Source organism: Aestuariivirga sp. (assembly GCF_047600585.1).
GTDB lineage: Bacteria > Pseudomonadota > Alphaproteobacteria > Rhizobiales > Aestuariivirgaceae > Aestuariivirga.
This window is the reverse complement of record NZ_JASGKP010000001.1, coordinates 3040201-3154874: the sequence shown is the minus strand read 5'-3', so window position 1 is coordinate 3154874 and position 114674 is coordinate 3040201. Positions and strand designations below refer to the sequence as shown.

106 protein-coding genes and 2 pseudogenes (2 of these 108 only partly in view) are annotated in these 114674 nt (G+C 59.1%); 51 read left to right on the top strand and 57 right to left on the bottom strand.

Annotated features, from left to right (window positions below; all coding sequences use genetic code 11):
* A protein-coding gene (locus tag QM801_RS15525; RefSeq protein WP_415020117.1) for a hypothetical protein crosses the window boundary here: on the bottom strand, positions 1 to 142 show its start. 632 nt of this gene lie to the left of the window's left edge; only the first 142 of its 774 coding nucleotides appear in the window; it begins with the start codon at positions 140 to 142; its stop codon lies beyond the left edge, outside the window.
* A gap of 61 nt (positions 143 to 203) precedes the next feature.
* A complete protein-coding gene (locus QM801_RS15520; protein ID WP_415020116.1) occupies positions 204 to 1295 on the bottom strand; it encodes a S1 family peptidase in 1092 nt (363 codons plus the stop codon).
* 280 nt (positions 1296 to 1575) lie between these two features.
* Here QM801_RS15520 and QM801_RS15515 point away from each other — a divergent pair, with 280 nt between their 5' ends.
* Entirely contained in the window at positions 1576 to 2649 is a 1074-nt protein-coding gene (locus tag QM801_RS15515; RefSeq protein ID WP_415020115.1) for a hypothetical protein, read from the top strand.
* Positions 2650 to 2799: 150 nt separating this feature from the next.
* On the opposite strand, the gene QM801_RS15510 is transcribed toward QM801_RS15515, so the two are convergent.
* Positions 2800 to 3981 (bottom strand): S1 family peptidase, encoded by a 1182-nt coding sequence (locus QM801_RS15510; protein ID WP_415020114.1) that lies wholly within the window; start codon positions 3979 to 3981, stop codon positions 2800 to 2802.
* A 360-nt stretch (positions 3982 to 4341) separates the two neighbouring features.
* On the opposite strand from QM801_RS15510, the gene QM801_RS15505 reads away from it, so the two are divergent.
* Positions 4342 to 5034, top strand: a complete 693-nt coding sequence (locus QM801_RS15505) for an outer membrane protein (RefSeq protein ID WP_415020113.1) — start codon at positions 4342 to 4344, stop codon at positions 5032 to 5034.
* Positions 5035 to 5544: 510 nt separating this feature from the next.
* On the top strand, positions 5545 to 6096 hold the full coding sequence (locus tag QM801_RS15500) for a hypothetical protein (RefSeq protein ID WP_415020112.1): 552 nt from the start codon (positions 5545 to 5547) through the stop codon (positions 6094 to 6096).
* A 299-nt stretch (positions 6097 to 6395) separates the two neighbouring features.
* Here QM801_RS15500 and QM801_RS15495 read toward each other — a convergent pair whose 3' ends face one another.
* A complete protein-coding gene (locus tag QM801_RS15495) occupies positions 6396 to 7286 on the bottom strand; it encodes a LysR family transcriptional regulator (protein WP_415020111.1) in 891 nt (296 codons plus the stop codon).
* A 113-nt stretch (positions 7287 to 7399) separates the two neighbouring features.
* Between QM801_RS15495 and QM801_RS15490 the strand changes: the two genes are divergently transcribed.
* The 5 genes from QM801_RS15490 (at position 7400) to QM801_RS15470 (ending at position 15072) form a co-directional block, all read left to right on the top strand.
* Complete coding sequence (locus QM801_RS15490) at positions 7400 to 7642, top strand: DUF2798 domain-containing protein (RefSeq protein ID WP_415020110.1); 243 nt, start codon at positions 7400 to 7402, stop codon at positions 7640 to 7642.
* Entirely contained in the window at positions 7639 to 9021 is a 1383-nt protein-coding gene (locus tag QM801_RS15485) for an MFS transporter (protein WP_415020109.1), read from the top strand. The genes QM801_RS15490 and QM801_RS15485 overlap by 4 nt, the downstream gene beginning before the upstream one ends.
* A gap of 500 nt (positions 9022 to 9521) precedes the next feature.
* On the top strand, positions 9522 to 9728 hold the full coding sequence (locus QM801_RS15480; protein ID WP_415020108.1) for a hypothetical protein: 207 nt from the start codon (positions 9522 to 9524) through the stop codon (positions 9726 to 9728).
* Positions 9729 to 11318: 1590 nt separating this feature from the next.
* Entirely contained in the window at positions 11319 to 12536 is a 1218-nt protein-coding gene (locus QM801_RS15475; protein ID WP_415020107.1) for an AAA family ATPase, read from the top strand.
* Positions 12526 to 15072 carry a S8 family peptidase gene (locus tag QM801_RS15470; RefSeq protein WP_415020106.1) on the top strand — a complete coding sequence of 849 codons (2547 nt, stop codon included), beginning with the start codon at positions 12526 to 12528 and terminating at the stop codon, positions 15070 to 15072. Before QM801_RS15475 ends, QM801_RS15470 begins: the two co-directional genes overlap by 11 nt.
* Before the next feature lie 477 nt (positions 15073 to 15549).
* On the opposite strand, the gene QM801_RS15465 is transcribed toward QM801_RS15470, so the two are convergent.
* On the bottom strand, positions 15550 to 15828 hold the full coding sequence (locus QM801_RS15465; protein WP_415020105.1) for a hypothetical protein: 279 nt from the start codon (positions 15826 to 15828) through the stop codon (positions 15550 to 15552).
* Positions 15829 to 17653: 1825 nt separating this feature from the next.
* On the opposite strand from QM801_RS15465, the gene QM801_RS15460 reads away from it, so the two are divergent.
* Both QM801_RS15460 and QM801_RS15455 read left to right on the top strand, forming a co-directional pair.
* Positions 17654 to 18232 carry a hypothetical protein gene (locus tag QM801_RS15460; RefSeq protein WP_415020104.1) on the top strand — a complete coding sequence of 193 codons (579 nt, stop codon included), beginning with the start codon at positions 17654 to 17656 and terminating at the stop codon, positions 18230 to 18232.
* A 1344-nt stretch (positions 18233 to 19576) separates the two neighbouring features.
* Entirely contained in the window at positions 19577 to 19984 is a 408-nt protein-coding gene (locus QM801_RS15455) for a hypothetical protein (RefSeq protein ID WP_415020103.1), read from the top strand.
* A gap of 370 nt (positions 19985 to 20354) precedes the next feature.
* Here QM801_RS15455 and QM801_RS15450 read toward each other — a convergent pair whose 3' ends face one another.
* Positions 20355 to 20786 (bottom strand): hypothetical protein, encoded by a 432-nt coding sequence (locus QM801_RS15450; protein WP_415020102.1) that lies wholly within the window; start codon positions 20784 to 20786, stop codon positions 20355 to 20357.
* A gap of 1919 nt (positions 20787 to 22705) precedes the next feature.
* On the opposite strand from QM801_RS15450, the gene QM801_RS15445 reads away from it, so the two are divergent.
* Positions 22706 to 23137 carry a hypothetical protein gene (locus tag QM801_RS15445; RefSeq protein WP_415020101.1) on the top strand — a complete coding sequence of 144 codons (432 nt, stop codon included), beginning with the start codon at positions 22706 to 22708 and terminating at the stop codon, positions 23135 to 23137.
* A gap of 42 nt (positions 23138 to 23179) precedes the next feature.
* On the opposite strand, the gene QM801_RS15440 is transcribed toward QM801_RS15445, so the two are convergent.
* The 13 genes and pseudogenes from QM801_RS15440 to QM801_RS15380 all read right to left on the bottom strand — a co-directional run.
* A complete protein-coding gene (locus QM801_RS15440; RefSeq protein WP_415020100.1) occupies positions 23180 to 23428 on the bottom strand; it encodes a hypothetical protein in 249 nt (82 codons plus the stop codon).
* Positions 23429 to 24245: 817 nt separating this feature from the next.
* Entirely contained in the window at positions 24246 to 24830 is a 585-nt protein-coding gene (locus tag QM801_RS15435; RefSeq protein WP_415020937.1) for a 5-formyltetrahydrofolate cyclo-ligase, read from the bottom strand.
* 39 nt (positions 24831 to 24869) lie between these two features.
* Positions 24870 to 25928 carry an NAD(P)H-dependent flavin oxidoreductase gene (locus tag QM801_RS15430; protein ID WP_415020099.1) on the bottom strand — a complete coding sequence of 353 codons (1059 nt, stop codon included), beginning with the start codon at positions 25926 to 25928 and terminating at the stop codon, positions 24870 to 24872.
* Positions 25929 to 26703: 775 nt separating this feature from the next.
* Positions 26704 to 26901 (bottom strand): hemin uptake protein HemP, encoded by a 198-nt coding sequence (gene hemP, locus QM801_RS15425; RefSeq protein ID WP_415020098.1) that lies wholly within the window; start codon positions 26899 to 26901, stop codon positions 26704 to 26706.
* Positions 26902 to 27174: 273 nt separating this feature from the next.
* On the bottom strand, positions 27175 to 27384 hold the full coding sequence (locus tag QM801_RS15420; RefSeq protein ID WP_415020097.1) for a hypothetical protein: 210 nt from the start codon (positions 27382 to 27384) through the stop codon (positions 27175 to 27177).
* 813 nt (positions 27385 to 28197) lie between these two features.
* A complete protein-coding gene (bfr, locus tag QM801_RS15415) occupies positions 28198 to 28677 on the bottom strand; it encodes a bacterioferritin (RefSeq protein ID WP_415020096.1) in 480 nt (159 codons plus the stop codon).
* A gap of 320 nt (positions 28678 to 28997) precedes the next feature.
* Positions 28998 to 29825 carry an iron uptake system protein EfeO gene (efeO, locus tag QM801_RS15410; RefSeq protein ID WP_415020095.1) on the bottom strand — a complete coding sequence of 276 codons (828 nt, stop codon included), beginning with the start codon at positions 29823 to 29825 and terminating at the stop codon, positions 28998 to 29000.
* Between the two features lie 162 nt (positions 29826 to 29987).
* The gene (locus tag QM801_RS15405) at positions 29988 to 31136 is read right to left on the bottom strand and encodes a Dyp-type peroxidase (RefSeq protein WP_415020094.1); all 1149 of its coding nucleotides are present in this window, start codon (positions 31134 to 31136) and stop codon (positions 29988 to 29990) included.
* A gap of 2 nt (positions 31137 to 31138) precedes the next feature.
* Entirely contained in the window at positions 31139 to 32299 is a 1161-nt protein-coding gene (locus QM801_RS15400; RefSeq protein ID WP_415020093.1) for a cupredoxin domain-containing protein, read from the bottom strand.
* The gene (gene efeU / locus QM801_RS15395) at positions 32296 to 33144 is read right to left on the bottom strand and encodes an iron uptake transporter permease EfeU (RefSeq protein ID WP_415020092.1); all 849 of its coding nucleotides are present in this window, start codon (positions 33142 to 33144) and stop codon (positions 32296 to 32298) included. Before efeU ends, QM801_RS15400 begins: the two co-directional genes overlap by 4 nt.
* A gap of 294 nt (positions 33145 to 33438) precedes the next feature.
* Positions 33439 to 34221: a heme ABC transporter ATP-binding protein gene (locus QM801_RS15390; protein WP_415020091.1), complete on the bottom strand. Its 783-nt coding sequence runs from the start codon at positions 34219 to 34221 to the stop codon at positions 33439 to 33441.
* Entirely contained in the window at positions 34218 to 34718 is a 501-nt protein-coding gene (locus QM801_RS15385) for a FecCD family ABC transporter permease (protein ID WP_415020090.1), read from the bottom strand. Before QM801_RS15385 ends, QM801_RS15390 begins: the two co-directional genes overlap by 4 nt.
* A gap of 76 nt (positions 34719 to 34794) precedes the next feature.
* Positions 34795 to 35334: pseudogene (locus QM801_RS15380) on the bottom strand (heme/hemin ABC transporter substrate-binding protein); the annotation flags it as partial.
* Here QM801_RS15380 and hutX point away from each other — a divergent pair.
* The 3 genes from hutX (at position 35219) to QM801_RS15365 (ending at position 37281) form a co-directional block, all read left to right on the top strand.
* Positions 35219 to 35746 carry a heme utilization cystosolic carrier protein HutX gene (gene hutX / locus QM801_RS15375; protein ID WP_415020089.1) on the top strand — a complete coding sequence of 176 codons (528 nt, stop codon included), beginning with the start codon at positions 35219 to 35221 and terminating at the stop codon, positions 35744 to 35746. The pseudogene QM801_RS15380 and the gene hutX overlap by 116 nt on opposite strands.
* Positions 35747 to 36162: 416 nt before the next feature.
* A complete protein-coding gene (locus QM801_RS15370) occupies positions 36163 to 37053 on the top strand; it encodes a bestrophin family protein (protein WP_415020088.1) in 891 nt (296 codons plus the stop codon).
* A 21-nt stretch (positions 37054 to 37074) separates the two neighbouring features.
* Complete coding sequence (locus QM801_RS15365; protein WP_415020087.1) at positions 37075 to 37281, top strand: TOBE domain-containing protein; 207 nt, start codon at positions 37075 to 37077, stop codon at positions 37279 to 37281.
* A gap of 6 nt (positions 37282 to 37287) precedes the next feature.
* Here the strand turns inward: QM801_RS15365 and QM801_RS15360 are convergent, their stop codons facing one another.
* The 3 genes from QM801_RS15360 to QM801_RS15350 form a co-directional block, all read right to left on the bottom strand.
* On the bottom strand, positions 37288 to 37650 hold the full coding sequence (locus tag QM801_RS15360; protein WP_415020086.1) for a DUF779 domain-containing protein: 363 nt from the start codon (positions 37648 to 37650) through the stop codon (positions 37288 to 37290).
* Positions 37651 to 37707: 57 nt separating this feature from the next.
* Entirely contained in the window at positions 37708 to 39228 is a 1521-nt protein-coding gene (gene adh / locus QM801_RS15355; protein ID WP_415020085.1) for an aldehyde dehydrogenase, read from the bottom strand.
* Between the two features lie 114 nt (positions 39229 to 39342).
* Positions 39343 to 40290, bottom strand: coding sequence for a GAF domain-containing protein (locus tag QM801_RS15350; protein ID WP_415020084.1), 948 nt, complete (start codon positions 40288 to 40290; stop codon positions 39343 to 39345).
* A gap of 263 nt (positions 40291 to 40553) precedes the next feature.
* Between QM801_RS15350 and QM801_RS15345 the strand changes: the two genes are divergently transcribed.
* Genes QM801_RS15345 through tsaA form a run of 7 tightly spaced genes read left to right on the top strand, consistent with a single transcriptional unit; the run spans position 40554 to position 46731 of the window.
* Complete coding sequence (locus QM801_RS15345; RefSeq protein ID WP_415020083.1) at positions 40554 to 40928, top strand: hypothetical protein; 375 nt, start codon at positions 40554 to 40556, stop codon at positions 40926 to 40928.
* Positions 40929 to 40939: 11 nt separating this feature from the next.
* Entirely contained in the window at positions 40940 to 41572 is a 633-nt protein-coding gene (locus tag QM801_RS15340; protein WP_415020082.1) for a chorismate mutase, read from the top strand.
* Between the two features lie 32 nt (positions 41573 to 41604).
* The gene (locus QM801_RS15335; protein ID WP_415020081.1) at positions 41605 to 43035 is read left to right on the top strand and encodes an aldehyde dehydrogenase family protein; all 1431 of its coding nucleotides are present in this window, start codon (positions 41605 to 41607) and stop codon (positions 43033 to 43035) included.
* Positions 43032 to 44462, top strand: a complete 1431-nt coding sequence (locus QM801_RS15330) for an aldehyde dehydrogenase family protein (protein WP_415020080.1) — start codon at positions 43032 to 43034, stop codon at positions 44460 to 44462. The genes QM801_RS15335 and QM801_RS15330 overlap by 4 nt, the downstream gene beginning before the upstream one ends.
* A complete protein-coding gene (glp, locus tag QM801_RS15325) occupies positions 44440 to 45705 on the top strand; it encodes a gephyrin-like molybdotransferase Glp (protein ID WP_415020079.1) in 1266 nt (421 codons plus the stop codon). Before QM801_RS15330 ends, glp begins: the two co-directional genes overlap by 23 nt.
* On the top strand, positions 45671 to 46237 hold the full coding sequence (locus QM801_RS15320; RefSeq protein WP_415020078.1) for a DUF2478 domain-containing protein: 567 nt from the start codon (positions 45671 to 45673) through the stop codon (positions 46235 to 46237). The genes glp and QM801_RS15320 overlap by 35 nt, the downstream gene beginning before the upstream one ends.
* Positions 46238 to 46239: 2 nt before the next feature.
* Entirely contained in the window at positions 46240 to 46731 is a 492-nt protein-coding gene (gene tsaA, locus QM801_RS15315) for a tRNA (N6-threonylcarbamoyladenosine(37)-N6)-methyltransferase TrmO (RefSeq protein WP_415020936.1), read from the top strand.
* 298 nt (positions 46732 to 47029) lie between these two features.
* Here the strand turns inward: tsaA and QM801_RS15310 are convergent, their stop codons facing one another.
* Positions 47030 to 47248: a hypothetical protein gene (locus QM801_RS15310; protein WP_415020077.1), complete on the bottom strand. Its 219-nt coding sequence runs from the start codon at positions 47246 to 47248 to the stop codon at positions 47030 to 47032.
* A gap of 433 nt (positions 47249 to 47681) precedes the next feature.
* Between QM801_RS15310 and QM801_RS15305 the strand changes: the two genes are divergently transcribed.
* Together QM801_RS15305 and QM801_RS15300 are read left to right on the top strand one after the other, a co-directional pair.
* The gene (locus QM801_RS15305) at positions 47682 to 47972 is read left to right on the top strand and encodes a hypothetical protein (protein WP_415020076.1); all 291 of its coding nucleotides are present in this window, start codon (positions 47682 to 47684) and stop codon (positions 47970 to 47972) included.
* A gap of 376 nt (positions 47973 to 48348) precedes the next feature.
* A pseudogene (locus QM801_RS15300) lies at positions 48349 to 48429 on the top strand (tRNA (N6-threonylcarbamoyladenosine(37)-N6)-methyltransferase TrmO); the annotation flags it as partial.
* A gap of 118 nt (positions 48430 to 48547) precedes the next feature.
* Here the strand turns inward: QM801_RS15300 and QM801_RS15295 are convergent.
* The 3 genes from QM801_RS15295 to QM801_RS15285 all read right to left on the bottom strand — a co-directional run bounded on the left by QM801_RS15295 (position 48548) and on the right by QM801_RS15285 (position 52020).
* On the bottom strand, positions 48548 to 49795 hold the full coding sequence (locus QM801_RS15295) for a tyrosine-type recombinase/integrase (RefSeq protein ID WP_415020075.1): 1248 nt from the start codon (positions 49793 to 49795) through the stop codon (positions 48548 to 48550).
* A gap of 301 nt (positions 49796 to 50096) precedes the next feature.
* Entirely contained in the window at positions 50097 to 51074 is a 978-nt protein-coding gene (locus QM801_RS15290; RefSeq protein ID WP_415020074.1) for an ABC transporter permease, read from the bottom strand.
* 16 nt (positions 51075 to 51090) lie between these two features.
* Positions 51091 to 52020, bottom strand: coding sequence for a substrate-binding domain-containing protein (locus QM801_RS15285; RefSeq protein WP_415020073.1), 930 nt, complete (start codon positions 52018 to 52020; stop codon positions 51091 to 51093).
* Positions 52021 to 52100: 80 nt separating this feature from the next.
* On the opposite strand from QM801_RS15285, the gene QM801_RS15280 reads away from it, so the two are divergent.
* The 6 genes from QM801_RS15280 (at position 52101) to QM801_RS15255 (ending at position 58075) form a co-directional block, all read left to right on the top strand.
* Positions 52101 to 53543, top strand: coding sequence for a xylulokinase (locus QM801_RS15280; protein WP_415020072.1), 1443 nt, complete (start codon positions 52101 to 52103; stop codon positions 53541 to 53543).
* Between the two features lie 249 nt (positions 53544 to 53792).
* Entirely contained in the window at positions 53793 to 55163 is a 1371-nt protein-coding gene (locus QM801_RS15275; RefSeq protein WP_415020935.1) for a sensor histidine kinase, read from the top strand.
* The gene (locus QM801_RS15270) at positions 55160 to 55606 is read left to right on the top strand and encodes a response regulator (RefSeq protein WP_415020071.1); all 447 of its coding nucleotides are present in this window, start codon (positions 55160 to 55162) and stop codon (positions 55604 to 55606) included. The genes QM801_RS15275 and QM801_RS15270 overlap by 4 nt, the downstream gene beginning before the upstream one ends.
* Complete coding sequence (locus QM801_RS15265; RefSeq protein WP_415020070.1) at positions 55599 to 56684, top strand: histidine kinase dimerization/phosphoacceptor domain -containing protein; 1086 nt, start codon at positions 55599 to 55601, stop codon at positions 56682 to 56684. The genes QM801_RS15270 and QM801_RS15265 overlap by 8 nt, the downstream gene beginning before the upstream one ends.
* Positions 56681 to 57808, top strand: coding sequence for a sugar ABC transporter substrate-binding protein (locus QM801_RS15260; protein ID WP_415020069.1), 1128 nt, complete (start codon positions 56681 to 56683; stop codon positions 57806 to 57808). Before QM801_RS15265 ends, QM801_RS15260 begins: the two co-directional genes overlap by 4 nt.
* An 84-nt stretch (positions 57809 to 57892) precedes the next feature.
* Positions 57893 to 58075 carry a DUF1328 domain-containing protein gene (locus QM801_RS15255; protein WP_415020068.1) on the top strand — a complete coding sequence of 61 codons (183 nt, stop codon included), beginning with the start codon at positions 57893 to 57895 and terminating at the stop codon, positions 58073 to 58075.
* On the opposite strand, the gene QM801_RS15250 is transcribed toward QM801_RS15255, so the two are convergent.
* The 6 genes from QM801_RS15250 to QM801_RS15225 form a co-directional block, all read right to left on the bottom strand.
* Positions 58076 to 59029 (bottom strand): diacylglycerol/lipid kinase family protein, encoded by a 954-nt coding sequence (locus QM801_RS15250; protein WP_415020067.1) that lies wholly within the window; start codon positions 59027 to 59029, stop codon positions 58076 to 58078.
* Between the two features lie 86 nt (positions 59030 to 59115).
* Positions 59116 to 61062 carry a beta-galactosidase gene (locus QM801_RS15245; RefSeq protein ID WP_415020066.1) on the bottom strand — a complete coding sequence of 649 codons (1947 nt, stop codon included), beginning with the start codon at positions 61060 to 61062 and terminating at the stop codon, positions 59116 to 59118.
* On the bottom strand, positions 61059 to 62159 hold the full coding sequence (locus QM801_RS15240) for an ABC transporter ATP-binding protein (protein WP_415020065.1): 1101 nt from the start codon (positions 62157 to 62159) through the stop codon (positions 61059 to 61061). Before QM801_RS15240 ends, QM801_RS15245 begins: the two co-directional genes overlap by 4 nt.
* A gap of 3 nt (positions 62160 to 62162) precedes the next feature.
* The gene (locus QM801_RS15235; protein ID WP_415020064.1) at positions 62163 to 63014 is read right to left on the bottom strand and encodes a carbohydrate ABC transporter permease; all 852 of its coding nucleotides are present in this window, start codon (positions 63012 to 63014) and stop codon (positions 62163 to 62165) included.
* Positions 63014 to 63907, bottom strand: coding sequence for a carbohydrate ABC transporter permease (locus QM801_RS15230; protein ID WP_415020063.1), 894 nt, complete (start codon positions 63905 to 63907; stop codon positions 63014 to 63016). The genes QM801_RS15235 and QM801_RS15230 overlap by 1 nt, the downstream gene beginning before the upstream one ends.
* Before the next feature lie 69 nt (positions 63908 to 63976).
* Positions 63977 to 65206 carry an ABC transporter substrate-binding protein gene (locus QM801_RS15225; RefSeq protein WP_415020062.1) on the bottom strand — a complete coding sequence of 410 codons (1230 nt, stop codon included), beginning with the start codon at positions 65204 to 65206 and terminating at the stop codon, positions 63977 to 63979.
* A gap of 145 nt (positions 65207 to 65351) precedes the next feature.
* Between QM801_RS15225 and QM801_RS15220 the strand changes: the two genes are divergently transcribed.
* Positions 65352 to 66302 (top strand): helix-turn-helix domain-containing protein, encoded by a 951-nt coding sequence (locus QM801_RS15220; protein ID WP_415020061.1) that lies wholly within the window; start codon positions 65352 to 65354, stop codon positions 66300 to 66302.
* Positions 66303 to 66530: 228 nt separating this feature from the next.
* A complete protein-coding gene (locus tag QM801_RS15215) occupies positions 66531 to 67886 on the top strand; it encodes an alpha-glucosidase/alpha-galactosidase (protein WP_415020060.1) in 1356 nt (451 codons plus the stop codon).
* A 13-nt stretch (positions 67887 to 67899) separates the two neighbouring features.
* Here the strand turns inward: QM801_RS15215 and QM801_RS15210 are convergent, their stop codons facing one another.
* From QM801_RS15210 to QM801_RS15190, 5 genes are all read right to left on the bottom strand, one after another.
* The gene (locus tag QM801_RS15210) at positions 67900 to 69273 is read right to left on the bottom strand and encodes an AcvB/VirJ family lysyl-phosphatidylglycerol hydrolase (RefSeq protein ID WP_415020059.1); all 1374 of its coding nucleotides are present in this window, start codon (positions 69271 to 69273) and stop codon (positions 67900 to 67902) included.
* Positions 69270 to 70034 (bottom strand): alpha/beta hydrolase, encoded by a 765-nt coding sequence (locus tag QM801_RS15205; protein WP_415020058.1) that lies wholly within the window; start codon positions 70032 to 70034, stop codon positions 69270 to 69272. Before QM801_RS15205 ends, QM801_RS15210 begins: the two co-directional genes overlap by 4 nt.
* 13 nt (positions 70035 to 70047) lie before the next feature.
* A complete protein-coding gene (gene mprF, locus QM801_RS15200) occupies positions 70048 to 72648 on the bottom strand; it encodes a bifunctional lysylphosphatidylglycerol flippase/synthetase MprF (protein ID WP_415020057.1) in 2601 nt (866 codons plus the stop codon).
* Between the two features lie 268 nt (positions 72649 to 72916).
* Entirely contained in the window at positions 72917 to 73174 is a 258-nt protein-coding gene (locus QM801_RS15195; protein WP_415020056.1) for a hypothetical protein, read from the bottom strand.
* A 150-nt stretch (positions 73175 to 73324) separates the two neighbouring features.
* A complete protein-coding gene (locus tag QM801_RS15190; RefSeq protein ID WP_415020055.1) occupies positions 73325 to 75160 on the bottom strand; it encodes a histidine kinase in 1836 nt (611 codons plus the stop codon).
* Positions 75161 to 75275: 115 nt separating this feature from the next.
* Between QM801_RS15190 and QM801_RS15185 the strand changes: the two genes are divergently transcribed.
* The 3 genes from QM801_RS15185 to QM801_RS15175 all read left to right on the top strand — a co-directional run bounded on the left by QM801_RS15185 (position 75276) and on the right by QM801_RS15175 (position 76823).
* On the top strand, positions 75276 to 75485 hold the full coding sequence (locus tag QM801_RS15185) for a hypothetical protein (RefSeq protein WP_415020054.1): 210 nt from the start codon (positions 75276 to 75278) through the stop codon (positions 75483 to 75485).
* A complete protein-coding gene (locus QM801_RS15180; protein ID WP_415020053.1) occupies positions 75466 to 76155 on the top strand; it encodes a response regulator in 690 nt (229 codons plus the stop codon). The genes QM801_RS15185 and QM801_RS15180 overlap by 20 nt, the downstream gene beginning before the upstream one ends.
* Positions 76156 to 76298: 143 nt before the next feature.
* Positions 76299 to 76823, top strand: a complete 525-nt coding sequence (locus QM801_RS15175; protein WP_415020052.1) for a hypothetical protein — start codon at positions 76299 to 76301, stop codon at positions 76821 to 76823.
* Between the two features lie 66 nt (positions 76824 to 76889).
* On the opposite strand, the gene QM801_RS15170 is transcribed toward QM801_RS15175, so the two are convergent.
* On the bottom strand, positions 76890 to 78068 hold the full coding sequence (locus QM801_RS15170) for a glycosyltransferase (protein WP_415020051.1): 1179 nt from the start codon (positions 78066 to 78068) through the stop codon (positions 76890 to 76892).
* 140 nt (positions 78069 to 78208) lie between these two features.
* On the opposite strand from QM801_RS15170, the gene QM801_RS15165 reads away from it, so the two are divergent.
* The 6 genes from QM801_RS15165 (at position 78209) to QM801_RS15140 (ending at position 83624) form a co-directional block, all read left to right on the top strand.
* The gene (locus QM801_RS15165) at positions 78209 to 78787 is read left to right on the top strand and encodes an SIS domain-containing protein (protein ID WP_415020050.1); all 579 of its coding nucleotides are present in this window, start codon (positions 78209 to 78211) and stop codon (positions 78785 to 78787) included.
* Entirely contained in the window at positions 78769 to 80022 is a 1254-nt protein-coding gene (locus QM801_RS15160) for an HAD-IIIA family hydrolase (protein WP_415020049.1), read from the top strand. Before QM801_RS15165 ends, QM801_RS15160 begins: the two co-directional genes overlap by 19 nt.
* Positions 80012 to 81007, top strand: a complete 996-nt coding sequence (locus tag QM801_RS15155) for a galactokinase (protein WP_415020048.1) — start codon at positions 80012 to 80014, stop codon at positions 81005 to 81007. The genes QM801_RS15160 and QM801_RS15155 overlap by 11 nt, the downstream gene beginning before the upstream one ends.
* Positions 81008 to 81110: 103 nt before the next feature.
* Complete coding sequence (locus QM801_RS15150) at positions 81111 to 82274, top strand: glycosyltransferase (protein ID WP_415020047.1); 1164 nt, start codon at positions 81111 to 81113, stop codon at positions 82272 to 82274.
* A gap of 130 nt (positions 82275 to 82404) precedes the next feature.
* Entirely contained in the window at positions 82405 to 83178 is a 774-nt protein-coding gene (locus tag QM801_RS15145) for an FkbM family methyltransferase (RefSeq protein WP_415020046.1), read from the top strand.
* A gap of 77 nt (positions 83179 to 83255) precedes the next feature.
* A complete protein-coding gene (locus tag QM801_RS15140) occupies positions 83256 to 83624 on the top strand; it encodes a phosphomannose isomerase type II C-terminal cupin domain (RefSeq protein ID WP_415020045.1) in 369 nt (122 codons plus the stop codon).
* On the opposite strand, the gene QM801_RS15135 is transcribed toward QM801_RS15140, so the two are convergent.
* Positions 83605 to 84240 carry a LexA family transcriptional regulator gene (locus tag QM801_RS15135; RefSeq protein WP_415020044.1) on the bottom strand — a complete coding sequence of 212 codons (636 nt, stop codon included), beginning with the start codon at positions 84238 to 84240 and terminating at the stop codon, positions 83605 to 83607. The genes QM801_RS15140 and QM801_RS15135 overlap by 20 nt on opposite strands.
* A 173-nt stretch (positions 84241 to 84413) precedes the next feature.
* Between QM801_RS15135 and QM801_RS15130 the strand changes: the two genes are divergently transcribed.
* The 3 genes from QM801_RS15130 to QM801_RS15120 all read left to right on the top strand — a co-directional run bounded on the left by QM801_RS15130 (position 84414) and on the right by QM801_RS15120 (position 86731).
* Entirely contained in the window at positions 84414 to 84755 is a 342-nt protein-coding gene (locus tag QM801_RS15130) for a DUF952 domain-containing protein (protein ID WP_415020043.1), read from the top strand.
* A complete protein-coding gene (locus QM801_RS15125; protein WP_415020042.1) occupies positions 84752 to 85828 on the top strand; it encodes a quinone-dependent dihydroorotate dehydrogenase in 1077 nt (358 codons plus the stop codon). The genes QM801_RS15130 and QM801_RS15125 overlap by 4 nt, the downstream gene beginning before the upstream one ends.
* 93 nt (positions 85829 to 85921) lie before the next feature.
* The gene (locus QM801_RS15120; RefSeq protein WP_415020041.1) at positions 85922 to 86731 is read left to right on the top strand and encodes a tetratricopeptide repeat protein; all 810 of its coding nucleotides are present in this window, start codon (positions 85922 to 85924) and stop codon (positions 86729 to 86731) included.
* Positions 86732 to 86737: 6 nt separating this feature from the next.
* On the opposite strand, the gene QM801_RS15115 is transcribed toward QM801_RS15120, so the two are convergent.
* Together QM801_RS15115 and QM801_RS15110 are read right to left on the bottom strand one after the other, a co-directional pair.
* Entirely contained in the window at positions 86738 to 87286 is a 549-nt protein-coding gene (locus QM801_RS15115) for an NADPH-dependent FMN reductase (RefSeq protein WP_415020040.1), read from the bottom strand.
* The gene (locus tag QM801_RS15110; RefSeq protein WP_415020039.1) at positions 87283 to 88686 is read right to left on the bottom strand and encodes a cryptochrome/photolyase family protein; all 1404 of its coding nucleotides are present in this window, start codon (positions 88684 to 88686) and stop codon (positions 87283 to 87285) included. The genes QM801_RS15115 and QM801_RS15110 overlap by 4 nt, the downstream gene beginning before the upstream one ends.
* Positions 88687 to 88721: 35 nt before the next feature.
* On the opposite strand from QM801_RS15110, the gene QM801_RS15105 reads away from it, so the two are divergent.
* A complete protein-coding gene (locus tag QM801_RS15105) occupies positions 88722 to 90242 on the top strand; it encodes a cryptochrome/photolyase family protein (RefSeq protein WP_415020038.1) in 1521 nt (506 codons plus the stop codon).
* Positions 90243 to 90532: 290 nt separating this feature from the next.
* Here QM801_RS15105 and QM801_RS15100 read toward each other — a convergent pair whose 3' ends face one another.
* From QM801_RS15100 to QM801_RS15085, 4 genes are all read right to left on the bottom strand, one after another.
* Entirely contained in the window at positions 90533 to 92182 is a 1650-nt protein-coding gene (locus tag QM801_RS15100) for an ABC transporter ATP-binding protein (RefSeq protein WP_415020037.1), read from the bottom strand.
* Positions 92175 to 93056 carry an ABC transporter permease gene (locus tag QM801_RS15095; RefSeq protein WP_415020036.1) on the bottom strand — a complete coding sequence of 294 codons (882 nt, stop codon included), beginning with the start codon at positions 93054 to 93056 and terminating at the stop codon, positions 92175 to 92177. The genes QM801_RS15100 and QM801_RS15095 overlap by 8 nt, the downstream gene beginning before the upstream one ends.
* Positions 93053 to 94033 carry an ABC transporter permease gene (locus QM801_RS15090; protein ID WP_415020035.1) on the bottom strand — a complete coding sequence of 327 codons (981 nt, stop codon included), beginning with the start codon at positions 94031 to 94033 and terminating at the stop codon, positions 93053 to 93055. The genes QM801_RS15095 and QM801_RS15090 overlap by 4 nt, the downstream gene beginning before the upstream one ends.
* A gap of 179 nt (positions 94034 to 94212) precedes the next feature.
* Positions 94213 to 95805 (bottom strand): ABC transporter substrate-binding protein, encoded by a 1593-nt coding sequence (locus QM801_RS15085; RefSeq protein ID WP_415020034.1) that lies wholly within the window; start codon positions 95803 to 95805, stop codon positions 94213 to 94215.
* Positions 95806 to 96079: 274 nt separating this feature from the next.
* Between QM801_RS15085 and QM801_RS15080 the strand changes: the two genes are divergently transcribed.
* The 3 genes from QM801_RS15080 to QM801_RS15070 are packed head-to-tail and all read left to right on the top strand — an operon-like array spanning position 96080 to position 99381.
* Positions 96080 to 97426 carry an NAD(P)/FAD-dependent oxidoreductase gene (locus QM801_RS15080; RefSeq protein ID WP_415020033.1) on the top strand — a complete coding sequence of 449 codons (1347 nt, stop codon included), beginning with the start codon at positions 96080 to 96082 and terminating at the stop codon, positions 97424 to 97426.
* The gene (locus QM801_RS15075) at positions 97423 to 98157 is read left to right on the top strand and encodes a DUF1365 domain-containing protein (protein ID WP_415020032.1); all 735 of its coding nucleotides are present in this window, start codon (positions 97423 to 97425) and stop codon (positions 98155 to 98157) included. The genes QM801_RS15080 and QM801_RS15075 overlap by 4 nt, the downstream gene beginning before the upstream one ends.
* A 33-nt stretch (positions 98158 to 98190) precedes the next feature.
* On the top strand, positions 98191 to 99381 hold the full coding sequence (locus tag QM801_RS15070) for a class I SAM-dependent methyltransferase (protein WP_415020031.1): 1191 nt from the start codon (positions 98191 to 98193) through the stop codon (positions 99379 to 99381).
* Between the two features lie 12 nt (positions 99382 to 99393).
* Here QM801_RS15070 and QM801_RS15065 read toward each other — a convergent pair whose 3' ends face one another.
* Genes QM801_RS15065 through QM801_RS15045 form a run of 5 tightly spaced genes read right to left on the bottom strand, consistent with a single transcriptional unit; the run spans position 99394 to position 103911 of the window.
* Positions 99394 to 99831 (bottom strand): YqaA family protein, encoded by a 438-nt coding sequence (locus QM801_RS15065; protein ID WP_415020030.1) that lies wholly within the window; start codon positions 99829 to 99831, stop codon positions 99394 to 99396.
* A 5-nt stretch (positions 99832 to 99836) separates the two neighbouring features.
* Positions 99837 to 100592, bottom strand: coding sequence for an SDR family NAD(P)-dependent oxidoreductase (locus tag QM801_RS15060; protein ID WP_415020029.1), 756 nt, complete (start codon positions 100590 to 100592; stop codon positions 99837 to 99839).
* A gap of 3 nt (positions 100593 to 100595) precedes the next feature.
* Positions 100596 to 101246 carry a ChrR family anti-sigma-E factor gene (locus tag QM801_RS15055; protein WP_415020028.1) on the bottom strand — a complete coding sequence of 217 codons (651 nt, stop codon included), beginning with the start codon at positions 101244 to 101246 and terminating at the stop codon, positions 100596 to 100598.
* Entirely contained in the window at positions 101243 to 101839 is a 597-nt protein-coding gene (locus tag QM801_RS15050) for a sigma-70 family RNA polymerase sigma factor (RefSeq protein ID WP_415020027.1), read from the bottom strand. The genes QM801_RS15055 and QM801_RS15050 overlap by 4 nt, the downstream gene beginning before the upstream one ends.
* 47 nt (positions 101840 to 101886) lie before the next feature.
* Positions 101887 to 103911: a CocE/NonD family hydrolase gene (locus QM801_RS15045; protein WP_415020026.1), complete on the bottom strand. Its 2025-nt coding sequence runs from the start codon at positions 103909 to 103911 to the stop codon at positions 101887 to 101889.
* A gap of 271 nt (positions 103912 to 104182) precedes the next feature.
* On the opposite strand from QM801_RS15045, the gene QM801_RS15040 reads away from it, so the two are divergent.
* A complete protein-coding gene (locus tag QM801_RS15040; RefSeq protein ID WP_415020025.1) occupies positions 104183 to 106597 on the top strand; it encodes a M10 family metallopeptidase C-terminal domain-containing protein in 2415 nt (804 codons plus the stop codon).
* Between the two features lie 3 nt (positions 106598 to 106600).
* On the opposite strand, the gene QM801_RS15035 is transcribed toward QM801_RS15040, so the two are convergent.
* Positions 106601 to 107518, bottom strand: a complete 918-nt coding sequence (locus QM801_RS15035; protein WP_415020024.1) for an alpha/beta hydrolase — start codon at positions 107516 to 107518, stop codon at positions 106601 to 106603.
* A gap of 56 nt (positions 107519 to 107574) precedes the next feature.
* Here QM801_RS15035 and def point away from each other — a divergent pair, with 56 nt between their 5' ends.
* The 3 genes from def to truA are packed head-to-tail and all read left to right on the top strand — an operon-like array spanning position 107575 to position 109741.
* Positions 107575 to 108093, top strand: a complete 519-nt coding sequence (def, locus tag QM801_RS15030; protein WP_415020023.1) for a peptide deformylase — start codon at positions 107575 to 107577, stop codon at positions 108091 to 108093.
* A 5-nt stretch (positions 108094 to 108098) separates the two neighbouring features.
* Entirely contained in the window at positions 108099 to 109004 is a 906-nt protein-coding gene (fmt, locus tag QM801_RS15025) for a methionyl-tRNA formyltransferase (protein ID WP_415020022.1), read from the top strand.
* Positions 109004 to 109741 (top strand): tRNA pseudouridine(38-40) synthase TruA, encoded by a 738-nt coding sequence (truA, locus tag QM801_RS15020; RefSeq protein WP_415020021.1) that lies wholly within the window; start codon positions 109004 to 109006, stop codon positions 109739 to 109741. Before fmt ends, truA begins: the two co-directional genes overlap by 1 nt.
* 3 nt (positions 109742 to 109744) lie before the next feature.
* Here truA and dapE read toward each other — a convergent pair whose 3' ends face one another.
* The 6 genes from dapE to yihA all read right to left on the bottom strand — a co-directional run.
* On the bottom strand, positions 109745 to 110911 hold the full coding sequence (gene dapE, locus QM801_RS15015) for a succinyl-diaminopimelate desuccinylase (RefSeq protein ID WP_415020020.1): 1167 nt from the start codon (positions 110909 to 110911) through the stop codon (positions 109745 to 109747).
* Positions 110912 to 110992: 81 nt separating this feature from the next.
* Positions 110993 to 111403, bottom strand: coding sequence for a DUF805 domain-containing protein (locus QM801_RS15010; protein WP_415020019.1), 411 nt, complete (start codon positions 111401 to 111403; stop codon positions 110993 to 110995).
* 292 nt (positions 111404 to 111695) lie between these two features.
* Positions 111696 to 112535, bottom strand: coding sequence for a 2,3,4,5-tetrahydropyridine-2,6-dicarboxylate N-succinyltransferase (dapD, locus tag QM801_RS15005; RefSeq protein WP_415020018.1), 840 nt, complete (start codon positions 112533 to 112535; stop codon positions 111696 to 111698).
* 4 nt (positions 112536 to 112539) lie between these two features.
* Entirely contained in the window at positions 112540 to 113229 is a 690-nt protein-coding gene (locus tag QM801_RS15000) for a pyrimidine 5'-nucleotidase (RefSeq protein ID WP_415020017.1), read from the bottom strand.
* A complete protein-coding gene (argB, locus tag QM801_RS14995; RefSeq protein WP_415020016.1) occupies positions 113226 to 114122 on the bottom strand; it encodes an acetylglutamate kinase in 897 nt (298 codons plus the stop codon). The genes QM801_RS15000 and argB overlap by 4 nt, the downstream gene beginning before the upstream one ends.
* Before the next feature lie 243 nt (positions 114123 to 114365).
* A protein-coding gene (yihA, locus tag QM801_RS14990; protein ID WP_415020015.1) for a ribosome biogenesis GTP-binding protein YihA/YsxC crosses the window boundary here: on the bottom strand, positions 114366 to 114674 show its 3' portion. 330 nt of this gene lie beyond the right edge of the window; 309 of the gene's 639 nt are visible here — the last part of the coding sequence; its start codon lies beyond the right edge, outside the window; it ends in the stop codon at positions 114366 to 114368.

The following is a 114674-nucleotide window of genomic DNA, read 5'->3' as shown; positions in this document are numbered from 1 at the left end:
CGGCTATGTCCGCACGAAATGCCTTCAGTGCTTCTTCATAGGTTACGATAGTCGTGAAGCGGTGAGTCGTGTCAGCCAGGACATGCGTGCTGCTAGCAACCAGGAAGGCTGAAGCAAAAGCTTTGCAGTGGATTTCTTTCATTCTGACCCGTTCTGGCAATTGATGCCCGTGAATGTGACTATTTTGGCGCAGACAAATATACTCAGTATCTAAGTTGCTGCCAGCCTGCTCTTAGCGCCCATACGTCTGGCACAAGGGCGGTAGCTGTCGCGGTTTCGGGATGGTCAAGTGCCTTCGGCGCTGCTGCATAGCAAATCACACCGATCACTGTCCCATCCTCTAGCAACAAGGGCGCACCACTTGATCCGGTCTTCGTCAGAACGTTGGATTGTATGGCTACCTCACGAGGGACAACACCTCCAATCCGTCCGGACGACACGACCAATTTGCCGCCAGGGGAATCTAGAGACTTATCTGAGAAATAGTTCGTCTTGCCGGGATATCCCGCAGCAAAAACTCGCGTACCTATCGCTAGCTTTGAAGTACCCAGTTCAATATTAGCAGAGTTTTGCGGGACGAGATGATTGGTCCAGTCCATTGCGACGACGTCCGATCGAATGTAATTGTACCAAGATTTGTCAGACAGGTTCACCTGCCCACTTCTCTGTATATTGACCCGCGGGTCGTCGTTAATCAGTCCGAAGCGCGCTAGGTCGTCAGTGGGCGCAGTTGCTGAGTTATAGATGACCTTTCGATCTTTGTTGTAGATCACCATCGGTGGTGAAAGTGTTCGTATGTCCCGATTGTTCGCCTTAGAAGCCCACACTAGCCAGTTGTGAAAGCTATGACGACACATCCAGAGACGATTGCCATCTTGAAAGAAGCCTGTGGACATAGCGTTACCCTTCTGAACTGGGCAAAAGCGCAACTGCTGCTTTCGACAGGTTTCAATTTGGATTGCACGCAAATTTGGCTGAGGGGCCGTTGGACTCTTACCGGCAAGCAATTTTTGTTGGCGACTTTCGGGATGAGACTTCTCCAAATCTACAAGCTCAGTGTCGGTTTCGTCCTTCTCGCCACTTCCTCCAACAGAAATAACCTGGACCACGGACGTTTGAAGGAACTGCAGTGATTTCAGAGGCGAACGTTCCAATGGAATGAAACCGGACAGATCATCGGCTGTTGCGCGATGTTCACTCTGCAGCCAAAGCAAACCTGCGAATAAGATTGTCGCGGCCCCACGAGTGACGGCGGAACGCTGTTGCGCCCTTCCAAAAGTTGTCCATACTGGCAATCTCAATTTTAGTTACCTCAGAGGGATGTACTGGATCAATCTACTCAGACGGCATCTTGGTAGTTCGCATTGAGTTAGCGATTAGGACAGCGCGAAAGTCAATGCTCGGTGTTATCCGAGCCGGACTGTCACTGTTTCGTGGACACATTGGATGGACAATCAAAAGGCGATCAAACAGCTAGGTCTCCGCTACTGCCGCATCTGGTAGGGACAACCGGGATTGAATAGTTTGTCGCAAAGTTCGAAAAGCTTGCGTTGCATTGGATGGCTGGAGCAAGTGATGGCGGGAGTGGATATCTCAAGGAGTTTGTGGATTGGCGCACTAATCCTCATAACTGCCGTCACTCCAGCGAAGTCGGATTGGTGGGAGGGCTTCAAGCCGATTGCAGAGCTCGACCCAAAGTTGCGCGGAATCGTAGAGAGGTCAGTTGTTTTTATTCAGGCTCCTGCCTTTGGTGGTGAGTTGAAGGAAGCCGACGTTGAGATTGTCGATGTTCAATCTAGGGCGATTTCGAGGAATGTGCGTCCATCAAAGGATCCAAGGAAGCCTCAGTCAAGACAGGTCATGGAGCAGCTTCAAGTAGAAACCTGTCGGAAGCAGAATTTGAGATACTGCCCCATATTTGAGCAACAAAGCAGGTCCACAGGTTTGCTCGAAGACGGTAGCATCCTGAATACATGCAGGCATGGTTTTCACAATTGGCTCCTAATGGCTATGAAGGCCAATCCGGGCCGCACCGTCCAGTCAATAACCCCGCCGCTGATCATATACTCTTTGGCAGGCAAGGTTCTCTATAACTCGGCCAATGTGGAGGCAAAAGAACTCCTCAAAATCACAATGATTGATGACAGTCCGAAATTTGAAAAGCCCTTTGACCAGATTAATGATCTGGCAAATGCGAATGTGCAGAGCAACGGAAGTTTGAGTGACTACTTTGCCGAATCGCGCAGACTGGACTACGTCGAATTGACATCTCCTGACAGAATTGCCCAACCGGAAGCGGTCATTTTCGACACAGGCATGCTGTCGTGGGGCAATGATCCGATCACTCTTGTGGGCTTTTCAGCCAAAACGAATTTTTACGGAGATCTGAGGTTAGATGCACCTGGCGCTGTGGCGGTGGCTACATCTGGTGACATCTCGCATTTGTATCCGAATGATCTGTATTTTACTGCGAAAATGCCCGCCCAACATGGTCTGAGCGGTGGGCCGGTGTTCAACAAGTACGGGGAGGTAATGGGCATCATCATCGATTCCATTGATCCTTCCGACGTTAGAGAGAATGGTTGGCAGTCGGGGTTCCTTGTGCTCGACAAAGCGAAGCTGCGGGAACGCTGGAAGGCAAGACGATGATACAATGGCGCATCATTTGGTCCCAAGTGGGTATTCTGGCAACTTTGTGGTGTTTCCGGTCTAGCCCCCGCCCTCTAGATCGTCCGCCTCCTATCAGGGCCCTATATCTATCTGGAGGTATTCGTCAGTGGCGGGTCACAAATGCCCCAACTAGAATTTCAGCTTCTGCCATTGGCGCTGAAGAGCCCATTTGTCGGGGAGCAAGCTGGTGGTATGCACTGTTTCTGGCTTGTCCTTGCCCGAGGGGCTCACTGAATGGCACGCAACTCCGATCACGCTCCCATCATCACGAAATATAGGTGAACCGCTTGAGCCTTCGTAGACGAGAACGGAACTCGAAACGCTCAACTCTGTGGGACTTACTGCTTTCAATAATCCTGTAGAGACTACCAGCTTTCCGCCGGTCGTATCCTTGGATTTGTCGGTGAAATATTCGGTGCGTGCGGGGTACCCGGCAGCGTAAAGCCGAGTACCCTCGGTGAAACTTGTGATTGCCAAATCAATGTTTGCAGAGACGGGAGGCAGCAAGGCTATTCTGCTATCAAGTCTAGCAATGTCTGATCGTAATATGTTTACTATCAGCTTATCCTTGATGGTTAGCTTCTCTGGAAATGGGACATTTACGCGGTCGTCTGGATTCAGCACGGAAAATGTGAGCAAGTTATCTCCAGCCAGAGCGGAATTGTAGATCACATGACGATTTTTGTCGTAGATGATCATTGGAGGTGAAAGTTGCTCCACCGGTTTGTTGTTTGCTTTAGATGCCCAAGCCAACCAGTTGTTGAAGCTGTGACGGCACATCCACAGTTGTTTGCCCATGTCAACGAAGCCGGTTGCAACGTTGCCAAAATTCTGAACCGGGCAAAATCTCAGGCCTTGCTGCCTGCACGTCTCGATCGTTAGCGCTCGAAGATTTGGCTGGACTTTTGTCGGCCATGAGCCGGCCAGCAAAGACTTCCGGTTTTTGACCCTGTCAATCTTGCTGACATCGACCATCTCGACTTTCACCAGTTCACTTGCCTCGTGGCCTCCAACAGAGACTATTTGCACAACAGACTGGTTTACGAATCGATTCTCCTTGAAGCTCGTCTCTTGAGGTGCCTTGAAGCCTGTCCATTCCTCTCCATTTGCCAATGGACTATTGAGTGTCACACAGACCAACACTGCGAACAGACGAACCAATAAGGGAACTGGATCTACCAAAGCGAATGCAGCGGCGGTAAACGCCACCATCGCCCGCATGGGGAATAGACAAGCATGCAATCTGGACGAGAACGAAACACCGGTTCGCCCATCAAATAACTGTTCGTTCAAGGAGAGTGTTGTTCCCACGCCAAACCGTTCTCACATCCTGACATCTGGGGCAAGCTGAGGGTTTCAACCACACTCCACCCTCCAACAAGGAGTTCAAAGGGCGAGGCTTGATGCCCTAGCAATAGCCAGCTTGGCGTGTGGAGAACCGGAAGTTGCGTAGTGACGTTCTCGGAGTGGAAGTCGATCAATCACTTGCTACGCCGCCCTATCCAAAAGTGCTTCCAAACTTGCGGTTTCACGAAATCAACCCCGCTGGGGAAATAATCCCCGTTGTTCGGGCGTCACTCTATGCTGAAGTTCACGATCTGGCTTGTTGCCTTCTGCCCTTCGCGATATGTTAACGAGAGACTAACAAAATCGGGTTGGAGAACTAGTACGATGAGAACGGGTATTCTGGCGGCATTTGGGGTCGTCCTTGCTTCGACGTCGGCGTTTTCTGCAGATCTTGCCCAGCCGTCCTATGATTGGTCTGGTGGATACATTGGCCTAAATGGTGGATACGCATTCGGCGATGCCGACTTCGTTGAGGTCAGTGGCAGTTACAATGGCACCGGCACAACCTCTTCCAATAGTGCCGATGGTTTCACCGGCGGTATTCAGGCTGGGTGGAACCAACAGTTTAACTCGATTGTCCTCGGTCTAGAACTCGAAGGAGGCTGGCTGGGCGCGAACGGGTCAGACGTTGGCTTTGGCTCCAGTGACACATTCTCGTCAGTCGATGCTGGGCTATACGGCACTGCCGCCCTACGTGCGGGATTTGCCGTAGACAGAGCTCTTTTCTTCGTAAAGGGGGGAGGAGCGCTTGCGGATATCAATGCCGAAGTCAATGACAGCGACCCAGGCGGTAACATGATCCACGCTTCCGATTCTGGTGCTGAACTCGGCTGGACACTGGGTGGAGGCGTTGAGTTTGCTATTTCTGACACCGTCACAGCCAAGCTTGAATACGCCCATTATCGCTTCAATGACATCTCGGTTTCGGGGGACGGCATCATCGTTCCGGGTACGGTTAAGTGGTCATCTGACGTTGACATCGATACGGTAAAGGTTGGCCTCAACTGGCGGTTTTGAGGCTCACACTTGGACGCTGGACAATAGCCAAAGATCGCTCAGAGCTTCTGCCCGTTAGTAGAATTGTCGAACCTCAACGGGCGCCTTGCATGCAATCGCCGTTTTTGACGTTTGATCCTTTCCGCAAGTTGGGCATATGTCATGGTTTTTGGCCATTCTTGAATGCATCATCCTGCTAGTGCTGGCAAAATTGCTTGGTATTGATAGGGTTGTGGTGCTTATGGAGCAAATCCTGTCCAAACTGACCCGCTTCGCCAAAGAATGAGACACATTCCAGATGCAGCGCGAGGCCGCCGCTGAGATCCTTGATGTCTAGGCCTCTTCCGGCAAGTTGGAACCCCAATACTGACGAGACAATATTTATGAGCCTCCTGGAACGGAGTCTGCGGTCCATAAGACAATCATCCATCGCTCTGCCCTGCACGTGCCGGATACTGTGACTCAGGCGCGGGCAGAGCGGCGTCTGCTCGGCGTCAATTTCTTGATCATCTCTTTTTCATGGAGCCTTTAATGTGGGTGATCTACAACGACGATGAAGCAGCCGCCTTTAAAGATTTAAGTTCAGCCTCCGACAGGGCCGCAGCGATTGTAGCAGCGTCGTTGCTTGAGGACAGGTTGGAGATGGCGCTGCGACTTCGAATGATTGATGACGACAAAGTCGCGGCTGAATTGTTCCGTTCTTCTGGCCCGCTGGGCAGTTTCGCCTCAAAAATTGCTCTTGGATATCTCTTGAAGATGTATAGCGATGCTGCCAGACGCGATCTAGTTTGCATCAAAGATATTAGTAATCAATTTGCTCACCACCTCGACATCCGCGATTTTCAGTCTCAGTCCATAAAGAACAAAACACAGAATTTGAGGTTGGTTGAGAAACACGTTTTTCCTTATGGGACCAACCCAGAAGAAGCCCCAAAGGACGTTGGCATTAAAATGTTCGAACAAAATCTTACGGAACAACTCGCTGACCCCAGACGGCGATACTTGTTGGCTGTTAGCTTTTTCGTTTCAGGTCTAACGCCAATTGGAAGAACATCATCCAATCCACATACGACACCTTTCTGAACTCAAAAAAATTGCAAATACGCAATAGTATCTCAGCAAGAACAGTGCACCGGCATTTAATCTTCCATCTGTCAAGGTGTCACCAAATATAGGCCGGCCAAATGTCAGTTGGAGTTATCAGCCTGTCGGGCATGGTTTAGTCCTATAGCCGCGACATGGCAAAAGTATATTTAGGAAAAAACTCACAATTCTCTTGACTTGTGACCAAATAAGCATTCTGCCACAAGTGCAGATATGTTGGATGGCCACTGACTATGCCCCGCACTGCGGTTTGCCAGGACTCGTGTGAACTCGCGTACCTAGAGCTGCTTACTGCAAGCAGCTTTGACGCAATTTCGCATCCACTGGTGAGCTAAATCGCCGTTCATGCGTGGATGCCACAGCAGGGATACCTGAAATGGCTTCAGTTTGAAGGGCAGCTCCAGGGCTTGCATACCCTTCCTCAATCCCTCAGCGTGACTGGCGGGAACAATGGCCAGCAGATCCGACTCCCGCGCCAGGGCAAGGGCAGATGCAAAGCCGTTTACGACGGCACCCACTTGGCGGTCTAACTTTTCGGTCTGCAGGGCTCTGTCGATGTCGTCCGTCTGCAAGCCGCGCCGTTCAATCAGAACATGGCGACAGTCAGCAAAGCGCTGGAGCGTCATCCCTTTCTTCGCCAGCGGGTGGCCATGGCGGACGACCGCGATCCATCTGTCCTTGAAGAGCGGCAGCACCATCAGTTCGGGAGCCGTGCTCCTCTCCACCACACCTGTTTCAAGGTCGACAGATCCCTGGCGTAGAGGCTCACTGTCCTTATCAAGTTTGGTCAGGAACTGCAGTGTGATGCCGGGTGCCTCCCTGGCAATACGGGCCAGGAGTGCAGGGCCCAATGTCTCGACAAATCCTTCGCTGCAACGAAGGACGAAGCGTCGCGAGATTTTTGATAGATCGAGTTTCTCCGAGGGACGCAAGATAGCGTTTGCGCTCTCAACCACTGCAGCAACTTCCTCCCTCATCCGTGTTGCGCGGGGCGTCAAGACGAGACGGCGGCCAGCGCGGACGAGCAGGGGATCACCGGTCACAACCCTCAACCTTGTGAGGGAACGGCTCATGGCGGAAGTGCTGAGTCCCAGGCGCCGTGCCGCGGCAGTCACACTTTTCTCGGCAAGCAGCACGTTGAGGGTGGTGAGAAGATTCAGATCAGTCATATGCGTCGCGATCCTGACGTGGCGTTCCATGCAACTATTAAATGACTTTGTTGCATCTTCCGCAAGTAACAGCTTGCGCCTAGCTGTGGGGCATCACAATCAAGGAGATTCAAATGTCACCCCGCTTTGCCCCCGTCCTCTTTGGCTTCGTCTTGTCTGCCCTCATGTCATTGATTGTCTCTGGAATTGCGACATTGAAGAATGCCGGTTTTGCCGATGGCTTTCTCGGTCTGTGGATCAGTGCCTGGTTGCCGTCATGGCTCATCGCCTTTCCCACCGTGCTGGTGGTGGCGCCCATGGCCCGCCGCTTTGTCGGCCTTTTCGTGAAGTCGCCAGCTCCGCAGGTGCGGGGATGAGCCGGCCTTTACAGCGCCAGCCCGGTCAGTTGCCGGCAATGGCAGTATTGTCTATGGCGATGTTGTTGCCGTCACTCGGCACCAGTATCGCCAATGTTGCTCTGCCCACGCTCGCTGAACATTTCGGTGTATCTATGGCCGGTGCGCAATGGGTAGTAGTTGCTTATCTGCTCGCGGTCACAAGCTTCATCGTGGCTGCAGGCAGACTGGGGGATCAGTTTGGACGGACGCCAATCCTGACGGCAGGGATTGCACTCTTTGCGTTGGCTTCCGCAGCGGCAGCCTTGTCTCCGAGCCTGCCTTTCCTAATCGCTGCACGCGTCGCTCAGGGCGCAGGGGCAGCGGTCCTGATGTCCCTGACAATCGCAATGGTCAGCGATATGGTGCCACAGGACAAAACTGGCGTTGCAATAGGATGGCTGGGCACCGTGTCTGCGGTGGGCACCGCCCTTGGTCCGACGCTTGGCGGAATGCTTATCTCAAATGCAGGTTGGCAGACGATCTTCGTTCTGCTTGCGGTGCTGGGGGGCATCACATGGCTTCTGCTGCGGATGTTTGCAAGCGCCGCCACACCATCTCGTAAGGTTACTTCCCACGATCCGGTCGGGATGGTGCTGCTAGCAATTTCACTCGCCGCCCTATGTGCTGCGGCAACGATGTGGAACAGAACCGCACCTGCGTCCGCTTTCGCGCTGGCAGGTGGAGGCATGATCGGGCTTGCTGCCTTCGCTGCTTATGAGTTGCGGATTAAGGCACCACTGGTACGGCTGCAAATGGTGAAGCAGGGTCAGGTTGCGTCCGGGCTGCTGGGAATGATGACCGTCTCGGTCGTCGTCATGACGACGTTGGTGGTAGGGCCATTCTATCTCACGCATGAACTGCATTTGAGTCCCTCAAACACTGGCCTGGTGATGTCGGTTGGTCCAGTGGTGGCCGCGTTGACTGGTGTGCCAGCCGGCAAACTAGTCGATGCGGCGGGCTCCGGGCTCATGCAGCTTGGAGGTCTTCTCGCGGCGCTCGGGGGATCAGCGATGATGATGTTCTTGCCGCAACGATTAGGCGTACCAGGCTATGTGGCAAGCCTAGCCGTTATCACTTTGGGATACGCAGTCTTTCAGGCGGCCAACACCACTCGACTGATGCAGGAAGTCGACAAAGGAGACCGTGGTGTGATGTCCGCACTACTTGGACTAGCGCGCAACCTTGGTTTGATCGTCGGTGCTTCCATCATGGGGGCCGTTTATGCCGTGCAGTCTTCGCTTATAATGACTTTTGCTTTGGGTGGCGGGTTGATTGGAGTCTGTGTCGTCGTGACTTTTCTGGGCGATCCCATGGCTAACAGCAACGGCTCCCGATCAAACGCGAAGGAGTCAAATTAGTACTTCCACAAAGCCTCCAGAGAAACTGGCCATTACAACGGTGAAGCCCGGGCTGTGTCCCCAGTGCGTCGCCAGACAAACTTGTCCAACACTCTCTCCCGGGTATGATGATCTGTATTCAGTTGCAGATTGTTATGGCGAGAGATTGGTCAGCTCGCATCTCTGCACTCGTTCAAGATGTCACAGACCTCCTTCGGAACCAAAGTAGTGTCCGTTCGGCAAAAGTCCATTCTATTGGTCTTCAGTCTTTCGCCAATCAGCATCTACTATCTCCGCTACTATGAGGAAATAAGACGCGATTGATACCAAATCGAAGAAGCGGACAAATTCGGCAGAGATGCGGGGTCTGAAGTCAGCTCAGTTGGCCGCGTATTTGAAGCAGACTGGCCGAAAGGCGCGAAAGGGTGGCATGGACCACACTGATCGCGGGACGGATCATAACTTCGAAGAGGTGGTCCAGCGCACTTCTCCCGAGGAGTTTGAAGCTCTCCGGGAAGGCAGTGAAGCGTAGCTACAATCTGCCTCAACTCAATCCCGAACAGTGTGTGGTGTGGGAACTGGCTGCTAGTGTCTACCGCGGAATCCACATGGATGAAGAAAAGGCACGTCTTGAACGCATCCTCAAAGCTGCACTTTCAGCTGAGATGCCGATCGGAGACATGACACATCAGTCTAAAAACATCCAGGACGATGTGCTAAGGATGTAGTCGCAGGAAGCCATCGGCAAAGTCATGATGCACCTTACGCAAATTGCGTTGCCGATTGCAAATCCGTACTCGGATCTAGATCTTGACGCAGATATGAAGATGGTACAGATAAGAGATGGCCGTCAATCGTGGGGATATCTCACTGTGACCTTACAAGAAATCCTAACAACATTGGAACCTCAACACAGAGATCGTGGATGAATTATAAGAGGGGTCAGCGAATATGATGATGAGTTTGATGTCGTCGACCCAAACCGGAATCAAACCGCGGAACTATTGAAAAGTCAGACTTCAATATCTGCACAGGACCTTGTCAGGCTTGCGTCTCCCGATTCTCAGATCATCTGGGCAGAGATTGTGGGACACGACTCTGGAACGAAAGAACGGGTACTGAGGATTAGGGCCATCGATAGCTCATGGTTCGACATCTGCCCTCTAACCTCAAGAGAGGCCAAACAGAATTCCCAGTCTTTCGATGAGGTAGAAGTCCTAGCGTCTCCATTGTGAGGTGTAAGCTTCACATGCACGGTTTGGACGTATAGACGTCGGAGAACTCTTGCCTCGATTGATCCAGAGATTGGTGGCAGAGCAAAACTGACTGAGACTCCAAATACTGCCGGATGATACTTCTGCGGCGGGTCAGAAGCGGTGGTAGTGCTCCAGATCCTCCTCGCGGTTCGGCAGCAACAGACAATAGTCTCTATGCCGATCCTTTCTATCAGCAGGAGTTCCGGCTTCTGTGTGATCGATATGACCCTCTTCATCAGCTAACAAGCGCAGCTTTTGTGACAGTATTCTGATCGCCGCACTGTGCAATGGAACCGGGAGCTGAAAGTAGAGAGAATATAAGACGCTGTGTCCTGACCGTGAGGCAATGGAACCCTAATAGGATATCACGACTCCTCACGGGGACTTCCTTACAGCTTGCGAGGCACTGGCGCCGCTTTGACCAAGTGGTGAAGTTGCAAGCCTAGCAGGTGGGAGGCGTTCCCATGCGGGCAAGGGCCTGGGCGCGGAAAACAGGAATAGTAATAGTGAGCGGGCAGAAACCAACGGCTGCAAAAAGATTGAAATTGAGCAATACGTAGGATTTCGTGCATTTCAGGAGACCGGAACCGGTGTCAGCTATAATGCTGATGGGCCCGACCAATTCTTTATGCCTACTGCTTTTGCACGGTTGATAAGAGAAGTCCTGGCATCAATTGCAAAGTCGGAATTCCTATTCGCGACGAAGTTGAGCTTCAGTCCATTGACCTTAGACCAATCGTGGAAAAACGTTTTGCCAAAACGCGTTCAGAGTTTTCAAAGCGCTGTTTTGTGATCAACTGCATTGTGACCAGAAGGCGAGGTCTGCTGCAAGGCTAAGATAACGACTGGTCTATGCTGGTCTGTGTCTCCCTGAGTCCCCGTGCAGAGCCCTCATGCTTAAGTCACCGCGATGAGGCATCAATGAAGAGCCTTAGGATACTGAGATCATAGAAAATCGAATTCAGGCGATAAAATGCCTATAGCAGCCGATAGGAACGCCAAAATATACTTGAAAAACGGTAAATAGATGGATATATTGCACTCGTTGGCAGATATACCGGTATGGTGATGATGGAACATTTTGCGGTCATTCAGAGCATCATCCGGGCTGGACTCAGCGGTGATAGGGCTGCTTTGGAGAAGCAAGTAGGCAGGCTGCGGGAAAGATTGCAAAAAAAAGGCGCAGAGAACGAGGCGGCGACGCTGACGCGTCTGCTGTCCTCCTCAGAAGAGGTCAGGGAACTGAGCCCAACACGTGTCGAGGTATCGCGTGTAGCATTCTCTGGTGAGAAGCTTGTTCCAGATGTGCATTTGCCGGTGGACCGGGAGACTGGCGCGCGTTTGTGCAGCGTAGAGTTCTGGACCAAGATCTCTCATCCTCCTGTGCTGACTTCTACTGTGAAAGAAGCGGTCGAAGGGTTGATATCGGAGTGGGAGAGATCTGCATCCCTACAAGCAGTGGGTGTGGAGCCCACACGCTCTCTGTTGATCTATGGCCCACCTGGGTCTGGCAAGACAGTGACTGCAGGATATATCTCCCAGCGTCTTGGGTTGCCATTGGTGGTGGCGCGTATTGATGGATTGATTTCATCGTTTCTGGGAACCACCGCAAGGAACATTGCCAACCTGTTTGATTTCTGCAACCGCTACGCCTGCGTTCTACTGCTAGATGAGTTTGACGCGTTGGCCAAGCTTCGCGATGACCCTCAGGAAATGGGTGAAATCAAGCGGGTTGTGAACACATTGTTGCAAAACCTGGACAGGCGCCGAGGCTTTGGCATCACCATAGCCATCACAAATCACGATCGCCTACTGGACCCCGCTGTGTGGCGCCGCTTTGAGACACAAGTGCACATGGATGAGCCAGATATGGATGCACGCCAGCAACTGGTGTCCCGCTTTTTGGCGCCCATTCCAGCCTCCAGTGCCACATTGAAGATTTTTGCGTATGTGTTGGCGCAGCGCTCAGGTGCAGATGTTGAGCGCATCTGTATGGCAGTGAAACGCACAGTAGCGTTGAGCAACTCTTCCCAGGATGCTCCCGGAATGTTCCGGGCCTTGAGCACTGTCTTGGCTCGTGACCCCTCTGGTGGCAATGCAGCAGCACAGGTGCTTGCGCAGGATCCTGAGGCTTTTGTCAGTTTGGTAGCCAATGATTTGACGCTGGCGATGAGGCAGAGCGACATTGGGGACGCTACGGGATATGGCCAGTCCCGCGTGAGTGAGCTGAAGAAGGCAAAGAGACACGTGCTGTTGTTGGAGCATCAACATGCCCAATAACCCAGTCCAAATCATCCTGAATGACAGGGATTTTCATCAGGCCCCTGAACCAGGAAAACCCCCACGTAACAAGGATTTCTTCCACAATGCCGACAGGGCGTTTGCTGAACACAGACAGTCCTTGCTGTCAGCAGTTGATGCCATCATTGAAGAAGTGTCAATGAGCTCTTACGGTCCTGCTACTTATCTCAAAGTGCAAATGCGGACAGAGGCGCTGGCCAAGTCTTACAGGCCTGTGCACTGTCTTTTCAAAAAAGATCAATTTCCTTGCGTTGGCGCTGATGCTGTTGGGACACTCTATTTCAGGGCACCCCTGATCTATCTGCAAGCCCTGAGAAGGAGGATAGAGGCCGCGGAACATACGGTCGCAACCAAGTATCGTAGGGGTGACGGACAGCCTTATCTGGCTCCCAGCGCTGCACGTGCAGAAGTTGGCGCCATTGAAACCATTGAAATTGCTCCACCTGAGCGGAAGCGGACATTTTCCGCGTCAGCTGCAGTGGCTTCCTTCGATAATCCGAGGGTAGTTTCTGGCTATCAGATCGAACTATTTGAGACACCAGATGATAGGGTCATTTCTGATGATACGCTTGGACGGATTGCTTTGAAGCGAAGTCTGGACGAGCTTCTCCTTTCATTTGGGCAAGGTGCGCGGAGTTACGTCACATCCTCTGTGGGCAGGACCCCCGTCTTTGAGCTCCAGCTCACGTCAGACACGCGACCTGCACTGATCGAGAACCTGTCCCATTCGGCCCGTACAGATGTCTCTCCAGTGGAGGAGCCATCCCCCATTGATCGCAGTGTGGAGCGCCACGAGGCGGTTTTGAGTGCACTGCAAAAGCATCCCCTTGTGAGGGCAATCCTGCCTCCTGTCCTGCTGCACATAACGGATGACGAGCCTGTATCTCTTTCTGGAGTGGCTCTCGCATCCTCTCCACAACCTGTGACGATTCCGCAGCCACTACAGGATGGTGCTTATCCCATTGTTGGGGTCATTGATTCAGGTGTCTCTGGGGTGCTTGACGATTGGGTGATTGGCCGTTTCGACTACCTCAGTCATGGAGAATATGACGCCAATCACGGTACGAAAGTGGCTGGGCTGGTGGCTGTCCCTCAGCTGGTCAATAATGCCAAAGTGACGCCAGAGACCAATGGTTGTTGGATCTATGACGTGCCACTTTTTCCAGTGGGGCACTTCCACGCCAAATACGCAAAAGGGTTTTCCGATTTTTTGGAAGAAGTGGAACAGGCTGTTTTTGAGGGGCGGCAGCTTCACAATGTGCGCATCTTCAACCTTTCCATCAATGCTGACTCAGACGTCGAACGGTACCGCTACAGCATCTATGCCTCACGCCTGGACCAAATTGCAGATACCTATGGGGTCATCTTTGTAAACTCTGCTGGAAACCTGCTGCCCTCCGCGATGCGGACGCCCTGGCCGGCGCGTCCACTGGACGTGGTGCGCTATTTTGCGGCGCGGACCAGTGCGGACACTATTCAGAAGCCCGCTGAAAGTGTGAGGTCCATTTCTGTTGGCGCGCTCAATCCTCCCCATACGTCTCAGCTGGCAGATGTGCCCACAGTCTACACCAAACGTGGTCCTGGCCTGCAAGTGGGTGTCAAACCTGACGTCGCCACTTATGGTGGGGCAGGTGTCACTTCTCCTGCAGCCCCTACAGGCCTAGCCTCCATAGACACATCTGGAACGCCATTGCAGGTGTGTGGGACCAGCTATGCTGCGCCTCTGGTGGCACGGACCCTGGCTGGACTTGATGCAGAAACTGCTGGCGGGCTGAGCACTGAAGCTTTGCGTGCCCTGCTGTTGCACAACACGCGCATGCCTGAACCTCTGACCAAGAGAGGGCTTAAGGAGTTGGCCAGGCAATTTTGCGGCTACGGTCAACCTGTGTCTGTTGCTGAGATGCTGGAGACAGATGATCACCAGGTCACGCTGCTGTTCCAGAGCCGCCTGAGTATCGGTGAACGAAAGCCTGTTATCCTGCGTTTTCCATTCACCTGGCCACAAAGCTTGACGGATGGTTTGTCACGATGCTCTGGGCGGGCTAAGATGACACTGGTCTACGCGCCACCTCTTGACCCTGCGTTTGGTGCTGAATTTGTGCGCGTCAATTTGGAGGCCTCTTTGAGGCAAAGGGAGGATGATCCCTCAGCGCCTGGCAGGACACGGTATATCAACCAGATTTCAGCGAGATATCTGCCAGACTCTGCTGCGCTGGCCATCCCAGAGAGGGCGCTCATCGATCACGGGCTCAAGTGGTGGCCAGCAAAGCAATATGAGTCCACATTTGCTCAAAAGGGAGCGTCTTCCGAATGGCGTTTGGAGGTGACCAGTCTGGTGAGGGCAGAAGCCACCTTCCCAGCAGAGGGGGTACCTTTTGCTGTGGTGCTGACCATTGAGGATCCCTCTGGGGCCAAGCAGATTTTTCCAGAGTTCAGGCAGCAGCTGCAATCAAGCAGGGCCCAGGCTCAGGATATCAGGGCGGTTGCACGTGTGCGGGCGCGTGGAGGGCAATAAGTTCAGTCCAGTGAGTTCAGTGTAGGCGTAGAACAGCAGGGGTTTTGAATGCCGCTGGAGCGGGGCAGCCTGCTTTTCAGGACCATGCGTGAGCCAGAATCTCTGATTGTTTGAGCATTGAGGGGTAGCCTGCACAGGATCAGACATGTGAGACTAGTGTTCATTCACCACATGTTGCGCACAATAGGAATTTCCAGCCAGGGCACACTCAATCCCTGATCACAGGCAGCAGTTCTAGAGATAGACTGCACCACAATGCAGAGACACTCAGCCAGCTGTGCCATGCAAGAAGCCCATTTGTGGAGAGACGTCTCTTTTCAGAAACGGCCCGCATAATTCGTGAGATGAACATCCAACGCTTTGAGGAATGTCATCCCTCAAGATTGTATCTACGGTGGCTCCTTGACTGAAGCACAGACGCCAGTTCTCAAACAAGAAAGCCGCCAACGCGGGCGGCTTTCGAGGCTTGCGTTATACTCAGGCTGATTGTTTCATTTTAGACCTAATAAGTCCGGCAATAACCTGGAGCACAATGCCACCCACGCCAGAAGCAGCCACGTTTCCGATATCAAATCCTGCAGAAGAGGCTGCACCCAACAGGATAGGCAACAACTGGCCTGCACCTACGCCACCCACAGCGCCAGTAATGGCGTTCAACAGGGTTCCCATGTCGGTGGTCTTGACGGCCGCACCACCGACTGTACCTCCTACGCCACCAGCAACAATCTGTAAGATAAGGGGAAGAAGTGTTTCCATCGTACTGCTCCAGTCTCAGTAACCCCCCATCCCGTTGATAGGGGATTCGATGATTCTACCACTGATTGACGGGAGTTCCAAAGACCCTCTGAATGAGGTGCGTGTCCTCTCGACCGGCCATGGGCAGGATAAATTCATTTCCGCGTCCGTGTGGATCAACTAGAAAATCTGCGCAGTTTGAAAAAGAGACTGATGCTTGTGGACCCTTACCTCTGGAGATCAATCATTTCCCCTGCTGCGCGCACTATGAGAGCGGGTGCGAAAAATTCCTGCGAGAAGTTGAAGGGCTAAACCTCCAAAACAGGCTGCAATGATGCTTCCCATAAAGACGTTGCCCATGGCTAGTAAGAGTGGAAGCAACTGTCCAATGAGAAGCTCGCCGACCGCCCCAGAGATTGTATTGCCCAGGTTGCTGATGTCTAATCTGGGTATGAGCACAGCGTTCAGTGACCCCCCGAATATTCCCGCAATTATGTGAAACGATAGGGTAGAAGCGTTTCCATTGTAACACCCATTCGAGTGGCTCAACATGGAAGTTATCATGAGGAGACTTAAAAACTACTGAGTGGTGAAGTCGCATTCACCTGTCATCAGGAGCCAGGCCAGCAACAAGGGAAAACAAGCTTTTTATTGGGATTGGAGCGTGTTGCAAGACGCGCTCATTCAACCTGGCAGGAGTGAGCAGTGTTCCACAACATGTTTTTCCACGAATGTTGAGTGTTGGCAAAAGAGTATGTACCGTTCAGCCAGATACCATTAAACAGGGTTCAGGGGTGATTTCCTTGGCGGGGGCAGGGGAAATCACGGGTCATAATTGGGCCCGTCGTGGGACTTTCCGAGTTTCCCAACCCCTCTTTTTTGCCTGTTGGACCCATTCCAAATGAGGGAATGCAATAGGTTAGTTAGGCACCGTGTGCGCGCGGTGCCTGGGGGAGCCTGTCAAGGCCATGGCCATCCTGGTTACCATGCAGGGTGATGCCCCACCCTGTCCCCTTTCCTACATTTTTATCACCTGTCTGAATGGACCATGTTGAATGAGGCTCAGCGCGGCCCATATTTCATCACCCTAAACAACACGGTTGTTAGTGCAGTGAGCTCTTGAGGTAAATCGCCAGGAATCAATCTGTAGGCCGAAACAGCGCTGAATGGCGCAGCCAAATGTCCTTTGCACATCAGAATTTTGATACGTGTGGTGGGGACTTTGACTCTCGCGAAAGAAATCCCAACAGGGGAAATTCAAGGAAACGTCAAGCCAGTCGATGGCGCTTTTTCAATTGCGGACAAGAAAGAGTGCCAACTTTGTTTGAGTGACTGCACTGGCTCCGCAAGGGCCAGTCAGATGAACTTGCTGGGATGGGCTAAAGAGAAAGACGCTAGCATATTGGAAACAACACCATTCACATGAACTAGTCCCAACATTAATGACAAACACAGTGTCATGCCCGCGCTAGGCGGTCGCAAAAAAGGCAACGTTCCGAAATCAGCCAATTATCGCTTTGACAGCGTCAAATCCCATCGGACCAAGAAGTGCGATTCACTTCAAATTTTCATGGGGTCAGACATTTGCGATGCCGGCGAGCGGTACCAGCGCCTAGCGCAGTGCAGGTGGAATGCATCTGAAGAGCCGGAGCAAAAGGCGGAAGACCCATGTTAGAATCGTTCCAAAGTTTCTTTGCCATCCATGTATTCTTCAGTGCTCCACCAACTTGTCATCAGAAAATAGTGTGGCATACTTCATGCTCACCTGTTCAACTTGCAAAAAGCCGGACCAGATTTGATCGTTGACGTTCCAAAATCAAAACTGAAATGGACCGGATTGCGGAATATGATCCAGTTCTTTCTCGTTAAGATTTCATATTTGGTACGACCGGCATCTTATTTCTGGCCTGAGCTTCATTTGAGTGAAGACGGCGTTTCTATCTACAAGAATGTCGATCGGCATAGTTCTCTTCTAGGCCAAAAAGCTATTTTTTCCGCGCCAACACTTGAACCATGCAGGCACCATATCGAAGCAGAAAAGACCTATACGCTGAGCCTTGCACCAAGTCTTTGGTATTGTGTTGATGAAGTCTTGCCACGGATGGATTATTGGAAACTGCGTCTCTACCTGGAGAACTCAAACCAAACATTTGTTCAAGAACCACCTAAAGATCTGTTTTGGAGATATGTTGTGATGAATGCGCCAGACCAAAAACATTTTGTACGGAGGATCATCATAAAGCGAAACGTTCTCCATGGCGTTTTGGAACTGGTTCGAAGCCGTGAGGCGACTATTGGCTGCATCCTGGTGCGAGATGTTCAAAAGAATGCACTTCCCTTTAAGATGTCCTTGCATGGCCCAATGGAGGGGAATACGGAGTTGAAACGGTGGTCTCAATTGGGCGTCCTGACCACATTCATCTAGATGTCAAGTGCAAAGCGGCGCTCAGCCACGTTACACGTCCTGGCGCGGCTCCAAGCTCACTTCCGATCTGATTACAGAAGTAGGTTGAATTGGGAATGTTAGGCCACGTACCGCTGTCACGGGGTATAAAATGGGACCTTTCGAAGCAGTCTCCATTGCAAGCCAAGCTCATTCAGACGTGCTTGCGGTAACAGAACCTCAAGCCCATTAAAGGCATGAATATGACAAAATGAGAGAGGGGGAAGGGCGCAATCGCCCCTCCGGGCGACGGCATCGACCCCTGACCCTCGACCGTGATGAGGCGAAGGCCAAGCCCGCAGTTAGCATATGCTGCATCATCCCTACGGTCGATGCGACCTAGCTACTCAGCCCACAGATTTGGACTTCACGAACCGCCAGTGTTAAATTGAAGCGCCCCAACGGATTCCGAACCCGACGGAGATAACGAATGGATGTCGTGTTTCCTGTGATTGTTGCGATGATTGCCGGTGGTACTGGCGGCATGATTGGTGGGGGACTCCTAAGAACGTCAGACATGGGCACTTTTGGAAATCTCATAGCGGGCGCTGCTGGGGGTGCGATGATTAGTCAGCTCTTTCCCATCATAATCAGATTGTGGTCAGCAGGGTGACATGGACGCTCTTTCCATTCTGACATGTGTAGTGAGTGGTCTTGCGCTGCAGGTTCCTGTGGGTTTGCTCTTAGGTCACCTGCGCCAAAAGCGTGGGAAGCACTGAATTGGACGGTCATGATCTCCTGTCCGCTACGAGGAGTACTGTCTGTCTTTGCTCATGAAGTTCAAACGTCGTTTTCACGCTGCACAAAGGATTTGTCTTCAGCTGATAGATTCAGGCTTTCGAGGCACCACTAACGCGTCGCCTACCAGTCTTGTGGTTGGGCGATTTGGCTGCTCACCCGCGTGTGAGAAATATGCATGAGGCAGAGTCAGGTATTGATGGACGTTTGAAGAACGGATGGAGAGCAAAACAACTCATTCAATTCAAGACGTGAGCTGCGCTCAATTCAGCTGAGAACAGATGAGCAACAAGGTGGGTTAGCTATTTGCTACGTGTCAGCCCCTTCATCTCGGTGTTTGACGTAATCTCAAGCGAGCTCAGCCTCTGGAGCCAAAAGGATCGCGTTAGGCCATCAATTACCGAAGCTGCCAACGTAGATGCTGCCTGGGTGCCGGTTCTCCTGTCTGAATCGCGGCGGGGCCACTATTTACCGACGTCCGCTGAAACAAGCCCCTGATTTAAAATCATTTTTAAATCTTGAGTATTTTTCTCGGTTATTTATGCTTGCCTTCTCTCACGGTGATGATGGAGGCTGTTTTGAAGGTGTTTGAAGGAACGCACATTGTTGTGGCTACTCTATTGTTTTGTTGCTGCTCCTGTGGCAGCACAACCACCCAAAGTAGCGCTCGAGCTTAACAAATCAGAGGATATTGCAGGAAAATGCCGGATCTACTTTGTAACTCGTGAGCAGTCAGGCACAAGGCTTGATACACAGAAGACAGAGATCATTGTATTTCAGAAAGATGGGGCAATTGGTCGAAAAGTGCTGGTGGAACTTGGTCCGGTTCGGGCCAACAAAACCTCAGTCAAGGTCTTCGATCTAGATCTTCCATGTTCTGAGTTGGCCAGCGTCCTAATCAATGACGTAAGCGAATGTGGACCCAATCAAAAAACTGAGGAATGCCTGGAAGGGCTAACGCCTTCATCCCGCATTTCGATCATGTTGACAAGATAATGGAATGACGTCGAACAAATGATCTTGGAAAAACCAAGGACATCAACGCAAACCTAACCGCGTCGAGAGTTTTCGAAAAAATGGGCTTCAAAGAGAAGTTCCGAAGTGTAAGTTTCCGTCAGGAACTGTCAAACGTGGAACGTATAATTTATCCAAAGGATTTTTGCTTCATTCATTTCCTGAAGTTGGGAAATTTGAAGCGAAGTAGTCATCAAGCGAATATTAGAAGTGATTAAAATGTCGGTCCGTCCAGGAGGGTTCATCCCCGTTGGTGGTAAGTGTCCCTTCGCAGGTGGATGATAACTCGACATAGACCTTTTCTCAATTCCTCAAGTTAGGAGTGATTGAGGTTGTAGAAAGGGTCAATTCCTCACTTTAGTGAGTTTTGTTCGAAGAACGAGTGCGTGCTTTCGAAATCCTTGTTGAGTTCCCTATCACTATTCATGAGGAACAAATGCCAAGGGATGTCTCCCATGATGTTCGCGCTCGTAATCTGGCGGCGCCACCTATTGATAGAGCTAGCCGATGCTCCAATGATCCTTCCTACTTCATGGTCTGCAGCTCGGCGCCCCAGGGCCGGGCGCTTGTCGTAAAACTGATTTGCCATCAAGACAGCCGCAGCTCGCCAGCGGCAATTCACCTGGGCCGTTTGGGACAGATTGTTGAAACGGTTATGAAGTTCGGTCAGGTAGGCGTCATTAGACAATAAATCAGGGCGGTTTTTATAGGACACGATGTGCTTTGGCCGCGTTTCCTGAGACGTCAACTCCAAAAGCTTTTCGAGTGGTATTCTGCTCTTCATGAACCCTTCATGGCTTCAAAAACGTCAACTCTTTTGAAAAATGGGCAATTTCACATGACCAGGCGCAAAGTCACGGAACCATTTCAGGACGAAAAATGAGTGATGATGTCTGTTCAGTTAGCTCCTGCACAGGCAATCAGCGATGTAGTTGACCAGCCTCGCCAGACTCTCTTGCTCTGCTGTTGCCCAATCCAAAAGGTCAATAACCAACCACTCGCCTTGGTCATGCACTGATGGACTGGGAAAGCCTCGCACTTGAAGCTTCAGAAAAAGATCGTCCAAGCGTTCAGTGGGCACCTGAAAGGCCGCGGCAATTTGTTCCCGGGATATAGTCGAGTTCAACATTTCCAGAGTCCAGGCTGTTTCAGCTGATCTTATGCGTGCAACTATTGTCAAAATGCAATTTAGTGTTAGGATCAACCTAAAAGTATGTCAACTCATCTTGTCACCTTGGGAGATGCAATTGAGGAGGCCAAATTTGATTAACTCCAGCGTTACAACGTTGGATGAAAGGGACGGACCAATTCAGAAAGACGTAGTCCCTGACCAATACATTGTTGCCCAAAACTGGGATCCCTCGGTCTCGGCTGACAGTGACTTGATAAGGCTCAAGGTCCTCAAAGCAATCGATTTGGGCGAGGCCATTGCAGCCGTTCTAAACAAGATTGGCAAAGCGCCATTTTGAGTGTTTGACCATCGGCTTTGCACGCATACGTATGACCATATGTAGCATCGAACACCTTAAATACATTTGTTTTCTTTGCCAATGTTGAATTGTTTTCGCGTTTTCTCGTGAACCGCGAATGTTCTGAATCGTGTTGAACACCATTCACAAAGCGTTCCATAACCCCACTTGTGGCATATTTCTAGAAGTGGGGTTGCCATCCTGATGATTCGGGCCAGCTGGAGCTAATGCAGAGTGTGAGTGAAGCCATTGTGCCCCATTCTCAGATAAGCAATCTCAACAAGCAGGAACATGGCCGTCGCATCCAGCTGCTTAAGTTGGTCCTCAGTTAGACTGTCACCAAGCTCATTCATCGCAGTCCTGCATGGCTGGAGTGTGGAGATCATTTCTTTCGTAAAAACGGTACAAATGTCTTGTGCTCTGTCCTTCATGTTGAGCCTCCAAAATGGGAGTGGGGGATAGAGATATTGGCAAAAACCTGGGCAATGGGCGATGATTCTGTAAACTGGAGTTTGGCTCAACCTGTGATTCCACCAGAGTTTGCAAAGCTTGATTGGTATGCTGTGGAATTTTGCAGATAGGGCACAGTCCACGTTGACGGTTTTGTGTGTTCGGGATTGTGATAAGATGCTGGTAAATGGAGGTTAGCTATGAAGCAGCTTCTCGCCGCTGCATCAGCTGGATTGCTCTTTCGACGTCTTTCAGGCACCGCTTTTTCAGACTTCTTGGCCTACATGTCTCTTTGTAGTCCTTCAGAGAAATCATCTGCACAGAATCAGGATCAGAAAGTTAATTGAAGGCGGGACGAAGGAGCTTGCTTGATGAGCCCTTGGGATTCCCTGCCTGGTTGTGAGCGTCTTTGAGTTGAGGGTGGGGGCTGCAGCCTGACGCTTTGGGCAAAGATTCCGACGGGTGTAGCAGCGGGGCTAGCAAATTGTTCTTTGCTACGTTCACACATAAACGGAAGCGAGTGTTGTCGGCGACGCCCTCTCGACATAGTCCCTTACATCAAACGTGCAAAGATATGGACGGAATGGAGTGTCAACTTTCTCCAAAGGACAGCCTTTGCGCTTGCTGTCTCCGCCAAACCCCGTGATGTGCCACGATCGAAGGCGAGAGAACTGTCAATCACTAGTGACGCAGTGAGCGACTAAGTGTCAAAAGCAGAAGGGGCGCATAGAACTGATTTCACAGACGTTCCAAGGCAAAAATTCACAATAGCGGTAGGGAAGATATGCAAGCTATTTTGAAGTCAAATGGTTGTGCTAAACAAGATCCTCTTACTTTTGAATTGGAATGCATGTCCTCAAAACTTGAGTCCCTCCACACAGCATTGGGGTTGCTGACTGAGGCAATAGGGCATGCAGTATTGGGACGGGAGCGGTTGGTTCAGCGTGCTGCCAAAGCTGCAATCACACTCCTGATAGAGTTCAAGCATGAGCAAAAGATGGCGCCTGATCTGTCACAGGAAGGACGCGCTGCGCTGTTGATGATGAGGGACGCCGGCAATCTGATTTGGGAGGCACAACTAGAAGCCCTGGTGGGAAGACCCAAGAGTGCGGGGGCCTATGTGGATGCTGCCATAGAAAAGTTGCGTGACATGTCCAATTTTTTGGAGTTCCGGCAAAAGCCCAATGACGCAGACAGCAGCGGCCGGCCGAATTGACGGCATTGATCACAGTGCAGGATTGGGTTGTTCGGCCTGAAATTACAAAGTGTAGATATAAGCTGAGCTGACACCATGTTTGCGCGCCAGCTCCAGGGCAGGGGTGCCCTTTTTGCGTTCAGCTTTGAGCATCTTGCGGAACGCCAGCAGTTCCTGGCCTGTGCGGCGGATCCTTTTTGAGGATGATGTAGTTGACGGACGGCTTGAGGGCACAGAGGCACTGGCGAGGACGGACTGTGCAAGGTCCACAATCTTTTTCAGTTTTGCGATGTCTCGTTTTGAAAGCTGCATGGGTGTGGATCCTGGGCCAGTGACAGAGGCCACGTTCAATAATCCAACAGGGGGAAAGAGGAAGAGATATTGTGCAACTGGCCTGTGAAAGATTCACATAGTGGAGACTGCAGGTCTGTTTTGATCTGCCCTCATCAGTTGCATTGCACGGAGTGGATTGTAGTGCGTCCAGAGCAGAACGTTGCAGACTGAGGGCAAAATAGAGAAGTGGCAAAAGAGGCATTCTGCCATAAGTCAGAGAATTTGGGACAAGTGCAACTCTCCCCGCTTACGTCATGCCACCTCAGAAAAAGGCTAATGATCCCAGGCAGGCGCGCAATTGAACCACGTCACACGCTTCATTTGGCTGGTGTTTCCAGAAGGAGAACCAACTACGCTGGTCCCCAACATCAAAATCGCAAGAAGGCAAGTTGTTGAAATGGTCATTTGCTTTGGAAAGCATTGACATGGCCAGAGAAATTTTCACCCAAACGCCCAGGAAAAAATGTGCAGCCCATTGAGTGTGGACCCATGGAGTGTACGGGGAGAACCGGAGGGACGGGGTCGGGATGGACCAGATCACTACCCCGCCGAAGCTGCGAATCAAAGCTCACGACTGACACCCCCCGGTGCACCAGTCGTCCCGCCACCGCACTTGAGCGGTAGCTCTATAAACAAGATTCGCACCATTCGCGCAAGCAGTGCTGTTGTCTCAGGCAAGATTTGTGGAAAGGACGCACCAACTTGCCCGTGGAGATCACCTAGGGAGGCGAGGCCCACGGAGGTCACCAAAAAAATGTCCCATGAAAGCTGGCGTAGAGTGCTCAGACACTCACATTCATTCCTTTTTGAGGCCCATTTCAGTCACAATGGCATCTAAGCGGACATCGTGAGGCTGAGGTTGAATGGAGTCAATTCTGGCTGAATGTAGACCCACTCCAATTGTCCAGGGCCTGGGAGACAGGACCGCCAGAGTTCTGTCAAAGTAACCACCCCCATATCCCAGGCGGTAGCATTTGTTGTCCCACCCCACCAAGGGCGCAAGTGCCACATCAGGATGAAGCTTGGGCGCATCTGCGCAGGGCACCAGTATATTCCAGTGCCCCCTTTCCATTTGTGCCTGAGGGCTCCAGGCTCTGAAAACCAGTGGCGCGCCAGGTTCCTCCACAACAGGGAGAGCCACGCGCGCTCCGCGTCTGTGCAAATCTGTCATCCAAAAACGCAAATCCAGTTCTGATTTGATGGGCCAGTAGGCGGAAATGGTTCGGCCTCTAACCGACGAAAATCTCTGAGCGAGAACAATGTCCAGAGCCTGAGCTATGGACTGTGCAATTTCCTGCCTTGCCTCCAGCCCCAGCTGTAAGCGCTCTTCAAGCAGCCGCTTCCTGTGGAGTTGGCGCCATTGGGCAACGCTTTCTGGCATGCGGATTGAAGCGCGATGGGGCTGTAGTGTCATAACCAATCAATGCTCCAAAGTCAGACGATTCAAGCAGTTCTCTGCCTCGGATACCAACTGATGGAGACGCTCAGCAGCAGAAATGACCGCAGTAATGGCAGGTGCTCCTTGCCCCGCGTAGATCGGCATGGCCTCGAGGTTTCCATAGGTATTCCGCAATGGTGAGTCAGTGCTGTAGAGAAACAAAGGACGCTCGGCTTCGTGGGCAATGACCTTTCTCTCCAGGCGTTCTGGATCATGCCCCAGCAAATTGTGGCCAAGAGCGCGCGTGACGCTGTTTTCCAGCACGCGCACAGCTGCGTGAGCAGGCCAATTCAGAACATATATATCCGTCAAAACGGTACTATCAGCGCCAGCCACAACAATTCTTTGTTTGTGGTAGTCATGGGCAAAAGATTCTGTTGTGGCCAAGAAAGCAGTTCCACATTGCACGCCTTGAGCTCCAGCTGCCAGGGCCGCTGCAATCCCTGCCCCTGTTGCAATGCCACCTGATGCTACCACGGGCAGACGTGTCTTCGACACAACATCTGAGACCAAAGAAAGTAAGCCCGTTCGCCCATGAATGTGCCCGCCGGCCTCTAGGCCTTGGGCGATGATAACGTCAACGCCGCAATCCTGAGCCTCCTGTGCTGCAAGTGTGGTTCCAACCTGGTGGAGAACCAGGCAACCATGCTCTTTGACGCGTGCAACTGCGCTGGGGACAATATCCCAAAAGAGTGTGAATGCCTTAACGCCCAGCTCAACGCATGTGTCAATCTGCATGTCCAGTAGCTTTGGTTCTGTGGCTGATGGAATGATATTCACTGCAAAGGATTTTGTAGTCGCCTGCTGTAGAAGCCCAATTTCACGAGCGATAAGGGCAGGGTCTTCCCGAACCATTCCCAGCATGACATATCCACCGGCATTGGCAACGGCTGCAGCCAATTCATGGCGCGACACACCTCCCATGCCGGCCAGCAATATTGGGAATTTGCAACCGAGCAATCCACAAAGCGGCGTTTGCAAGAGGGAAGAAGGAATAGGCTTCCAGTCCTTGAGTGACCATTGTTCTCGAATCGGCAACAACGATATCACAATTTCAATGTAGACCGTTCTTCAAGGCTCTGGCTCCATCAACAGCAGATAGAGGCAACTGCATAATTGCACCGTGCTACTCAACTTCGTTGAGCCGTCTCGGCTTGACCCTGCGTCGGGAGGAAGGTTGGGAACCAATTGCTTTAATTAGGCAATGGCGCGACAAAATCCTCTCCCATTGAGAGGATTCAGGCTGTCGTGTCCTCGCTTTTTTCAGTTCTGGATGCCGGCAGCCCTGTAAAGACTGGCTTCACAAAGTTGGAGGAATAGGCTGCCGGAATTCGCACGTTGCAACTAGCAAGGCCTCCATGCGTGGTTTCCACGGATTTGAGGATCACACGTGTGACCAAAGGCATGCAACCAGCACATTGAAATTTTGCACCGCAGCACCGGAAAACCTGGCCAGGTGTGATCACGACTGGTTCCTGTTTGATTGCCATATCTGCAATGGCTTCCGCCAAAACGTCATCACTCAGCACGTTGCATTGGCAAACAATCATACCGTCGACTCCGGAGGAGCATTTTCTATGAGCCGGTCGATCACTGCATTTAACCTTTGGGTGTTCATACGGATTCCGGCCTCTTGCAATGATTCAGCGCAGTTCTGGAAATGAAGAGAGATTGAACGATGCTCAGCAGCTGGCTGGCGATTGCTTTTCAATGACCAAAGCAATCGCGAGGCCCGCAAGACGTGTTCACAGAAGCGGCGGATGGCGTGCATTCAACATTGTATCCAGTACTGCAGGGACAGCATCAACTGCGGGACCTATTTGTTGAGAATCAGCCCACCTGTACGGGTAATCCGCAACGTGTATACCGCGCCTTTGTGGTTGATCCGGATTTCTGGGGTTGCATGGAAAAGCTCTTCACTGTCGAATTGAGGAATTGTGACGGGTTTTCCAGCGGACTTTTCGGCTGGAATAACAGGGCCCTGCTTAATTTTTACGAGATTGCTGGGTGCCACGGTTGTCCTCAACTGGGGACGTGGCTTAAGGCTAATCCCCTAATCTGAGTAAACTGATCGGAATTTCCATTATTGTCAAGCAATTTAGTCGGATACCAGCTGGCGGCGGCAAGCGTGATAGGACCATAATGGGAAATCCAGCCTTTGGGAGTTACCAAGGGTAGCTCTCAACCGACGACCGGTTATGCGCTGGGTGAAATGCAGATGTTGGAGACCAAGAAGCAGGTTAATCAACCGCCCAAACTATGAGCTCATCTATGTACATCCTGTCTTTCATACAAAAAGGGCTGATTCCTCCTCAAGAAGCGCCACGCGTCGCCTTTCCTGCTCATTGTCTCTCCGCAGCTTATCCAGATCAAACGCAGACTCACGCTCACTCTTAAGCCACGTATATAGGGTCGTGTCGGTGATCCCCAGTTTGCGCGAAACCTGATGAATTCTGAGTCCGTTAGCGCGATGCACACGAAACAGTGCAAGTTTCAAGCTGATCTCCTGGGGCGAATGCTTCTTTTTCAAAGTGGTCCCTCACTTTGTGTCCAGCTCATTTCAGGTACTCAGAGCGACGACCAATTATGTCGAAAGCAATTGCCGATTAAAATACTCGGAATTTAACCTTTGTCAAGGATTTCGGCCGGACCCGGTCTATCATTGCATTCTGTTAGACTTGGAGATTTTAGAGTGGACCTCTCTGCCGTCGCCCGCGCCATACACATTCTCTGTATCACTCATTGGATTGGAGGCGTCGCTTTCGTGACACTAATACTCTTGCCTGGAGCAGGAGGACATCTCGACGCTACACATCGAGCCCAGCTGTTCATGTCCGTCGAGCATCGATTTAGCAAGCAAGTACGCTTGTCTGTCGTTTTGGCCGGGGCAAGCGGACTGTATCTCACACATTCTTACGATGCATGGTACAGATTCAAAGAACATGAGTTTTGGTGGATGCATGCGATGGTTGCTGTGTGGACCATCTTCACAATTGTCTTGTTTATTTTGGAACCCCTGTTTCTACAAAAGTGATTCGAGAAACGGGTCTCTGAAGAACCGGAGAAAACTCTGCGCCTCGTGCAAAGGCTCCACGTGATTTTGCTTCTAGCGAGCCTCATCACCGTTGGCGCCGCAGTGTATGGTTCTCACGACGGATTTTAGGAAATAGGACTCATCAACAATGCTCAAATCGACTTCTTGGAAACAAATTGCTGACGCTCAGCTAATTTCGGTTGGGTAACTCGAAAAGCGATCGCAGCTCTTTCCTTCTCCAAAAAGTGGAATGCAGGTTGCAGTACCTATCTTATGTCATTCCTTCTTAGTGTCTGCTTGGAGGAGCCCATAATTCTCGATGCCGATGCTTCCAATCAAAGCTAACTCGGTTTCGATGAAGTCGATATGACCCTCTTCGTCTGCAAGAAGCGTTTCAAACAGCTTCTGTGTTACGTAATCCCCCGCATCATTGCAAATCTTCCGGGCCTCGATATAAAGGGCTCGAGCATTGTATTCACCTTGAAGGTCACACTCCAAAGCCTCTTTCAACGATTGCCCGATTTGCAATGGCTCAAGGGTTTGGAAATTTGGGTAGCCATCTAACTGAATTATACGATCAGCGAGCTTGTCTGCGTGGTGCATTTCTTCGATCGATTCCTCCTTTTCCTTCTTTGCCAACTTACGAAAACCCCAATTTTCCATCAAGCGGTAGTGAAGCCAGTATTGGCTCACAGCTGTGAGCTCGAAACGCAGAGCCTTGTTGAGTACCTCAATGACCTTCCTATCGCCTTGCATAAGTGTCTCCTCTTGCGATCTTCTAGGTGAGTATGCGTCCAAATGTCGTCCACATCAATCCACCATGGCGGATTGCCGCACCTCAAAATGAATTACTTCCATGAATGTATTGGGAAAATGCAATTTTGTGAAACGGAAGACAAGATCTCTGGCTATCTGTAGACAGCGTACTATAGGTTAAATCATGTGGTGCAGAGCCAGAGAACATGAACGTCAAGAAGCTCAGCAGTTAAGCCCGGGAACGTTCAGGGAATAGGAAACTCAAAAAAAGAGGAAGCATTCGTTGCGAATGCCTCCACCACATGAGAAAAACAGGTTGCTCAGTTTGAGGCGGATAGGCCCAGTTTCCCCCGCAACTGTGATAAGTCTTCAGCCAAGGCGTTGACTGCAGCTGCAACGACTTTGCGATCAGGTTCTGTCAGCTTCTCATATGAGGCATACCCGTCACCTTCACGATATTTGCTCAACGTGGCGTCAACAGTTGCAAAATTTGCATCAACCTTCTTCAGGAAATCTGATTCTTTCTCTGTTATCAAGGGTCTGACCAGGTCCACGATCTTCCGCGATCCAGCGACATTTGCGTCGAAGTCAAAAAGATCGGTGTGACTATAGCGATCTTCTTCACCCGAAACTTTCGTTGCGGCGACTTCTTCCATCAGTGCGCCGGCCCCTCCAACGACCTTATCTGGCGGAAAGGTCAGTTCAGAGATGCGTTTATCCAATTCCTTGACGTCAGTAAGCAATTTGTCCGCGACACCGGCTAACCCCTCAGTGCTATTCTGGGCCCATAGGCCATACTCAATCCTATGGAATCCAGGAAATTGCGGGTCAGACTCGCGCTTTTCATAGTCATCTGCCCGAGAATCTATGGATGCATCTAGATCAGAAAAGAGTTCTGCTATGGGCTCAATTCGTTCGTAGCTCATTCGGGTAGGGCCGAAGAGAGCTTTAGCTTTATCTAGGTCGCCCGCTTTCACAGCATCAGTGAAAGAAGTGACATCAGCAACGAGTTTCTGTGTATTCTCACTTACAAAAATCTTGTAATCAGCAAGTGGGCCTACCAAATCGATCTTTGGATCTTCGGCTAGCGCCGTTCCCGAAAGCAAAACAGTTGGAAGAATAGTTGTCACCAATATACGCCTAAACATGCGTTGCTCCTTCTTTGCGGTTACCGATCGTTAAAATTAAATTGCTTCAATAAGGGAGCGCCCCAGATAGTCGTGCTCATCTCGCACACCGGGCAATACAAAAAAATATCCGCCACCCACCGGCTGAATGTATTCTTCTAAAGGTTCCCCATCCAGTCTGTGCTAAATCGTAATAAACCCCTTATCCAGATCCGCTTGATAGGCGATAAAAAGTAGTCCTTGATCGAGCTGGCCAGACTTGGTGACTCCATTGGAGTAGTTGAAAGGTCTCCGTAAAATCAAGTTATCTTTACTGGCTGCATTCCGAGGATTTGCCATGCGGATATGAGATGAGAGGGGCGTAATGTTTCCCTCAGGGTCACTTCCAAAATCCGGAACGTCAAACTCATGTCCATTGGGTGTGGAAAGGGGAGCACCGCTCATTTTGAACCGCCCAAAAATCTTCTGTTGTTCTTCAAGAGGGGTACGATCCCATCTTTCCACAAAATTTCTGATCAGTCGGACGGCTTGATAACTTCCACCGATTGCCCAGGATGGCTCACGCTGGTTTTTAGTCACCCAGACAATGCGATCCATTTCCGCGTCGTCTGTCGCATCTGGATTTGCAGTCCCATCACGAAAACCGAGAAAATTCCTTGCGCTTTCCTGTTGTCCGCTGACCTTCGGTGAGACAACTGGAACATTGCCTTCCTGCTTCCACTTTAGGACTAATAGTCCGGCCAAATTTTTTATGATGTCCCTGAGAGCATGGATCGTCGTATCTTGTGTATTCGCACATATTTGGATTGATATATCTCCGTGACACAATTCTGGCCGCAATGCGTCGTTGGAAAATTGCGCCATTCGCTGCAGATGTATTGGCTTGAGTTTTTGCAGCCACGGTCTCTCGTCAAATAATGAAGCGCCTACGCCCACTGTGACAGTTAGTGCGTCGGGATAAACAAATGGCCCCACTACTCCCAAATCTGATGGTGGCAAGCGGGAGTCAAGATTTACGGGACTACCTCCTTCTGTGAGGAAATGAGCTCTATCAGTCAAAGCGCGAAACATATTTTCCAGATCTGCAGGCGTAGCCGCAACCGCGTCAAAGGAAGCCAACATGCCATTCGCGGGTCTGTGTGTTGTTAATCCAGCCTGATGCAGTCCATAAAATGGAATTCTGTCCTTGAGCGAAGTCGTGTTTTCCACTGGCGCTTCCGCAACGTTCACAAATTCTGCCTGGGCGATAGGAATACGGCGGCAGAAGTGAGTGGAAATTGCAAGCAGCTGTAGGAATTGTCGACGTGTTCTGAGGGGCAGAATTTTCAGCATGATTAATTCCCGAAGGTTAGTACCCCCTTCACAGGAGAAATTGCAGCAGCCAACTCCATGAAAAGGGCAGAGAGCTTCTGCCTTTTTGAGGCTGAGGATTGTCCATCGCCTGGCAAGGTGGCTAGTTCATCGTTCAAGCGTGCGCGTGCATTCTCTAATTTTTCTAACTGCACTTTGTCATAACCAATCAACGCAGGTACAAATAGATTCAATGGCTTCTGAAGCCCATCCCATGAAGCCATCAATTCAGCCAATTCATTCAGATCGACACCGCCGTTGTCCACGAGAATAGTTTCTGCCATGCGACGTGCATGTTGTTCTGTCAAACGCAAGATGTCTGCTGGAAGAAGTTTTGTGGCTCTCACCTGCGTCTTTAATTGGAGTAGGTCTTTTTGCAGTTGAACAAGAAGTTGCCGAATATTTGTTGAGTTTTCATTTTTCAGCAAGCCGTAACCGATGCGATAAAGTCCTACGTAGGCACGGTCATTCTCTCGATCCTTGAGATAGTCTGGCAAAGGCGCAATTCGTTCCTTGAGATCGCCATACAACACCATTTGTGGTTCGATTCGTCGATATGAGAGCCGGGCCAAAGTGTAAGTCTCTGTAGCGGCCACATGATCACCTGCACTGAGCGCTGCATCAAGTCGTTCAACCGCACTTTGCATCGCGCCTATTTGCATAAGCTCATAGACTTTGTACTCGGCAAGTGAACCAATCAGGTTCTTGGGATCTACCTTTTGATGGGAGGGCGCGACGTTTGATGATCCGCTGATGATGAGCTTCCCTCGAGGGTTGGAGAGAAGACCGCAAGTCATTTCGTAGGTTCCCGGTTCGAGTCGCGCCGACAAGCGGGATCGCAATCCTGGGGTGATGTTTTCGCGCTCTTCCAGCACCATAACGCCACTCAGTATTTCCCATTCCACTACACGATCTGATGCATTCAAAATATCAAATTGAATTTCACCTGTAGGAGCGTGAAGAATATTGGGTTCACATGAGGTCTGAGTGATTGTTACTTGATAGGCCGGCTGAGATTCCTCGTTGGAGAGGGGTGGTCTTTGGCTGGCTGCGTAAAAAGCGAAAGCGCCAGCCACTGTTAGAATGAAAGAGCTGAGCAAAAGCCAGTTGACGATTGTGGAAGTTGAAGAGGCTTCAGTTTTCATGACGCCTTCTTTTTCAGGGGTGGTAAAGGAGTCCGATGTCCGCCTTGGGTTGGTCTAAGAAAGAAATAGAGCGCACCAAGCAAGAAGATCACATAAAAGGCCGCTTCACCCGCAGTTACGACATCTGTATAGTTGAACAAACCTGCAAGAATCGATCCAAGTAAGCTCGAAGTGGGAAGAATATTGCTTAGATCGAGAACAGTTTGCTGCGCAAAATTCCAGACGCCAGCCTCATGTAGGTTTCTGATGGAGCTGGATAACAAACCTGCTGCAACTAATATGATAAAAACTCCGGTCCAGCGAAAGAACCGCACAAGATTGATCCTGAGTCCGCCTTGGTAAAAAGCAACTCCTAGGAGAACCGCAAAAATCAGTCCTGCTAATGCTGAAAGTGGTGCAGCTGGACCCGGGCTTTGCTGAAATATCGCAAGAAGGAAAAATATGGATTCCAAGCCTTCGCGTGCAACGGCGAAGAATGACAATGCGATGAGTGCGAAGAGAGGTCCTCCCGGCAACGTCAATGCTTGATCTACCGACGTCTTAAGCTGGTGCGACATTGTCCTTGCCGCCTGCTTCATCCAAAAAACCATTGATACAAGGAGTGCGACCGCCAGAAGGCCGACCAATGCTTCAAAAAGTTCTTGTGCCTTCTGTGGAAATTGTGCGTTCAGCATCAATATCGCCGCGCCTGCGAATAGAGACAGCGCCACTGCGAAGAAAACGCCGACGAAAACTGCTGGCAGCCATTTTTGCTGACCCGATTTTAGGAGGTAAGTCGCGATGATGCTGACAATCAGCGCCGCTTCAATCCCCTCTCTGAGCATAATAACAAATGGAGCCAGCATAAATTCAGGCTACAGAAATCCGACCAAGCAAGTCAATTTATTTCCGAGCATTCTTGTCGGTTACGCTCTCGGTGGCGCACAAGTTACAGCCGCAGTTCGAACCTAAAAATGCTGTGGCATATCTTTTTTGCCGGCAAACTAGTGGTTTAGTGAGCAGGAGAACGTTTGCCAAGTTTCACTTTGGTCAGATTGTCGCATACGGGGTGCTCGTTGAAACTTCATTGAATTGCCACGAGGATTGCCGCGAGTTGAAGCTGGCATACGCCTTAAGAGCAAAATTTTGGGACCGATCTCTTAGAACGGTGTAAGGACATAAGTGCCCGTACTGCTGCGGTATTTTTGCACATCCAGACCAAATACACGCCCAATGAGATTGGGCGTAAGAACGCTTTCTGGTGGGCCATCACCAGCGATTTGACCTTCAGATATACATATCACACGGGTTGCGAAACGAAGGGCGACATTCACGTCGTGAACTACCGAAATCACAGTAAGTTTCTCATCTACCAATTCACGAGCCAGTTCCATGACCTTAACTTGGTACTTCAGGTCCAGCCCGGCTATTGGCTCATCAAGCATCAGGACTTGGTTATGGTCTGACTGTGTGGCCCAAAGTTGTACCAGCACACGCGCAAGGTGAACGCGCTGTTGTTCTCCGCCCGACAATTCAGTTACCAGGCGATGTTCAAAGCCCTTTAAGCCAACCCTATCGAGAGCGCGTTCAGTTAATGTGGCAAGCTTTGCGTTCTGAGTCCCGTCTGGCACCGATAGCAAAAGTGTTTCACATACACAGTACGGAAAGGCGAGAGTTGTAGATTGGGGCAATACAGCACGTCTTCGAGCGAGATCTGCAAGTTCCCAATTTCTCAATTCTTTACCCGCGAAGTTGATCTGCCCGGATTGTGGACTGAGTGCCCCGGCCATAATGTTCAATAGCGTTGATTTGCCAGTGCCATTGGGGCCGACGATTGCAACCAGTTCGCCAGTACCGATTCTGACGCTCACATCGTGTAAAATCATGCGTTGGCTTCGCGCAAAGTTAATAGAGCTGAGCTGAATGACAGGGGCAATTATCAAATGCTCCAGAGCTGCCTTTCACGCAATAACATCCACAAGAACAATGGTCCCCCGAGGCATGCAGTGATGATCCCCACCGGCAACTCGGCAGGAGCAGCGATTGTTCTAGCAAGTGTGTCCGCAAAGATCAGAAGGATGGCTCCTAGAAGCGCAGAAGATGGGAGCAACAGGCCGTGAGATGGTCCAACAAAGAGCCGCAAAATATGGGGGACAATAAGTCCAACGAAACCGATCATTCCTGCGACCGAAACACTCAGTCCGGTGAGCAAAGACGTCATGACAATTGCGGTCAATTTGAGTTTCTCGACAGAAAGGCCGGCATATGCAGCCTGCGTCTCCCCCAGCGCCAACTGGTCCAACCCTCTTCCAATCCAGGTCAACGGAGGAGCTGTCACGGCCAACCCTATCACCAACATAAGTAATTTTTGCCATGTCGCGCCCGCCAGACTGCCAAGTGTCCAAAATGTAAATTCGCGCAGCTGTTGACCGCTGGCCAAGAAGATGAGGATTGGCGTCCTTTGGATTCGTCACCATCATCACAATTACATCTGGAGGATTAGCTATGACCAGTTCTGGCGAAAATGGTTTGTAACCAGACATGCTGCCGGCGATGTTGATCGCTCCAGCCATTTGCAGGACTGAGTCTGCAGCTGTACCTGTACCTCCCACGGTCAAACGATTGTTAGCCATACCCAGGATAAAGAGTGCTTTTGGTTTTTTGGGAGCTGCTGCAACTTTGGCAGCGAGAATTTCTGCCTGTTTTTGGACTCGGACAGCAAGAGCGATAGATTTATCCTCGACGTCGAGAAGCGCTCCAAGCATTCTTATTTTCTCAAGAATGCCCGCAAGGGATGGTTGAACAGGCAGTTGAACAAAAGAAACTCCTGAAGCGCGCAAGCTTTCAAGAACCTCTTGGGGCCCACTGTCCATTGTTGCAACGATCAAATCTGGTGTTTGGGCAAGTATGCCTTCAGCTGCGAGGGCTCGCATGTAGCCGATGTCGGGAGTCTTGCTCTCAGGTAAGATTCCTCTAGACGTGGTATCGACAGCAACTATCTGTTCTGAGAATCCCAATTCAACCAGGATCTCCGTTGCGGCGCTCCCAATTGACACAATTCTTTGTGGGTTTGAGGTTTTGACAGATTTTCCTGCAGCATCAACAATCCCTTCTGACCGTTTTGATGATATCTGGAAGGCGATGCGGAGCTGGGGAGAAGTACTTTTCATTGTTCACACTGATGACATCGTTCTGGAATGCAGCGGAAAGTTGCCAGAAGGTAGCCACGGTCATGGGTATTTCAATATCCATGGAGACAGCCCAATTGGCGGCCATATCAAGGCTTCCAATTGCCAAGCAATTGCTCTCGTCGACCGACCTTTTCATGGACGGCGTTCTTGCTCAGTGCAGTTTTTGAATAATGGTGGCAACGCTATGTTCAAGGTTTTTGTCCGGAGGGATAAAGATCGCAACCTTTTGCCAAATCAATTGAGCATGTTTGAAGACTTGCAGAAGTCCGAGTTTTAGACGTTGTACTTATTAAGTGTATCAGGAAAACGGGGCGCCTTGATGATCAAGGCGCCTCCTAACTCTAACCTGCTGTAATTGCGAAAAAGTTGTGACCAGTCTGCTGACCCTAAATAGGCATGGCACGGTCAAGTGTGTTGAGTCGCAATTATCGACGTAGGCAAGCCAACTAAGACATACGCGTATCGGCCATATCAATTAAATCCTGGATGAATGGTCTTGGTCTGGCAGATTAACCTTGGCAGACCCTAAAAATATCCAGCACATCGCGGTGTGTACTCCAAATATCGATAGTTATCTCAATGTGCCGGCTGATGTGATTTCATTTCGGTTGTGTGGTCAAATCCCAACTTTCAAGCTAGCTTCATGTTTGCGACAGTACCTCTAAAATTTTTGGCAACCTAACGGAATATTTGATGATCGTTCGAGACAGACCTGGAGTTTACCAGCTGCTCTTTGCCATGCGCGGCTCGATCCTGCCCATCATAGCACCGCAAATCTTGGTTGTTGCGGCCGTGGCGGTGGGATTGGTGTTGCTCCAGCACCATTTCGCAGTCTTGCCGGCCATTGATGCGACACCGTTCACCGTCTTCGGCATAGCGCTTTCGCTGTTCCTCGGCTTTCGCAACAATGCAGCCTACGACCGGTGGTGGGAGGCGCGACGGCTGTGGGGCGGGCTGTTGGCGGATGTCCGGTCGCTAGCGCGAGAGACCGAGGTTTTCGTTCAGGACAAGCCTTTGCGGACGAAGATGCTGGGCGAAACCCTCGCATTCATGCACCTGCACAGGGCAAACCTCCGCCAATTGCCGGATGATACTGAGGCGAAGTCGCGTGGATCGCAGTTCCTGACTGCGCCCCATCCGCCCTGTGCGGCGCTCGACAGCATCTCGGCCGACGTGGCCCAAGGCTGCCGCAACGGCCAGATCGATGGTTTCGGTGCGCGGACCCTCACGGCTCGTGTTGGCAGCCTCGCTCTTCAGCAGGCAGGGTGCGAGCGCATCGCACTCACGCCCTTGCCCTTCGTCTATTCGCTGCTGATCTACCGCACGATCTACATCTATTGCTTCCTGCTGCCGCTCGCCCTCGTCGGCCCCGCCGGATGGATGACGCCCGTCTTCGTGGCGATCGTAGCCTATGTGTTCCTGGGCCTTGCGGAAGTCACCGAGGAGCTGAGCCACCCCTTCGGCTCCACCACGAACGGCCTGCCGCTCGATGCCATCTGCCGTGCGGCTGAAATCAGCATCGCGCCCCACCTTGGCCTCGAAGCGCCACAGCCTTTGCGGGCAACGGATTATTATCTAAGCTAGGTTCCAAACGGAGATGAGATCATGAAAATCAGCGCACGCAACCAGCTCAAGGGCAAGATCGTCGAAGTGAAGAAGGGGGCCACAACCTCCCATGTCCGCATCGACATCGGTGGGGCAATCGTCACGGCATCGATCACCAACGAGGCGGTGGATGAACTCGGCCTCGCCGTCGGCAAGGCGGCAACGGCCGTCATCAAGGCGTCTGACGTCATGGTCGGCGTGGACTGAACGAGGTCAGTCTCCAGCCGTCTGCGGTATTGCGCAGATTTCCGAGCGCGTGAGGAAGCGCTTCTCCCGCCCGTTGTCGAGGGAAAACATGCCGCCCCGGCCCGGCACCACGTCGATGATGAGGTCGGTGTGCTTCCACACCTCATACTGCGACGAACTGATGTAAAACGGCATTCCGGCGATGCTGCCCAACTCCACGTCATTATCACCGATGAGGAAGTCGCCCTGGGCATAACACATGGGCGAGGAGCCGTCGCAGCATCCGCCGGACTGGTGGAACATCACCGGTCCATGGTCGCGGATGATCTCGGCGAGCAGATCGAGTGCGGCAGGTGTCGCCGTCACCTTGTCGAGAGGCGGTGCAGGCATCGCGTCACTCCGGGAATGGTGGCCGCACCCTTTGCGGGGTGCGGCCCGTTTCAGCAATCAGAAGAAGCCCAGCTTCTTCGGGCTGTAGCTCACCAGCATGTTCTTCGTCTGCTGGTAGTGGTCGAGCATCATCTTGTGGGTTTCGCGGCCGATGCCGGACTGCTTGTAGCCACCGAAGGCCGCATGGGCCGGGTAGGCATGGTAGCAGTTCGTCCAGACGCGGCCCGCCTGGATGGCGCGGCCGAAGCGGTAGCAGGTGTTGCCGTTGCGGCTCCACACGCCGGCACCGAGGCCGTAGAGCGTGTCGTTGGCAATCGACAGAGCCTCGTCTTCGTTCTTGAAGGTGGTGACCGAAACCACCGGGCCGAAGATTTCCTCCTGGAAGATGCGCATCTTGTTGTTGCCCTGGAAGACGGTCGGCTTGACGTAATAGCCACCCGAAAGTTCGCCCGGCAGAACGTTGCGTTCACCACCGGCCAGAACCTTGGCGCCTTCCTTCTTGCCGATGTCGATGTAGGACAGGATCTTCTCGAGCTGCTCGCTCGAGGCCTGGGCACCGATCATCGTGCCTGCGTCCAGCGGGCTGCCCTGGGAGATGGCGGCCACACGCTTCAAGGCCCGTTCCATGAACTTGTCGTAGATCTTCTCGTGGACAAGCGCGCGGCTGGGGCAGGTGCAGACTTCACCCTGGTTGAGGGCAAACATCACGAAGCCTTCGATCGCCTTGTCGAAGAAATCGTCATCCTCGTCGCAGACATCCTTGAAGAAGATGTTCGGCGACTTGCCGCCCAGTTCCAGCGTCACCGGAATGAGGTTCTGGGAGGCATACTGCATGATCAGGCGGCCGGTCGTCGTTTCGCCGGTGAAAGCGATCTTGGCGATGCGGTTGGATGAGGCAAGCGGCTTGCCGGCCTCAAGGCCGAAGCCGTTGACGACGTTGAGAACGCCCTTGGGCAGCAGATCACCGATCACGTCCATCAGCACCATGATGGAGGCGGGGGTCTGCTCGGCGGGCTTGAGGACGATGCAGTTTCCGGCAGCAAGGGCAGGGGCCACCTTCCACACGGCCATCAGGATCGGGAAATTCCAGGGAATGATCTGGCCCACGACGCCCAGCGGCTCGTGGAAATGGTAGGCCACGGTGTCGTGGTCGATCTCCGACATCGAGCCTTCCTGTGCGCGGATAGCGCCGGCGAAGTAGCGGAAATGATCGATCGCAAGGGGGAGGTCGGCAGCAGTCGTCTCGCGGATCGGCTTGCCGTTGTCCCAGGTTTCGGCGAGCGCCAGCTTGGCCAGGTTCGCCTCCATACGGTCGGCGATCTTGTTCAGGATCGCGGCCCGTTCAGCGGGGCTGGTTCGGCCCCAGGCATCCTTTGCGGCATGGGCGGCATCGAGTGCCGCCTCGATGTCGGAGGCATCCGAGCGGGCAATCTGGCAGACAACCTTGCCCGTGATGGGCGAAATGTTGTCGAAGTATTTTCCGGCTGTGGGCTTGCGCCACGCGCCGTTGATGTAGTTGTCGTAGGACTTGGCGAAGGGCGGCGCAGCAAAGGCCGCATCCTTTTGATGGATGGTCATCGTGTTTTCTCCCATTGAGCCGCGGTGATTATGTTGGTCCGGCGGTGGCGGGACCTTTCCAAAGCAAGCGGACTGCGGGAAGACGGGGGGATCAGCCGGTACTGCCAAACTGTCTCACGGCTGAGACAGTTTCCGGTAAAGCGTGGCTCGTGACATGCCGAGCGCCTTCGCAGTGCGGGACATGTTGTTGTCGTTCTTCTGGAGGGCCCGCAGGATCACGCCACGCTCGGCATCCTCGAACGTGTCACGGTCCGCGCCGTCTGCACCCAGAAGATCAGGCGCGGGAACGTTGATGTCGCGGGCCCTCTGCAGGCTGAAGATCTGCCGGGCCGCCCGTGTGGCGCCGACCACCATGTCGTGCTTGTCGATGGCGAGCAGGACTGGCGGTTTGCCGGCATCCTCGGGAAGCGTGAGAATGCGGCAGGTGGCAAAGGCAGCGCTGAAGTTCACCTTCTCGATCCGGTGCGCGGCGTCAGTTGCGATGGCGCAAATCATCCGGGCCATGTCTTCCGAGAATTCACCCTTGCAGGTGGTGACGTCGATCACGGCGGAGAGCTCGCCATATTCGTCGTGGATGGGGGCGGTCATGCAGCTCAGCACGGTGTTCCGCTGCAGGAAATGCTGGTCGCGGTGGATGACGACCGGACGATCCTCCACCAGGGCTGTGCCGATGGCGTTGGTGCCCTGGCTGCGTTCGCTCCAGTCGGCTCCCACCCAGAGGCCCCAGTCCCGGAACATGGCTTCATCCGAGGCGAGGCTGCGCCGTTCGAGAACGATGCCTTCCCGGTCGGCGATGACGACGGAACACCCCGCATGCGCCACGAGCCGGCTGACGTGGTCGAGAGATTCCTGTGCCGCCAGCAGCAGATGGCCCAGCTTGTCGCGATGACGGAGCAGCTCACCTTCTTCCACTCTATGGGGCTGAAGCTCGCGTTCGGGCTCAAGGTGATGAAGCCGGGCGGAGCGCGACCAGGATGCCACCACAGGGGAGCGGGCCGCAGCGCCCGCTGATACGGCTTGGGCAATCTGGTCACTGTGACTCACTGCCGAGTGTCTGGCCATGCGAACCGCTTTTCCGCGCCGGACCCTTGATAGTGGGGCCGACGTCATTCCCAAATGGAAATTACACGACAAGGATGTGACGAAGTTCGTCCGCCGTCAATTGGCCAAAGCTCCAAGGCGGTTTGATCTTCATTGCACTGCAAAAATAGATTTTCCAAAGCCTACTGAGCATTCCAGCGCTCACGAATGGGGCATTCCCCAGGATGGGTATGCCCTTGTCAACCGGATTTCGTTATATAAGATGGAAAATAACGAGGTCATCCATGACAGCCCAGGTCACCGTCGGAAATCTGAGAAGCTGCGAGGTCAGTTCCAATGGCGAGGAAATCCGCATCAACGTGGCCGATCAAGCAGGCGCGCCTCATCAGATCTGCCTCTCGCCTGACATGGCGAGTGCCCTTGCGATGACGCTGCCCCGGCTGCTGTCCGCTGCCCTGCAGGCGCGGTACGCCGACCCCAGCATCCGCTTTGTCTTTCCGCTGGGCGGCTACACGCTGGAACAGGCGCCGGGCGACCGGCAGTTGCTTCTGTCCCTCAAGACGCCGGATGGCTTCGAGGTCTGTTTCCGGATTTCGCAGGAGACCATCAGGTCGCTTGCCGTGATGGCCGATGGCGCGCAGCCAAGCTTTGCGCACTGACGTGGTGGGCGATGGCCAGAGAGTTACCGCGCCTCCGAAAGGAAATCGACGCCATCGACCGGAAGCTGGTTGAACTTCTGGCGAAGCGTTTCGGCGTGATCGAGCGGGTTGCGCAGACAAAGGCCAGCGAAGGATTACCTGCCCGCATACCGGGGCGGATTCGGGCCGTCATCGAACGGCGCGAGAAGGCGGGCCGGGGCCTCGGCATCCCGCGCAAGGCAACAGCCCGGATCTGGAAGGCCATCGTTGAAGAAAGCTGTCTCCTGGAAGAGCGGCTGATCGGTCAGAGCGAAGCGGAGGAGAACGACATGAAGAAACCGAAGACATCCAAGAAAACTGCGAAGAAAAAGGCAGCAACCAAGATAGCTGCGAAGGCGTCAAAGTCTGCGAAGAAGAGCAAGAAAGCGGCCAGCAAGGCGACGAAGGCCAAGAGCAAGAAGATCACCGCACGGAAAGCTGCGCCAAAGAAGAAGCCAGCGACCCGCAAGCGGAAACCTGTTGCTGTTCCGGCAGCACCTCCTTCTCCGCCGCCGGCCGCCGCAGTGCAGGTTGCCGTTCCGTCGCCAGAGCAAACAGCCGCACCGTCTCCGTCTCCGTTACCCGCCGTCGACCCGGGCGAGCCCGAGAGCGAGACGGCACGATAATTCAGTTCCAATCAAGCCAAGAGAGAAAAGCCATGAGCAATGCACTCAAGTTCTACATCAATGGGAAGTGGGTCGATCCGGTTCAGCCGAAGACGATCGGGGTGGTCAATCCGTCCACCGAGGAAGTCTACGCCCACATTTCGGCGGGCAGTGCCGCCGACGTGGACCGTGCTGTCGCCGCGGCCCGGGCCGCTTTTGAAACCTTTTCGGTGACCACGCGCGAGTATCGCCTCGCTCTTCTCGACAAGATCATCGCCGGCTATCAGCGCCGCGCACCGGAACTGGCGAAGGCCATCTCGGAGGAGATGGGCGCGCCCATCGACTTTGCCCTCTCGGATCAGGTGGAGTCGGGCTTCCAGCACCTGAAGCGCATCCGTTCGGTGCTGGCGACCTACGAATTCGAGCACCGCAAGGGTACGGCCCTGATCGTCCGCGAGCCGATTGGCGTCATCGGCATGATCACGCCGTGGAACTGGCCCCTCAACCAGATCACCTGCAAGGTGGGGCCTGCCATTGCTGCCGGCTGCACGATGGTGCTGAAGCCCAGCGAAGTGGCGCCGCTCGATGCCATCATCTTCGCGGAAATCCTCCATGAGGCGGGTGTGCCGCCCGGCGTGTTCAACCTTGTCAACGGCGATGGCCCGACAGTGGGCGATGCCATGTCGCGCCATCCCGGCATCGACATGATGTCCTTCACGGGTTCGACCCGCGCAGGCATCCTCGTGGCCAAGAGTGCTGCAGATACGGTGAAGCGCGTCTCGCAGGAACTGGGTGGCAAGAGCGCCAACATCCTCTTCCCTGATGTCGATCTCAAGGATGCCGTCACCAAAGGCGTGAACAAGTGCTTCGGCAACAGCGGCCAGTCGTGCAATGCGCCCACGCGCATGATGGTGCAGCGGAACGTGATGTCCCAGGCTGCCGGTTTTGCGAAGGCCGCCGCTGAGAGCTTCAAGGTCGGCCCCGCCGGCCAGTTCGGTCCCCATCTCGGACCTGTCGTAAGCGAGATCCAGTTCAACAAGATCCAGGATTTGATCGAGAGCGGCATCAAGGAGGGCGCCGAGCTTGTGACGGGCGGTCTCGGCCGTCCCGAGGGCCTGAACCGGGGCTACTACGTCAAGCCCACGATCTTCGCCAACGTGACGCCGGACATGCGCATTGCGAAGGAGGAAATCTTCGGTCCTGTCCTGTCGATCATGGCCTACGACACGCTCGAAGATGCCGTGCACGAAGCCAACAACACCCTTTATGGCCTTGCCTCCTACCTCCAGACAAAGGACCTGGCCAAGGGGCGCGAGATTGCCCGCAAGATGCGCTCGGGGAATGTCTACATCAACTATCCGGCCTGGGACACGAGCCTTCCCTTCGGCGGTTACAAGCAATCGGGCAATGGCCGCGAGTATGCCGAGTACGGCCTCGAGGATGTGACCGAGATCAAGGGTATCGCAGGATTTGAAGCAGCATGAGCCATCACCTCCAGTTCTTCATCGACGGCAAATGGGTTGCGCCGGCGGAGCCGAAGACGCTTGCCGTCATCAACCCGGCGACCGAAGAGACCTGCGCCACGATCTCGGTTGGCTCCGCTGCCGACGTGGACAAGGCCGTGGCGGCAGCACGGCGTGCCTTCCCGGCGTGGTCTCTGTCATCGCGGGAGCAGCGGCTGGCACTGCTGCGCAAGATCCTCGAAATCTATAATTCACGCTATGACGAGATGGCCGAGGTGGTGTCCCAGGAAATGGGGGCACCGCTTGCCTTTGCCAAGGCCGCACAGGCCTGGGCAGGGCAGGTGCACATGGAAGCGACCATCAAGGCGCTGGAAAACTTGCATTTCGCCGAGCAGCGGGGCACCACCCGCGTGGTGAAGGAGGCGATCGGTGTCGTCGGCCTTATCACGCCATGGAACTGGCCCCTCAACCAGATCGTCTGCAAGGTGGCTCCGGCCATTGCGGCGGGTTGCACCATGGTGTTGAAGCCCAGCGAGATAGCGCCTTTGAGCGGCATCCTGTTTGCGGAGATCATGGAGGCCGCCGGCACACCCAAGGGTGTGTTCAACCTCGTGAACGGCGAAGGGACTGTCGTGGGCACAGCCATGTCGGCCCATCCCGGCATCGACATGATGTCGTTCACGGGCTCCACCCGTGCGGGCATCCAGGTCGCCAAGGCCTCCGCCGATACGGTGAAGCGCGTGGCGCAGGAACTGGGCGGCAAGTCGCCCAACCTCATCCTCGATGATGCCGATCTCGAGTCCGCCGTGACGACGGGCGTCAATGCCTGCTTTGCCAACTCGGGACAGTCCTGCGATGCACCTACCCGCATGTTCGTTCCACGCAAGCGCCATGACGAGGCTCTGACCATCGCCAAAAAGGCGGCAGAGACGAACATCGTTGGAAACCCCACCGATTCCCGGACGGTGCTTGGCCCCGTGGTCAGCGACATCCAGTTCGCAAAGGTGCAGCGCCTGATCGAAAGCGGCATCAAGGAAGGCGCCACGCTGGTGTGCGGGGGCTTGGGGCGCCCGGATGGCCTTAACCGCGGCTACTACGTGAAGCCGACGGTGTTCGGGAACGTGGCGCATGAAATGACGATTTCGCGAGAGGAAATCTTCGGTCCCGTCCTCTCGATCCTACCCTATGACAGCGAGGAGGAGGCGATCACCAAGGCGAATGACACCGTCTATGGTCTTGCAGCCTACATCGCGTCGAAGGACATCGCCCATGCGCGGAAGGTTGCGGCGCAATTGCGCGCTGGGACCGTGAACATCAACTATCCCGACTGGGACACGCATGCGCCCTTCGGCGGCTTCAAGCAGTCTGGCAACGGCCGGGAATATGCCGATTGGGGCATTCACGACTTCCTGGAGATCAAGGGCATTGTCGGGTTCGGGACGAACTAGTCCGGCCTTCGGCGCCGGGAAGGGAAAGGCACTCACGCTCCTCGCCGAGGCGCGTGCATTTATCGCATCGGCTTATGCCTGCGTCTGCGAATCCGAGACCGTCCCCACAGCCACGCGAGGGACCGGCTTTCTCGCCGAAGATGTCCGGTCCCCGTGCGATCTGCCGCGCTTCGATGCCGCTGCGGTGGATGGCATCGCCGTGCGGCGGTCCGACCTTGTGACCGGTGCCACGACGCAGTTGAAGCTTGTGGGGCGGGCTGCTGCGGGGCACCCGTTTGACGGGACTGTGCCGCCAAGGAGTGCCGTCCGCATCTTCACCGGAGCGGCTGTTCCGGATGGTTGTGACGCCATCGTCATGCAGGAAGACTGCGTCTTCCGTGATCCATTGGTGTTCGTGGACGTGCGCGAGGGGCAGGGCAGCAACATTCGCAGGCGCGGCGAAGACGTGATGCGGGATGAGGTCGTTCTTCGCAAGGGCACGCGCATGACGCCGGCGCGCTGGGCTCTGGCCGGTGCATTGGGGCTCACCACCGTTCTGCTGCGACGGCCCCTGCGGGTGACGGTCTTCTCGTCCGGGGACGAAGTGACAGGGGCCGGGTCGGCACTGACTGCGGGACTGATCCGTGACGCCAACCGCCCGCTCCTGCTGGCGATGATTGTCGCGCTGGGATGCGATGTGCGGGATGGCGGTATTCTACCTGATGACGCGGACCGGCAGGTTGACCTTTTGCATCAGGCCGCAGCGGAGAGTGATCTGCTCGTCACTTCGGGCGGCATGTCGGAAGGAGAGGAAGATCACCTCCCCGGAGTGATCCGGCGGCGGGGCTTTCTGGAAATCTGGAAGCTCGCGATCAAGCCGGGCAAGCCTGTCGGCCTCGGCGACATAGATGACTGTCCGATCGTGGCGCTGCCGGGCAATCCCATTGCCGCTGCGGTGACCTTCAGCCTTCTTGGCAATGCGGTGATCGAGCGCCTCTCGGGTGCGACACCGGGAACATTCACGTCGCCTATGCGCCTGCCGCTGGCCGAGGCAGTATCGAAGAAGTCAGGGCGGTTTGAAGCGGTGCCCGTGACCCTCGTTACGGCGCCCGGATCGGCAACCTTGGCCCGGCCGGTGAGAAAGCAGGGCTCGGCCATGCTGTCGTCCCTCGCGGACTGCACGGGCTTCGTTGGCCTGCCTGAGGACATGACAGAGGCCGGAGAAGGAGATGTCGTTGACTACTATCCCTTCGCAGGTGCTTGAGGCCGGGGCAGAGGATGCCGCCGGGGTGCCGTCCATCGGCTATGTGCAGGGTGCATCCGGAAAAGTCGTGCAGGCGGTCATCCGTGCCTTCGGCCTTTCCCTGCTGAATGCCGGCATCGACGTCCTCGGCATGACTGAAGTGCCGGGCGCAGAGGTTGGAGGGGACGCCGTGATGCGGGACCTCCAGTCCCGCTCCGAGTTCGACCTCTACCAGAGCCTTGGCCGGGGATCGCAATCGTGCAGTCTGGATTCCGTGGGACTGACGGAAGCGGCGGGCTTCCTTGAAGCCACCCTGCATCCGGGTGCTGACCTGCTGATCATCAACAAGTTCGGCAAGGAAGAATCCCTCGGGCGGGGCTTCTCGGGCGCCTTCCGAAAGGCCATGCTTCTGGATATCCCCTTGCTGACGTCGGTCAATCCGGTGTTCGAGACCGACTGGCAGGCCTTCACAGGAGGATTGGCGCAAAGGCTTCCGCCGTCAGTCGAAGCGATATCGGCGTGGTGGCAGTCACAGCGGCGCGCAAAGGATTGATGATGGTCAGGCTCAACGAAATCCGGCCGAATGAAGTGGCGGTACCCGTCGATTTCAAGACGGATGCTGCCATCATGTTCATCGGCCGCATCCACACGCCTTGGACGGACCGCCTGAAGTGTCCGCGGCAAGGGAGACTCGATGGCCCCGTATGCGAGATCGAGATCTTCGAACCCTGGCACCAGGCGCTCGCCGGAATCGAGACCTTTGAGCGGCTCGAGGTGCTCTATTGGCTGCATGAATCCCGGCGTGATCTGGTGCTGCAGAGCCCCGCTAGCGATGGCAAGGTGCGGGGCACCTTTGCACTGCGGTCGCCGGTGAGGCCAAATCCCATCGGCACATCGATTGCAGCACTCGTCACAGTCGAGAAGAACGTGCTGAAGGTCCGGGGATTGGATTGCCTCGACGGCACGCCGCTCATTGATCTGAAGCCTGACCGCATGCTCTTCACGCCCATCGCCCCGCCGCAGCCGGGTGATTTCGAGAAGGGTTGACGCCGTTGGGACTTCGCCCCTGCGCAAGTGCCACCGCTGACCTACACACTCGCCAATCGGTTGGCCTTCGCCAGTGGCGCGTGGGGTTCTAACACAATCAGCTGTGACTCAGTCGACAACAGGCTGACGGATGTGACCACATCAGCGAACAGAGTGGCGACCTACGCCAGCACGCCTGCTGCCGGCGCCGCGAGCAGGATCGATGGGCAGAGCCGGGTGGTCATGGACCATATGATCCTGGCCCGCCGGCCGTCCTCTCGGCCCGTGAGACCTTTAAGGCGACGAGAGATACGCTCATTCAGACCGCCCCGGGAGGCGCTCCGAAGGTCTCGAACGCCTTCAAGAACATCTTGAAATCGGGAACAGAAAGAAGAGTGTCCACGGCAGGCTCGGGCATCAGAACGATTGCTGCGGAGTGCCAATACAGAAAAAGGGCAAGAACCGCCACCGCCGCCACGAAAAAGACGCCCCACCACGAAGGGATGGTGGGGCGATGGTCGGAGGGTTTGTTAGTCAACAGAAGGTCATCCCTTGGATCTCAAGTGAGGGGCTTTTCTGGGCGGTGCTAGAAGCCCACGCCAGGTACTTGCCCCACGACCGAACGTTTATTCAGGTCCGATCTTCTCTTTGCCATGATGCACAACACACAAAGGTCACCACATCCCATGAGTCGCGTCTACATCGTGGAGCGTGTGATCGTGCCGTTTTTTTGGAGGGGGGAGGGTGTGCACCAGACGTCACCCCTCACGAGCAGTGATCCTGCCCCGATCATCCTGCCCCCGCCGGATGATCAACCCCGGCGCGGCGATAATGAGACGCTTTGCTGAAGTCCAGCAACGTCTGATGGTAATATCAGGGCTGCGACAGCGTGTCTTAGGAACCGGATATAGACCTGTTAGACTGGATGAGTCGCCGTCACGGGGGCGGCATGAAAAATACGGAGACTTTTTATGGAAACACTTGTTCCACTTATTCTGCAGATCATTGCCGGGGGCGTGGGCGGCATGGCGGGTGGAAGTCTCATTAAGAAAACCGATTTGGGGGCAATCGGGAACATCATCGCCGGTGCCGTTGGTGGGATAGGAGGGAGCCAGCTTCTTCCGGTTATACTCGGCATGGCCACCAACCCTGACGGCATGCTCAGCAATCTGGCAGCCTCAGGGATTGGCGGCTTGGTTCTCCAACTGGTGGTCGGCTTGATCAAAGCCTATTCATCGCCACGTTCCGTCGGAAACGACTGACCAGCTATCAATTCTGCCACAACTGAGCGGCAGGCCACCGCGTCTGTCGCTTTAATATTGGGCATTCGAGGCGGTGGCGGGGGAAGGGGAGCAAATCCCTTCCGAGCGACGGGGAGTCGCCCCCTGACCTCAACAGCGAAGAGCACAGGCCAAGCCCGTGCCCACTCTACACCGCCACGAGACGGTGTCCATGCGACCTGCTGGCGGGTGCTCGAAGGTGTGTTTAAAGGGTGTTCGATGGGGCTTCAAAGCCGTCTCGAAGAGCCTCTACAACACCCCTAAGAGATCGTCACAGAGGCCTTCGTTCAGCTTTCCAGTGGGCAAAAAGTGGCACAATATGCGTGTCCGACGAGCTTAATGTGCTTGTCGCGCTACATTTGAGCGCCTCGAGGTGCTCTATTGGCTGCATGAATCGCGCCGCGATCTGGTGCTGCAGAGGCCCGCCAGTGATGGCAAGCAACGCTTGCACTTCCGTGAAGCGTAGGGCACCTACATAGGCTTGATGCATGACCAATGAAGCTCCAAAATAACAAGTGTATGCTGCGTAAGGTGCATACAAATGCAATTCTCAGACGCTAAGCCTCTCCCTTGAGATTGGCAGAAAGCATGTCTCCAACTGTGTTTGAAACATCACGCACCGGGCTAGCATCGAAATTGGCATAGCGGCTCGTGGTAGCAATGTTTTTGTGGCGCAGTAGGTCGCGCACGATAAACCCTGAAATCCCCGCCTGCGCCGCATAAGTTCCTACAGTGTGGCGCAAATCATGAATCCGAACGTCATCAATTTTAGCATGCTGTCGGATTCGTTGCCAATTCACCTCCATAACTTCCTTAGTGATGTGACGTGTTGGATCATCCGGTCGGGGCAAAACAAATTTGGATTTTGTGATCCTGGGCAAGCGATTCAGGGTTTCCATCACAGCGTTACCGACGGGATGGGGCTCTCTCTTTCCACCCTTCCGAGATGGAAGCTTCACAGTGCCATTCTCAAAGTCAATGTGGGCCCATTCAAGCTCAATAATCTCGCTCAACCGAGCTCCTGATAGCAGCAGTAGTCGAATTGCGGCAATGAATTGCCAAGACAGCACCGTGCGTTGGTTTTCAGGTTTCGCCAAATGTTTTGAATTTTTGCCCTTGTCCGACACCCGCCAGGGCATACCAAGCGTCTCTGCCTCCGCCAAGGATTGGCCCAATCTTTGAACCTCCTCTTTGCTGAGAAAGCGGGTCCGGTGTTCCTCCTTGTACCGCTTGATAGAGCGACACGGATTGGAGTTTTCTGGACGGATGCCCCAAATCTCTGCCAACGAAAGAGCTTTGGAAAGGACTGCCAATGCATAGTTAGCCCGCCGGGGCGTCTCTCTCATTGCCAAGTGCAATCGTGCAGCATCGGCCCTCGTAAGATCGCTAGCCTTTATATTCCCTATACGCGGAACAAGGCGGGTCCGCACTAACGCTGTCACGTCTTTTTGCGTCGTTGCTGCGTTATGGATGGCAGCATGGTCGCTTAGATACCGCTCCAACAAATCTGCTATGGTTGGGGACCCGCGATAGATTTGACGCTGCGAAACTGGGTCGCCACCATTAGCAATTTCTACGACAGTCTCTCTAACAATCTTGCGGGCGTCGTCTACGGTCAGCGCGCCATATCTTCCAATCGTCAGCCTTCGAGAACGTTTCGCTTTGTTCCGATACTGATAGATAAATGTCTTAACTCCACTGGGCAGCACCAGCAAACCAAATCCCCTCAGTTCATCGTCCCACATGATTTGAGGCTTAACTGGCGCTTCTGCACCTTCAATTTTCTTTTTGGTCAGCTTAGCCATTTATTGTTCGAACCTCCTCAAACGGCAACCGGGAAATAGGATTCCAAGTTGGTGTCTCACATTCCATGTAAGCACTATGTAAGCAAAAGAGGCAGAAATCAACGTGAGCGCAGAGGAATAGGCGGGATCAAAATGTTGATTAAAACATTGAAATAAATAGTTAAAATAAAAGAGAGAGAAATAGGTAGAAACACGCACAAGTTGTGGAATGTTGATTGTGGATCTGGGGGTCCCCCGTTCGAGCCGGGGAGGCTGTACCATATCTCTCCCGCACATGACCGATTGCAGACCGCGCCCCGCTTCAGTTGCGGCGGAGCTTCTCCAGTCCGCTTGCCGCCACGGCGAGGATGATGATGCTCCCCACGAGAATGTCGCGGATGTAGCTGTCAACGCTGAGCTGGGTGAGCCCATTGGAGAGAACGCCGAGGAAGAGCACGCCTGCAAGCGTGTTGAGCACCTTCGGTTCGCCGTTCACGTTCATGGTCATGCCGAGGAAGACGGCGGCAATCGCGTCCAGCATCAGCCCCGAACCCTGCACCGGATTGGCCGAGGCGACGCGCGCCGTATACATGAGCCCGGCGATGGCGGCGGCAAGCCCCGAGAGCGCGAAGGCCGCAAGCCGTGTCATGCGCACGTCAATGCCGGCGAGGCGTGCCGCTTCCGAACTGCCGCCCATGGCATGGAGATGCCGGCCGAACACCGTCTTCTGCAGGATGAACCACACTACCAGCAATGTCGCGGCGGCAACGAGCGTGAGGTTGGGGAGCACGAGGGCCGTGTCGCCTTGCGTCCAGAGCGGAAGCCCGCCCCGGGCAAATTCGCCGAGGCTTGCCGGAATGCCGCTGCCGAAGATGGTCTTGCCACCTGAAATCAGGAAGGCGAGGCCGCTGAAGATCGTCAGCGTGCCGAGCGTTGCGACGAAGGGCAGGATGCCGAGGAAGCTCACCAGAAAGCCGTTGAAGGCGCCGCCCACAACGCCGACCACGAGTGCGGCCAGCATGGCGATGAGCGGCGCATCCGTGAGCCTGAAGACAACCGCCAGCACGATGCCGGCCAGGCTCGCCATGGAGCCCACGCTGAGATCATAGTCGCCCATGGTCATGACGATGGTCATGGCAAAGGCCGTGACCGCCAGCATGCTCACCTGCTGCGTGATGTTGAAGAGGTTGCGCCCGGTCATGAAGGTGCCGGGCAGCATCACCCAGAAGAACAGCAGGATCAGGCCGAAGCAGGCAAGCGTGCCGTAGGTCCGGACAAAATGCAGGAGGGCCTGATTCAAGACCGGACGCTCTGCCTCAGTCCTTGACGTTGGCTGCGGTGATCAGCTTGGTCGGGACATAGATCACGCCCTGCTTGATCTTCTCGCCGCCGAGGTGGCGCTTCACCGCTTCGGCCGTGGTGGCGCCGATGCCCTTGAAGTCCTGCGCCATCGACGCCTCGAAGCTGCCGCCCTTGGCGATTGCCGCGCGCGCTTCCGGATTGGCGTCGATGCCGGTGATCACGATACCCTCGTCACCACGGCCCGCCGCTTCGATCGCCTGAAGGGCGCCGAGTGCCGGCTGGTCCCAGGCGGCCCACACCGCGCTGATCGAGCCCTTGTCCGGATTGGCGGTGAGGATCGCTTCCATCTTGGCGCGGCTGTCGGCGATGCCGCCGTCCTGCACGTCGGGCGTCACCCGGTCGAGCACCTTGATGTCCGGGTTGTTCTTGAAGATGGCATCGGCGATGACGCCGCGCTGCTGCACCGGTGGGAAGGCGTCGAAGACGAACATCACGACCTTGCCCTTGCCGCCGATGCGGTTCACCACATAGGAGGCGGTGTCGGCGGCCATGGAGTAGCCGTTCGAGGTGACGTTGGTGACGAGCAGCGGTGTTGCGCCCGCATCCATGCCGAAGACCGGAACGCCGGCGGCCTTGGCGGTTTCAAGCCCGGCCTGCACCTGCGAGGGATCGACGTTGATGACGATTGCCGAGACCTTCTGATTGGCGGCATCCTCGATGCGGCCCACCGCGGCGGCGACGTCACCCTTGGTGTCGATGACGTTCACCTCCCAGCCGAACTCCTTGGCCTTCGCCTGGAAGGCCTCGACGTAGAACTGCGTGCCGGGCTGGGCCAGATAGGGCGTGACGATGGCGATCTTCTCGCCCGCCGCCTGTGCCGCCATGCTGCTTGCAGCCATCAGGCCTGCGGCCAGTCCCATACCCAGAATCGTCCTGCGCTTCATCGCTTTTTCCTTTACTTTGTGCAGCTTGTTTGAGGCGGCAGAAGTAAGCACAATGGCCGGAGCGAGACAAGGACAGGGCCATGCTGATCGGGATTGATGTGGGCACCACCGCGGTGAAGGCGGCACTCTTCGATGCCGGCGGGCAGGTGCTCCGCCGCTTCGGCGAGCGCTATCCCACAACGCGGCCCCGGCCCGGTCACGTGGAGCAGGACCCGGCGCTTTGGATCGATCTTGTGGGGCGCGCCCTCGCCAGCCTGAGTGATGGCGTGACGATCACGGCGGTGGGTCTCTGCTCGCAGGTGAACACCCACGTGTTCTGTGATGAGGCGGGCAAGGCGCTGCTTCCCGCCTTCACATGGCAGGACACGCGCTGCGCCGAAGATGCGGCATCACTCGATGCGAAGGTGGCCTTCGACGACAAGATCCGCTGGTGGCGGGCGCCGCTCCCGGTCGATGCCAGTCATGTTCTCGCCCGCATGGCCCATGTGGCGCGCGCCGCGCCCGAGGTCTGGGCGCGCGCGCGGTTCGTGATGGCGCCCAAGGACTATTGCATCTTCCATCTCACGGGCGAGGCCATTGCCGATCCGATGACCAACTTCGGCATCCTCGATCAGGACCTCGCGCTCATCACGCCGCTTCTCGATCTTGTGCCAGGTGCAGCGGAACGCCTGCCGCGCATCGCGGGCTTCACGGCACCCGCGGGACGCATCCGCGCAGGCCTTCCCTGTGCCGGCGTGCCCGTGGTGACGGGCGCCATGGATGCGTGGTCCGGATTGCTGGGGGCGGGCCTCTCAGAGGATGGGCAGGGTCTTTACCTCAGCGGCACCAGCGAGATCCTCGGCATCCTCTCGCATGCGCGCGCGCCCACACCCGGCGTCATCGCCTTTGCCGAATGCGAAGGCATGGTGCTGCACGCAGGGCCCACGCAATCGGGGGGCGCGTCGCTCGACTGGTTGTCGCGGCTGCTCGGCAAGACGCCAGCGGAGCTTGCCGCGCTGGCAGCGAGCGCCGACCTCCGCCATGTGCCGCTCTTCCTGCCGCACCTCGATGGCGAGCGTGCGCCGCTCTGGGATGCCGGGGCGCGCGGCTCCTTCACGGGACTCACTTCCGCAACAGGCCCGGCGGAACTATCCCTCGCCGTGCTCGAAGGTGTTGCCTATTCGGCCCGCCTCGTCTTCGACAGCCTGAAGCAGTCCGCCTCCCGTGAGGCCGAGGTCATTCATCACGCCGGCGGCGGAGCGGCCTCCGATCTCTGGTGCCAGATCCGCGCTGATGTGCTGGGGAGACCGTTGCGCCGCACTGCGATGCGGGATGCAGGCGTGCTGGGGGCCGCGCTCATGGCGGGCGTGGGCGCGGGTGTCTTTCCCTCGCTGGCGCAGGCCACGCGGGACTTCGTGCAGTTCGATGCGGCTTTCACGCCACGGGCAGTGGCGGCCCCACGCCATGACAGGCGCTTCGAGGCCTATCGCCTCGCCTACGAGAACCACCGGGCGCTGAACAGCCTGCTGGCGACCGCCGGCTGATATTTCACAACGGCGAAGGAACCATTGGCGTGGCGAGGCGTTTACGTTCTCGCACAACGTTGGGTTGGTGCTTACCTGCAAAACGAGACCATTGGGGGCGATACATCGTCGAGTTACCGAACACCGCCACTCCGCCGTCGGCCTCCTCCGCCAAGCTTGCAGCGTTTCCCATTGCCCTGGGTGGCGTGGCCCTGGCGGGCATTGTCGTAACGACCTTCTGGCTCAACGAACAGGCGCGGCAGAACTTCGATTCCGTCGTCAAGGCACGCGAGACCTCGACTGCGGCCATCGAACTGCGGAGCGCCCTGCAGGCGGCCGAGTTCGAGCCAGCGTGGCTTTCTCTACACCCACAACGAAATCTACCTCGCGCCCTATGACGTGGCCCAGACCAAGGCGCGCCGCCAGATGAAAACGCTCTCCACGCGGCTCGAGGATTATCCGGCCCTGCATCAGGCCCGCGACCGCCTGGTGAAGGTGGTGGAAGAGAAATTCGCGGAGATGGACGAGTCCGTGGCATTGAAGCGGAAGCGACTCGATGCCGAAGCCCTGGCCCTGGTGAAGAAAAACCGCGGCAAGGCCTTCATGGACGAGGCCAATGTCTTCATCGGCGGCATCGTGCGCGCCGCCGACCAGCGGCTTCTCGTGGGTGTTGACGGGCAGCGCGAAAGCACCGCCTTCCTGCGCTGGGTATCTTTCTTCGGCGCTGTTGTCATCCTCGCCATGTTTGCGATCGCCGCGCGCATTTTCCAGGCCTATACGCGCACGCTCGCGCTCGCCGACCAGGAGGTCAGGCAACTGAATGCCAGCCTCGAGCAGCGGGTAGAGCAGCGCACTGCCGAACTGGCCCGCGCCAACGAGGAAATCCAGAAGTTCGCCCACATCGTCACCCACGACCTGCGGGCGCCCCTCGTCAACATCATGGGCTTCAGCGCCGAGATCGAGGGTGGCCTGCAGCAGGTGCAGCAGGTCTTCGGCGATCTCGAGAAGAAGCAGCCGCCGAACGATGCCCTGCTGAGCGAGGCGACGGCATCCGTGCGGCAGGACATGCCAGAGGCGCTGCACTTCATCCGCACCTCCACCAAGAAGATGGACAACCTCATCAATGCGATCCTGCGCCTCGCGCGCGAGGGCCGGCGCGTGCTGATGCCGGAGCAGATCGATCTCGGTGAACTCATTTCGCAGGCCGCCGAGGCGATCCGCCATCAGCTTGCCGCCGATGGCGGAAAGCTCGTGTTGAATGTCGGGGTGAAGCGCATCCACAGCGACCGTTTTTCGCTCGAGGCGATGATCGGCAACATTCTCGACAACGCCTCCAAGTACCGCGCCAAGGGCCGGCCGCTCGAGATCGGTGTCACGGTCACGCCCGCACCGGCGGGCAGGGTGCGGATCGAGATTCGCGACAATGGCCGCGGCATCGCCGAGAAGGATCTGGCGCGCATCTTCGAACCCTTCCGCCGCGCCGGCACGCAGGACCAGAAGGGCGAAGGCATCGGCCTCGCCTATGTCCGCACGCTGGCGCAGAATTTGGGCGGCGAGGTCACGGTCGCCTCACGGCCCAATGCGGGCTCCACCTTCACGATCATCATTCCCTCCCATTCCGCAAGCGAGACACCCTCATGAATGCTTCCTCCAGTGCCGTCACCATCGTCATGATCGAGGACGATCCCGGCCATGCCCAGCTCATCAAGAAGAACATCCGCAAGGCCGGCGTGAACAACGACATGGTGGAATGCGGTAATGGCGAGTCCGCCCTCCGCTTCCTGCTTGGTGATGACGGTCTCGGCACGGCCAACAGCCGCAAGCAGCTTCTCATCCTGCTCGATCTCAACCTGCCCGACATGACGGGCACGGAGATCCTCAAGGTGATCAAGCACAATCCCCACCTGAAGCGCTCGCCGGTCGTCATCCTCACCACGACCGACGACGATTTCGAGATCAAGAAATGCTATGACCTCGGCGCCAACGTCTACATCACCAAACCTCTCAACTATGAGGGTTTTGCCAATGCGATCAAGCAGTTGGGGCTGTTCCTGACGGTGATGCAGGTGCCCGAAAATGCCTGACAGCCGGAGCAAGCGCGTCCTCTATCTCGATGATGACCAGGGCCTCGTCCGCCTCGTGCAGAAATCGCTGCTGCGCCTCGGCTACGAGGTCGTGTCGGCGGGGTCGTGGGCCGCCGCACAGGCCGCACTTGCGGAGGGTGGCATCGACGTGATTGCGCTTGACCACGATCTCGGCAGCGAAACCGGCCTCGACATCATTGCCCAGCTTGGTGATCTGCCGAAGCATCCGCCGGTCGTCTACGTCACGGGCTCATCCGAACTGAGCGTCGCCGTTGCGGCCCTCAAGGCCGGCGCCAGCGACTTCGTGCCGAAGACGGTGAGCGAGGACTTCATGGCGCTGCTCAATTCGGCCTTCCGCCGCGCCATCGAAAAGGAGCGGTTGCGGGAACGGAAGGAGCAGGCGGAGGCGGAGGTGCGCGCCGCCCGCGACCGGGCCGAGCTGCTGCTGCAGGAAGTGAACCATCGCATCGCCAACAGCCTCGCGATGGCGGCGAGCTTCGTCAATCTGCAGGCGGGCTCGCTTGTGGATGGCGCCGCCAAGGCCGCGCTGGAAGAGACGAAGAACCGCATCCATGCCATCTCGCTCGTCCACCGCCAGCTCTACACCAAGGGCGACTTCCGCTTCGTGGCGCTGAATGACTACCTCGCGAACCTGATCGAGCAGATGACAGCCTCGGCGCGGAGCGGCGACGAGGGGATTGCCATCCATCATGATCTTGCCCGTGTCGAACTTCCGATCGATGCCAGCGTGAACCTCGGCGTCATCGTGGCGGAATGGATCAGCAATGCGCTGAAGTATGCATACCCCTCCGGCCAGGGCCGCATCGACGTCACGCTTGCGCTGCTGGACGATGGCCGGGCGCGATTGACCGTGGCCGACCGGGGCGTCGGCCGTGAGGGGGATGCGGCGCGGCAGGGCACAGGCTTCGGTACGCGCATCGTGAGCGTGATGGCGGACAGCATGGCGGGCAGCATCGACTATCAGCCGGGACATCCCGGCACCATCGCCGCGCTCACCTTTCCGCTGCGTGTCACCTATCCCGCGCAGGACACCGAGGGCAGACAGGAAACACCATGATGACCTACGCCAGAGCTCTTCTCGCCCTTGCAGTGTGTTTCGCCCTTGCGGCCTCAGCCGCTGTGGCACAGGGCCTCACCGAACCGCGCGTGTTGCCGCCCTTCACGCCCGGCGGCGCCACCTGCACCGCGCCTGCGGGGTTGGAGAAGCGCCTCCTCTTCCTGCAGGACAACGAGCGCGATTTCATCCTCGGCGTGAAACATGGTCTCGGCCTTGCTGCGCAACAGCGGAACCTCGCCTTCTCGGCCAAGCTGGCGTCGAATGACTCAACGAAGATGCAGGCCAATGCACGCGCCGCGCTGGCGGAAAAGGTGGGCGCGGTGATTGCCGCTCCCATCAATCCGGAAATCCTCAGCACGGACCTGCGCAATCTGCTGCTCGCCGGCACCTATGTGGGAACCATCGTGCCGCCGCCTGCATCGACCATTCTCAACGCGCCGCAATATGAAACCGGCCGCGTGCTGGGTGATGCTGCTGCCGACTACATCCGCAACAAGCTCGGCGGCAAGGCAGATGTGGTCATCCTCACTCACGACAGTCTTCAGGTGCTGGCGCCGCGCTTCCGCGCCATCCGGGACGCGCTCGACAGCCTGCCAGGCGTGGACATCATCGCCGACATTACACCCGACACGGTGGACAAGGCGGGCGGGGCCGCCACGATGCAGAACATCCTGCTCGCCAATCCCAATGTCGACGTGGTGCTGGGCGCGGATACCGTGGTGCTCGGCGCATACGAGGCCATGCAGGCCGCGGGAAAACTGCGGGACGACCAGTTCTTCGGCGGCATCGACGGCGAGCCGGACGCCGTGCGCCTGATCAAGGCCGGCGGCGCCTACAAGATCAGTGTCAGCCTTGCGTCTCCCGTGTTCGGCTATGCGCTTGGCTCCTTCGCCGCCGACTGGATGGAAGGAAAAGCGGTGCCGCAGGCCATGGACATCCTGCCCAAGGCGCTCACGGCAGACAACATCGCCGCCTACGAGGCCGATCTGCAACATCCGGATGCGGTCTTTGCCGACCCTGCGCGCCGCGACTCCTACCTCAGGTTCTATGGCCGCATCTGCTACGACACGCGGAGCGAGTTCCTCGATTTTCCATGGTCGTCCGAACAGAAGGACCAGGACTGAGCGCAGCGGCAAAAGGGAACCATCGCGCGCGTTTCGGCATTCTGTGGGCACGCCTGAATTGCAGGCGCAGAACAGGGTGAACACATGAACGTTTCCAATCTCCTCCACTGGGCCATCATTTTCCTCGTTGTCGCGATCGTTGCGGCCCTGCTGGGCTTCGGTGGCGTTGCCGGCACGGCGATGGCCGGAGCGAAGATCGTCTTCTGGGTGGCGATCATTCTCGCGATCGTGTCGTTCCTCTTCGGCTTCGCGCGGCGCGGCGCCTGATCAGGATGACGTCCGGGGTGCCGCCTGCTCGTCCCGCGCGGTGGCACCCCGGCCCAGAACTTTCAGCGCCTTTGGCTTCATGCTCACCGTGACGGGATTGTCGAGGACGATGATCTCGCCATCCAGAGACGCGAGAACGCCCTTCCGCCGGCTGAAGCGGAAGGAGCGGGAGAGACGGTTCAGCGTGACCGTGGTCGCGACCCGGTGATCGACGATATCGGCATCGTGCAGGCGGTTCTTCATGTAGTCCCGGGCAAGGCCCAGCAGGGCGCCGAGCGAAAATTCGGGCAGCGCGTAGTAGCCGAGTTGACCCGTATCCAGCCTGTGCTGCACCGACCAGAGATTTTCCGATCCGATGGGGTTGTTGGTGACCGCCACCATGGGTGAAGCCACCAGCAGTTCCTCATCGTCGAGCTTCACCCGGCCCCGCACCAGCCGGGGACGCAGTGACAGGGCAAGGAGTGCACGGGCCGTGCTCGCGAGCTTTCCGGCGCGAGACTTGTAACCGAGTTTTTCGCGCAGACGCCCCATGCGCGGCTGCAGGCCGAACGACACCTGATGCAGGAAGATGCGGTCGTTCGCCGTTCCGACATCGACGGGATAGACCGTGGCCTCTTTCATCTGGGCCAGCGCCTCTTCCAGTTTCGGTGAGAAGCCCAGCGCCTGCACGAACAGGTTCATCGTGCCGAGCGGCAGCGCCCCGAGAATCTGTCCGGTCTTGAGCAGTGCATCTGCGGCAGACGCAATCGTGCCGTCACCACCGCCTGCAATGATGACATCGGCGGTCTTTCTGGCCTTCGTGATCTCGGGTGCGATGTCGCCTTCGAACAGCCGCACCTCGAGCGGTGAAAAGACATCCGCCAGCTGCTCGCGCACAAGATCAGCCACGGCGTCGGCGCCGCGCGAGCGCACCGTGCCTGAATTGCGGTTGATGAGGACGAGCGCCGAGGCCATGCCAGCGGAGATAGCGACCTCTGGTCAAACTTCAAGCGGAACGATGCGATGCATACGTCCGGTTGCATCGCGCTGCCGTTTGGACCTCAGGCCTTCGTGCTCTTGAAGACGCCGAGGCTCTGGGCCGCAACGCTGCGTGATCCCAGCACCGGCTTCAGGCCCGGCGGTGCGGTGTAGCGGCCTTCGCCATAGTTGAAGATGAAGGTGAGATCGCCGCGGCGGCGGATGCGGATGTGTTCGGGAAGAGCCACGGTCTTGAGCTTTGCCGCTGCACTCACATGCTTGATGACAGACGCAAGCAGCGTGGCATCGGGCCATCCCGCGAGATAGTGAAGCTTGCCCTTTATGACGAGTGCTGGATCGCCATTGGCGAAGGTGGCGATGGCCTTGCCATCCGTCGTGTCGAGACGTTCGCGCCAGCGCTCCACGCTGCCTTTGACTGCACCTTTCACCTTATCCGCAAGTCCGGGCCGGAGCGACGAGACTTCCAGCACGCGCGCACCCACCCGGCCGGACAAGGGACCGGGCGGCAGGCCGGGCGGAATGCCGTGATGACGTGTCTTCGATCCTGTGCGCGGCCCCATGAGCACGACGCCTTCTGCCGCAGCAAGTGCCGCTTCGGCGGCAGGCGAGATGTGCATCAAGCTCGGCACCAGCACGAGGCGGTATCCCTTCAGGTCGGCCCCGGGGGGCACGACATCCACATCGAGGCCAAGGCGGCGCGCCGCTTCGTACCAGCGGAAGACGAGTTCGTAATAGCGGAAGTCCGTCCCTTGCGGCTGGATGCGGGTGATCCAGCTTGTTTCGTAATCATAGACGATGGCGACACTGGCCTGGCGTGTGCCGGGAAGCGCGCCGAGCTTGCGCAGTTCCGCACCCACGGTGGTGGCCTCGCGTCCGCCCTGGGAAAGTTCGTGCAGGCCCGGCAGGTTGAGGCCGGCATGCATCTGTTCCTGCGCGAAGGTCGCCTGCCGCCAGCGGAAGTAGCTAACCACCTCCGCCCCATGGGCAAGCGCCTCCCACGTCCACAGCCGCACCATGCCGCGCTTCGGCACCGGGTTCCATGGCGCCCAGTTCACCGGGCCCGGCTGCTGCTCCATCACCCAGAAGCGGCCCTTGCCCACAGCGCGATAGAGATCGTGGTGGAAGGCGGCGATGTCGGGATGCGAGGTCAGCGCCCAGCGGTTCTTCTCCGCCTCGCTGAAGGGGAAGCGCTCGACGAAGCCGATGGGGTACGAATCCCACGAGGCGAGATCGAGATTGTCGCCCACCGCGAAGTGATCGAAGTCGTTGAAGAAGCCCATGAAGTTGTGGGTGATCCAGCGCCCCGGCGAATGTGCCCGCAGGATCTCGCACTGCATGGCGTCGAAGCCCGCCACCTGTTGCGAGTGGAAGCGCCAGAAATCGAGCTTGGCCGCCGGGTTTGTTTCGGTAACGGCGAGAACGGGCAGGGTCACCTGTTCGAAGTCGGTTACTTCCATCGACCAGAAGGTGTTGCCCCAGGCCTCGTTCAGTTGCTCGGGCGACTGATAGTTGCGGCGGAGCCAGTCGCGGAAGGCCTTGAGGTCTGTCTCGCTCCACGAGAGGATGGTGTCGTGGCAGCCATATTCATTGTCGGTCTGCCAGCCCACGAGGCCGGGATGATGGCCATAGCGCTTGGCGATGACCTCGACGATGCGGCGGCTCTCCTCCCAATAGGCCCTGGACGAGAAGGTGTAGTGGCGGCGCGAGCCGAAGCCGCGCGGGCGGCCCTGCTCATCGACGGGGATCATCTCGGGATGTGCGTCCACCAGCCATTTGGGCGGCGTGCAGGTGGGCGTGCCGAGCACGATCTTGAGGCCCGCCGCGGCGAGCACATCCATGGCGCGGTCGAGCCAGCCGAAATCGAACTTGCCCCGGTCCGGCTCGTAGCGCGACCAGGCGAACTCGGCGATCCGCACATATTCGATGCCCATCTCGCGCATGCGCGCGGCGTCGCGCACCCACCAGTCTTCGGGCCAGTGTTCGGGATAGTAGCAGACGCCAAGGCTCACCGTGTCAGGTCCCCGTTGAGGATCGCCTTGCCGCCCGTGTCGAAGAGATGACAGGCCGCGGCATTGACGCCGATCTTCAATGCCTTGCCGATCTCGGCCTTGGCAAGCCCGTCGGCCTTCACGGCCAGTTCGCTGCCATCGGCAAGCGTGGTGTAGAACATGCTTTCGGAGCCCAGGTATTCGGCAAGCCGCACCGTGGTGGCAAGCACGGCATCGCCCGCTTCGCCGATCAGCAGGTGTTCGGGCCGCATGCCCAGCGTCACCGCAGTGCCATCACTTACGCTGGCGCCCTGACCATCGAGCAGGAGGGAGGCGCCACCCGGCAGCGTCACCCTGATCTTGCCCTGTTTGCCGTTCGCGGCCGTGGCAGAGATGAAGTTCATCTTGGGCGAACCGATGAAACCCGCCACGAACATGTTGCGTGGGCGGTGATAGAGTTCGAGCGGGGAGCCGATCTGCTCGATCAGGCCTCCGTTCAGCACCACGATCTTGTCGGCCATGGTCATGGCTTCCACCTGGTCATGGGTGACGTAGATCATGGTGGCGGCAAGATCGGCATGGAGCTTGCCGATTTCCGTGCGCATCTGCACGCGGAGGGCTGCATCGAGGTTGGAGAGCGGCTCGTCGAAGAGGAAGACGTCGGGTTCGCGCACGATGGCGCGGCCGATGGCAACGCGCTGGCGCTGGCCGCCCGAGAGCTGCGAAGGCTTGCGTTCGAGGAGATGGCTGAGCTGCAGCATGTCGGCGGCGCGCTTCAGCTTGGGCTCGATGTCGGCGGGCTTGTGCCCGGTCATGCGGAGACCGAAGGTGATGTTGTCCTTCACCGTCATGTGGGGATAGAGCGCGTAGGACTGGAAGACCATGGCGACGCCGCGGTCAGCCGGGTCCACATCCGCCATTTCCTTGCCGCCGATTGCGAGCGAGCCGGAGGTGATGTCCTCGAGCCCTGCGATCATGCGGAGCAGCGTGGACTTTCCGCAGCCCGAGGGGCCAACGAAGACGCAGAATTCGCCGTCGGCAATCTCGAGGTCGACACCCTTGATGATGTCGACGGCGCCGAAGGATTTCCTGACATTGCGGAGCGAGACGGTGGCCATGACCTAACCCTTTGTGGCGCCGAGCGTGAGGCCGGCGATGAAGTGCTTCTGCATCAGGAAGAACATGGCGACCGGCGGCAGGGCCGCGATGATGGAGGCGGCGGTGATCAGTTCCCAGGCCACCTTCCACTGTCCCTTCAGTTCGTTCATGCCGGCGGTGACGGGCCGTACATCGGCGGATTGCGCCATGATGGTGGCCCAGAAATAATCGTTCCAGATGAAGGTGAAGATCAGCACCGAGAGGGCGGCGATGGCGGGCCGCATCAGCGGCAGCACGATGTTCCAGAAGATCTTCCACTCGGAAACGCCTTCGACACGGGCGCTTTCGATGAGGGCGAAGGGCAGCGCCTTGATGAAGTTGCGCATGAAGAGGGTGCAGAAGCCGGTCTGGAAGGCGATGTGGAAGAGCACCAGCCCGGTGATGGTGTCATACATGCCGAGCTTCACCGTGAGGTCGCGGACCGGAATGGCGAGGATCTGGAAGGGTACGAAGTTCCCTGCCACGAACATGAAGAAGACGAGCAGGTTGAGGCGGAACTTGTAGACGGCGAGCGCAAAGCCCGTGAGGCAGGAGAGGCCCACTGCACCGATCACCGTGGGGATCGTCACCTTGAAGGAGTTGAGGATGTACCAGCCGATGTTGGAGTTCTCGAACACCGCCATGTAGTTCTCGACGCCTGCAAAACGCGAGGGCAGGCCGAAATAGTTGCCTGCGGCCAAGTCGGATGACGGACGGATCGAGGTGACGGCGATGCCGATGAGCGGCAGGAGCCAGAGGATGAGGGCGACGGGAAGGAGCAGCTTGTAGGTGACCTGCACCCACGGTGCCGATCTCTGGATGGGGGCGGGGAACATCAGCCGTTCCTTTCCTGCATCAGCATGCGCACGATGAAAAGGGTGATGAACACCAGCATGATGGCGAAGAGGACGACTGCAATCGCCGCGCCATAGCCCATGGCGACGCCGTATTCGGAGAGCGACTGCTCATACATGAAGTAGGAGAGCACACGGGTGGCGCCGAAGGGGCCGCCCGCCGTCATGATCGAGACCAGGTCGAAGGAGCGGAGCGCGCCGATCACCGTCACCACCAAAGCGATGAAGGTGGCGGGCCGCAATTGCGGAATGACGATGTGCCAGAGCATGGAGAAGCCCTTGGCATTGTCCATGCGGGCCGCTTCCACCTGCTCCGGATTGATGTTGTTGAGCCCGGTCAGGTAGAGGATCATGCAATAGGCGATCTGCGGCCAGAGGCCTGCGGCGATGACGCCATAGGTGGCAAACCTGTCCTCGGCGAGGATGGCGACCTCGGTTCCGGTGAAGAATCCGATGATCTTCGGCAGGAGGCCGAAATCCGGTGCATAGAACCACGAGAAGATGAGGCCGACGACGACCTGGCTGATCACGAAGGGAAAGAAGAACAGGGATTTGTAGACGCGGATGCCGGTGACCGTCTGGTTGAGGAAGAGCGCGATCGCGAGGCCCGCCGGAATGGCGAGGAGATAGAGCGCCAGCCAGATCACGTTGTTCTGGAGCGAGGTGTAGAAGCTGTCGTCGTCAAGAAGATCGGAGTAGTTGCGAAGGCCCACCCACTTGGCGGCCCCGAGCCCGTCCCAGTCGTAGAAGCTGATCCACACCGACTGCAGGATGGGGAAGATCACATAGAGCAGGAAGACCAGCACGCCCGGGGCCAGGAACAGCCAGGGGGCGAGTGTCCGTTGAGTCCAGCGCTTGCCTTTGGTGCCCGGCATGGATGCTCTTCCGCGTTTTGAAGGGAAAGGGAGGGCCGGACCCGTGTGGAGCCCGGCCCTGCCAGCGGCTTACTGTGCGTAAACCTTCTGGCGGACCTTCTCGAGACGCTTTAGGATGGCATCGAGATTGTCCGGCTTCACCATGAATTCCTGGAAGCCTTCCATGGCGGCCTTGGCCATGTCGGCGGGGGCGTCACGGTCGAAGAACTGGGCAAGCGCATAGGCGCTCGACAGCATCTCGAAGCCGGCCTTGATGTAGGGGTCGTCGCCCACAGTCGACTTGTTGTTGGTGGGCAGCTGGCCGAGCGTGGCGTTCATCTTCGTCTGGGCCTCGGCGGAACCGAGGTAGGCGAGGAAGGTCTTGGCGTCAGCCTTGTTCTTGGCACCGGCCGGAATGTGGAAGGTGTCGGTCGGCGCTTCTTCCGCACGCGGCAGGCCGGGGGTGATCTCGGGGAACACCATGAAGCCCAGCGTGTCGTTGGTGAGGCCGCCTTCCTTGAAGGTGGCGACAGCGAAGTTGCCCATCACGTAGTTGGCGGCCTTGCCCTGCGAGAGGAGGGCTGCGGCATCCTGCCAGTCGATGGCGGCGTGGTTCGCGGTGATGTAGGGAACGATCTTCTTCCATTCGGCGAAGGTCGCCTTCACCCGGTCATCGGTCCACGGAATCTTGCCGTTGGCGAGGTCCATATGGAACTCGTAGCCGTTCACGCGCAGGTTCATGTAGTCGAAGATGCCGGCTCCGGGCCACAGGGCCTTGGTGCCGGTGGTCAGGCAGTCGATGCCGGCGGCCTTGAACTTCTCGCAGTTGGAGACGAACTCGGCCCAGGTCTTCGGCACTTCAACGCCGGCCTTCTTGTAGGCCTCCTTGTTGTAGTAGATGCCCCACTGGTAATAGGTGTAGGGCACGCCCCACTTCTTGCCGTCGATGGTCATCGAGGCGGCAGCGGACTTGAGCTGGTCGTTGAAGCCGTTGGCCTCCCAGACATCGTCCACCGGCTCGAACAGGCCGGCCTTGACGAAGGGCGCCATGCGGTTGCCCGCATACCAGGCGGCCACATCCGGCGGATCGGCGGTGAGGAAGTTGCGGATCGCGGACTTGTAGCCCTCGTGGTCGAAGTTGTTCCACTTCACCTTGATGTCGGGATACTTGGCCTGGAAGTCGGCGATCAGCTCTTCCATGGCCTTCTTCGGCGCCGGATCGGACTGGTCGGAGTTGATGACCAGTTCGCCCGCAAGCGCTGTGCCTGCCATGAGTCCAAATGCAAGCCCGAGCCCGCAAAGGCCCTTGATGATGTTCATGAATGTCCTCCCTGTGCCGCACGTCTGGCGGCGGTCTGTTGTCATGTGGCGGTTCTTGCTGCGCCTTCATGATTGACCTTGACCATCGGGTGTTTTTCGACAAGCTTCTACCGAATTTGGACAGCCAGCTTCCGGAATCCTAAGCATGGTCAAGACCGCCGCCCGTCCCGCGGATGCCCGGCAGGGCTACAGCGACGAAAGCATCCGGGCCAATCCCGAGATGGACCGGGGCTATCCCGTGGTCGTCTTCGGCGACCATCGCTTCTGCGCCGGCAACACCCTGGTGGTCCGGCCCATGCCGGGTCCGCACATGCACAGCCAGGTGGAATTCAATTTCGTGCTGAGCGGCAGCATGACCTACTGGTTCGATGGCCGCGTGCTCACCCTCTCGGCCGGGCGGCTGGCGCTTTTCTGGGGCATGATCCCCCATCAGGTGACGGAGTGCGCCCCCGATACCCGCTTCGTGGTGCTTTACGTGCCGATGGCGGTGTTCCTCGAACTGCCGACGATCAGCGAGCTTCGCGCCGCGATCTTCCGCGGTGCGGTGATCGAGGCGCTCGACATCAAGCCCTATGACAAGGACATCTTCCTGCGCTGGCGCGATGACCTCTTGCAGAACGACGCGCAACTCGAGCAGATCGTCAAGGACGAGCTCACCGCCCGCATCCGCCGCCTCGACCGCGAGGGCTGGCAGGACCTGCGCGATGTCTCGCCCCGCCTGCCGCAGGCGGAGCATCTGGGCCACGACCACGACCGGGCCGTGCGGGTGGAGAAGATGGCGCAATACATCGGCGAGCACGCATTGGAAGACATCTCGTCCGAGGACGTGGCCGCGGCCGCAGGCCTTCACCCGAACTATGCCATGAGCCTGTTCAAGCGCGCCGTGGGCATCACCATCAAGCAGTCGATCACCCGGCAGCGGCTGGACATGGCGCAATCCATGCTGATCGCCACCGACCTTCCGGTGGCCACCATCGCGTTTGATTGCGGCTTCGGCTCGCTCTCCAGCTTCTATGCCGCCTTCGAGCAGCGCTTCCACAAGAGCCCGGCGGCCTTCCGGCTCTCCTACGACAAGATCACGCGGAAATCGGCTTAACGCATCGTGCGAGCAAGTGGAATCACTTGCGAAGCGAAAGATGCGTTCAAAACAAATATCTGGCGCAACTTTCCTCTCTCAAATCGTTCCGATTTGATCGTCCGTTGCGCTAAGTCGCCGCAAAACGCCTCCGACCTTACAATTCCGGAAGCAATTTCCGATGGCGTCCATTGTCCCGGCAGCGGCGGCCGTGGGAAAAGCGGGCCGCAATCGATCACGAGGCAGACCATGGCCGGGACACCCCGCATCACTTTCATCGGCGCAGGCTCGACGGTGTTCATGAAGAACATCGTGGGCGACATCCTCATGCGCCCTGCAGTGGCGGAGGCGACCATCGCCCTCATGGACATCAACCCCGTGCGCCTGGCGGAATCCGAAATCGTCGCCCGCAAGATCGTGCAGTCGCTGGGTGTGAAGGCCAGGGTCGAAACCCACACCGACCAGAAGCGGGCGCTGACAGGGGCGGATTTCGTCATCGTCGCCTTCCAGATCGGCGGCTACGAACCCTGCACGGTGACCGATTTCGAAGTGCCGAAACGCTTCGGCCTGCGCCAGACCATCGCCGATACGCTGGGCGTGGGCGGCATCATGCGGGGGCTGCGCACCGTTCCCCATCTCTGGAAGATCTGCGAGGACATGCTGCAGGTCTGCCCGCAGGCGATCATGCTGCAATACGTGAACCCCATGGCGATCAACACCTGGGCGATTGCCGAGAAGTATCCGCAGATCCGTCAGGTGGGCCTCTGCCATTCCGTGCAGGGCACGGCCGCCGAACTGGCCCGTGACCTCGACATTCCGGTGGAGGAGATCCGCTACCGCGCCGCCGGCATCAATCACATGGCCTTCTATCTGGTCTTCGAGCACCGCCAGAAGGACGGCAGCTACCGCAATCTCTATCCCGATCTTCTGCGCGGCTATGAAGAAGGCCGCTTCCCCAAGCCCTCGCACTGGAATCCGCGCTGCCCCAACACGGTGCGCTACGAGATGCTGAAGCGGCTCGGCTATTTCGTCACGGAAAGTTCCGAGCACTTCGCCGAATATACCCCCTATTTCATCAAGGAAGGCCGCGACGACCTGATCGAACGCTTCGGTATTCCGCTCGATGAATATCCCAAGCGCTGCATCGAGCAGGTGGAGCGCTGGACGAGCGAGGCGGAGGCCTTCCGCAGCGCCACGACGATTGAGGTGAAGGCGTCCCATGAATATGCCTCGTCGATCGTGAATGCGGTGTGGACGGGCGAGCCTGCGGTGATCTACGGCAATCTCCGGAACAACGGCTGCATCACCAGCCTGCCGGCGGCCTGTGCGGCGGAGGTGCCCTGCCTTGTGGACCAGAGCGGCATCCAGCCCACCTTCATCGGCGAGCTGCCGCCGCAACTGACGGCGCTGATCCGCACCAACATCAACGTGCAGGAACTGACGGTGCGCGCCCTCATGACGGAGAAGCGCGAGCATGTCTATCACGCCGCGATGATGGACCCCCACACGGCCGCGGAACTGGACCTGCAGAAGATCTGGGATCTGGTGGATGCGCTGATCAGGGAACACGGCGCCTGGCTGCCGGAGTGGCTGCGCGCCGCCTGAGGGTGGCCGGGTCCTACACCCGCGTGAGCGCCACGATGGCGGCGGCTGCGCCGTCGTAGTCGCCGTCGAGGTGGTGCGAGCCGTTGGCCCTGTAGAACGAGACGTTGCGGCCGGAGAGGTCGCTGCACAGGCTGTCGGTTTCGTCCGAGCCGTAGATGCAGGCGATGGGGAGGCCAGCGAGCTTCTTCACCTCCGGCAATGTCGGCGTGCCCGAGGTGTCGTCGATAAGCCAGCCCGAGACGTGGAACTCGAAGGTCGCGGCGTGCGACGGCCCGATCAGCGCGAGGCCGGAAAGATTGTCCTTCACCGGCCCCGCCAGCCGTGTCGCCACGAAGGGCATGGCATCGGCGCCGAAGGAATAGCCCACCAGCAAGATGTGCTTCTTGTTCCAAGCCTTCAGGTAGTAGGCGGCGATGGTGCTGATATCGCGGCCGACATCATCCGGCGTGCGCGCCTGCCAGAAGTATTTGAGGGACGAGACGCCCACCACGGGAATGCCCTTGGCGGCCAGCAGCTCTGATACGCCATCATCAAGGCTCGCCCAGCCGCCGTCGCCGGAGAGGAAGATCGCGAGCGTATCGCCCTCGGTGGCCTGCTCGTCACGCACTTCGGTGATGGGAAAATCCGCCACCTCTGTTGTATCGGCGGTGGCGGGCGGCGTGGCTGCGGCAGCGCCCGCCTGCTGGAGGGCTGCAAGCATCGCCGCAGCGGGATCGGCGGCAAGCGCCTCATCGGCCACGGGGCTCACAAGGCTGTTCTCCATGGCGTCGGTGAAGGCGGTGAAGCGCGCTTCATCGGACTGTGGAACGACGAAGGTGAAGGGGGCCTGCAGCGCATCGGCTTGACCCAGTATTTTCGCGCCTTGTCCGTCATCCATGTGCGGCAGGTGTTCACCCTTGCAGAAGCGGACGGCAAAGGTGCGCGCCGGGTCGAAGCGGAGCGCAGCGCCACCTGCGAAGGTGTTCTGCGGCGCTTCCGCCAGTGCCACATAGGCGAGGCTGGCGCCAAGTCCGATCCCCGTCACCGCGGGTTCGAAATAGGTGCCGAGGCCTTCCTTCTTCTCGACCGACTGTGCCAGCGTCTGCAATTGTCCGGCAGGGTAAAGGCAGCTCTTCTGGCCCTCGTGACCGTCAATGAGGTGTGAGGACTCGACCCCGATCACCAGCGTGCCCTGCTGGGCGAGCTTCGCCGCAATCGCACTTTCATCGGTTGACCAACCGCCCGTGTCGGAGAGCAGGATGGTGACGGAAGTTGGCGTGTCCTGTGGCCGTTCGATCGTGACCTTGCCGAAGGTCGGCACGTCGATCACCTCCGCCCGCAAGGGGAGGGCGAGGCCAGCAAGGCCTGCCGCAATCGAACAGCCACAGAGGAAACGCCGGATGGTCACTGGGCCGCTTCCTTCTGGCCGCCGGTGATGCTGCGGTAGGCCTCGACATATTGCGGCATCCAGTTCTTGGGCACCGAGAAGCCGTGACCGACAAGAGGGAGATCGGCGACGCGGGCATTCTTCACCTTCGAGATGAAGGCATCGGTCGCCTTCGGCATGCACACCTGGTCCTTGCCGCCCTGCAGCGCGATGAACGGCGCGCCGAGCTTGGGCGTGGTGCCATAGATGAAGCCCTTGGCCTTCGGGTTCTTCACGTGGGTGAGGCCGCCCGGCCCGCCGCACATCGGCTTCGCCGATTCAAGATCGGGGCAGAAACCAAGCCCGATGCCGCCGCTGAAGCCGGTGGGGGATTGCACCAGCACGGTGTAGGCGATGGTTGCGCCCGAGGAATAGCCGACGACGACAGGCGGCGGCACCTTGATCCCTTCCTTGGCCGCAACCGTCTTGGCGAGTGACGCGAGTTCACCGGCGGGATCGGTGCACTGGCCGCTCTGCGCGTCGAGCGCTGCGAGGAACTTCGGCGTGTTGACGCCGAGCACCATGGCGCCCTGGTCGGTAAGCTTCTTGGCCATGGGCACCACGCCCAGTTCCCAGCCGCCATCGCCCGAGAGGAACAGCGTCATGGATTTGGGCGGGCCTGCCGGGCGATAAACGGCAATGCTGCCGAACGGCGCCACGGAAATGGTTTCCGCATGGGCGGCACCGGTGAGGGTTCCGGCAAGCGTCATTGCGGCGAGCGCGGTAGCGGCGAACAGTTTCATTCTCTTCTCCATGTCAGTGAGCAGGCAGTGGGGCGGGATTTGGCGGGAACTCGCGGGATTGCGCGGGACCGCGCGCGATGAGGCGCGAGATGCTGATCAGAGCGAACGCAGCAGACAGACCATTGGGGCAGATCACGTAACGCGGCTCCCAGGAGGGGCGGAACTTGTCCTTGAAGGCGCGCAGGCCCTCGAAGCCATAGAACTGCTCGCCGTGGCTGTAGATGAGGTTTCCGGCCTTGTGCCAGAAGGGCGACAGCTTGCGCGGCGTGAGACCCGAGAGCGGCGCCATGCCGAGGTTGAAGCGCTGGTAGCCTTGCTCCTTGCCCCAGAGCAGCAGCTTGACGAAGAGGAAGTCCATGAGGCCCGGGGCTGCATCGCTGCGGTGGCGCATGAGGTCGACGGAGAGTTCATGGCGGAGCGGCGCAGCCGCACCCGAACTCCAGATGTTGGCGAAGGCGATGATCCGGCCCTCGTGCTCAACCACGGCGATGCTGCTGGACTGCAGGTAGGTGTCATCGAAGAAGCCGACCGAGAAGCCCTTTTCCGAGGCGCCCTTGTCGCTGAGCCAGGCATCCGAGATGGCGCGGAGGTCGGGGAGGAGTGTGGCCACCTCTTCGCGCGGCACGACGCGGAACTGCATGCCCTGCTTCTCCGCCTTGCGGGCGGATTGCCGGAGGTTGGCGCGGGCACCGCCCTCGAGCGAGAAGCTGGTGAGGTCGATGATCGCCTCTTCGCCGATCTTGAAGGGAATGAGCCCCAGGTCGAGATAGAGCGGGAGATGATCGGTCTTCACCTCGTAGAAAATGAGGCGCGCACCCACCTCGTCAGCCTGCTCCTTGAGCTGCCAGGCCAGGTTGGAGAAGCGCTCGGCATTGCCGACCGGGTCTCCCATCACGATCCAGTTCTTGCCCGACTTGGCATACATGATGAAGGCATCGCCCTCGCTGGCGACGAGGAACGACTTGTCGCCGGTGAGCGCCAGATTGGCGCTGGTGCCCTGCGCCGTGGCGAGAATGCGGCGCACCGTCTCGGAGATCGCATCCGGCACCTGCCTGCGGTAGCGCGGGCTCAGCAGCAGGTGAAGCGCAAGGCCGCCCGCCAGCAGCAGCACCACGAGGCTGGAGCGGAGCGAGCGCGGCGCGTCCGCGGCATAGGCCACCTCCCACCAGAGGCTGTTGGAATAATCCACCTGCTGATAGGCGAGAATGACGACCCAGAGCGAGGCGAGGCAGGCAAGTCCGATGGCGGCAACGGCAAGCGTGGATGGCCGGTCATGAAACAGCGAGGACTTGCGGTAGAAGGCGCTTCGGCTGGCGAGTGTCAGCGCAAGCACGCTCACCAGCACCAGCGCCTCTTCCCAGTCGAGGCCCTTGATCAGCGAGACGATGACGCCGGCGAGGAGCGTGATGACCGAAACCGTCCAGGCGGCATTGAGCCGCTTGAAGAGGCCGTTCGAGAGCACCACGAGAAAGAAGCCGGCGACACTGCCGGTCAGATGCGAAAGCTCGATGAAGGGCAGGGGCACGAGACCGCGCAAGACGTCCATGCGGCTGCCGATCGCAGGCGTGGCGCCCGAGACAAGCAGGATGACGCCCCCAACAAACACCAGCCCTGCAATGACCGTTGGCACGAGGTCGCGAAGGATGGGGAAGCGGGCCCAGAGCCGGTCGAGCCAGGCAGCGGCGGCGGGGCGGAACTCCTCCGCCGCGATCAGCAGCGCGGCGATGGCCGCGGGCGTCAGATAGTAGATGACCCGGTACATCAGGATGGCGGCGAGCAGACCGTGATGGCTCACCTGCGGCATGGCGAGCAGCAGCCCGCTTTCGAGCACGCCGACGGCGCCGGGCACATGGGCGAGCAATCCCGCCACAACAACGATGGCGAAGATGCCGCCGAAGGCAATGAAGCTGAGGGAGGAGGAATCAGGCAGCAGCACCCAGAGGGCGGCGGCACTGACGAAGATGTCGGCCACGCCGAGGACGAGCAGGACGGCACTCCAGTTCACGTCGGGAAGCGCGATGGACCAGCGGAATAGCGAGAGGGGGCCGGGCATCAACTGGCGCTGCACGAAGTAGCCCGCAAGGATGAGGGCGAGCACCCCGCCAAGCGCAAGTGTGAGCAAGGGCGGCAGCGCAAAGGCACGGGCCATGTCCTGATGCGCGAGGAGCAGGGCAGCTCCCGAAGCGCCCGAAAGGCCAAGAACGAAGGCGAGCCCGGAGAGGATGATGACGTCGCCGGTTCGCGCCACCGGCACACCCGCCTTGCCGTAAGCGCGGAGGCGCAGGGCCGAACCCGTGAGGGCAGCAAAGCCGATGAGCTGGCTCATGGAGCTTGCCTCGAAGGCGCCGAGCGCCGGCACCTTCAGCGGCACGGCGTAGCCGATCGCCCGGAAGGCCGCCACGTCATAGCCCACCACCAGCGCTCGGCCCACTGCGGTGAAGACGAGCGAGAGCGCCAGGGCCTTCACGGGCGTCGCAAGGAAGCTTGCCGAGACATCCGCCCAGGAAATTTCGCGGAGCACGCCATGCAGCGTCCAAGCCGCAAGGGCGACGATGGCGAGACTTGCCAGATAGGGCAGGTAGCCAAGATAAAGCCGCGGGTCAGGACGTTTCATGGTCCCGCTCCCTGATGGTCGATAGGCGATGGCATGTCCGCGCTGCGCATCCATTTCCGGTGTTCCTCTGGCAGGCGGGACTGTCGCCCTGTCCGCCACCCGGAAACCCTAACTGCTTGCAATGTCCGAAAATGCCCACTTCGGTCATGAATTGAAGTGACTTTCGTCACTTCGGCGAAGTTGTTGGAAAGACCCGCGGAAAAGAAAAACACCACCTGCCGTTCGGTAGGCGGTGCGGGAGGTGCGTCGCGAGAACGTTTGAGGTGTATCAGGCGCGTTCGTAGCTGATCAGCGCATTGCCGTTGCTGTAGGTGACCGAGACCTTCTCGCCCACATGCAGGCCCTTGAGGATGACCGGCGTGCTGGCGGTGAAGCGCATGCCGTTGCGCAGCGTCACGGTATCACCGTGGATGGACCGCACCTTGCCCACGGCAACGTTGAGATCCTCGCCGGGATCACGGGCGAAGGCCGAGGTCGAGAGCACGAGGGTTCCGGCAATTGCGGACAGAATGATGTACTTGTTCATGGTCATCTCCATCTGGATGCGGCCTTCACTGCGGCCGGCGGAGGGGTTCTGGTGTATCTCCGTGAGATGAAAGCTGCACCTCCTCTGCATGAATTGTGAGTTTCGGAGGTCACATTCTTCCGTGCCGAAAGTCACATTCTCACGAGAGGCTCATGAGATGCTGCGCAAGCCCGCAGGCACATCCGCACGTACGGTTGTGCCGGAACCGGGCGCACTCGTGATGGTGAGCCTTGCACCGATGAGGGAGGCCTGCTCGCGAAGTCCGATCAATCCGTAGTGACCCGTTGCATCGGCGCCGGGATCGAAGCCCGTGCCATCGTCCCGCACCGTGAGGATGATCGATGTGCCGCGCCCGTCGCCTGTGTCCGCAAGATGGAAATCGACATCCACGTGGGTGGGATTGGCATGTTTCTCCACATTGCGCAGCGCCTCCTCGGCGATGCGGTGAAGCGTCTCCGCCGTTTGCGTGGCGAGCGGACGGAGTTCGGGTGCGATGGTGAGGCTGACTTCGGCCACGATGCGCTCGCGCAGGGTCTTGACCAGCCGCTCCATGGCGGCCCCCAGGCCATCGTCGCGCACGGCCACATAGCGGAGCTGGCCGATGGCCGAGCGCGCCGTATCGAGGCCGTCCTTGGCGACGCGCTCGGCCTCGGCAAGTTCACCCGCCAGCATCTCGGGCTTCGAGGTTTCCACCTTGCGGGCGAGGCGGATCTGGCTCAGCACGGCGAGCATGGAGTGGGCCAGTGTATCGTGCACGTTGCGCGCCATCTGCAGGCGCTCGCGGGTGATGGCGGCATTCTTGCTCTCCTCGAAGAGGCGGTGCACCTCGCGGGTGCGCTCTTCCACGCGCTGGTCCAGTTCGCGGTTGAGGGCGGAGAGGGTGCGGTTCGATTCCTGCAGGCTGTCGAAGGTGGCGGCGAGCGATGCGCCGACCGCCGAAATCTCGTCCTGCCCCTGGGGCACGCTGATGCGCTCGGCCGAGCCTTGAAGAATGCGGCGGGCATTTTCCGCAAGGCCGTTCAGGCGGCGGAGCAGCAGCGCGGTGGCGGCCGCCGCCCCTGCCGCAGTGACGATGCCGGAGGCGAGCACGATCCAGAACAGCTTCCAGGATTCGGCAAGCGGCTTCGAGAAGGCATCGGGCTCCGGCTGGCGCATCAGCACCCACCACGGATCGGCGTTGCGCATGGCGGACCCGTGGGTGCGGGCGAAGCCGACAAGGCGGCGGTCAAGTTCAACCGCACCGCTTTCTTCCGGCGTGCCGTCGGTGTGGGCCTGGGCGCGCAGGCGGGCGAGGGTGGCAAGACCTGCGTCCTTCGCCATGGTCCAGTCTCCGGCGAGCTGGGCGCCGCCGGCGGTGAGAACGGCGGTTTCAATGTCGGGCGTGAGATGCAACGCGCGGACCACATCACGTTCGGTCTTCTCGAGCCAGGCGAGCTTGAGGCGCCCGACCAGAACCCACGGCTTTGAGGGCTGCTGGCCGGTGAGGGGGGCGGCGATGATGAGGGCGGGGTCAGACCCCTTCCGCAGCGGCGCCACCGCAACCGAAAGCCCCGCCTGGGCGCGGGCGAACCAGGCCTCGCCCGCCACCGTCTCCCCCGACGCCGACCGGTCCGAGCCCGACACCACGGTGCCCGCCGGATTGATGATGCCCACCCAGTCGAAGCCATCGACCGAGCGGCCCGCGGCATCGAGCACCGGCTGCGAGAGCTGTTGCGGGGCGAGCGTGGTGCGGGTGGCATCGAGGATCTGGGCGGAGGAGGAGATCACCCTGAGCTTGTCATCGAGCCGCACGTCCAGCGCCTCGGCCAGGCGCGCGGTTTCGGCGGCGAAGATGCTGGCGGCATCGCCTTCAAGGTCGGAGCGGGCGGTGAGGGTGACGGCGATGCTGACCACGATGGCCGAGAGAAGTGCCAAGAGGCCGACCGACCAGCCGATGGCCGCCGCCACGTGGCGTCTGGGGTCGAGCCGTGTAAGGACATTATTCATCGCCCTGAATTGCCGCCGCACTTCGTTCTTTTTTGTGACCAAGGTCACATGACTTTGTGGCCCCGGGCACTTAACCCGTGAATGACATTCCGTTCATATGCCGGGGACGCACCACATGCCACAGGTGAGAGAGGATGACGACGTGAGCACGCTTGTGAAGGACATTGCCAGGACGAGCCGCATCTCCTCCGATCAGGCGCGGCTGGCGCTGGGCACGGTGCTGAGCTTCCTCGGCAGCCGCTTGCCTTCCCCGGTCATGGGCCGTATCCAGGAGGCCATGCGGGACGATGGCCCCGGCGACAGCAATGACAGAAAAACCACCTGAAACCGAACATATCCGCGTCCTCATCGCCGAGGACCAGCAGGTCATCCGCCGCGCCTTCGCAACCCTTCTGGGTATGGAACCCGGCATCAAGGTTGTGGCCCAGGCGGGTGATGGGGCGGAGGCGATCCAGCTTGCCCGGCAGTGGCGGCCCGACATCATTCTCATGGACCTGCAGATGCCGCGGGTGGGCGGCATTGCCGCGATGAAGCGCATTCTCGCCGATGTGCCCTCGGCGCAGGTGATCGTGCTCACCACCTTCGATACCGACGAGATGGTGTTCGAGGCGATTTCGGCGGGTGCCCAGGCCTATCTCCTGAAGGATGCCTCCGAGGCCGAGATCCTCGAGACGATCCGCGCCGTGAAGCGTGGCGAAAGCCGGATCTCGCCCCACATCGCCCGCAAGGTGTTCGAGGAGTTCCGCCGCGCAAGGCCCGATGGCGCCACTCCCGCAGACGAAGGCGAAGAGCCCGCCGAGGCGCTGACCGAGCGCGAGGACCGCATTCTCCGCCTCATCGCCGACGGGCGCTCCAACAAGGACATCGCGGATACGATCTTTCTCGCCGAGGGCACGGTGAAGAACTACGTGAGCAAGATCATGGAAAAGCTGCATGCCCGCAGCCGCACCGAGCTTGCCGTGAAGGCGCTGCGCATGCGCCGCCCGCAGGCCTGAGGCTTCCCACTCCTTCGCACCGGTTGTGACCAAGGTCACATCAGATCGTGACTTCGGTCGGATGCGCACGGGCAGTGTGCGGGTCTAGCTTCACCTCATCGACGCGCAGCCCGCCGCCGAACCGGAATGTGAGGAGATCACCCATGAAGAAGACCATTCTCGTTGCCGCGATGCTTTTGACCGGCGTTGCCCTGAACTCGGCCGTTCATGCCGCGCCTGACTTCGGCGCCGGCGGCCCTTCGATCGCATCGTCCCTGATGCCTGTGACAGACAATTCCCGCGAGTTGGCGATGGCCGCCACCGTTCCCGGCATTCCTCCCGTGCCTGCGAACGACACCACACCTGCGGCCGGTCATTTCACCCTCGCGCCCAAAGCCCACATTCGTCTGCAGAGCGTGGCGGAGTTCAGCAATGTGCGCCGCCCGGCTTTCCTGACGCGTGTGGGCTTTGTGAAATTGCCGGCCGACCCGGAGATTGCCGCCCTCGAGCATCATGAAGGCCCGGGTGCCGCCATCCGGCCGCTGCAGCGCCAGGCCACGGCGCGCGCCACGGATGCGGAATGCCGCGGACTGGACCGGCGCCTCGACAAGGCGCACCTGCGGCGGATGAGCGAACAGGCCGCGCTGACATCCGCCGGCTGCGGCAGCGAAGGCCGCGCTTCGATTTGACGGCGGCGACTGAGACCACGAAGGCGGACGGCCTTCGTGGTCTTTTTGTTGGTGGGTGCCAATCGGTCACCGTTGCAGTTGATCAATTACCTTCCGGAATGCGTCTGCTGCCAGATGAGGCGCAAACATCTCATCATAAAGCGCGTCCCCAGCTTTACGAAGCTCATCCCTCAATTCTGATTGCATGGCGCGGCGAACCAGGTCCGCAAAAGCCCTGGCTGAATCTGCCCAAATCATTCCAGCTTTTGTCAGGGATCCTTCGGGAATGCCACGAAACGCCATGCGCGTTCCTACAACTGGAAGCCCGGCTGCAAAGGCCTCGATCACCTTGACTGAAATGCCTCGTCCGGAAGTCGTGCTCCCGAGAGCTGCTCTTGCCGAACCGTAATAGGGGCCAAGGTCATCCACTTCGTGAATCAACTCAAGCCAACTCGTATCCTTCAAGGAGTTCGTCAAAGCGGGAATGGCCTCGCAGATGTTTCCTATCGCAGTGAGACGAGGCGGGAAGCTGCCGAAATGCGGCAGAACTGCATCAAAGTACCATTTGAGTGACGCAACATTTCCGGAATGATTGTTGCCAACGAATAGCAGATCACGACTTAAAACTTGATCGGGGCAAGGCGTGCCGCTTTTCGGCATGCATGGATACATCAAATGGTGTGGCATCGACGGGAGCCGTTCGCTGAAGAAGACGTGGTCCTGATAAGAATTGTGAATCAAGGAATCGGCCTGCTCCAGCCACTCCAATTCAGTCCTCAAGAGCGCGGGCTCGTGAGGCGCAGAGCTTGACCACGGCGTCGAAGCCTGACGGTCCAGTAAAATATGGGATTGGACGTCGTGCGTGACGACCGCAACCCTTATGGACTTTCCGTCCGCACGGGCAGCATCCCGCAACTTCATGGCAAACGGCAAGGTGTAGACGTGGTTCGCGAGGATCAGCGCCACATCATCCTTCCTCAGGATTTCGATGAGGCGTGAGGAAGGAATTGCGAAATGCGCCGGAGCCAGACTCCAGTGCACGGCATTTCGCTTCAGTATCCACGATTTTGTAATTTCTCGGAGTTCCCGCCAATAACCGAGCGCCGGAAAAGACGAGGTGATGACTTCATCGGCGCCCAGTTCGCCACTGTTGTGATTGAAGTCGTCCCAAGACGCCGGAGTTGTGCCCATCGTGTAGCTGCCCGGCACAGCCGCAAACACCGTGCTAAAGCCGAAACTTCGCAAGAGCCTGATTTGCGTTTCCATGGTTCTTCCCGAACCACTTCTCAGCCAAGGAAGACCGACGACGATTGCAGTTCTCAATTCACATCACTCTCTGCAGCTACTTTGCCGCTTGCCTTGATTTGGAAAACTACACTAGAGACACGTCAACGAGGCAGTAAAAAATGTTAATATTTTCAATCAGTAAATATATTAATCAGTCCATAAGCGCTTTGCGTGCAGTAGAAGATCTCGAACTAGACATAAAAGCTGCAGCAACTGCTTGCATCGCGGCTCTGCGGGCTGGAAGAAAAGTCATATTTTGCGGAAATGGCGGCTCTGCTGCGGACGCTCAGCATCTTGCCGCAGAACTTATGGGCAGATTTCTGATTGATCGACGGCCTCTTGCAGCCTTGTCACTGACCGTCGACACATCCGCACTGACGGCAATCGGCAATGACTACGGATTTGAAAATGTCTTCGCGCGACAGCTTCGCGGAATAGGAGCACCCGGCGACATTCTCATCGGTCTTTCGACTTCCGGAAATAGCCGGAATGTTGTCAGCGCGCTCATAGCCGCGAAAGAAATGGAAATCCAGACAGTGGCGCTAACGGGAGCGCATGGCGGCGAAATGGCAAAACGCGCCGATTTCGTGATTGCAGTTCCGCATACTCAGACGAACCATATTCAGGAAGCACACATCACCATTGGCCACATGATCTGCGCGATGGTCGAAGAGGCTTTATGCTCCGCGACGCCGTGATCCTTTGTGGCGGCCGGGGTACCCGCCTCGGCACCCAGACAGGCACCACGCCTAAACCTCTCCTGGAGGTCGGCGGACGCCCATTCCTCTTTCATCTTATTCAGGAAGTTGCGCGGTTTGGTGTGAGCCGGATCATTCTCATCGCCGGCTTTCTCGGGGAAATGATCCGAGCTCAATTCGACGGCATGCGCATCGCTCATTGCAGTGTCGAAGTCTTGATCGAGGCCGAGCCATCTGGAACCGCAGGTGCGCTGCGATTGGCAGGCCCTCGGCTGGAAGAAGATTTCCTTCTGTTGAATGGAGACTCATGGATTGATCTTGATCTTGTTGCGTTCGCTCGACACTGGCAGCTTGAAAACGGATCAGGACAGAACTTCGCTGCGCAACTGGCGCTCCGAGTTGTCGATGATGTCAGCCGCTTTGGTTCGGTATCGGTCAATCGGTCTTCCAACAGACTTCTGGTCACGAAGTTTGTCGAGAAGCAGAGCACTCTTGCGTCTAGAGGCCTTGTCAACGCTGGCGTTTACGTTCTGAGTCCTGCGCTGCTGCGGGACCTCCCGCAGGACAGGCCCATTTCCCTTGAGACAACCGTGCTCCCGAACGCGGCCTCGCGGGGTTTGGTCGCGGGGTACGAGGCTCCTACCGAAAGTTTCTTCATCGATATCGGCGTTCCTGAATCCTTGAGGGCAGCGCGGGAACAACTGTTGTCACGACGGACACGCCCGGCTCTTTTTGTTGATCGTGACGGCACTTTGAATGAAGACCGTGGCTACACCCATGATATGCGCGGTCTCGTGTGGATGCCGGGCGCAAGGGAAGCCATTGCAACTGCAAATGCGGCGGGATGGTTCGTCTTTGTTGTAACCAACCAGGCAGGTATCGCCCACGGCTACTATGAGGAGCACGACGTCCAACAGTTCCACAGGGCCATGCAGGCCGAGTTGTTTCACATCGGTGCCCATGTAGACGCCTTCGAATTTTGTCCATTCCATCCCGAAGCGAGGATAGAGAAGTGGCGCCGAAGAAGCCCGAGACGGAAGCCCGCCCCAGGTATGATCAACGACCTGATGGCGCAATGGCCGATCGACGCGAAGCGGAGTGTCATGATCGGCAACAGTGTTACGTATATCGAGGCTGGGGAAGCGGCGGGCATTCGCGGCATCCTCTATCAGGGCGGCTCCCTTGCAGAGGTTCTGATTGGTGCAATGCAGGGAGCCAGCAGCCATGTGGATTAGCAAGACCCCGCTTAGAGTGAGTTTCCTTGGCGGCGGGACGGACTACCCTTCCTACTTCAACAAGCATCCGGGCGCAGTTCTGGGCGGCACCATCGACAAGTATGTCTATACGCAAGCGCTGAGGCTTGCGGCCATCGCGCCACAGCGTTTTCGCATTACCTATCGCACCACCGAAAGTGTCAACTGCGTCGACGAGATACGACACCCGGTCATCCGCGAATCTTTGCGTGAGTATGGCTGGGCGGAGCCGCTCAACATCGCCACCATGTCTGATTTGCCGGGCGGAACAGGGCTTGGCAGTTCTTCCTCCTTCACTGTCGGCTTTATCAATCTTTTGCACCGTATGCGGGGAACCGAGCTGACGCGGTACGAATTGGCGCGGCATGCCATCCATATGGAGCAGGAAATCCTCGGAGAAAACGTCGGCGTTCAGGACCAGATTCACGCCGCCTTCGGCGGTCTCTCGCGATATGAGTTTTCGGGAAGCAGCTTCTCCATTGAACCTGTCCGCATGAGCACGAGCAGGCGTGATCTGATCAACCGTTCATTGGTGCTGGTCTATTCGGGGCAAGACCGCAGTGCATCGGCTGTTCTCGAAGCGCAGGAGAAGCGGACAAAATCCGGGGCCAATCAGGACTACTTGCGCGAGATGTATGCTCTGACGCGGACCGGAGTCAGCATCCTGGAGGCGGAGGGATCGGACCGCGCCGCACTCATTGCATTCGCCGAGTTGCTCGACCACGGTTGGAAACTCAAGCGCCAACTCAGCCATGCGGTGAGCAATTCGACCATCGACGACCTTTATATCGCCGGAAAGTCCATGGGCGCCTGGGGCGGAAAGCTGCTTGGCGCTGGGGGCGGCGGGTTCGTACTTTTCATTGGAGAGCAGGAAATGGCCTCTGCGCTTGGTGCACGATTTGGCCGGAACAACGTCATCACTGTTCGCCTGACAGAAGCTGGCTCACGGGTCAGGGAGTTTCGCTAGCTGAACTTGAATGACCATGTCTCAAATGACACTCCAGCCACTTGCCAATCTTTGGAATGCTCTTAAATGGCGGCTTAGTTCTTCTCCCAAAAAGAGGGGGCAGTTGAGCATTCTGTATTTCAGTCCATTCCCGTCACATCCGGACAACCACGGAAACCAGGCCACTATTCAGTCCTTCGGTCGGCACTTTCTGAAGCTTGGGCATCGGGTTCATTTCGCTCTGCTCAAGAGTCCCATTTATGATCAGGCTGCTTTACAGGCGATGCGGCGTGAGTGGGATACTCTTGATTTGCTTCCCAACTCCAAAAAACTGTGGGCTGATGGGGCACTCATCCCGTTTGACGGCTGGTACCAGCCGGGATTGGGGGAGAACATACGGAAGCTCTGCATCCGATACAACATTGACGTCGTCCTTTGTTCCTATGTGTTCCAGTCAAAGCTTCTGGAATATGTGCCTCCCCATGTACTCAAGGTGATCGACACGCACGACAAGATGGGAAACCGGTACGAGATGTTGCGCGCGAATGGGCAGAAGGTAGAGTTCTTCTCCTGCACGCCTGAAGAGGAAGGCACTTATCTAGCGAGAGCTGACATTGTTCTGGCGAGAAGGATGGAGGAAGCGCGCTACTTCGATCAGGTTACTAGGAGAAAGACGGCGCTGGTCCTTCCTCATGTTGAGGAACCAAGATACATTCGGAAACCTCGCAGTGAACTGCGGTGTGTCGGTGTAGTCGCCAGTGCAAACCGCATCAATCTGGCGATCCTCGTGGAGCTGTTGACCGAGCTGAAGATGCGGTTCGGAAAGAACTGTCCTTTCACCCTCATCGTTGCCGGGCAAGTCGGCGATCTTCTTCATGAACTGCCAAACAAGCAGCGCCAGCTGTTCAGTTTTCCGTGGGTTAGGATGCCCGGCTACATCAAGGACATTGCCGCCTTCTACGAAAGCGTGGATCTCGTACTTTCGCCAGTGACCATGGGAACGGGCATCAACGTCAAGACGGTCCAGGCCATGGCATTCGGGATGCCGTTGCTTACGACGCGTGTGGGTATCAAGGGGATCGAGACAGATGAGCCAATGCACAATCATGAAACCATTGCCGGATTGGTGAAATCTATCTTGAGCGTTCGACGGTGCCCAGAAGTCTTGCAGCGATTGGCGGATGTGAGCGTCTCTCGCTACCAGCGACTTTTGAATGATGCTGGGATTTCCATCCGAACCATTTTGGATCACCCCAAGCTCAGCAAAATCGAGGGGAACAATGAATGATAAGTTTGAAAGGCTCGAACGAGACCTCGAGTCACTTTTTGGCAGACTTCAGCAAGGCAGGTTAGAGGCGAGCGATCTTGCCGATCCCAGTACAGTCTTGATGGATGGCCACCCAAGTTGGATTTCGGGGATGATCGAGCGTGCCGAAGTCCATGACCAAGACTACCTCGTTTTTGGGTCGATAAACAGCCTTTCGGGAACGGTTCTGGATATAGGGGCCAACTGGGGTTATTCGGTTGGATCATTCCGTGCCGCAGGTTGTACGCTGCCAATAGTGTCTTTGGAAATTTCGCCGCAGTTCCGCGATTGCCTTGAAGCCGTGAAGAAAAAACTTGGTGGGAACTACGACTATGAAATCTGCGGGGCTGGAGCAGAACGCGGCGAGTTTGATTTGTACATCCCCGTGCTAAATGGTCGTGCGCTGAACGCACTATCGAGTGGAGTGCCAATCCAGTTTAACAAATGGGTCGTTCGGAATGTAGTTGCGTTCGCCCGAGAGTATCTGGCGGAGTTGGAAGTTTTCCAGCCGCAGCTACAGGTGATGAGTGTTGACGTTGATACCGTCGATAACATTATCTCTGGTCCTAAGTTCGACGTTCCCGTTGATGTCATCGTGGCAATGAAGATTGATGTCGAAGGAGCAGAGGGTGCGGTATTGCAGGGATCGGTTCGGACGCTTCAGTTTTGCAAGCCGCTTCTACTGATTGAGGGTGCCGCGCGATCCGAAAGCGTACGAAGGGAGTTGCTGCGGCATGGGTACGTGGGTGCAGTTCGCAAACACGAGATACTGGAGCTAACTGCCAGTCTTGATGTTGAGACGGTCAATGGGTTTTTTGTTCATCCAGAACAGATTGAGGCGTACGTCAAGGCTGGCCTCCTTAGTCAACCGGTTCATAGCCGGTAAGAGCTTTGGGAACTGATTGGCCAAGAATCCGAACACCCATCTAGGTTCGGCAAGTTATGGCCTCGATGGATTCAATAGTGTCCGAAAAGCGCCCATGGGGTGAGTTCGCAGTCCTGCATCTTGGCCACGGCTTCAAGGTGAAGCGGCTGCTCGTGGCGCCGGGCGGGCGGCTTTCTCTGCAAAGCCATCAGCATCGCAGCGAACATTGGACCGTGGTCAGCGGCATCGCCACCGTCATCGTGGGCGATCACACCCGCTGTCTTGCGCCGGGTGGTGCCATCGACGTGCCCCTCGGGGCGCGGCACAGGTTGGAAAACAAGGGCGAAACGCCGCTCGAACTGATCGAGATCCAGTTCGGCGACATTCTCTCCGAGGACGACATCACGCGTTACGAAGATGCCTATGGCCGCTGCGGCAGCGCCAGCCTCACTGGCTCGCCCAGATGATCCTGGCGATCCAGTCCACGTTCCTCATCTCCACCACCCGGTTGGGATGGTCCGGGTTGAAGGAGGCGAGTTCGATGCTCTTGGCCGTCTGCCGCTGCATGATCTTGGCCATCACCTGCCCGTCGGTGGTGCGCACCACCACGCGGTCGCCCTTGCGCACCGTGGCGGCGGGCGAGACGATGATGGTGTCGCCCTCGCGGTACACCGGCAGCATGGAGTCTCCGGTGATCTCCAGCGCATAGGCCGCACTGTCGGTCACGCCCGGCACCTCCACCTCGTCCCAGCCGTTGCCGGCGGGAAAGCCCGCGTCATCGAAAAAGCCGCCCTTGCCAGCCTTGGCAAAGCCCAGAAGCGGCAGCACCCGCAGCTTCGCCGGCGCGCCCTTGCGGCCCATCAGCAGTTCCATGAACTCCTCCACCGGCGCGCCAGAGGCCTGCAGCACCCGCGCGATGCTCTCCATGGTGGGCCAGCGCGGCCGTCCGTCCGGCCCGTTGCGCTTCGAGGGGTTGAAGGAGGTCGGGTCCAGCCCCGCCTTCTTGGCCAGGCCCGAGGCGGAATAGCCATAGCGCTCGGCAATCACGTCAATCGCGTTCCAGACCTGCTTGTGGGAAAACATCGCTCACCTGCCTGAAAGGGTGGAAAATCCGCTCATAGGAAAAGAATACAGGAGGGGGTTTTCCTTTGCAAGCGGAATGCAACCGCTTTCCCGCCCCGCTTGAGAGCGTTTCCCTCGGCCCTCCGATAAGCTATGAGCGCACGCACGTAACGGGGCGGACACACGGCACTTCCATGACCATGATCTACAAGATTGTTCCGGAAACCCTCTGGCGCAGGGCCGAGGCCGAGGGCGTGTTCCGGGGTGCGCCCGTGGACATGGCTGATGGCTTCATCCATTTCTCCACCGCCGATCAGGCCGAAGAAACCGCCCGCCGCCATTTCGCCGGAGATCAGGGCCTGCTGCTCGCCGCCTTCGACAGTGATGGCCTTGGCGATCTCCGCTGGGAGCCGTCGCGGGGTGGCGCGCTCTTCCCCCATCTCTATGGCCCCTTGGCCACCGCCGCCGCCCGCTGGGTGAAGCCGCTGCCTTGGGATGGCGCGGCCCATGTCTTCCCTGAGGGGTGGCGCGCATGAGCCTCGCCGCCAAGGGCTTCCGCCTCAGCCGCCCCTTCCTCCACGCCCTCGATGCGGAGACGGCGCACGGCCTCACCATCAAGGCGCTCTCCGGCCTGCCGAAGCTGCCGGACACCCGCATCCGCGATCCGCTGCTGAAGCAGTCGCTGATGGGCCTCGACTTTCCCAATCCGCTCGGCCTTGCCCCCGGCTTCGACAAGAATGCCGAGGTGCCGGATGCCATGCTCGCCCAGGGCTTCGGCTTCGTCGAGGTGGGCACGGTCACGCCGCAGCCGCAGGCCGGCAATCCGCGCCCGCGCCTCTTCCGCCTGAAGGAGGACGAGGCCGTCATCAACCGCATGGGCTTCAACAACGAGGGTGCGGCCGCGGTCGCCCGCCGCCTCGATGCCCGGCGGAACCGCGGCGGCATCGTCGGCGTCAACATCGGTGCCAACAAGGATGCTGAAGACCGCATGGCCGATTATGCCGAGGGCGTGCGCTGGTTCGGCCCGCGCGCCTCCTACCTCACCGTCAACATCTCGTCCCCCAACACGCCGGGCCTGCGCAACCTGCAATCCCGCGACGAGCTTGTGCGCCTGCTCGACCGGGTGAACGAGGCCCGCCTCAAGCTGCCGCGGCGGCTGCCCATCCTGCTCAAGATCGCGCCTGATCTCTCCACGCCCGAACTTGCCGACATCGCCGCCGTCACCGCCAAGGGCGAGGTGGATGCGGTGATCATCTCCAACACCACGCTGTCGCGCCCGCCGCTCCACTCCCGCCACAAGGGCGAGACGGGCGGCCTCTCGGGCAAGCCGCTCTTTGCGCTCTCGACGCGGCAGCTCGCCCGCTTCCACCAGCTCTCGGGCGGCAAGCTGCCGCTCATCGGGGTGGGCGGCATCTCCGATGCCGAAACCGCCTGGATGAAGATCATGGCCGGCGCCAGCCTGCTGCAGGTCTATTCGGCGCTGGTCTACAAGGGCCCGGACCTGGTGCAGGAAATCCTCGAAGGCCTTGCGCGCCGCCTGCGCGAACGCCACCTCGTTTCCCTGTCGGAGGCTGTGGGCCTGCAATCGGCCGAGATCGCCAATTCCTGACAATTCCTGACAATTCCTTAATTCATATGGTTAAACCTTTATTGACCAGTGCTGGCGCATGGTCCTCCCGTCTGTGACGGTCAGGAGTTTTCCATGTTCTTCGCTGTGTCTGCGCAATCCCGCCCGGGGGTGGGGAAAAGTGCTGTTGTGGCACTGGCGCTTGCTGCCTCGGTGCTTCTGGCCGGCTGCCAGAACAAGGCCAGCATTTCGGGCAGCGATGGCCTGACCACCGGCAGCATCGGCTCCGCCAACGACACCGGCTCCTTCAAGAAGACCGAAGAACTTTCCGCCGCCTGGAAGAAGAGCCCCGGCAACGCCGAGATCGGCCTTGCCTATGCCGCCAGTCTCCAGCAGCTCGGCCAGCCGCAACCCGCCAGCCAGGTGTTGCAGCAGGTCGCACAATCCAACCAGGGCGATGCCGCCGTTCTCTCCCGCGTGGGCAAGGCCCTGCTGGTGATCGGTGATGCGCAGAGCGCCTCGGCGACGCTGGAACGCGCCGCATCCCTCAATCCCAAGGACTGGCAGACGTTGTCGGCCCTCGGCTCGGCCTATGACCAGCAGGCCCGCTACGGCGAGGCCCGCGAAAAGTATCAGCAGGCCCTTGCCATCAATCCCTCGGCCGTGGGCGTGCGCAACAATCTCGCCATGTCATACGCGCTTCAGGGCAACCTGACGGAAGCCGAGAAACTGCTCCGTGAGCTGATGAATGCCACCGGCAGCGAGGCCACCCGCGTGCGCCAGAACCTGGCGCTGGTGGTGGGCCTGCAGGGCCGCTTCGACGAGGCCCGCAAGATCGCCTCGGAAGACCTGCCGCCCGAAGAGGTGGATGCCAACCTCAAGTACCTGCAGCAGATGCTGGCCCAGCCCGACACCTGGAAGCAGCTTCAGGAAAACCAGGGCTGAGGCAGCTCAGGGCTTCTTTTCCACCCATTCCAGGAAGGCATCAAGCCACGTCTGCAGGCGCTCGCGCGTTTCCGTGTCGGTGAGGTTGCCGTCGGAATCGAACTTGCGCTCGTTGTGCACGATCATGATCTCGGGTCGCGGCATGACGATGGCCTGCAGCGCCTGCAGGTTCTGGCGCAGGTGATATTGCGCCCGCGCCGTGCCCGCCATGGCGCCGGCACTCGCCCCCACCACGCCGGTGCGCTTCCACTTGAAGGGGGCATTGCAGGTGGAAAGCCAGTCATTGGCGTTCTTGAGCACGCCCGGCACCGAGAACTGGTATTCGGGCGTGGCAATGATGATGCCGTCCGCATGGCGGATCCTGTCGGCAAGCGCCGTCACCACCTCGGGCTTGCCGGTGGCGGCGATCACGTCCTCATCGAACAGCGGAATGCCGTGCAGCGTGGCGATCTCCATGGTCACATGGGCGGGAAGCAGGGATTGGAGCGCGCGCAGGAGCCCGGTGTTGGTGGAGCCCTTGCGCAAGGCGCCGCTGATGCCGATCAGTTTTGTCATGCCTCATCTTTCTTGATTGCGGCGAAGGCCGCAAGGGCCCGCTCCCGCGCCTTGTTGTGGTCGATCATGGGCGAGGGGTAGGCCTTGGGCGGCAGGGTCATTTCCCACGGCTTGTGAATGCTGGCAGCGGGCACATCCTTCAGTTCCGGCACCCAGCGCTTCACATACTCACCGTTCGGGTCGAACTTCTCGCCCTGCAGCATCGGATTGAAGATGCGGAAATAGGGGGCGGCATCCGCCCCGCAGCCCGCCACCCACTGCCAGCTTGCGGCATTGTTGCCGATGTCGGCATCAACGAGCGTATCCCAGAACCAGCGCTCGCCTTCCTGCCAGGGCAGCAGCAGATGCTTGATCAGGAACGAGGCCGCGATCATCCGCACCCGGTTGTGCATGATGCCCGTGGTCCAGAGTTCGCGCATGCCGGCATCGACGATCGGGTAGCCCGTTTGCCCTTGCTGCCAGCGCTTCAGCGCGCCGTCATTCATGGCCCAGGGGAAGTCGGCAAACTCCGGCCGGAAGGGCGTCTCCGGGAAGGAGGGCACATGATGCACGAGGTGATAGGAGAACTCGCGCCACAGCACTTCCTTCAGGAATTTCTCTCCGTCACGGTCGAGGCGGCCGGCCGCAGAGTCCATCGCCTGGCGTGTCGCCTGCCAGACCTGATGCGGCGAGATCTCGCCCCAGTGCAGGTGCGGTGACAGCTGCGAGGTGTTCTCCTGATCGGGGCGGTCGCGGCCATCGGCATAGCGGTGGAGGCCGTCGTCGAGGAAGCGCACGAGACGCGCCTGTGCGCCCGCTTCGCCCGGCCGCCACACGGGCTCGAAGCCCGTGGCCCAGTTGGGCCTGGTGGGCAGGAGCGCGAGACTTTCGAGGGCAGGTCGCTCCAGCGTGTGGGTGGCCCAAGTGGGCTTCACAGGGCCCTTGGCGGCGCGGGGCTCACCCTTGGCAAAGCAGGCCTTCGAGAACGGCGTGTAGACCTTGAAGAACGCGCCCGAACCATTGCGGATCGCTTCCGGTTCATGGAGCAGGAAGCCGCCGTAGCGGTGGCACTCCGCCCCCGCCTGTTCGCACACCGCTTTGACGCGCTGTTCGAGCGCGGGCGACCACGGCGCATAGTCCCGCGTGAAATAGAGCGCCTTGGCACCCGTCGCCTTCAGCACCTCGGCCAGCACGGTGTCGGCGCGGCCACGGCGGAGAACGAGCGGCACGGAAGCACCGAGACTTTCAAGCGAACGGTGCAGCCACCAGCGCGAGGCGCCGCCCCAGCGCCAGTCGCCCGCCGTCTCGTCGTCGAGAACGAAAAGCGGAATGACGGGGCCTGCGGCAGCGGCGGCGGCAAGGGCGGGATGATCCGACAGGCGAAGGTCCTGCCGGAACCACATGATGACGGGAGCGCTCACAAAATCCTCTTGTCTCTCAATCACGTATACGCAGCATGGGGACGCCGGATCAATCTCTCATCCTGGTGCTGGGCGATCAGCTCAGCGATCGCTTGCCGAGCCTGCGGGCGGGCGACAAGGCGCGCGACGTGGTGCTGATGGCCGAAGTGATGGCCGAAGCGAATTACGTGCGCCACCACAAGAAGAAGATCATCTTCTGTTTCTCAGCCATGCGTCACTTCGCCGAACGCCTGCGCAACCAGGGCTGGCAGGTGGACTATGTGAAGCTTGACGATGCGGGCAACAGCCAGAGCCTAGCGGGTGAGGTGGCGCGTGCGAAGGCCCGCCACGGCCTGTCTCGTGTGGTGATGACCGAGCCCGGCGAGTGGCGGCTGAAGCAGGAGTTGCACGGGATCGAGATGCTGGAGGACACGCGCTTCCTCTGCTCCCACGCCGCCTTCCGGCAATGGGCCACAGGCCGCCGCGAACTCCGCATGGAGTTCTTCTACCGCGACATGCGCCGCCAGACGAAGCTGCTGATGGATGGCGACCAGCCCGAGGGCGGACGCTGGAACTTCGATGCCGAGAACCGCGCGCCGCCAAAGAAAGGCATGACCTTTCCTGATCCGCCGCGCTTTGCGCCCGATGCGATCACGGCGGAGTGCATCGCGCTGGTGGAGCGCTTGGCGGCCGGGCATTTCGGCGATGCCACGCCCTTCTGGTTCCCGGTGACGGCGGAGCAGGCGGACGAACTGCTGCAGCATTTCCTGAGGAAGGCTTTGCCTCGTTTCGGTGAAACACAGGACGCGATGCTGGCGAACGAGAAGTTCCTGCATCACTCGCTGCTCTCGATTGCGATCAACGCGGGCCTGCTCGATCCTCTTGAGGTATGCCGCCGGGCGGAGACGGAGTATCGCGCCGGCCGCGCGCCGCTCGAGGCGGTGGAAGGCTTCATCCGTCAGGTGATCGGCTGGCGGGAATACATCCGCGGCATCTACTGGCTCACGGCACCGGGCTACGTGGAGCGGAATGAACTTGCCGCCAACCGCCCCATCCCGGCCTTCTACTGGACCGGCGAGACGGAGATGAACTGCCTTGCCCGCACCATCGCCCAGACGAAGGAAGAGGCCTACGCCCATCACATCCAGCGCCTGATGGTGACGGGCAATTTCGGATTGCTCGCCGGCATCGATCCGAAGCAGGTGCATGAATGGTATCTCGCCGTCTATGCCGATGCCTATGAATGGGTGGAACTCCCCAACACGCTGGGCATGGCGCTCCATGCCGATGGCGGCATGCTGGCCTCGAAGCCCTATGCGGCGTCGGGCAACTACATCAACCGCATGTCCGACTATTGCGGAAGCTGCAGCTATGACGTGAAAAAGCGCCACGGCGCGGGCGCCTGCCCCTTCAACGCGCTCTATTGGGATTTCATCGCCCGCCACAAGGCGCGCTTTGCCAGGAACCCGCGCATGGCCAACATCTGCCGCGGCTTCGACCGCTTCAGCGCGGATGAGCAGCAGGCGATCCGCGCCCATGCGAAGGCGTTTCTCGATGGCCTGGAGCCGTGGGGGTAGCCACCCTCTCTACCGTCATTCCGGACGCGCGCCTTGATCGAGCGGAGCGAGATGTCGCGCGCGAGCCGGAATCCAGCTTTGGCGGGTCACATGTGAAGGAAGCTGGGCCCCCGCCTTCGCGGGGGTGACGATGCAACTGAAACCCCATCCCACTCTCCCGTCATTCCGGACGCGCGCCTTGATCGAGCGGAGCGAGATGTCGCGCGCGAGCCGGAATCCAGCTTTGGCGGATGACACGTGACGGAAGCTGGGCCCCCGCCTTCGCGGGGGTGACGGTTCTTTAAGGGCCCCTACGCCGCCTTGCTGCCGCGCTTCTTGAGGAGCGTGGAGAGCCAGTCCGGATCCATCTGCGGCACCGAAGAGAGCAGAAGCTCCGTATAGGCCGGGTAGGGCGGGTTCAGCACTTCCGACTTCAGGCCCTGCTGGACCACCTTGCCTTTGTACATGACCACGATCTCGTCCGAGATGGCGCGCACCGTGGCGATGTCGTGGGTGATGAACAGGTAGGTGACCTTCGTCTCCTTCTGCAGGCGCATGAGGAGCCGCAGGATTTCCTCCTGCACGATCTGGTCGAGGGCCGAGGTCACTTCGTCGCAGATGATCAGTTCGGGTTCGGCCGCAAGCGCCCGTGCAATCGAAATGCGCTGCTTCTGGCCACCTGACATTTCGCCGGGATAGCGGTCGATGAAGTCTTCGCTGAGCTCGATCGACTCCAGCAGCTTGACGATGCGGCGGTCCTTCTCGGCGCCCTTGAGGCCGAGATAGAATTCCAGCGGCCGGCCGATGATGTCGCGCACGGTCTGGCGCGGATTGAGCGCCGTGTCGGCCGACTGGTAAATCATCTGGATGCGGCGGAGCGTGTCGCGGTCGCGGTCCTGCAGGCGGGGCGGCAGGTCCTTGCCGTTGAAGCTGATGCGGCCCTTGGAGGGCGGCAGCAGGCCAGTGATGGCGCGCGCCAGCGTCGACTTGCCGGAGCCCGATTCACCCACCACCGACACGGTCTTGCCGCGCGGGATCCTGACCGTCACGTTGTCGAGCACTTTGACAACGCCGGAATAGCTGGCATCGACGCCCTGGATGGAGAGGGCGATGTCCTCGCTCTTCTCTTCCGGCTTCTCGAGCTTGCGCACGGCCCAGAGCGTCTTGGTGTAGTCCTGCTTCGGCGCCTTCAGCATCTCGCGGGTTTCGGCTTCCTCCACCAAGTTGCCGTAGCGCAGCACCATGATGCGGTGGGCCATCTGCGCCACCACGGCAAGGTCGTGGGTGATGTAGATGGCGGCGGTGTTGAACTCCTCCACGATGCGGCGCATGGCGGCCAGCACTTCCACCTGGGTGGTGACGTCAAGCGCCGTCGTCGGCTCGTCGAAGATGATGAGGTCGGGCCGGCACGACATGGCCATGGCCGTCATGGCGCGCTGCAGCTGTCCGCCCGAGACCTGGTGCGGATAGCGGTCGCCGATCGCATCGGGGTTCGGCAGCTGCAGGCGGCGGAACAGGTCCTTGGCGTCGGCCTCGGCGGCGGATCGCTCCATCACGCCGTGATTGAGGGCGCTCTCGGTGACCTGCTCCATCAGCTTGTGGGCCGGGTTGAAGGAGGCAGACGCGCTCTGCGCCACATAGGAAATGCGCGAACCCCAGAGGGCGCGCAGCTTCTCCTGCGAGGCATTGACGAGGTCGGTGCCGTCGAAGGTCACGGTGCCGGCGCTGATGCGGCAGCCGGGCTTGGTGTAGCCCATGGCGGCAAGGCCGAGGGTGGACTTGCCAGCACCCGATTCACCGATGAGGCCGATCACCTCGCCGCGCTTCAGCGTCAGGTCGAGGCCCTTGATGATGGGATGCCACTTGTCGTCGGAATAGCCTTCGATCTTGAGGCCCTTGATCTCGACCAGCGTTGCGCCCTTGACGCGCGACTTGTCCGATTGCCTGACGTCGTTACTCATCGCGCAGCCCCGAAGTCTTGTGCAGGAACCAGTCCACCACGAAGTTCACCGCAACGGTGAGGAGCGCGATGGCAGCGGCAGGAATGAGCGGCTGTGGCCGCCCGAAGGTGATCAGCGTCTTGCTCTCGGCCACCATGGAGCCCCAGTCGGCGGTGGGCGGCTGGATGCCGACACCGAGGAAGGAGAGCGCCGCGATGGTGAGGAAGACGAAGGAGAAGCGCAGGCCGAACTCGGCGATGAGCGGCGGCAGGATGTTGGGCACGATCTCGCGCAGCACCACCCAGCGCAGGCCTTCGCCGCGCAGGCGGGCGGCTTCCACGAAGTCCTGCACCGCGATCGAGAGTGCGGTGTTGCGGGCAAGGCGGAAGACGCGGGTGGAGTCGAGCACGGCGAGGATGAAGATCAGGTTCCACACCGACTTGCCGGCCATGGCGAGCAGCATGAGCGCGAAGATCAGCACCGGGATCGACATGAAGACGTCGACGATGCGAGAGAGCACCTGGTCGAGAATGCCGCGGGTGACCGCAGCGTAGATGCCGAGGATGCCGCCCAAAGTGAAGGAAATGCAGACCGTGAGGAAGGCGATGCCGATCGTGTTGCGGGCGCCGTAGATGACCCGCGAGAAGACGTCGCGGCCGATCTGGTCGAGGCCGAAGATGTTGTGCAGCGAGGCCTTGCCATAGGCCTGGCCCACAATTTCGGATTCGCCGTAGGGCGCGATCAGCGGCGCGAAGACGGCGCAGATGATGTAGATCAGGATGACCACCATGCCGAAGATGGCGCTGGGCGGGGCCGATTTCAGCGTGCGCCAGGCATTCTGCGAGAAGGTCCGGCGGCTGCGGATCGAGCGGATGTCGACGTTTTCCGTTGTCATTTTGGATGCAACAGTCTGGGGTTGGTGATGATGGCGATGATGTCGGCGAGCAGGTTGAGCAGGATGTAGGTCGCCGCGAAGATGAGCGCGCAGGCCTGTGCCACCGGCATGTCGCGGCTGCTGACGGAGTCGACCATCAATTGCCCGATGCCGGGATAGGTGAAGACCACCTCGACCACCACCACGCCCACGACGAGATAGGCGAGGTTGAAGGCGATGACCGTGGCGATGGGCGCCCAGGCGTTGGGCAGCGCATGCTTGAGGATCACCTGCGAGCGCGACAGGCCCTTGAGGCGGGCCATCTCGATGTAGGGGCTGGCAAGCAGCGATATGATCGAGGCGCGCGTCATGCGCATCATGTGGGCGACGATGACGAGGGTGAGGGTCAGCGCCGGCAGCATCGCCTTGTAGAGATGTTCGCCGAAGGGCGTGTTGGCCGACACGGTGGAGAGCGGCGGGAACCAGCGCAGCTTCACGGCGAGGAAGAAGACAAGGATGTAGGCCACGAAGAATTCTGGCGAGGCGATGGTGGTGAGTGTGGTCGCGTTCGCCACCCGGTCGAACCACGTGTTGCGGTAGAGCGCCGTCAGAAGCCCGAGGCAGAGCGCCAGTGGAACGGCAATGATGGCGGTGAGGACGGCGAGGAAGAAGGTGTTGTAGAGGCGGGGACCGATGATGCTGGCAACGGTGCGGACATTTTCGGAGCGCCAGCCGCCGGCACCGGCGAAGGATTTGCCGAAGTCACCCTGCACCGCACCCGTCACCCATTCGACGTAGCGGGTGAGCGGCGGGCGGTCGAGACCCAGTTCCTTGTTGAAGGCGGCAACGGCTTCGGGGGTGGCTCCCTGACCCAGGATCGCCTCGGCGAAACCGCCGGGCAGCATTTCCAGTGTCGAGAAAATGATCACCGACACGGCGAACAATGTCAGCAGGCCCAACCCCAAACGTTGCAGCACGGTTCGAATGACCGGATGCATAGGCGCACTCCCCAATTCTTTTCCCTGTCCGGGCTTCTTCGTCCCGGTCAGGAAAATGCTAGCAGACTGTTTGCTCATTGCCAGAGCTTTTTCTCAGCGGCTCCAACATTTGCGACATCCACAAAACAAAACACCCCGTCGTTTCCGGCGGGGTGCGTGCAGGTTGCAATCTGCGTGGATCAGACGAACCACCAGCGGTCGTACATGTAACCGCCGTCGTGGTCGTTGTCCGAGTTGAAGTCGCCGTGGCCGATCTTGGTCGACATGGCGCCCACGTAGTTGGCGAACATCAGGACCACCTGGCCGCCGTCGTCGTGGATGAGCTGCTGCATTTCAGCGTACATGGCAGCGCGCTTGGCCTCGTCCGTTTCGGCGCGGGCCTGCGGCAGCAGTTCGTTGAAGCGCGGGTTCTTCCAGCGCGTGTCGTTCCAGGCAGCATCGGCCGCGAGCGAAACGGTGAGCATCGCGTCGGCGGTCGGACGGCCACCCCAGTAGCAATGGCACCAGGGCTTCTTGATCCAGACGTTGTCCCAGTAGCCGTCATTCGGCTCGCGGACGACGTCGATGGTCACGCCGGCGGCCTTGGCCTGTTCGGCCATCAGCAGCGCGGTGTCGACGGAGCCGGCGAAGGCGGCGTCGGCAGCGGAGATGCTGACCTTGAGGTTTTCCATGCCGGCCTTCTTGAGGAGCGACTTCGCCTTGTCCGGATCATAGGTGTAGACCGGTTCCGGATTGGTGGCGAACTTCATGGCCGAGGCAATCGGCGAGTCGTTGCCGGGCTTGCCGTAACCGAAGAGCACCTTGTCGACGAGTTCCTGGCGGTTGATCGCCCACTTCAGGGCCTGGCGCACTTCGAGCTTGTCGAAGGGAGCCGTGTCCACCAGCATCGGCGCGTTGTAGTACTGGTAGCCGGACACGTTGTAGAGTTCGGTGTCGGGCGCAGACTTCAGCATGTCGATGGTCTTGAGGTCGGCCTTGTCGGCGAAGTCCACTTCACCGGCGAGGTAGGCGTTGGTGCGGGCAGCCGGATCCTGGATCGAGAGCTGCGTCACTTCATCGAAGTTGCCCGGCGCGAAGGCGTTCGGGTTGCGCTTGAAGTGAACCTTCACGCCCGGCTCGAAGCCGTCCAGCACGTAGGGGCCGGCACCGTTGCCCGAGAGGTCGGGCTTGCCGTCGACGATCGAGAGGATCGGGAACTGGTAGTTCGAGAGGTTGTAGGGGAAGTCGGCGTCAGCGCCCTTCAGTTCGAACACCACCGTGTCGGCGCCATCGGCCTTCACTGCGGAGACGTTGGCGAGATAGGCCTTGCCCGGCGACTTGGAGTCGGGGCCGGTGTGGTAGTTCACGGTGCCGACCACGTCATCGGCGGTCAGCGCCTTGCCGTTGTGGAAGGTCACGCCCTTCTTGATCTTGAAGACCCACTTCTTGGCGCCGTCCGACGGCTCGAAGCTGTCGGCGAGGTAGGGGACGACACCGCCCTTCTGGTCGATGCGCACCAGCGGAGCGCCGGTCAGGCCCTTGCCCCAGGCGAAGTTCATGCCGTGGGCCCAGGTTGCGGGATCGAAGGTGTCGGTGGTGGCGCCGTGGCCGAGGCCGACGCGGAAATGGCCGCCCTGCTTGGCTTCGGCGCGGGCTGCGCGGATGAACAGGCTGTCGGCCACCGTCAGCGACAGGCCGCCGGCCAGCGCGAACTTGGTGAAGTCACGGCGGGAGAGCTTTCCCTTCGTGACGGCCTTCTTGGCCAGCTCGAGTTTGTATTCAAATTCAGTCATGTTTCACTCCATAATCCTTGGGTGGTTCGTGCGGGGGAAGTGATGGGCGCAAGCAAGACGGCAACCCTGTGCCGCTCTCCTTCGCAAAACCGCTCCCCACATATTTTTCTTATGGCTCCAACGAGGCCCATCCGTTTGCCGGACTTGTGCGTAAGCCTCGCATGACCTTGTGCTGACGTCAATTCTCTATCATGTGAAGGAAAAGAGCGCTGGTGATCCGGGATGACGGTTTGCGGCGTAAACAGGTCGTTTGCACATCAGGGCGTCGGGACACGTGAAAAAAATTCGCATTGCCGTTGTCGGCAGCGGCATTGCCGGACTGTCGGCAGCATGGCTTCTTTCGCAGCGCCATGACGTGACCGTGCTCGAGGCCGAGGACCGCCTCGGCGGGCATGCCCATACGGTACGCGTAAAAAGTGCAGGCGGCATGATCCCGGTCGATACCGGCTTCATCGTCTGCAACAGCTGGACCTACCCCAACTTCATGGCGCTGATGGAGCACCTCGGTGTCGGCATGACCAGCACCGCCATGTCCTTCTCGGTCAGTGCCGAGAACGGCCGGTATGAATATTCAGGCGACAATCTCGGCACCCTTCTGGGCACCGCCCGGCAGTGGGCCTCGCCCAGCCACTGGCGGATGATCGCCGATCTCGTCCGTTTTTACCGGAGTGCCGAGAAGAAGGCGCCGCTGATGCCGGAGGCCATGACGCTGGGCCAGTTCCTCGAGCAGGAAGGTTATGGCCGGACCTTCATGTACCGCCACATCCTGCCCATGGCGGGGGCGATCTGGTCCTCGACCCCGGACGAGGTGGCGGCCTATCCCTTGCGGGCCTTCGTGCGCTTCTTCGCCAACCACAAGCTTTTCGAACTCGGCCACCGCCCTGACTGGTCCACGGTCACCGGCGGCTCCACGGAATATGTCCAGCGCCTCGCCGCGGCGTCACGCTTCCAGGCCCGGCTTTCGACGCCCGTGCAGCGCATCCGCCGCCACGCCGCGGGCGCCGACGTGATCCTCCCGGGCGGCGTCACCGAGACCTTCGATGCCGTCGTCCTTGCCACCCACGGCGATCAGGCGCTCCGCCTCCTTGCCGATCCGACGCCCGATGAGTTGGCGCTGCTCTCGCCCTTCAAGACCTCGGTCAACCGCGTGCTCCTCCACCGCGACGCGACCCTGATGCCGCGCACCCGCCGCTTCTGGTCCGCCTGGAACTACCGGGGCGACGAATCCGGCCACGACCAGCGCCTCTCGGTGACCTACTGGATGAATGCCCTCCAGAAGCTGCCGACCGAGACGCAGCATTTCGTCTCCCTCAATCCGCAGACCGAACCCGCAAGCCGCCTCGTCGATGGCGCCTGGACCTATCACCATCCGCTCTTCAATGCCGAGACGCTGGCCGCCCAGAAGGACCTGTGGTCCCTTCAGGGTGTGCGGCGCACCTGGTTCTGCGGCGCCTGGTTCGGGGCGGGCTTCCATGAGGACGGCGCCCAGGCGGGCCTTGCCGTCGCCGAGCAGCTGGGTGGGGTGGCCCGGCCCTGGCGCGTCGCTGATCCGTCCGGCCGCATCCATGTGAAGGAGGTGGCCCAACCGCTGCCGCAATCCTTCGCGATTGCGGCGGAATGAGCATCACGCCCGCCATCTACGCCGGTACGGTCACGCACCGCCGCTTGCGGCCCGTCGTGCACGACCTCGCCTATCAGGTGGCGAGCCTCTTCGTTGATGTTGACCAGCTTGCGCGGGGCGAGACGCCGGCCCTTCTCTCCTACAACCGCTTCAACCTCTTCTCGATTCACGACCGAGATCATGGCGACGCCACGTCAATCCGCGATTTCGTCTGGGGTCACGTGGCGCGCGAGGGCTTGTCGGGCGAGGTGAGGCGCATCTTCATGCTGGCCTACCCGCGCATCCTCGGCTTCGCCTTCAATCCGCTCACCACATATTATGCCGTCGATGCCGAAGAGCGGGTGCGCCTGATGATCTACGAGGTGCACAACACCTTCGGCGGCCGCCACACCTATGTCTGCCGGCCCGCGGGCGAGGGGCTTGCCGAGGGCACCGCCTTCGGCACGGCCGAGAAGGTCTTCCGCGTCTCGCCCTTCAACGGCGTCGAGGGTTCCTATGGTCTTCGCGCCTCGGTGCCGGGTGAAACCCTGTCGCTCGGCGTCTCGCTCACCACCGCCGAGGGCCCCGTCCTCAAGGCCTATTTCAAGGCGGAACGCCGCCCCCTCTCGAGCGTTGCCCTGCTGGGCCAGTTCTTCCGCCTGCCCTTGCAGTCGGCGACCGTCGTCGGCGGAATTCACTGGGAGGCCTTGAAACTTTGGCTGAAGGGCCTCAATCTGCGTTCCCCGTCCTGAGGAGGAGGGGCCAATCTAGCGGGATGGGGAAAGATGAGTGAGGGGTTGCTCGGAAATCTCATCGTGGCCGCAGCGCGACGTCTGCTGCCACGGGAGTACAAGGGTTCACTGGAACTGACACTGCCGTCGGGGCGGCAGGTGGTTCTGGGAGAAAAGGGATCGGGTCTCGACGCCGATCTGCACATGCGGAACTTCAAGGTGATCTGGGCCTCGATCCGGCGCGGCCAGCTCGGCTTCTTCGAACGCTATCTGGCGGGCGACATCGAGAGCCGCGATCCCACCACCTTCTTCCGTTTCTACCTGCAGAACCGTGCGGCCCTCGACAAGGCCTCGACCGGCGTCTTCTTCGCCAGCTTCTTCGACAAGATCTGGCATAAGCTGCGCGACAACACCCGCGATGGTTCCAAGGAGAACATCTCCGCCCACTACGATCTCGGCAATGAGTTTTACAAGCTCTGGCTCGACGACACGATGAGCTATTCCTCCGCCGTCTTCGACGGCACCGGCAACAGCCTCGAGGCGGCTCAGCACCGCAAGATCGAGAAGGTGCTGGAAGCTGCCGAAGCGGGCCCCGGCAAGTCCATCCTCGAGATCGGCTGCGGCTGGGGTGGCGTGGCCGAGGCGGTGGGCCGCAAGGGCGGCCGCCTGCGCGGCATCACGCTCTCGAAGGAACAGCTCGAGTTCGCCCAGGAGCGGATGAAGCGCCAGGGTCTCGACAGCAAGGTGGAACTGGTCTTCGAGGATTACCGCGACACCAAGGGCACCTTCGACGGCATCGCCTCGGTCGAGATGATCGAGGCGGTGGGCGAGGCCCATTGGCCGGATTATTTCAAGACGCTGTTCGACCGGCTGAAGCCGGGCGGTGCGGCGGCGATCCAGGGCATCACCATCTCCGAGGAGAATTACGAGTCCTATCGCAGCGGCGTCGATTTCATCCAGCGCTACATCTTCCCGGGCGGCATGCTGCTGACCAAGGAGATCATCCGCGAGCAAACGCGCAAGGCCGGCCTCATCTTCGAGAAGATGGAATGCTTCGGTCTCTCCTATGCCCGCACCCTGAAGATGTGGCACGACCGCTTCGAGGATGCCTGGCCGAAGATCAGCACCATGGGCTTCGACGAGCGCTTCCGCAAACTGTGGAAGCTCTACCTCTGCTACTGCGAGGCCGGCTTCACCGAGGGCATCATCGACGTCGGCATCTACAAGCTGCGGAAGCCCGTCTGATCACCCGCCTGATCAGGTGAACATCGCAAGGCCCCAGAGCAGCAGGGCATAGCGCACCGCCTTTCCGACACCCACCAGCAGGGTGAAGGGCACGAAGGGCACGCGCATCACGCCGGCGGCGAGGGTCAGCGGGTCGCCGAAGACCGGCACCCAGGCGAAAGCGAGAAGCCACAGGCCATAGCGCTGCGTCAGGTGCTGGGCCTTCTCCAGCTTGTCGCGGGTGACCGGAAACCAGCGGGAACCAGCAAAGCGTTCGGCATGGCTGCCGATCCACCAGTTGACGATCGAGCCCAGCGTGTTGGCAACCGTGGCGACGAGGAAAAGGCTGAGCATGGCATCCGGCCATTTGGCCGCCGCAGCCAGAAGCGCTGCTTCCGACGTGCCGGGGAGCAGGGTGGCCGAGAGGAACGCCGAGGCGGCGAGGCCGATGTGGGCCAGAAGTTCGGGCAAGTGGTCTATCGCTTCAACACCGCGCTCCGGATGAGCGCGAAGTAGATGCGATAGGGCAGAAGCCGGGCGATCTTCAAGATGGTGACGAAGCGGCTGGGATAGGCGACTTCGAAGCGTCCCGAGGCAAGGCCGGCAATCGTCCGCCGCGCCGCCTCGTCCACCTCCATCAGGAAGGGCATCTCGAAATCGTTCTGGGCGGTAAGCGGCGTCTTGACGAAGCCCGGATTGACGACGCTCACGGCAACGCCATCGGCTTCCAGTTCGGGCCTGAGGCTTTCGCCAAGATTGATGAGGGCGGCCTTGGTGGGGCCATAGGCAGCGGCCTTCGGCAGGCCGCGATAGCCCGCAACGGACGCAATCCAGGAGATGTGGCCCTTGCGGCGCTGGCGGAAGGCGGGAAGCACCGCCGTCAGCACATTCACCACGCCCAGAAAGTTGATCTCGTACATGGTGCGGAAGGGTGCGGGCGAAAAGTCATCGAGCGAGACGGGCGAATAGGTGCCCGCTGCGGCAAGCACCAGATCGACCGGCCCCAGATCACGTTCGATGCTGGCGAAACAGTCCGTAACAGCCGCAGCATCGGTGACGTCAAGCGGATAGGGCTTGAGATTGCTGTTCGCGTCAGCCGCGGCCTTGAGCTTTTCCGCGCTGCGAGCCGAGATGGCGACAATGACACCATCAGCGGCAAGCTGCCGGGCCACTTCGGCGCCGATCCCTGTCGAGGCGCCGGTGATCCAGACGACGCGCCAGGGCTGCGCCACCCGTCAGATGCCCACGAAGGGCTGCGCCAGACGGGCCCAGAAGGACTTGAAGCGGGTCGGCGCTTCGGTTGCGACAAGGCAGATGCACTCGACTTCGGAGTCAACGCGCGGCGCGTGTTCGGTGTCCTCGTCGAGGTCGGCCACGTCACCGGCAAGATAACGGCCGGTATGATCGGAATAGGAGCCGCGCAGGATCAGCGTCAGTTCCTCGCCGCCATGGCCGTGGTCGGGCAGCGTCTTGCCGGGGGCGATGCGCAGAAGCTGCAGGTGGGTGCGCGAGCCGGGAGAGAGCGGAATGTCAAACTTGGCGATGCCCGGCGCCTTGCTCTTCCACTTGATCTCGGAGAGCGGCAGGTTGTTGATGAGGTTGCAGAGGGGTGCGGGCACTTCGCCAGCGACACGCGGCGCGGGCTTCGCGGTGCGCACCACGCCATCGAGGCTGGCAAGAGTGGCCGCGCGGCAGGTGTCGCTCACAGCCGTGCCGTCCTGGTCTTCCAGCAGCGTTCCGCCCAAGGCTTCAGCGGCACGGATGGCAGCGCGGCACTCCCCGCACATGGCGGCATGGGCTGCGACGACAACGCTGTGTGCTTCTCCCAGCGTTCCTGCGGCATAGGCCATCAGCGTCGCTTCATCGAGATGGTGGGAAATCTTCACGTCAGGGTCTCCAGCATTTTCTTCATACGGCGATAGGCCAGCCTCATGCGGCTCTTTACCGTGCCAAGGGGGATCTGGAGGCGCGCCGCAATTTCACTCTGCGGCATATCCTCCACATAGCTCAGGATCAGGAGTTCGCGCTGCTCCGGCGGAATCTGGGCCAGCGCCTTGGCGACTGCGCCGTCTTCCTGGATCCGGCGCAGGGTTTCGTCCTGCGAGGGGTCATCGGAAGGAGCGTCATAGTCGTCGAGGTCGGTGAACTGGTTCGACTTCTCGCGGCGCAGACGGTCAATGCGCAGGTTGCGCGCAATGGTGAAGATCCAGGTCGCCACCGAGCCGCGGTCGGCGGCATAGAGGGCCGCCTTGGACCACACGGCAATCATGGTTTCCTGCACCAGGTCTTCGGCCTGTTCGGCCGTCGCACCTTTGCGCATCATGAAGCTCTTCACCCGCGGGGCAAAGTGATCGAACAGCTCCGCAAAGGCCTGCCGGTCCTTCGTGGCGGCCACCCGTGCCAGTTGTTCGGCGTGTTCGCGGGCGGCGCGGTCCGGACTATTGCCGCCAGTCATCATGCTCAGGGCCAACGCGGTCATTCACCGTCTCTCCTGAAGGTAGAGTACGGCGTCCCGGAATAACCGGATTACTGCAGCTTTCGTTCGATTTCCTCATTGAATTCCTTGGAGAAAACCTTCTTCTTTCCTTCATAGGCCACGATCTCGCCCCACAACACCCAGTGGCTCTTGGTGGCGGTGAGCCGGCCCTTGGTCTCGGTGCGGATGGACCAGGGGCCCCGCTTGCGCGTTTCGGTCCAGTGGGTCTCCATCTTTGCGGAGAGCGGGTCGTCCGGCAGGATCGAATAATACTCGCGGCCAACCCCGCCGATCTCGAGGCCGTGCGAGGTGACCTTCTGCACGCCGAAGTCGTCGATGATCTCCAGGCGCACTTCGCCGGTCTTGGGATCGACGGTCTTCTCGCGCTTGTGGAAGCCTTCCTTCACCTCGGTCTGCTTCAGGGGCTCGGCCGATTCCGGGGCAGCGAAGGTGATCGGCTTCTCGTCCTTCTGCGCCTTGCGGATGGGAAGCGAGAGGGTCGAAGGCCCGGCATGGACTGTCAGCATCGGCGCTTCGGCCACCGGCCACATCATCGGGAAGTAGCTGGTCGAGATCGAGACCCTGAGGCGGTGGCCCTTGGGCACTTTCCAGGCGATGTCGTCGAGCTTGATCTTCATGCGGCTGCGCTTGCCGGGCTCCAGCGGCCTCGGCGTCTCGCGGCTGTCCTTCATGCAGAGGTTCTGCAAGTGATAGGTGATGCGCGTCGTCTCGCCCGACGGCCAGACATCGCAGAGCCTCACCGCCACATGGGCGACCGGCTTGTCGGAGGTGAAGTGCAGGTCGATCGCGGGCTGGCCAAGGATTTCCAGGTCCTCGGTGAGCTCCGGCGTGTCGAAGGTGATCGATTCAGCATCGTCGTCGCGCTGGTCGCCGGGGAATTCGGGGCCGAGCCAGATGACGCAGTATTCGCCGCCGTCAAAGCCGCAGGTCTGTTTCGAGGAGACCTTGAGGTCTTTCTCCGTGCCGGGCTTCGCGGCAATGCCGTTCGCCGTCAGGTTCCAGGTGCGCGTGTCGACGGTGCCGTGGCCCCAGAAGGCCTCCGACACCCAGCGCCCGCCGATCTCGTCCGGGAAGCTGCCGGGCTTGTAGGAGTCCATCATGAAGACGCGGTAGTCCGGATCCTGGGTTACGCCGGTGTTGATGTTCTTCAGATAGAAGTCCCACCAGCGCAGCATTTCCTGCAGCGCGCCGATGCGCGGGCCTGGCACGGCAAAGTGCGGATACTTGTGCGCCCACGGCCCGATGATGGCTTTGCGCGGCACGCGCAGGTTCCGCATCATGCGCGGGATGGCATTGGAATAGGCATCGTTCCAGCCGCCGATGAGAAGTGTGGGTGTCTGGATCCTGTTCCAGTCCTCGCACACGGAGCCATGCTTCCAGTAGGCGTCGCGGTGCGGATGCTTCAGCCAGTCGATGGCGAGGAAGGGCTCGTGCCTGAGCCGGTCCATCCACATCTTCTTCCAGCCCTTGCCGACGATCTTCGGATCGGGCGGACGCGAGGAATAGGCGAGCATGGTGGCGGCCCAGCCGAGCATCTCGTTGATCACGGTGCCGCCCTTGTAGTGGACATCGTCCTCATAGCGGTCGTCGGTCGAGCAGAGCGAGACGATGGCCTTGAGTGCGGGCGGGCGGAGTGCCGCCACCTGGAGGGCGTTGAAGCCGCCCCACGAGATGCCGAACATGCCGACACTGCCCGTGCACCATTTCTGGCGAGCGAGCCAGGCGATCACCTCGAGGCAGTCTTCCTGTTCCTGCCTGGTGTATTCGTCATCCATCAGGCCGTCACTGTCGCCGTTGCCGCGCATGTCGACGCGCACGGCGGCATAGCCGTGGCCCGCGAAGTAGGGATGGGTGAGTTGGTCGCGGACGATGGTGCCGTCGCGCTTGCGGTAAGGGAGGTACTCGAGAAGTGCTGGAACCGGGTTCTTCTCCGCGTCGGCGGGAAGCCGAATCCGGGCGGCAAGCTTCGTCCCGTCCGACAGGGTGATGAACAGGTTCTCGATCTCCTTCACCTTGCGCGGGAAGGATTTGACCACTTTGATGTCTTTGCTCATGGGGATTCCGCGTGAAGCTGGACTTATGCCTGAAAAGCCGGGTCTCCCGCAACCACCGCCTGCCACACGCCATCTGGGAAGTTTCGCCGCAACATCCGCCAAGTTTGGTGAATATCCGTTAGGGTTAACATCCGTAAATCGGCCTCCGCCGCGCCGTTAGCTAAAATTTCAGCATCCCGTTTAGACCTTGCTCAACCGCAGCGCGCTGTAACTGAGCCCAGAAACCCTGGCGGAGTGACGGATGCCTGCTGTTTGGACGAATACTCAGATCGTGAGCAACCTCACGCGCTCTGGCTTGAGCTGGTCTGACGCCACCGTCACATTCTCCTTCCCCGCGACGAAGCCAAGCTGGGCGGGAGCTGAGGGCAACGGTTTCAGCGCCTTCAGCGCTGCCCAGAAGGACATGGGCCGTTTCGCGCTCGGCCTCTGGGATGATCTCGCCAATATCGATTTCGTCGAAGTTTCCTCTGGCGGCCAGATCAACATGAGCAACACCACGAAATCGATCGGGTATGCCCATGCCTATTTCCCGGGTTCGGGTGGCATCGCGGGGTCGCTGTGGCTGAACCCCACCTACAATTCGAGCTGGGGCACCAACGACCTCGTGACCCCCAAGATCGGCCAATGGGGTGGCCTCACCTACATCCACGAGCTCGGCCATGCCCTTGGCCTCGATCACCCGGGCAACTACAACGGCGGCAACCCGACCTACGGTTCAGATGCGATCTATTCCCAGGACACCATCCAGTACACGGTGATGTCGTATTTCGACGCCGACAACACCGGCGCGGACTGGATTGCCAGCGATGGCCGCAGCTACTACGCACAGACCCCGATGCTGCACGACGTTCTCGCCATCCAGGCGCTCTATGGCGTCGAGATGTCGACCCGCACCGGCGACACGGTCTACGGCTTCAATTCCAACACCGACCGCCCGCAGATCTTCGATTTCACCGTCAACAAGCATCCGATCCTGACGATCTGGGATGCCGGCGGCAAGGACTGGCTTGATCTGTCCGGCTTCAGTACGAATTCGCGCATCGACCTCAATCCCGGCACCTATTCCGATTGCGATGGAATGACGAAGAACATCGCCATCGCCTACAACTGTTACATCGAGAACGCCGCAGGCGGCTCCGGCAACGACACCATTACCGGCAATGATCTCGATAACATACTGCGCGGCAACGCCGGTGACGACATCCTGACAGGTGGGGGTGGCGCCGATATCCTGATCGGTGGCGACGGCAATGACACGTTCTACGCCGACACGCTCGACATCCTGACCTCCTTCAGCGGCGGTCTGGGCCATGACATCCTCTATATCTCCGGCACGTTGGGCTACGTCTTCGACTATCTGGCCTATGGCTTCGAGGAGATGTACGAAGGCGGTGGCGGGCCCCCGCCGCCTCCCCCGCCTCCGCCAACACTGCTGAACGGAACGGCCTTCGCGGATCTGCTCAACGGAAGTGCGGGCGACGACACCATGAACGGTTTCGCCGGCAACGACAAACTCTACGGCTTGGATGGCGACGATCTGCTGAACGGCGGTGCCGGCTCCGACTACATCAATGGCGGCAACGGCAACGACACCGTCACCTATGCGGATGCCTCCGCAGGTGTCACATTGAGCCTCGCTTCCGCCTCGGGCCAGGTGACGGGCGGCAGCGGCAGCGACACGGTTATCAACGTCGAGAACCTTATCGGCTCAGCCTTCAAGGACACCCTCACGGGTTCTGCAGCGGCAAACCGCCTTGAAGGGGGCGACGGCAACGACACGCTCAATGGCGGTGCGGGGGCTGATACCCTGGTCGGCGGAAACGACAACGACTCCCTTATTGGCGGGACGGATGCCGACACCATGCAGGGCGGCAATGGCAATGACATCTACTATGTCGACAACGTCAACGACATCGTTGACGAGACCGGCACCGATGGCATCGACAAGGTGATGTCCTCGATCAGCTTCAGCCTGGCAGACGGGACCCATGTGCTGGGCGAGGTGGAGAATCTCGTGCTCACGGGCAACGCGGCGATCAACGCCACCGGCAACAGCCTTGACAACGTCATCACCGGCAATGCCGGCAGCAATATCCTCGATGGCGGAGATGGAACCGATACGCTGAGTTTCGATGGCATGACCAGGGCCGTTGTTGTTGACCTCTCGGTGACAACCGCTCAAGTGACGCCTTACGGCACGGATACCTACCTCAACTTCGAAAATCTTACGGGCGGGTCTGCCGCCGACACGCTCACGGGCTCGGCCGGCGACAACGTGTTGTCGGGCGGCGGTAACGCGGACAAGCTTTTCGGCGGTGCCGGCAACGACACCCTGATCGGCGGTATCGGCGCCGACCGGCTCACGGGTGGCGCGGATAGCGACGTGTTCTGTTTCAAGGCCGTGTCCGAGTCGACAACCCGCGCCGCAGATTCCATCCTCGACTTCCAGGACGGCATCGACAAGATCGACCTGAGCGCCATCGACGCCATCACCGGCGGCAGCGACGACGGTTTCCAGTTCATCGGCAATGCGGCTTTCGTGCCGGGTGCAGCCGGGAAGCTGCAGGTGACCACCACGGCAACGCAGACCTTCGTCCAGGGCGACGTGAACGGCGATGGCCGGGCCGATTTCAAGATCATCCTCACCGGCGTCCACGACCTCCACGCCAGCGACTTCATCCTGTAAGCTTCAGCGCCGCGCAAAATCCTTCAGCGCACGGACGATTGCGGCGAAGCTTTCCGCGGCAGGCCTGCTTATGTGGCGAGCCCGCAGGAAGGCATGCACCAGCAAAGGCTCGTCGCGCACCTCCACTGCAACACCCGCAGCCTTCAGGCGCTCCGCATAGGCGAGGCAGTCGTCATGCAGGGGATCGATCCCGGCCGCCACCAGGAAGGCGGGGGCAAGGCGGGAGAAATCCGTTTCCCGCAAGGGTTCAGCCAGCTTGTGGGGCGCCCCCTTGTAGACATCGCGATAGTAGAGCACGTCTGCCGTCGAAAGGCCGGGTGCATGGGCCTGCGTGATGTAGCTGCCCTGTGTGTGGTCGCCACCGAGGCCGGGATAGATCAGCACCTGGCCCTTGATGGGCCCCACACCCTCGTCACGGGCCCTGATCGCCAGCGCCGCCGAAAGATTACCCCCGGCGCTGTCGCCCGCCAGCACCACGCCACGCCCTTCGGCCAGAAGCTGTGCCATCACCGCCCAGGCATCCTCCAGGGCGGCGGGAAAGGGATGTTCCGGCGCAAGAAGGTAATGGACCGCGATCACGTCGGTAGCGGCCCCGGCCGCAAGCTCGGCGCAGATGTCGTCGTGGCTGTCGAGACCGCCCACCACATAGCCGCCGCCGTGGAGATAAAGCACCGGAGCGCCGCCTGCGGGAGCCGGACGGTAGCGGCGGCAGGGCACGTGCCCCACGCTGAAATCCTCAACCGCAATCCCGGCCGGGCGGGGCTTGCGGAAGTGGGCGCAGTAGCGGTCATAGAAGGCCCGCTGTTCCGCCATGGTGAAGGAGACGGCATCCGCGGGATAAAGCCGCTCACCCTCGGCGAGAAAGGCCCGGATGCCCGGATCCGTGACGCTGGGATATTTGGTGGGCGGAACATCCTTCATGGCGCCAACCTACCCCGTTTGTTGACCTTTTGTGGAGGGCCAACTATCTCCGCCCCATGACCACCCGCCCGATCATCACGCTTCCTGACGAAAAGACACTGCGACAGGTCTCCAAGCCTGTGGCGCAGGTGGATGCGGCTACGCGTGCCCTCTTCGACGACATGCTGGAGACGATGTATGCCGCCCCGGGCATCGGCCTTGCGGCGATCCAGATCGGCGTGCCGGTGCGGGCCCTGGTGATCGACCTCTCGAAGGAGGGCGAGGAGAAGCGCCCGCTCTTCGTCGCCAATCCGGAGATCGTCGCGTCCTCCACCGAGCTCTCGGACTACGAGGAGGGCTGCCTCTCCATTCCGGAATATTTCGAGATGGTGCAGCGCCCGAAGGAGATCACCGTCCGCTACCGGGATCGCAACAACGAGGCGATGGAGCTGCAGGCCTCGGGCCTTCTCGCCACCTGCCTTCAACACGAGATCGACCACCTCAACGGCGTGCTCTTCATCGATCATATCTCGAAGCTCAAGCGCGACCGGGTGATCAAGAAGTTCCAGAAGGCCGCCAAGCTGGGGAAGCTCTGAGGCACATGCGCATCGTCTTCATGGGCACGCCGGACTTCGCCGCCACGGCGTTGCAGGCCCTTGCCGCCGCCGGTCACGAGATCGTCTGCGTCTACTCGCAGCCGCCGCGGCCCGCAGGCCGTGGCTATGGCGTGAAGCCGTCGCCTGTGCACACCCGCGCCGAGATCATGGGTCTCCTGGTGCGCACGCCCGTTTCCCTCAAGTCGGCGGAGGAGCAGGAGGCCTTTGCTGCGCTGAAGGCCGATGCCGCCGTGGTGGTGGCCTATGGCCTTCTCCTGCCCAAGCCCGTGCTCGCGGCACCGCGCTTCGGCTGCTTCAACATCCATGCTTCTCTGCTGCCGCGCTGGCGGGGGGCCGCTCCCATTCAGCGGGCGATCATGGCGGGCGATACTGAAACAGGCGTCACCATCATGCGCATGGATGCCGGTCTCGACACTGGTCCCATGCTCCTGGTGGGGAAGACGCCGATCAGCGCGACAACGACCGCAGGTGAACTCCACGACAGGCTGGCGGCATTGGGTGCGAAACTGATCGTCAAGACGCTCGAGACGCCTGATGCGCCGGGCACACCGCAGCCCGAGACCGGCGCAACCTACGCCCGCAAGATCGAGAAGGCCGAGGCCATGATCGACTTCGGCTGGCCCGCCGAAACGGTGCGCAACCACATCCACGGTCTCTCGCCATTTCCCGGCGCCTGGACGATGATCGGCAAGGCCCGCGTCAAGGTGCTGAAGGCCGAGGTGGCTGATGGGGCCGCCGTTCCGGGCACGGCGATCGATGATCATCTCTCCATCGCCTGCAGTTCGGGGGCCGTGCGCTTCCTCGAGGTCCAGCGCGAAGGCAAGTCCGCGATGACGGCTGACGCACTGCTCCGCGGCCTCAGCGTGCCCGCCGGCATGAGGCTGGGCTGATGCCGCGCTACAAGCTCACCATCGAATATGACGGCACCGGCTTCTTCGGCTGGCAGATGCAGGCCGATCAGGCCACCGTGCAGGGCGTGCTGGAGAAGGCGCTTCAACACATCCACGGCGTTCCCGTTCTCGTGCAGGGTGCGGGCCGCACCGACACGGGCGTGCATGCGATTGAGCAGGTGGCCCATGTGGACCTGCCGAAGTCGTGGGACCCCTTCGTGCTTCGCAATGCCATCAACGGCAACGTCCGCCCCCATCCGGTGAGCGTGCTGGAGGCGGAGGAAGTGGGCGAGGATTTCCACGCCCGCTTCTCGGCAGTGAAGCGCAGCTATCTCTACCGCATCCTCAACCGCCGCGCCCCGCCGTCACTGGATCTGGACCGGGTCTGGCACGTGCCTGTGGAGATGGATGCGGAGGCCATGCACGAGGCCGCACAATATCTCGTCGGCAAGCATGACTTCACCACCTTCCGCGCCGCCGATTGCCAGGCGCAGTCGCCGGTCAAGACACTCGACCGCTTCGACGTCGCCCGCTACGGCGAGGAGATCGAGATCCGCGCCGAGGCCCGCAGCTTCCTGCATCATCAGGTGCGCTCCATGGTGGGCTCGCTCAAGTATGTGGGCGAGGGCAAGTGGCAGCCCATCAAGCTGAAGAAGGCACTCGAAGCGAAGAACCGTGCCGCCTGCGGCGTGGTGGCGCCGCCGCACGGGCTCTACCTCGTCAGCGTCGGGTACTGAGTTTCAGACCTTGAAATAGGAATCGAGGATGCGGCGGTAGACCTTCGCCGTCGCCTTCAGTTCCTCGACCGAGATGCGCTCGTCGGTCTGGTGGATGGTGGCGTTGGTGGGCCCGAACTCCAGCACCGGGCAATAGTCCTTGACGAAGCGCGCATCCGAGGTGCCGCCCGAGGTGGAGAGCTTGGGCGTGCGCCCCGTCTCCGCCTTCACCGCATCCGAAACAATCTGCACGAACTCGCCGGGCTCGGTGATGAAGGCGTCAGCCCCTTCGATCGCCCGCATGTACCACTTGCCGCCCAGTTCCTTGCGCACCGCCTCGATCTCCATCTGGACGAGTTCCTTGAGCGACTGGAAGCGGTGTTCGGTCGAAAAGCGGATGTTGAACTTGGCGACCGCACGCGAGGGGATCACGTTCCCCGCCGGATTGCCCACGTCGAAGCTGGTGAAGGCGAGCGTCGACGGATCGAAATGAGCATTGCCATTGTCGAGGGTCTTGCTCGCAAGCCGGTCGACGAGGCGGGCGAGCTTCGGCACGGGGTTGTCGGCCTTGTGGGGATAGGCGGCATGGCCCTGCTTGCCATCCACCTGCACGATGAAGCTCAGGGAGCCGCGCCGCCCGATCTTGATGGTGTCGCCCAGGTGATCGACGCAGGAGGGTTCACCCACCAGGCAGTGGTCGGGCACCTGGTTGTTGGCCTTCATCCATTGCAGCACCTTGGTGGTACCGTTGATGGCGGGGCCTTCCTCGTCGTTGGTGATGAGGAATGAGATCGAGCCCTTGAAGGCGGGGTTCTCCCGCACGAAGTCGAGGGCGGCGGCAGCGAAGGCGGCAACCGAGCCCTTCATGTCGGTGGCGCCACGGCCATAGATCTGCCCGTCGCGGATGTCCGCGGCAAAGGGCGGATGGGTCCAGATCGTCTCGTCGCCCTGCGGCACCACGTCGGTGTGGCCGGCGAAGCAGAGGTGCGGTCTGCCCGTGCCGATGCGGGCGAAGAGATTGTCCACGTCGGGCGTGTCGGTGTCGGAGAAGGGCAGCCGCTCGCAGCGGAAGCCCGCGGGCTGCAGCCAGCCCTGCAACAAGGTGAGCACACCCGCCTCGGCAGGCGTGACGGAGGGGCAGCGGATCAGCTGCTGCAACATGACGACGGGATCGTGGGGCGTGTTCTTCATGGCCGCCGTTCTATCGCAAAAGAAATGCCCGGCCCCAGGTTTTTTTGACGCTGGGCCGGGCATCGGAAAGTGACGTTCCCCTTATTCTCCGATCGGGTCAGGGCCGAAGCGGTTCGGGCCTTCCGTTCCGCGGAGGAAGCCCAGTTCGATCAGCATCCAGATGCTGCCGATGACCGGGACAAGGCCGATCAGCGTCCACCAGCCGGACTTGTCACGGTCGTGCCAGCGCTTGGCGTAGATCGCCAGCGACGGCCAGATGGTGAGCAGGATGAGAATGACGAGCGGGATGGCTATGCCGCTCATCGCCTGTTCCGCGGCCGCCGCCTGGGCTTCCGGCGTGGCGTTCGGGTCCATGCTCATCATGCTGACGCCGAAGATCGAGAACAGGATGATCTCGAGAATCCAGGTGATCACGATCATGACGATCAGTGCGAGCCAGAACGTCTTGCGCGGGATGCTCCCTTGGAAGCTCGTAAAGGTCTGCAGGTTCATTGCGTGTGTCTCCGCTCCATTGATTCCCCCGAGAAACTTATGACCGGATTTGCGATTCCGGAAAAGCCTCAATCAGAGGGAGAGTGGAGATGAGGTACGCAGGAAAGAACTGCAAAAACAGCGGGATAGAGGGAACTGCTTTGGCTCTGGTGGGCAGTCCTTCCCCCTCCCCCTTGCGGGGAGGGCCGGGGTGGGGGTCTGGGAAAAGCGCAATCTCGGCAGAGCTGTCAGAGGCCAGCGCAACCCCCACCCTTGATCCCTCCCCGCAGGGGGGAGGGAAAGTCCACGGTCGTCAGTCCCGCAGCAGCTCGTTGATCGAGGTCTTGGAGCGGGTCTTTTCGTCCACGCGCTTGACGATCACGGCGCAGTAGAGCGACGGGGAGGGTGAGCCGTCGGCATAGGGTTTCTGTGGCAGCGAGCCCGAGACCACCACCGAATAGGGCGGCACCTTGCCCATGTGCACTTCGCCCGTGGTGCGGTCGATGATCTTGGTGGACTGGCCGATGAACACGCCCATGGAGATGACCGAGCCTTCGCCCACCACCACGCCTTCGACGATTTCCGAGCGCGCACCGATGAAGCAGTTGTCCTCGATGATGGTGGGGCCTGCCTGCATGGGCTCAAGCACGCCGCCGATGCCGACGCCGCCCGAGAGATGGACGTTCTTGCCGATCTGGGCGCAGGAGCCGACCGTCACCCAGGTGTCGACCATTGTGCCCGCATCGACGTAGGCGCCGAGGTTGACGAAGCTCGGCATCAGGATGGCGCCGGGCGCGATGTAGGCCGACTTGCGGACGACGCAGTTGGGCACGGCGCGGAAGCCCGCCTCGCGGAACTTCTTGGCGGTCCAGCCGTCGAACTTGGAGTGCACCTTGTCCCACCACTTGGAATTGCCGGGGCCGCCCTTGATCAGTTCCATGTCGTTCAGGCGGAAGGAGAGCAGCACGGCCTTCTTCAGCCACTGGTTCACATGCCAGTCGCCGCCATCCTGCTTCTCGGCCACGCGGGCCTTGCCGCTGTCGAGCTGGTTCAGCGCGAACTCCACCGCCTTGCGGATCTCGCCCTTGGTCTTGAGCGAGACATTGGCGCGGTCTTCCCAGGCCTGTTCGATGATGGCTTGTGCATTCTTCATGACGTCATTCTCCAAACTTCAGATCTGCAAGGAAACCGGCGAGGTCGTTCGTGACGTGATCGACCCAGCGGGCGTTGCGGTCGCCCTGCCAGTCCTTCACGTCCTCCTCGTCGTCGGACAGCACCAGCACCGTCTTCATGCCGAGGTCGTGCGGCACCTGAAGATTGTGGGAGATGTCCTCGAAGAAAGCCCCGCGCGCCGGATTCACGCCGTGTTCGCGCAGGAACTTGGCGTAAGGAGCAGGCGCGGGCTTCGGAATGTGGTCGCTGTCGACGATGTCGAAGACGCCGTGGAAGGCATCGGCAACGCCGAGCCGCTCCATCACGTTGCGGGCGTGCTTCGCCGTGCCGTTGGTGAAGACGATCTTGCGGCCGGGCAGACGTTCGAGTGCTTCAAGCAGGCGCGGATTGTAAGGCACGGAGGAGTAGTCGATGTCGTGGACCTGCTCGAGAAAGCCTTCGGGCGCGTGCCCGTGCTCCACCATCAGGCCGCGCAGCGTGGTGCCGTGGCGCAGGAAGAGGTCGCGCTGGATGCGCTTCGCCTCGGCAAACTCCACGTTGAAGTGGCGCATCACGTATTCGCCCATCTTCACGTGCATCTGGTCGAAGAGGCGGCAGGAGGCAGGATACAGCGTATTGTCCAGGTCGAAGACCCAGGCATCCACGTGCGAGAAATCGGGCCGTTCTCCGCTCATACGCCCGAACGCGAGATGCGCGTGCCCACGCCGTGCGGGGTGAGCAGTTCCAGCAGCACCGAATGCGGCACGCGGCCATCGAGGATGATGACGCCTTCGACGCCGGACTCGACCACGGCGGCGGCGCTCTCGATCTTGGGGATCATGCCGCCGGTGATGGTGCCTTCGGCAATCAGCTTGGGCACATCGCCGATCTTCAGTTCGCTGATGAGCTGCTTGTCCTTGTCGAGGACGCCCGCCACATCAGTGAGGAGGAGGAGGCGCTTCGCTCCCGTGGCAGAGGCAATGGCGCCCGCCGCGGTGTCGGCATTGACGTTGTAGCTGTCGCCCTCCCAGCCCACGCCCACGGGCGCGACAACGGGAATAGCATCGCTCTTCATGATGGTGTGGAGGATCTCGGTATTGACGCGGGCGGGTTCGCCCACCTGGCCGAAGTCGATCTTCACCGTCTTGCCGGTGGCAGGGTCGGTCTTTTCCTTGATGTAACGCTCGGCGATCAGGAGGTTGCCGTCCTTGCCGGAAATGCCCACGGCGCGGCCGCCTGCCTGCTGGATCGAGGCGACGATCGCCTTGTTGATGGAACCGGCGAGAACCATCTCCACCACTTCCATGGTCTCGGGATCGGTGACGCGCAGGCCCTCGCGGAACTCTGCCTTGACGGCGAGCTTGTCGAGCATCTTGTTGATCTGGGGGCCACCGCCGTGCACGACGATGGGGTTGAGGCCGCAGACCTTGAGCATGACGATGTCGCGGGCGAACATGCGGGCGAGTTCGGGGTCGACCATGGCGTGGCCGCCGTATTTCACCACGATCACCTGGTCGTCATAGCGCTGCAGGAAGGGCAGGGCCTCCGACAGGATGCGGGCGGTTTCGTTCACGGTGATGTCTGCCATGGGCGGGTGTCCCGAAATGGTGAGAAGCCGGGGGCCTTATAGGGGATTCCTGCGGGATGAAAAGCGGAGATGATGGGTGGCGGCCTCTCAGAGTATCGTCACCCCCGCGAAGGCGGGGGCCCAGCTTCTTCGCTTGGACGCGCGATCCGCCAAAGCTGGATTCCGGCTCGCGCGCGACATCTCGCTCCGCTCGATCAAGGCGCGCGTCCGGAATGACGAAGGTAAGATAGGGCGGGTAGGACTTTACCTGATCAGCCCGGCGATTTCCGCCCGGAGCTCGTCCATCCCGCCCAGGGTCTCGGACGAGGTGGCGAAGAAGGAGGGAAGCGCCGCAGCCCGGGTCTTGATCAGGGCCTGGGTCTGGGCGGTCACCTCGGCCAGTTCCTTGGGCTTGATCTTGTCGGTCTTGGTGAGGACGAGCTGATAGGCCACCGCCGTTTCGTCCAGCATGTCGAACATTTCCTTGTCCTCGGACTTCACCCCGTGGCGGGCATCGATCAGCACGAAGACGCGGGTGAGGCCGGGGCGGCCGCGGAGATAGCCCTTGAGCAC

What these genes read in the sequence shown, in the direction of transcription:
- QM801_RS15515 (WP_415020115.1), top strand. Translation starts at nt 1,576, where the DNA reads ATGGCGGGAGTGGATATCTCAAGGAGTTTGTGGATTGGCGCACTAATC.
- QM801_RS15505 (WP_415020113.1), top strand. Translation starts at nt 4,342, where the DNA reads ATGAGAACGGGTATTCTGGCGGCATTTGGGGTCGTCCTTGCTTCGACG.
- QM801_RS15500 (WP_415020112.1), top strand. Translation starts at nt 5,545, where the DNA reads ATGTGGGTGATCTACAACGACGATGAAGCAGCCGCCTTTAAAGATTTA.
- QM801_RS15495 (WP_415020111.1), bottom strand. Translation starts at nt 7,286, where the DNA reads ATGACTGATCTGAATCTTCTCACCACCCTCAACGTGCTGCTTGCCGAG.
- QM801_RS15490 (WP_415020110.1), top strand. Translation starts at nt 7,400, where the DNA reads ATGTCACCCCGCTTTGCCCCCGTCCTCTTTGGCTTCGTCTTGTCTGCC.
- QM801_RS15485 (WP_415020109.1), top strand. Translation starts at nt 7,639, where the DNA reads ATGAGCCGGCCTTTACAGCGCCAGCCCGGTCAGTTGCCGGCAATGGCA.
- QM801_RS15475 (WP_415020107.1), top strand. Translation starts at nt 11,319, where the DNA reads ATGGTGATGATGGAACATTTTGCGGTCATTCAGAGCATCATCCGGGCT.
- QM801_RS15470 (WP_415020106.1), top strand. Translation starts at nt 12,526, where the DNA reads ATGCCCAATAACCCAGTCCAAATCATCCTGAATGACAGGGATTTTCAT.
- QM801_RS15465 (WP_415020105.1), bottom strand. Translation starts at nt 15,828, where the DNA reads ATGGAAACACTTCTTCCCCTTATCTTACAGATTGTTGCTGGTGGCGTA.
- QM801_RS15460 (WP_415020104.1), top strand. Translation starts at nt 17,654, where the DNA reads ATGATCCAGTTCTTTCTCGTTAAGATTTCATATTTGGTACGACCGGCA.
- QM801_RS15450 (WP_415020102.1), bottom strand. Translation starts at nt 20,786, where the DNA reads ATGAAGAGCAGAATACCACTCGAAAAGCTTTTGGAGTTGACGTCTCAG.
- QM801_RS15445 (WP_415020101.1), top strand. Translation starts at nt 22,706, where the DNA reads ATGCAAGCTATTTTGAAGTCAAATGGTTGTGCTAAACAAGATCCTCTT.
- QM801_RS15440 (WP_415020100.1), bottom strand. Translation starts at nt 23,428, where the DNA reads ATGCAGCTTTCAAAACGAGACATCGCAAAACTGAAAAAGATTGTGGAC.
- QM801_RS15435 (WP_415020937.1), bottom strand. Translation starts at nt 24,830, where the DNA reads ATGCCAGAAAGCGTTGCCCAATGGCGCCAACTCCACAGGAAGCGGCTG.
- bfr (WP_415020096.1), bottom strand. Translation starts at nt 28,677, where the DNA reads ATGCAAGGCGATAGGAAGGTCATTGAGGTACTCAACAAGGCTCTGCGT.
- efeO (WP_415020095.1), bottom strand. Translation starts at nt 29,825, where the DNA reads ATGTTTAGGCGTATATTGGTGACAACTATTCTTCCAACTGTTTTGCTT.
- QM801_RS15405 (WP_415020094.1), bottom strand. Translation starts at nt 31,136, where the DNA reads ATGCTGAAAATTCTGCCCCTCAGAACACGTCGACAATTCCTACAGCTG.
- QM801_RS15400 (WP_415020093.1), bottom strand. Translation starts at nt 32,299, where the DNA reads ATGAAAACTGAAGCCTCTTCAACTTCCACAATCGTCAACTGGCTTTTG.
- efeU (WP_415020092.1), bottom strand. Translation starts at nt 33,144, where the DNA reads ATGCTGGCTCCATTTGTTATTATGCTCAGAGAGGGGATTGAAGCGGCG.
- hutX (WP_415020089.1), top strand. Translation starts at nt 35,219, where the DNA reads ATGTCGGGAGTCTTGCTCTCAGGTAAGATTCCTCTAGACGTGGTATCG.
- QM801_RS15370 (WP_415020088.1), top strand. Translation starts at nt 36,163, where the DNA reads ATGATCGTTCGAGACAGACCTGGAGTTTACCAGCTGCTCTTTGCCATG.
- QM801_RS15365 (WP_415020087.1), top strand. Translation starts at nt 37,075, where the DNA reads ATGAAAATCAGCGCACGCAACCAGCTCAAGGGCAAGATCGTCGAAGTG.
- QM801_RS15360 (WP_415020086.1), bottom strand. Translation starts at nt 37,650, where the DNA reads ATGCCTGCACCGCCTCTCGACAAGGTGACGGCGACACCTGCCGCACTC.
- adh (WP_415020085.1), bottom strand. Translation starts at nt 39,228, where the DNA reads ATGACCATCCATCAAAAGGATGCGGCCTTTGCTGCGCCGCCCTTCGCC.
- QM801_RS15350 (WP_415020084.1), bottom strand. Translation starts at nt 40,290, where the DNA reads ATGGCCAGACACTCGGCAGTGAGTCACAGTGACCAGATTGCCCAAGCC.
- QM801_RS15345 (WP_415020083.1), top strand. Translation starts at nt 40,554, where the DNA reads ATGACAGCCCAGGTCACCGTCGGAAATCTGAGAAGCTGCGAGGTCAGT.
- QM801_RS15340 (WP_415020082.1), top strand. Translation starts at nt 40,940, where the DNA reads ATGGCCAGAGAGTTACCGCGCCTCCGAAAGGAAATCGACGCCATCGAC.
- QM801_RS15335 (WP_415020081.1), top strand. Translation starts at nt 41,605, where the DNA reads ATGAGCAATGCACTCAAGTTCTACATCAATGGGAAGTGGGTCGATCCG.
- QM801_RS15330 (WP_415020080.1), top strand. Translation starts at nt 43,032, where the DNA reads ATGAGCCATCACCTCCAGTTCTTCATCGACGGCAAATGGGTTGCGCCG.
- QM801_RS15320 (WP_415020078.1), top strand. Translation starts at nt 45,671, where the DNA reads ATGTCGTTGACTACTATCCCTTCGCAGGTGCTTGAGGCCGGGGCAGAG.
- tsaA (WP_415020936.1), top strand. Translation starts at nt 46,240, where the DNA reads ATGGTCAGGCTCAACGAAATCCGGCCGAATGAAGTGGCGGTACCCGTC.
- QM801_RS15305 (WP_415020076.1), top strand. Translation starts at nt 47,682, where the DNA reads ATGGAAACACTTGTTCCACTTATTCTGCAGATCATTGCCGGGGGCGTG.
- QM801_RS15295 (WP_415020075.1), bottom strand. Translation starts at nt 49,795, where the DNA reads ATGGCTAAGCTGACCAAAAAGAAAATTGAAGGTGCAGAAGCGCCAGTT.
- QM801_RS15285 (WP_415020073.1), bottom strand. Translation starts at nt 52,020, where the DNA reads ATGAAGCGCAGGACGATTCTGGGTATGGGACTGGCCGCAGGCCTGATG.
- QM801_RS15280 (WP_415020072.1), top strand. Translation starts at nt 52,101, where the DNA reads ATGCTGATCGGGATTGATGTGGGCACCACCGCGGTGAAGGCGGCACTC.
- QM801_RS15270 (WP_415020071.1), top strand. Translation starts at nt 55,160, where the DNA reads ATGAATGCTTCCTCCAGTGCCGTCACCATCGTCATGATCGAGGACGAT.
- QM801_RS15265 (WP_415020070.1), top strand. Translation starts at nt 55,599, where the DNA reads ATGCCTGACAGCCGGAGCAAGCGCGTCCTCTATCTCGATGATGACCAG.
- QM801_RS15260 (WP_415020069.1), top strand. Translation starts at nt 56,681, where the DNA reads ATGATGACCTACGCCAGAGCTCTTCTCGCCCTTGCAGTGTGTTTCGCC.
- QM801_RS15255 (WP_415020068.1), top strand. Translation starts at nt 57,893, where the DNA reads ATGAACGTTTCCAATCTCCTCCACTGGGCCATCATTTTCCTCGTTGTC.
- QM801_RS15250 (WP_415020067.1), bottom strand. Translation starts at nt 59,029, where the DNA reads ATGGCCTCGGCGCTCGTCCTCATCAACCGCAATTCAGGCACGGTGCGC.
- QM801_RS15240 (WP_415020065.1), bottom strand. Translation starts at nt 62,159, where the DNA reads ATGGCCACCGTCTCGCTCCGCAATGTCAGGAAATCCTTCGGCGCCGTC.
- QM801_RS15235 (WP_415020064.1), bottom strand. Translation starts at nt 63,014, where the DNA reads ATGTTCCCCGCCCCCATCCAGAGATCGGCACCGTGGGTGCAGGTCACC.
- QM801_RS15230 (WP_415020063.1), bottom strand. Translation starts at nt 63,907, where the DNA reads ATGCCGGGCACCAAAGGCAAGCGCTGGACTCAACGGACACTCGCCCCC.
- QM801_RS15225 (WP_415020062.1), bottom strand. Translation starts at nt 65,206, where the DNA reads ATGAACATCATCAAGGGCCTTTGCGGGCTCGGGCTTGCATTTGGACTC.
- QM801_RS15220 (WP_415020061.1), top strand. Translation starts at nt 65,352, where the DNA reads ATGGTCAAGACCGCCGCCCGTCCCGCGGATGCCCGGCAGGGCTACAGC.
- QM801_RS15215 (WP_415020060.1), top strand. Translation starts at nt 66,531, where the DNA reads ATGGCCGGGACACCCCGCATCACTTTCATCGGCGCAGGCTCGACGGTG.
- QM801_RS15205 (WP_415020058.1), bottom strand. Translation starts at nt 70,034, where the DNA reads ATGAAACTGTTCGCCGCTACCGCGCTCGCCGCAATGACGCTTGCCGGA.
- mprF (WP_415020057.1), bottom strand. Translation starts at nt 72,648, where the DNA reads ATGAAACGTCCTGACCCGCGGCTTTATCTTGGCTACCTGCCCTATCTG.
- QM801_RS15195 (WP_415020056.1), bottom strand. Translation starts at nt 73,174, where the DNA reads ATGAACAAGTACATCATTCTGTCCGCAATTGCCGGAACCCTCGTGCTC.
- QM801_RS15190 (WP_415020055.1), bottom strand. Translation starts at nt 75,160, where the DNA reads ATGAATAATGTCCTTACACGGCTCGACCCCAGACGCCACGTGGCGGCG.
- QM801_RS15185 (WP_415020054.1), top strand. Translation starts at nt 75,276, where the DNA reads ATGCCACAGGTGAGAGAGGATGACGACGTGAGCACGCTTGTGAAGGAC.
- QM801_RS15180 (WP_415020053.1), top strand. Translation starts at nt 75,466, where the DNA reads ATGACAGAAAAACCACCTGAAACCGAACATATCCGCGTCCTCATCGCC.
- QM801_RS15175 (WP_415020052.1), top strand. Translation starts at nt 76,299, where the DNA reads ATGAAGAAGACCATTCTCGTTGCCGCGATGCTTTTGACCGGCGTTGCC.
- QM801_RS15170 (WP_415020051.1), bottom strand. Translation starts at nt 78,068, where the DNA reads ATGGAAACGCAAATCAGGCTCTTGCGAAGTTTCGGCTTTAGCACGGTG.
- QM801_RS15165 (WP_415020050.1), top strand. Translation starts at nt 78,209, where the DNA reads ATGTTAATATTTTCAATCAGTAAATATATTAATCAGTCCATAAGCGCT.
- QM801_RS15160 (WP_415020049.1), top strand. Translation starts at nt 78,769, where the DNA reads ATGCTCCGCGACGCCGTGATCCTTTGTGGCGGCCGGGGTACCCGCCTC.
- QM801_RS15155 (WP_415020048.1), top strand. Translation starts at nt 80,012, where the DNA reads ATGTGGATTAGCAAGACCCCGCTTAGAGTGAGTTTCCTTGGCGGCGGG.
- QM801_RS15145 (WP_415020046.1), top strand. Translation starts at nt 82,405, where the DNA reads ATGATCGAGCGTGCCGAAGTCCATGACCAAGACTACCTCGTTTTTGGG.
- QM801_RS15135 (WP_415020044.1), bottom strand. Translation starts at nt 84,240, where the DNA reads ATGTTTTCCCACAAGCAGGTCTGGAACGCGATTGACGTGATTGCCGAG.
- QM801_RS15130 (WP_415020043.1), top strand. Translation starts at nt 84,414, where the DNA reads ATGACCATGATCTACAAGATTGTTCCGGAAACCCTCTGGCGCAGGGCC.
- QM801_RS15125 (WP_415020042.1), top strand. Translation starts at nt 84,752, where the DNA reads ATGAGCCTCGCCGCCAAGGGCTTCCGCCTCAGCCGCCCCTTCCTCCAC.
- QM801_RS15120 (WP_415020041.1), top strand. Translation starts at nt 85,922, where the DNA reads ATGTTCTTCGCTGTGTCTGCGCAATCCCGCCCGGGGGTGGGGAAAAGT.
- QM801_RS15115 (WP_415020040.1), bottom strand. Translation starts at nt 87,286, where the DNA reads ATGACAAAACTGATCGGCATCAGCGGCGCCTTGCGCAAGGGCTCCACC.
- QM801_RS15105 (WP_415020038.1), top strand. Translation starts at nt 88,722, where the DNA reads ATGGGGACGCCGGATCAATCTCTCATCCTGGTGCTGGGCGATCAGCTC.
- QM801_RS15100 (WP_415020037.1), bottom strand. Translation starts at nt 92,182, where the DNA reads ATGAGTAACGACGTCAGGCAATCGGACAAGTCGCGCGTCAAGGGCGCA.
- QM801_RS15095 (WP_415020036.1), bottom strand. Translation starts at nt 93,056, where the DNA reads ATGACAACGGAAAACGTCGACATCCGCTCGATCCGCAGCCGCCGGACC.
- QM801_RS15090 (WP_415020035.1), bottom strand. Translation starts at nt 94,033, where the DNA reads ATGCATCCGGTCATTCGAACCGTGCTGCAACGTTTGGGGTTGGGCCTG.
- QM801_RS15085 (WP_415020034.1), bottom strand. Translation starts at nt 95,805, where the DNA reads ATGACTGAATTTGAATACAAACTCGAGCTGGCCAAGAAGGCCGTCACG.
- QM801_RS15075 (WP_415020032.1), top strand. Translation starts at nt 97,423, where the DNA reads ATGAGCATCACGCCCGCCATCTACGCCGGTACGGTCACGCACCGCCGC.
- QM801_RS15070 (WP_415020031.1), top strand. Translation starts at nt 98,191, where the DNA reads ATGAGTGAGGGGTTGCTCGGAAATCTCATCGTGGCCGCAGCGCGACGT.
- QM801_RS15050 (WP_415020027.1), bottom strand. Translation starts at nt 101,839, where the DNA reads ATGACCGCGTTGGCCCTGAGCATGATGACTGGCGGCAATAGTCCGGAC.
- QM801_RS15045 (WP_415020026.1), bottom strand. Translation starts at nt 103,911, where the DNA reads ATGAGCAAAGACATCAAAGTGGTCAAATCCTTCCCGCGCAAGGTGAAG.
- QM801_RS15035 (WP_415020024.1), bottom strand. Translation starts at nt 107,518, where the DNA reads ATGAAGGATGTTCCGCCCACCAAATATCCCAGCGTCACGGATCCGGGC.
- def (WP_415020023.1), top strand. Translation starts at nt 107,575, where the DNA reads ATGACCACCCGCCCGATCATCACGCTTCCTGACGAAAAGACACTGCGA.
- fmt (WP_415020022.1), top strand. Translation starts at nt 108,099, where the DNA reads ATGCGCATCGTCTTCATGGGCACGCCGGACTTCGCCGCCACGGCGTTG.
- truA (WP_415020021.1), top strand. Translation starts at nt 109,004, where the DNA reads ATGCCGCGCTACAAGCTCACCATCGAATATGACGGCACCGGCTTCTTC.
- dapE (WP_415020020.1), bottom strand. Translation starts at nt 110,911, where the DNA reads ATGAAGAACACGCCCCACGATCCCGTCGTCATGTTGCAGCAGCTGATC.
- QM801_RS15010 (WP_415020019.1), bottom strand. Translation starts at nt 111,403, where the DNA reads ATGAACCTGCAGACCTTTACGAGCTTCCAAGGGAGCATCCCGCGCAAG.
- dapD (WP_415020018.1), bottom strand. Translation starts at nt 112,535, where the DNA reads ATGAAGAATGCACAAGCCATCATCGAACAGGCCTGGGAAGACCGCGCC.
- QM801_RS15000 (WP_415020017.1), bottom strand. Translation starts at nt 113,229, where the DNA reads ATGAGCGGAGAACGGCCCGATTTCTCGCACGTGGATGCCTGGGTCTTC.
- argB (WP_415020016.1), bottom strand. Translation starts at nt 114,122, where the DNA reads ATGGCAGACATCACCGTGAACGAAACCGCCCGCATCCTGTCGGAGGCC.